Origin of the sequence: Leucobacter sp. UT-8R-CII-1-4 (assembly GCF_030010235.1) — a bacterium.
In the GTDB taxonomy this organism is placed as follows: Bacteria; Actinomycetota; Actinomycetes; order Actinomycetales; family Microbacteriaceae; genus Leucobacter.
Genome location: NZ_JASCRS010000004.1, coordinates 1 through 112,203, shown reverse-complemented (window position 1 = coordinate 112,203; position 112,203 = coordinate 1). Strand labels below are relative to the sequence as shown.

General features: G+C 58.5%; 113 protein-coding genes, 2 tRNA genes, 1 rRNA gene and 1 pseudogene (1 of these 117 only partly in view). 42 read left to right on the top strand and 75 right to left on the bottom strand.

The annotated features are described in order from the left end of the window. The 4 genes from QBL02_RS10245 to phoU all read right to left on the bottom strand — a co-directional run. Positions 1–234, bottom strand: the 5' end (the start) of a protein-coding gene (locus tag QBL02_RS10245) for an ATP-binding cassette domain-containing protein (RefSeq protein ID WP_282726334.1). Its footprint begins 732 nt before the window's first position; only the first 234 of its 966 coding nucleotides appear in the window; the start codon lies at positions 232–234; its stop codon lies off the left edge, out of view. A gap of 141 nt (positions 235–375) precedes the next feature. Further along, positions 376–1,419 carry a 23S rRNA (guanosine(2251)-2'-O)-methyltransferase RlmB gene (rlmB, locus tag QBL02_RS10240; protein ID WP_282726333.1) on the bottom strand — a complete coding sequence of 348 codons (1,044 nt, stop codon included), beginning with the start codon at positions 1,417–1,419 and terminating at the stop codon, positions 376–378. Further along, the gene (gene cysS / locus QBL02_RS10235; RefSeq protein WP_282726332.1) at positions 1,416–2,909 is read right to left on the bottom strand and encodes a cysteine--tRNA ligase; all 1,494 of its coding nucleotides are present in this window, start codon (positions 2,907–2,909) and stop codon (positions 1,416–1,418) included. The genes rlmB and cysS overlap by 4 nt, the downstream gene beginning before the upstream one ends. Before the next feature lie 258 nt (positions 2,910–3,167). Further along, the gene (phoU, locus tag QBL02_RS10230; RefSeq protein ID WP_282726330.1) at positions 3,168–3,812 is read right to left on the bottom strand and encodes a phosphate signaling complex protein PhoU; all 645 of its coding nucleotides are present in this window, start codon (positions 3,810–3,812) and stop codon (positions 3,168–3,170) included. Positions 3,813–4,021: 209 nt separating this feature from the next. Between phoU and QBL02_RS10225 the strand changes: the two genes are divergently transcribed. Together QBL02_RS10225 and QBL02_RS10220 are read left to right on the top strand one after the other, a co-directional pair. Next, the gene (locus tag QBL02_RS10225; RefSeq protein WP_282726329.1) at positions 4,022–5,224 is read left to right on the top strand and encodes an ATP-binding protein; all 1,203 of its coding nucleotides are present in this window, start codon (positions 4,022–4,024) and stop codon (positions 5,222–5,224) included. Then, entirely contained in the window at positions 5,221–5,916 is a 696-nt protein-coding gene (locus QBL02_RS10220; RefSeq protein WP_282726328.1) for a response regulator transcription factor, read from the top strand. Before QBL02_RS10225 ends, QBL02_RS10220 begins: the two co-directional genes overlap by 4 nt. A gap of 106 nt (positions 5,917–6,022) precedes the next feature. Here the strand turns inward: QBL02_RS10220 and QBL02_RS10215 are convergent, their stop codons facing one another. Further along, positions 6,023–6,628 carry a DNA modification methylase gene (locus QBL02_RS10215; RefSeq protein WP_282726327.1) on the bottom strand — a complete coding sequence of 202 codons (606 nt, stop codon included), beginning with the start codon at positions 6,626–6,628 and terminating at the stop codon, positions 6,023–6,025. A gap of 164 nt (positions 6,629–6,792) precedes the next feature. Between QBL02_RS10215 and QBL02_RS10210 the strand changes: the two genes are divergently transcribed. From QBL02_RS10210 to QBL02_RS10200, 3 genes are all read left to right on the top strand, one after another. Continuing rightward, positions 6,793–7,278 (top strand): CarD family transcriptional regulator, encoded by a 486-nt coding sequence (locus QBL02_RS10210; RefSeq protein WP_282726326.1) that lies wholly within the window; start codon positions 6,793–6,795, stop codon positions 7,276–7,278. 39 nt (positions 7,279–7,317) lie between these two features. Next, complete coding sequence (locus QBL02_RS10205) at positions 7,318–8,061, top strand: phosphoglyceromutase (RefSeq protein ID WP_282726325.1); 744 nt, start codon at positions 7,318–7,320, stop codon at positions 8,059–8,061. 267 nt (positions 8,062–8,328) lie between these two features. Then, positions 8,329–8,922 (top strand): alternate-type signal peptide domain-containing protein, encoded by a 594-nt coding sequence (locus QBL02_RS10200; RefSeq protein ID WP_282726324.1) that lies wholly within the window; start codon positions 8,329–8,331, stop codon positions 8,920–8,922. A 172-nt stretch (positions 8,923–9,094) separates the two neighbouring features. Here QBL02_RS10200 and QBL02_RS10195 read toward each other — a convergent pair whose 3' ends face one another. Together QBL02_RS10195 and QBL02_RS10190 are read right to left on the bottom strand one after the other, a co-directional pair. Continuing rightward, a complete protein-coding gene (locus tag QBL02_RS10195) occupies positions 9,095–10,204 on the bottom strand; it encodes a folate-binding protein (RefSeq protein WP_282726322.1) in 1,110 nt (369 codons plus the stop codon). 166 nt (positions 10,205–10,370) lie between these two features. Continuing rightward, positions 10,371–10,655 carry a hypothetical protein gene (locus QBL02_RS10190; RefSeq protein WP_282726321.1) on the bottom strand — a complete coding sequence of 95 codons (285 nt, stop codon included), beginning with the start codon at positions 10,653–10,655 and terminating at the stop codon, positions 10,371–10,373. 48 nt (positions 10,656–10,703) lie between these two features. Between QBL02_RS10190 and QBL02_RS10185 the strand changes: the two genes are divergently transcribed. The 4 genes from QBL02_RS10185 to QBL02_RS10170 all read left to right on the top strand — a co-directional run bounded on the left by QBL02_RS10185 (position 10,704) and on the right by QBL02_RS10170 (position 15,569). Next, complete coding sequence (locus QBL02_RS10185) at positions 10,704–11,423, top strand: response regulator transcription factor (RefSeq protein WP_349238642.1); 720 nt, start codon at positions 10,704–10,706, stop codon at positions 11,421–11,423. Further along, a complete protein-coding gene (gene mshD, locus QBL02_RS10180; protein ID WP_282726320.1) occupies positions 11,416–12,309 on the top strand; it encodes a mycothiol synthase in 894 nt (297 codons plus the stop codon). Before QBL02_RS10185 ends, mshD begins: the two co-directional genes overlap by 8 nt. A 117-nt stretch (positions 12,310–12,426) precedes the next feature. Beyond that, positions 12,427–14,622, top strand: coding sequence for an RNA degradosome polyphosphate kinase (locus tag QBL02_RS10175; protein ID WP_282726319.1), 2,196 nt, complete (start codon positions 12,427–12,429; stop codon positions 14,620–14,622). Further along, positions 14,619–15,569 carry an NUDIX domain-containing protein gene (locus tag QBL02_RS10170; protein WP_282726318.1) on the top strand — a complete coding sequence of 317 codons (951 nt, stop codon included), beginning with the start codon at positions 14,619–14,621 and terminating at the stop codon, positions 15,567–15,569. Before QBL02_RS10175 ends, QBL02_RS10170 begins: the two co-directional genes overlap by 4 nt. Positions 15,570–15,755: 186 nt before the next feature. Here the strand turns inward: QBL02_RS10170 and pstB are convergent, their stop codons facing one another. The 4 genes from pstB to pstS all read right to left on the bottom strand — a co-directional run bounded on the left by pstB (position 15,756) and on the right by pstS (position 19,813). Then, positions 15,756–16,535: a phosphate ABC transporter ATP-binding protein PstB gene (pstB, locus tag QBL02_RS10165; protein ID WP_282726316.1), complete on the bottom strand. Its 780-nt coding sequence runs from the start codon at positions 16,533–16,535 to the stop codon at positions 15,756–15,758. Positions 16,536–16,608: 73 nt separating this feature from the next. After that, positions 16,609–17,688 carry a phosphate ABC transporter permease PstA gene (gene pstA / locus QBL02_RS10160; protein ID WP_282726315.1) on the bottom strand — a complete coding sequence of 360 codons (1,080 nt, stop codon included), beginning with the start codon at positions 17,686–17,688 and terminating at the stop codon, positions 16,609–16,611. Positions 17,689–17,691: 3 nt separating this feature from the next. Further along, complete coding sequence (gene pstC, locus QBL02_RS10155; protein ID WP_282726314.1) at positions 17,692–18,630, bottom strand: phosphate ABC transporter permease subunit PstC; 939 nt, start codon at positions 18,628–18,630, stop codon at positions 17,692–17,694. Between the two features lie 91 nt (positions 18,631–18,721). Beyond that, positions 18,722–19,813 carry a phosphate ABC transporter substrate-binding protein PstS gene (gene pstS, locus QBL02_RS10150; RefSeq protein ID WP_282726313.1) on the bottom strand — a complete coding sequence of 364 codons (1,092 nt, stop codon included), beginning with the start codon at positions 19,811–19,813 and terminating at the stop codon, positions 18,722–18,724. A 246-nt stretch (positions 19,814–20,059) separates the two neighbouring features. Here pstS and QBL02_RS10145 point away from each other — a divergent pair, with 246 nt between their 5' ends. The 3 genes from QBL02_RS10145 to QBL02_RS10135 are packed head-to-tail and all read left to right on the top strand — an operon-like array spanning position 20,060 to position 22,316. Beyond that, the gene (locus QBL02_RS10145) at positions 20,060–20,824 is read left to right on the top strand and encodes a hypothetical protein (protein ID WP_282726312.1); all 765 of its coding nucleotides are present in this window, start codon (positions 20,060–20,062) and stop codon (positions 20,822–20,824) included. A gap of 2 nt (positions 20,825–20,826) precedes the next feature. Then, positions 20,827–21,507 carry a GntR family transcriptional regulator gene (locus tag QBL02_RS10140; protein ID WP_282726311.1) on the top strand — a complete coding sequence of 227 codons (681 nt, stop codon included), beginning with the start codon at positions 20,827–20,829 and terminating at the stop codon, positions 21,505–21,507. Then, entirely contained in the window at positions 21,504–22,316 is an 813-nt protein-coding gene (locus QBL02_RS10135) for a nitrilase-related carbon-nitrogen hydrolase (protein WP_282726310.1), read from the top strand. The genes QBL02_RS10140 and QBL02_RS10135 overlap by 4 nt, the downstream gene beginning before the upstream one ends. 1,115 nt (positions 22,317–23,431) lie before the next feature. Here the strand turns inward: QBL02_RS10135 and QBL02_RS10130 are convergent. Then, positions 23,432–24,271 (bottom strand): restriction endonuclease, encoded by an 840-nt coding sequence (locus tag QBL02_RS10130; RefSeq protein ID WP_282726309.1) that lies wholly within the window; start codon positions 24,269–24,271, stop codon positions 23,432–23,434. 686 nt (positions 24,272–24,957) lie between these two features. Here QBL02_RS10130 and QBL02_RS10125 point away from each other — a divergent pair. Beyond that, a pseudogene (locus tag QBL02_RS10125) lies at positions 24,958–25,251 on the top strand (IS5/IS1182 family transposase); the annotation flags it as partial. 772 nt (positions 25,252–26,023) lie between these two features. Then, positions 26,024–27,232 carry a hypothetical protein gene (locus QBL02_RS10120; RefSeq protein WP_282726308.1) on the top strand — a complete coding sequence of 403 codons (1,209 nt, stop codon included), beginning with the start codon at positions 26,024–26,026 and terminating at the stop codon, positions 27,230–27,232. Positions 27,233–27,453: 221 nt separating this feature from the next. Here the strand turns inward: QBL02_RS10120 and QBL02_RS10115 are convergent, their stop codons facing one another. The 4 genes from QBL02_RS10115 to QBL02_RS10100 form a co-directional block, all read right to left on the bottom strand. Next, a complete protein-coding gene (locus QBL02_RS10115) occupies positions 27,454–28,698 on the bottom strand; it encodes an Nramp family divalent metal transporter (protein WP_282726307.1) in 1,245 nt (414 codons plus the stop codon). Positions 28,699–28,801: 103 nt separating this feature from the next. Continuing rightward, positions 28,802–29,668: a hypothetical protein gene (locus QBL02_RS10110; RefSeq protein ID WP_282726306.1), complete on the bottom strand. Its 867-nt coding sequence runs from the start codon at positions 29,666–29,668 to the stop codon at positions 28,802–28,804. Then, positions 29,665–30,318 carry a response regulator transcription factor gene (locus QBL02_RS10105; protein ID WP_282726305.1) on the bottom strand — a complete coding sequence of 218 codons (654 nt, stop codon included), beginning with the start codon at positions 30,316–30,318 and terminating at the stop codon, positions 29,665–29,667. Before QBL02_RS10105 ends, QBL02_RS10110 begins: the two co-directional genes overlap by 4 nt. Continuing rightward, positions 30,306–31,838 carry a histidine kinase gene (locus tag QBL02_RS10100; RefSeq protein ID WP_282726304.1) on the bottom strand — a complete coding sequence of 511 codons (1,533 nt, stop codon included), beginning with the start codon at positions 31,836–31,838 and terminating at the stop codon, positions 30,306–30,308. Before QBL02_RS10100 ends, QBL02_RS10105 begins: the two co-directional genes overlap by 13 nt. A 198-nt stretch (positions 31,839–32,036) precedes the next feature. Between QBL02_RS10100 and QBL02_RS10095 the strand changes: the two genes are divergently transcribed. Next, positions 32,037–32,588, top strand: coding sequence for a hypothetical protein (locus QBL02_RS10095; protein ID WP_282726303.1), 552 nt, complete (start codon positions 32,037–32,039; stop codon positions 32,586–32,588). Positions 32,589–32,705: 117 nt separating this feature from the next. Beyond that, positions 32,706–32,779: transfer RNA gene (locus QBL02_RS10090), tRNA-Pro, on the top strand. Positions 32,780–32,847: 68 nt separating this feature from the next. Here the strand turns inward: QBL02_RS10090 and QBL02_RS10085 are convergent. The 5 genes from QBL02_RS10085 to QBL02_RS10065 all read right to left on the bottom strand — a co-directional run bounded on the left by QBL02_RS10085 (position 32,848) and on the right by QBL02_RS10065 (position 35,571). Continuing rightward, positions 32,848–33,129, bottom strand: coding sequence for a DUF4190 domain-containing protein (locus QBL02_RS10085; protein WP_282726302.1), 282 nt, complete (start codon positions 33,127–33,129; stop codon positions 32,848–32,850). 70 nt (positions 33,130–33,199) lie between these two features. Next, positions 33,200–33,694, bottom strand: coding sequence for a hypothetical protein (locus tag QBL02_RS10080; RefSeq protein ID WP_282726301.1), 495 nt, complete (start codon positions 33,692–33,694; stop codon positions 33,200–33,202). Positions 33,695–33,712: 18 nt separating this feature from the next. Continuing rightward, positions 33,713–33,982: a hypothetical protein gene (locus QBL02_RS10075; protein ID WP_282726300.1), complete on the bottom strand. Its 270-nt coding sequence runs from the start codon at positions 33,980–33,982 to the stop codon at positions 33,713–33,715. Between the two features lie 9 nt (positions 33,983–33,991). Further along, complete coding sequence (locus QBL02_RS10070; RefSeq protein ID WP_282726299.1) at positions 33,992–35,224, bottom strand: DUF6596 domain-containing protein; 1,233 nt, start codon at positions 35,222–35,224, stop codon at positions 33,992–33,994. After that, a complete protein-coding gene (locus QBL02_RS10065) occupies positions 35,221–35,571 on the bottom strand; it encodes a YciI family protein (RefSeq protein ID WP_282726298.1) in 351 nt (116 codons plus the stop codon). The genes QBL02_RS10070 and QBL02_RS10065 overlap by 4 nt, the downstream gene beginning before the upstream one ends. Before the next feature lie 338 nt (positions 35,572–35,909). Between QBL02_RS10065 and QBL02_RS10060 the strand changes: the two genes are divergently transcribed. Then, positions 35,910–36,188 carry a hypothetical protein gene (locus tag QBL02_RS10060; RefSeq protein WP_282726297.1) on the top strand — a complete coding sequence of 93 codons (279 nt, stop codon included), beginning with the start codon at positions 35,910–35,912 and terminating at the stop codon, positions 36,186–36,188. A 33-nt stretch (positions 36,189–36,221) separates the two neighbouring features. Here the strand turns inward: QBL02_RS10060 and QBL02_RS10055 are convergent, their stop codons facing one another. The 3 genes from QBL02_RS10055 to QBL02_RS10045 form a co-directional block, all read right to left on the bottom strand. Then, the gene (locus QBL02_RS10055; protein WP_282726296.1) at positions 36,222–36,389 is read right to left on the bottom strand and encodes a hypothetical protein; all 168 of its coding nucleotides are present in this window, start codon (positions 36,387–36,389) and stop codon (positions 36,222–36,224) included. Between the two features lie 97 nt (positions 36,390–36,486). Beyond that, a complete protein-coding gene (locus QBL02_RS10050; protein WP_282726295.1) occupies positions 36,487–37,575 on the bottom strand; it encodes a hypothetical protein in 1,089 nt (362 codons plus the stop codon). 62 nt (positions 37,576–37,637) lie between these two features. Next, positions 37,638–38,153, bottom strand: coding sequence for a hypothetical protein (locus tag QBL02_RS10045; protein ID WP_282726294.1), 516 nt, complete (start codon positions 38,151–38,153; stop codon positions 37,638–37,640). A gap of 327 nt (positions 38,154–38,480) precedes the next feature. Between QBL02_RS10045 and QBL02_RS10040 the strand changes: the two genes are divergently transcribed. Beyond that, positions 38,481–39,725 carry a peptidoglycan DD-metalloendopeptidase family protein gene (locus QBL02_RS10040; RefSeq protein ID WP_282726293.1) on the top strand — a complete coding sequence of 415 codons (1,245 nt, stop codon included), beginning with the start codon at positions 38,481–38,483 and terminating at the stop codon, positions 39,723–39,725. 84 nt (positions 39,726–39,809) lie between these two features. Here QBL02_RS10040 and QBL02_RS10035 read toward each other — a convergent pair whose 3' ends face one another. Beyond that, positions 39,810–41,243, bottom strand: coding sequence for an amidase family protein (locus QBL02_RS10035; protein ID WP_282726292.1), 1,434 nt, complete (start codon positions 41,241–41,243; stop codon positions 39,810–39,812). A gap of 138 nt (positions 41,244–41,381) precedes the next feature. Between QBL02_RS10035 and QBL02_RS10030 the strand changes: the two genes are divergently transcribed. Continuing rightward, entirely contained in the window at positions 41,382–42,152 is a 771-nt protein-coding gene (locus QBL02_RS10030; RefSeq protein WP_282726291.1) for a LuxR C-terminal-related transcriptional regulator, read from the top strand. Here the strand turns inward: QBL02_RS10030 and QBL02_RS10025 are convergent. Then, positions 42,149–43,849 (bottom strand): DUF885 domain-containing protein, encoded by a 1,701-nt coding sequence (locus QBL02_RS10025; protein WP_282726290.1) that lies wholly within the window; start codon positions 43,847–43,849, stop codon positions 42,149–42,151. The two genes, QBL02_RS10030 and QBL02_RS10025, sit on opposite strands and share 4 nt — an antisense overlap. 49 nt (positions 43,850–43,898) lie before the next feature. Between QBL02_RS10025 and QBL02_RS10020 the strand changes: the two genes are divergently transcribed. Continuing rightward, a complete protein-coding gene (locus tag QBL02_RS10020) occupies positions 43,899–44,648 on the top strand; it encodes an HAD-IIB family hydrolase (protein ID WP_282726289.1) in 750 nt (249 codons plus the stop codon). 70 nt (positions 44,649–44,718) lie between these two features. Here the strand turns inward: QBL02_RS10020 and QBL02_RS10015 are convergent, their stop codons facing one another. From QBL02_RS10015 to radA, 7 genes are all read right to left on the bottom strand, one after another. Beyond that, a complete protein-coding gene (locus QBL02_RS10015) occupies positions 44,719–45,642 on the bottom strand; it encodes an ABC transporter permease (RefSeq protein WP_282726288.1) in 924 nt (307 codons plus the stop codon). Next, the gene (locus tag QBL02_RS10010) at positions 45,635–46,774 is read right to left on the bottom strand and encodes an ABC transporter permease (protein ID WP_282726287.1); all 1,140 of its coding nucleotides are present in this window, start codon (positions 46,772–46,774) and stop codon (positions 45,635–45,637) included. The genes QBL02_RS10015 and QBL02_RS10010 overlap by 8 nt, the downstream gene beginning before the upstream one ends. Next, the gene (locus tag QBL02_RS10005) at positions 46,771–48,324 is read right to left on the bottom strand and encodes an ATP-binding cassette domain-containing protein (RefSeq protein WP_282726286.1); all 1,554 of its coding nucleotides are present in this window, start codon (positions 48,322–48,324) and stop codon (positions 46,771–46,773) included. Before QBL02_RS10005 ends, QBL02_RS10010 begins: the two co-directional genes overlap by 4 nt. A gap of 40 nt (positions 48,325–48,364) precedes the next feature. Next, the gene (locus tag QBL02_RS10000) at positions 48,365–49,468 is read right to left on the bottom strand and encodes a BMP family ABC transporter substrate-binding protein (RefSeq protein WP_282726285.1); all 1,104 of its coding nucleotides are present in this window, start codon (positions 49,466–49,468) and stop codon (positions 48,365–48,367) included. A 137-nt stretch (positions 49,469–49,605) separates the two neighbouring features. Beyond that, the gene (locus QBL02_RS09995; RefSeq protein ID WP_282726284.1) at positions 49,606–49,914 is read right to left on the bottom strand and encodes a hypothetical protein; all 309 of its coding nucleotides are present in this window, start codon (positions 49,912–49,914) and stop codon (positions 49,606–49,608) included. Between the two features lie 142 nt (positions 49,915–50,056). Next, on the bottom strand, positions 50,057–51,610 hold the full coding sequence (locus QBL02_RS09990; protein WP_282726283.1) for a malate:quinone oxidoreductase: 1,554 nt from the start codon (positions 51,608–51,610) through the stop codon (positions 50,057–50,059). 92 nt (positions 51,611–51,702) lie between these two features. After that, positions 51,703–53,055 carry a DNA repair protein RadA gene (gene radA / locus QBL02_RS09985; protein WP_282726282.1) on the bottom strand — a complete coding sequence of 451 codons (1,353 nt, stop codon included), beginning with the start codon at positions 53,053–53,055 and terminating at the stop codon, positions 51,703–51,705. A gap of 126 nt (positions 53,056–53,181) precedes the next feature. On the opposite strand from radA, the gene QBL02_RS09980 reads away from it, so the two are divergent. From QBL02_RS09980 to QBL02_RS09960, 5 genes are all read left to right on the top strand, one after another. Continuing rightward, positions 53,182–54,117 (top strand): DUF808 domain-containing protein, encoded by a 936-nt coding sequence (locus QBL02_RS09980; RefSeq protein WP_282726281.1) that lies wholly within the window; start codon positions 53,182–53,184, stop codon positions 54,115–54,117. 111 nt (positions 54,118–54,228) lie between these two features. Then, positions 54,229–54,837 (top strand): CueP family metal-binding protein, encoded by a 609-nt coding sequence (locus QBL02_RS09975; RefSeq protein WP_282726280.1) that lies wholly within the window; start codon positions 54,229–54,231, stop codon positions 54,835–54,837. A gap of 66 nt (positions 54,838–54,903) precedes the next feature. Next, positions 54,904–56,655 carry a bifunctional 3'-5' exonuclease/DNA polymerase gene (locus QBL02_RS09970; protein WP_282726279.1) on the top strand — a complete coding sequence of 584 codons (1,752 nt, stop codon included), beginning with the start codon at positions 54,904–54,906 and terminating at the stop codon, positions 56,653–56,655. 62 nt (positions 56,656–56,717) lie between these two features. After that, entirely contained in the window at positions 56,718–57,212 is a 495-nt protein-coding gene (locus tag QBL02_RS09965) for a hypothetical protein (RefSeq protein WP_282726278.1), read from the top strand. 63 nt (positions 57,213–57,275) lie between these two features. Further along, a complete protein-coding gene (locus QBL02_RS09960) occupies positions 57,276–57,983 on the top strand; it encodes a M23 family metallopeptidase (RefSeq protein ID WP_282726277.1) in 708 nt (235 codons plus the stop codon). On the opposite strand, the gene QBL02_RS09955 is transcribed toward QBL02_RS09960, so the two are convergent. Together QBL02_RS09955 and QBL02_RS09950 are read right to left on the bottom strand one after the other, a co-directional pair. Next, positions 57,980–59,491, bottom strand: a complete 1,512-nt coding sequence (locus tag QBL02_RS09955) for a glycosyltransferase (RefSeq protein WP_282726276.1) — start codon at positions 59,489–59,491, stop codon at positions 57,980–57,982. The genes QBL02_RS09960 and QBL02_RS09955 overlap by 4 nt on opposite strands. Positions 59,492–59,544: 53 nt before the next feature. Continuing rightward, positions 59,545–59,997 carry a MarR family transcriptional regulator gene (locus QBL02_RS09950; protein WP_282726275.1) on the bottom strand — a complete coding sequence of 151 codons (453 nt, stop codon included), beginning with the start codon at positions 59,995–59,997 and terminating at the stop codon, positions 59,545–59,547. A 52-nt stretch (positions 59,998–60,049) separates the two neighbouring features. Here QBL02_RS09950 and QBL02_RS09945 point away from each other — a divergent pair, with 52 nt between their 5' ends. Beyond that, complete coding sequence (locus tag QBL02_RS09945) at positions 60,050–60,367, top strand: hypothetical protein (protein ID WP_282726274.1); 318 nt, start codon at positions 60,050–60,052, stop codon at positions 60,365–60,367. Between the two features lie 81 nt (positions 60,368–60,448). On the opposite strand, the gene QBL02_RS09940 is transcribed toward QBL02_RS09945, so the two are convergent. The 7 genes from QBL02_RS09940 to QBL02_RS09910 all read right to left on the bottom strand — a co-directional run bounded on the left by QBL02_RS09940 (position 60,449) and on the right by QBL02_RS09910 (position 67,538). After that, positions 60,449–61,324, bottom strand: coding sequence for a DUF1684 domain-containing protein (locus QBL02_RS09940; protein WP_282726273.1), 876 nt, complete (start codon positions 61,322–61,324; stop codon positions 60,449–60,451). A gap of 69 nt (positions 61,325–61,393) precedes the next feature. Beyond that, entirely contained in the window at positions 61,394–62,734 is a 1,341-nt protein-coding gene (locus tag QBL02_RS09935; RefSeq protein ID WP_282726272.1) for an acyl-CoA thioester hydrolase/BAAT C-terminal domain-containing protein, read from the bottom strand. Between the two features lie 9 nt (positions 62,735–62,743). Beyond that, positions 62,744–63,808 carry an Ldh family oxidoreductase gene (locus QBL02_RS09930; RefSeq protein ID WP_282726271.1) on the bottom strand — a complete coding sequence of 355 codons (1,065 nt, stop codon included), beginning with the start codon at positions 63,806–63,808 and terminating at the stop codon, positions 62,744–62,746. Further along, entirely contained in the window at positions 63,808–64,650 is an 843-nt protein-coding gene (locus tag QBL02_RS09925) for an ABC transporter permease (RefSeq protein WP_282726270.1), read from the bottom strand. The genes QBL02_RS09930 and QBL02_RS09925 overlap by 1 nt, the downstream gene beginning before the upstream one ends. After that, positions 64,650–65,414, bottom strand: coding sequence for an ABC transporter ATP-binding protein (locus tag QBL02_RS09920; protein ID WP_282726269.1), 765 nt, complete (start codon positions 65,412–65,414; stop codon positions 64,650–64,652). Before QBL02_RS09920 ends, QBL02_RS09925 begins: the two co-directional genes overlap by 1 nt. A 2-nt stretch (positions 65,415–65,416) precedes the next feature. Beyond that, on the bottom strand, positions 65,417–66,451 hold the full coding sequence (locus QBL02_RS09915) for an ABC transporter substrate-binding protein (protein WP_282726268.1): 1,035 nt from the start codon (positions 66,449–66,451) through the stop codon (positions 65,417–65,419). 148 nt (positions 66,452–66,599) lie between these two features. Then, positions 66,600–67,538: a LysR family transcriptional regulator gene (locus QBL02_RS09910; RefSeq protein ID WP_282726267.1), complete on the bottom strand. Its 939-nt coding sequence runs from the start codon at positions 67,536–67,538 to the stop codon at positions 66,600–66,602. Positions 67,539–67,660: 122 nt separating this feature from the next. On the opposite strand from QBL02_RS09910, the gene QBL02_RS09905 reads away from it, so the two are divergent. Continuing rightward, positions 67,661–68,812, top strand: coding sequence for an aminotransferase class I/II-fold pyridoxal phosphate-dependent enzyme (locus QBL02_RS09905; protein ID WP_282726266.1), 1,152 nt, complete (start codon positions 67,661–67,663; stop codon positions 68,810–68,812). Between the two features lie 85 nt (positions 68,813–68,897). Next, complete coding sequence (locus tag QBL02_RS09900; RefSeq protein ID WP_282726265.1) at positions 68,898–70,112, top strand: exonuclease domain-containing protein; 1,215 nt, start codon at positions 68,898–68,900, stop codon at positions 70,110–70,112. Between the two features lie 119 nt (positions 70,113–70,231). Here the strand turns inward: QBL02_RS09900 and QBL02_RS09895 are convergent. The 5 genes from QBL02_RS09895 to QBL02_RS09875 form a co-directional block, all read right to left on the bottom strand. Further along, positions 70,232–70,320, bottom strand: a tRNA-Ser gene (locus tag QBL02_RS09895). Positions 70,321–70,406: 86 nt separating this feature from the next. Continuing rightward, complete coding sequence (locus QBL02_RS09890) at positions 70,407–71,333, bottom strand: arginase family protein (protein ID WP_282726264.1); 927 nt, start codon at positions 71,331–71,333, stop codon at positions 70,407–70,409. Positions 71,334–71,448: 115 nt separating this feature from the next. After that, complete coding sequence (locus QBL02_RS09885; RefSeq protein ID WP_282726263.1) at positions 71,449–72,219, bottom strand: amino acid ABC transporter ATP-binding protein; 771 nt, start codon at positions 72,217–72,219, stop codon at positions 71,449–71,451. Next, on the bottom strand, positions 72,216–73,130 hold the full coding sequence (locus QBL02_RS09880; RefSeq protein WP_282726262.1) for an amino acid ABC transporter permease: 915 nt from the start codon (positions 73,128–73,130) through the stop codon (positions 72,216–72,218). The genes QBL02_RS09885 and QBL02_RS09880 overlap by 4 nt, the downstream gene beginning before the upstream one ends. After that, a complete protein-coding gene (locus QBL02_RS09875; RefSeq protein ID WP_282726261.1) occupies positions 73,127–74,005 on the bottom strand; it encodes an ABC transporter substrate-binding protein in 879 nt (292 codons plus the stop codon). The genes QBL02_RS09880 and QBL02_RS09875 overlap by 4 nt, the downstream gene beginning before the upstream one ends. A 157-nt stretch (positions 74,006–74,162) precedes the next feature. On the opposite strand from QBL02_RS09875, the gene QBL02_RS09870 reads away from it, so the two are divergent. Next, a complete protein-coding gene (locus QBL02_RS09870) occupies positions 74,163–74,666 on the top strand; it encodes an Lrp/AsnC family transcriptional regulator (RefSeq protein WP_282726260.1) in 504 nt (167 codons plus the stop codon). 32 nt (positions 74,667–74,698) lie between these two features. Here QBL02_RS09870 and QBL02_RS09865 read toward each other — a convergent pair whose 3' ends face one another. Further along, positions 74,699–75,331: an SIMPL domain-containing protein gene (locus QBL02_RS09865; RefSeq protein ID WP_282726259.1), complete on the bottom strand. Its 633-nt coding sequence runs from the start codon at positions 75,329–75,331 to the stop codon at positions 74,699–74,701. A 3-nt stretch (positions 75,332–75,334) separates the two neighbouring features. Continuing rightward, on the bottom strand, positions 75,335–75,904 hold the full coding sequence (locus QBL02_RS09860; RefSeq protein ID WP_282726258.1) for a purine-nucleoside phosphorylase: 570 nt from the start codon (positions 75,902–75,904) through the stop codon (positions 75,335–75,337). Between the two features lie 376 nt (positions 75,905–76,280). Here QBL02_RS09860 and QBL02_RS09855 point away from each other — a divergent pair, with 376 nt between their 5' ends. Both QBL02_RS09855 and QBL02_RS09850 read left to right on the top strand, forming a co-directional pair. Next, on the top strand, positions 76,281–76,538 hold the full coding sequence (locus QBL02_RS09855; protein ID WP_282726257.1) for a hypothetical protein: 258 nt from the start codon (positions 76,281–76,283) through the stop codon (positions 76,536–76,538). A gap of 108 nt (positions 76,539–76,646) precedes the next feature. After that, positions 76,647–77,138 carry an S-ribosylhomocysteine lyase gene (locus QBL02_RS09850; protein WP_282726256.1) on the top strand — a complete coding sequence of 164 codons (492 nt, stop codon included), beginning with the start codon at positions 76,647–76,649 and terminating at the stop codon, positions 77,136–77,138. An 80-nt stretch (positions 77,139–77,218) separates the two neighbouring features. Here the strand turns inward: QBL02_RS09850 and QBL02_RS09845 are convergent, their stop codons facing one another. The 6 genes from QBL02_RS09845 to QBL02_RS09820 all read right to left on the bottom strand — a co-directional run bounded on the left by QBL02_RS09845 (position 77,219) and on the right by QBL02_RS09820 (position 83,546). Beyond that, positions 77,219–78,187: a CPBP family intramembrane glutamic endopeptidase gene (locus QBL02_RS09845; protein ID WP_282726255.1), complete on the bottom strand. Its 969-nt coding sequence runs from the start codon at positions 78,185–78,187 to the stop codon at positions 77,219–77,221. Beyond that, the gene (locus QBL02_RS09840) at positions 78,184–79,239 is read right to left on the bottom strand and encodes a DUF1648 domain-containing protein (protein WP_282726254.1); all 1,056 of its coding nucleotides are present in this window, start codon (positions 79,237–79,239) and stop codon (positions 78,184–78,186) included. Before QBL02_RS09840 ends, QBL02_RS09845 begins: the two co-directional genes overlap by 4 nt. Positions 79,240–79,331: 92 nt before the next feature. Continuing rightward, the gene (locus tag QBL02_RS09835; protein ID WP_282726253.1) at positions 79,332–79,502 is read right to left on the bottom strand and encodes a hypothetical protein; all 171 of its coding nucleotides are present in this window, start codon (positions 79,500–79,502) and stop codon (positions 79,332–79,334) included. 107 nt (positions 79,503–79,609) lie between these two features. Continuing rightward, complete coding sequence (locus QBL02_RS09830; RefSeq protein WP_282726252.1) at positions 79,610–80,236, bottom strand: hypothetical protein; 627 nt, start codon at positions 80,234–80,236, stop codon at positions 79,610–79,612. 57 nt (positions 80,237–80,293) lie between these two features. Further along, positions 80,294–80,818, bottom strand: coding sequence for an amino-acid N-acetyltransferase (locus QBL02_RS09825; protein WP_282726251.1), 525 nt, complete (start codon positions 80,816–80,818; stop codon positions 80,294–80,296). Positions 80,819–81,020: 202 nt separating this feature from the next. Further along, the gene (locus QBL02_RS09820; protein ID WP_282726250.1) at positions 81,021–83,546 is read right to left on the bottom strand and encodes an ATP-dependent Clp protease ATP-binding subunit; all 2,526 of its coding nucleotides are present in this window, start codon (positions 83,544–83,546) and stop codon (positions 81,021–81,023) included. A gap of 379 nt (positions 83,547–83,925) precedes the next feature. Here QBL02_RS09820 and QBL02_RS09815 point away from each other — a divergent pair, with 379 nt between their 5' ends. The 4 genes from QBL02_RS09815 to QBL02_RS09800 all read left to right on the top strand — a co-directional run bounded on the left by QBL02_RS09815 (position 83,926) and on the right by QBL02_RS09800 (position 86,108). Beyond that, positions 83,926–84,582, top strand: coding sequence for a hypothetical protein (locus tag QBL02_RS09815; RefSeq protein ID WP_282726249.1), 657 nt, complete (start codon positions 83,926–83,928; stop codon positions 84,580–84,582). Further along, entirely contained in the window at positions 84,582–85,232 is a 651-nt protein-coding gene (locus QBL02_RS09810; RefSeq protein WP_282726248.1) for a hypothetical protein, read from the top strand. The genes QBL02_RS09815 and QBL02_RS09810 overlap by 1 nt, the downstream gene beginning before the upstream one ends. Beyond that, complete coding sequence (locus QBL02_RS09805; protein ID WP_282726247.1) at positions 85,229–85,468, top strand: helix-turn-helix transcriptional regulator; 240 nt, start codon at positions 85,229–85,231, stop codon at positions 85,466–85,468. Before QBL02_RS09810 ends, QBL02_RS09805 begins: the two co-directional genes overlap by 4 nt. A 61-nt stretch (positions 85,469–85,529) precedes the next feature. Beyond that, positions 85,530–86,108: a histidine phosphatase family protein gene (locus tag QBL02_RS09800; RefSeq protein WP_282726246.1), complete on the top strand. Its 579-nt coding sequence runs from the start codon at positions 85,530–85,532 to the stop codon at positions 86,106–86,108. Between the two features lie 20 nt (positions 86,109–86,128). Here the strand turns inward: QBL02_RS09800 and cls are convergent, their stop codons facing one another. The 5 genes from cls to QBL02_RS09775 form a co-directional block, all read right to left on the bottom strand. Next, complete coding sequence (gene cls, locus QBL02_RS09795; RefSeq protein WP_282726245.1) at positions 86,129–87,646, bottom strand: cardiolipin synthase; 1,518 nt, start codon at positions 87,644–87,646, stop codon at positions 86,129–86,131. Between the two features lie 94 nt (positions 87,647–87,740). Further along, on the bottom strand, positions 87,741–87,920 hold the full coding sequence (locus QBL02_RS09790) for a hypothetical protein (RefSeq protein WP_282726244.1): 180 nt from the start codon (positions 87,918–87,920) through the stop codon (positions 87,741–87,743). A gap of 173 nt (positions 87,921–88,093) precedes the next feature. Then, entirely contained in the window at positions 88,094–89,095 is a 1,002-nt protein-coding gene (locus tag QBL02_RS09785; RefSeq protein WP_282726243.1) for a hypothetical protein, read from the bottom strand. Between the two features lie 28 nt (positions 89,096–89,123). Then, positions 89,124–89,714: a GNAT family protein gene (locus QBL02_RS09780; RefSeq protein ID WP_282726568.1), complete on the bottom strand. Its 591-nt coding sequence runs from the start codon at positions 89,712–89,714 to the stop codon at positions 89,124–89,126. Between the two features lie 33 nt (positions 89,715–89,747). Then, a complete protein-coding gene (locus QBL02_RS09775; RefSeq protein ID WP_282726242.1) occupies positions 89,748–90,647 on the bottom strand; it encodes a UTP--glucose-1-phosphate uridylyltransferase in 900 nt (299 codons plus the stop codon). A gap of 71 nt (positions 90,648–90,718) precedes the next feature. On the opposite strand from QBL02_RS09775, the gene QBL02_RS09770 reads away from it, so the two are divergent. After that, on the top strand, positions 90,719–91,294 hold the full coding sequence (locus QBL02_RS09770; protein ID WP_282726241.1) for a 5-formyltetrahydrofolate cyclo-ligase: 576 nt from the start codon (positions 90,719–90,721) through the stop codon (positions 91,292–91,294). Between the two features lie 98 nt (positions 91,295–91,392). Beyond that, positions 91,393–91,596 carry an FmdB family zinc ribbon protein gene (locus tag QBL02_RS09765; protein ID WP_282726240.1) on the top strand — a complete coding sequence of 68 codons (204 nt, stop codon included), beginning with the start codon at positions 91,393–91,395 and terminating at the stop codon, positions 91,594–91,596. Positions 91,597–91,599: 3 nt separating this feature from the next. Here the strand turns inward: QBL02_RS09765 and QBL02_RS09760 are convergent, their stop codons facing one another. Genes QBL02_RS09760 through QBL02_RS09750 form a run of 3 tightly spaced genes read right to left on the bottom strand, consistent with a single transcriptional unit; the run spans position 91,600 to position 95,914 of the window. Next, positions 91,600–93,048, bottom strand: coding sequence for an MFS transporter (locus QBL02_RS09760; RefSeq protein WP_282726239.1), 1,449 nt, complete (start codon positions 93,046–93,048; stop codon positions 91,600–91,602). 56 nt (positions 93,049–93,104) lie between these two features. Further along, positions 93,105–94,604, bottom strand: coding sequence for an amidase (locus tag QBL02_RS09755; RefSeq protein WP_282726567.1), 1,500 nt, complete (start codon positions 94,602–94,604; stop codon positions 93,105–93,107). Positions 94,605–94,615: 11 nt separating this feature from the next. Further along, positions 94,616–95,914: an amidohydrolase family protein gene (locus QBL02_RS09750; protein WP_282726238.1), complete on the bottom strand. Its 1,299-nt coding sequence runs from the start codon at positions 95,912–95,914 to the stop codon at positions 94,616–94,618. A 107-nt stretch (positions 95,915–96,021) separates the two neighbouring features. Between QBL02_RS09750 and QBL02_RS09745 the strand changes: the two genes are divergently transcribed. After that, positions 96,022–97,077, top strand: coding sequence for an Lrp/AsnC family transcriptional regulator (locus QBL02_RS09745; protein WP_282726237.1), 1,056 nt, complete (start codon positions 96,022–96,024; stop codon positions 97,075–97,077). Positions 97,078–97,131: 54 nt separating this feature from the next. Here the strand turns inward: QBL02_RS09745 and QBL02_RS09740 are convergent, their stop codons facing one another. The 4 genes from QBL02_RS09740 to QBL02_RS09725 all read right to left on the bottom strand — a co-directional run bounded on the left by QBL02_RS09740 (position 97,132) and on the right by QBL02_RS09725 (position 104,444). Then, entirely contained in the window at positions 97,132–97,338 is a 207-nt protein-coding gene (locus tag QBL02_RS09740; RefSeq protein ID WP_282726236.1) for a hypothetical protein, read from the bottom strand. Then, a complete protein-coding gene (locus QBL02_RS09735) occupies positions 97,338–101,111 on the bottom strand; it encodes an AAA family ATPase (RefSeq protein ID WP_282726235.1) in 3,774 nt (1,257 codons plus the stop codon). Before QBL02_RS09735 ends, QBL02_RS09740 begins: the two co-directional genes overlap by 1 nt. Positions 101,112–101,281: 170 nt before the next feature. Beyond that, positions 101,282–102,664: a solute carrier family 23 protein gene (locus QBL02_RS09730; RefSeq protein ID WP_282726234.1), complete on the bottom strand. Its 1,383-nt coding sequence runs from the start codon at positions 102,662–102,664 to the stop codon at positions 101,282–101,284. 49 nt (positions 102,665–102,713) lie between these two features. Next, entirely contained in the window at positions 102,714–104,444 is a 1,731-nt protein-coding gene (locus QBL02_RS09725) for a glycerol-3-phosphate dehydrogenase/oxidase (protein ID WP_282726233.1), read from the bottom strand. A gap of 65 nt (positions 104,445–104,509) precedes the next feature. Here QBL02_RS09725 and QBL02_RS09720 point away from each other — a divergent pair, with 65 nt between their 5' ends. Next, positions 104,510–105,487 (top strand): sugar-binding domain-containing protein, encoded by a 978-nt coding sequence (locus tag QBL02_RS09720; protein ID WP_282726232.1) that lies wholly within the window; start codon positions 104,510–104,512, stop codon positions 105,485–105,487. An 18-nt stretch (positions 105,488–105,505) separates the two neighbouring features. Here the strand turns inward: QBL02_RS09720 and QBL02_RS09715 are convergent, their stop codons facing one another. The 4 genes from QBL02_RS09715 to QBL02_RS09700 all read right to left on the bottom strand — a co-directional run bounded on the left by QBL02_RS09715 (position 105,506) and on the right by QBL02_RS09700 (position 108,219). Further along, positions 105,506–105,862 carry a cupin domain-containing protein gene (locus QBL02_RS09715; protein WP_282726231.1) on the bottom strand — a complete coding sequence of 119 codons (357 nt, stop codon included), beginning with the start codon at positions 105,860–105,862 and terminating at the stop codon, positions 105,506–105,508. A gap of 25 nt (positions 105,863–105,887) precedes the next feature. Next, positions 105,888–107,309, bottom strand: coding sequence for an FAD-binding oxidoreductase (locus tag QBL02_RS09710; RefSeq protein ID WP_282726230.1), 1,422 nt, complete (start codon positions 107,307–107,309; stop codon positions 105,888–105,890). 71 nt (positions 107,310–107,380) lie between these two features. Continuing rightward, on the bottom strand, positions 107,381–107,596 hold the full coding sequence (locus QBL02_RS09705) for an HPP family protein (protein WP_282726229.1): 216 nt from the start codon (positions 107,594–107,596) through the stop codon (positions 107,381–107,383). After that, positions 107,596–108,219 carry a CYTH domain-containing protein gene (locus QBL02_RS09700; protein ID WP_282726228.1) on the bottom strand — a complete coding sequence of 208 codons (624 nt, stop codon included), beginning with the start codon at positions 108,217–108,219 and terminating at the stop codon, positions 107,596–107,598. Before QBL02_RS09700 ends, QBL02_RS09705 begins: the two co-directional genes overlap by 1 nt. A 64-nt stretch (positions 108,220–108,283) precedes the next feature. On the opposite strand from QBL02_RS09700, the gene QBL02_RS09695 reads away from it, so the two are divergent. After that, complete coding sequence (locus tag QBL02_RS09695; RefSeq protein ID WP_282726227.1) at positions 108,284–108,826, top strand: hypothetical protein; 543 nt, start codon at positions 108,284–108,286, stop codon at positions 108,824–108,826. Between the two features lie 49 nt (positions 108,827–108,875). On the opposite strand, the gene QBL02_RS09690 is transcribed toward QBL02_RS09695, so the two are convergent. Genes QBL02_RS09690 through QBL02_RS09680 form a run of 3 tightly spaced genes read right to left on the bottom strand, consistent with a single transcriptional unit; the run spans position 108,876 to position 110,901 of the window. Then, entirely contained in the window at positions 108,876–110,303 is a 1,428-nt protein-coding gene (locus tag QBL02_RS09690; RefSeq protein WP_282726226.1) for an MBL fold metallo-hydrolase, read from the bottom strand. 23 nt (positions 110,304–110,326) lie between these two features. Next, positions 110,327–110,701 (bottom strand): thioredoxin family protein, encoded by a 375-nt coding sequence (locus QBL02_RS09685; RefSeq protein ID WP_282726225.1) that lies wholly within the window; start codon positions 110,699–110,701, stop codon positions 110,327–110,329. Between the two features lie 14 nt (positions 110,702–110,715). Beyond that, positions 110,716–110,901 (bottom strand): hypothetical protein, encoded by a 186-nt coding sequence (locus QBL02_RS09680; RefSeq protein WP_282726224.1) that lies wholly within the window; start codon positions 110,899–110,901, stop codon positions 110,716–110,718. Positions 110,902–111,011: 110 nt separating this feature from the next. Here QBL02_RS09680 and QBL02_RS09675 point away from each other — a divergent pair, with 110 nt between their 5' ends. Further along, positions 111,012–111,293, top strand: coding sequence for a metal-sensitive transcriptional regulator (locus tag QBL02_RS09675; protein ID WP_282726223.1), 282 nt, complete (start codon positions 111,012–111,014; stop codon positions 111,291–111,293). A gap of 39 nt (positions 111,294–111,332) precedes the next feature. Continuing rightward, the gene (locus tag QBL02_RS09670) at positions 111,333–111,956 is read left to right on the top strand and encodes an HAD-IB family phosphatase (RefSeq protein ID WP_282726222.1); all 624 of its coding nucleotides are present in this window, start codon (positions 111,333–111,335) and stop codon (positions 111,954–111,956) included. Between the two features lie 120 nt (positions 111,957–112,076). Here QBL02_RS09670 and rrf read toward each other — a convergent pair. Beyond that, a 5S ribosomal RNA gene (rrf, locus tag QBL02_RS09665) occupies positions 112,077–112,193 on the bottom strand. Between the last annotated feature and the right edge of the window lie 10 nt (positions 112,194–112,203).

Genomic DNA, 112,203 nt, shown 5'->3' with positions numbered 1-112,203 from the left:
ACGGAGTTCTCCCTCGGCGAGGTCTGTGATGACTTTATCGCCGACGATGATTTTGCCGCTGCTTGGCTGTTCGAGCAGGGTGAGGCAGCGCACGAGAGTTGATTTTCCGGCACCACTCTGGCCAACGACTGCAAGGATCTCGCCGCGATCAACCCTGAGATTTACATCGTCAAGGGCGCGCACTTCGTTCGGCCCTGTGCCGAAGACTTTCGCGAGATTCTCTACTTGGATCACTCACTCATCATGCCATTGTGCGGCAGGTGAGTGTGAAATATCTGTCACACTCTGAAATGTTGTGTGGCTGGTGCGCTACAAAACAGCGAGCGAATAGAAGAGCGTTCGCTGCAACAGACGCAGCGAACGCACTCCAGGAAGTTACTCCGTGACGGCAGCAGCGGCTTCAGCGGCGGCAGCAATCGCGGCAGCCTCAGCGGTCGCCTCGGCACGCAGCTTCGAGACCTCATAGAGCGAAACGCTCGCCGCGATACCCGCGTTCAGCGACTCGGTAGCCGCAGAAATCGGAATCGAAACCACGGCGTCGCAGTTCTCGGTGACCAAACGTGAAAGGCCCTTGCCTTCACTACCAACGACCACAAGCAGTGGGCGGTTTGCGAGGTCGAGACCCGGCAGCGACACATCGCCGTCTCCGTCGAGGCCGATCACGAAGAGACCGCGCTCTTTCAGACCCTTAATGGTCTGGTTAAGGTTTGGCGCCATAGCGACGGGCACCCGAGCAGCCGCACCGGCAGAGGTCTTCCAGGCTGCCGAGTTCACACCAACCGAGCGGCGCTGCGGCACGATAACGCCCTGGCCACCAAACGCTGCAACCGAGCGAATGATTGCACCGAGGTTGCGTGGGTCGGTGATGCCATCGAGGGCCACCAGCAGTGGCAGATCACCGCGACGCTCAATCTCGTCAAGCATCTCGAGAGGGTGTGCGTACTCGTAGGCAGGCACCTTGAGCGCAACGCCCTGGTGCACTGTGTCGCGCGTGGTCATACGATCAAGCTCTGGCCGCATGATTTCGAGCACGGGAATATTCCGACCAACGGCGAGTCCAAGAATCTCGCGCATGCGATCATCCATCTCAACCTTGGCCGCAACATACAGTGTGGTCGCCGGAATCTTCGTGCGCAGTGCCTCAAGCACGGCGTTACGACCCGTCACCAACTCAGTGTCGTCAGTCTTTTTACGTGGCGTGCGCTTCTGTTCGTCGCGGCCGCCGCCGTGGCGCTTACGAGCTGCTTCGAGGCGCTCGCGTGCTGCCTTTGCCTTACCTGCCGGATGGTAGGTACGGTCTTCTGCTTTAGGGGTGGGGCCGCGGCCTTCGAGCGCCTGGCGCCCCTGTCCACCCGAACCTACGGCTTTGCCGCGGCTCTTCTTTCGTACGGCTCCGCCGCGCGTGCTCTTGCTGTTCATGTCAGGCTCCAGCGAGTCTCTTGTTGTCCGTCTTCTAGTGCAATGCCGGCCGCAGTGAGGCGGTCTCGAATCGCATCGCTCGTGGCAAAGTCCCGCGCGTCTCGTGCAGCGCGGCGCTCGGCAAGCATACCTGTAATTAGAGTATCGAGTGCTTGCTGCTCCCGAGCTGAGTCACCGTTAGCGCTTTGATCGGCCCACTGTTCGGACCGAGGATCAAGCCCGAGCACATCAAGCATGGCCACCACTTCGGCAGCGCGAGCGATCAGGGCTTCGCTGTTGTTTTCGTCGATGGCGACGTTTCCGGCACGTACTGCACCGTGTAGTGCAGCGAGCGCCTGGGGAATCCCAAAGTCATCAAGCATGGCCTCAGAAAACGCTGCTGGGAGCATCTCTGCGCTAGCTTTGCCCTCAAGCGGGCTAAGGTAGAGCGCAGCGAATGCCTCACCAGCAGTGGCATCTTCCTTGCTTGCGGCCAGGTGGTCCCACGCGCGCTCAAGAAAACCCTCAATACGCGAGAATGCTGCGGCGGCTTCATCAAGTGATGACTCCGAGAATTCAAGCACCGAGCGATAGTGTGCTGAGCCCAAGAAGTAGCGCAGCACGAGTGGCCTGGTTGCGGTCAAAAGATCAGCGGCAAAGAGCGAGTTGCCGAGCGACTTCGACATTTTCTGCCCACCAGTGTTTACCAGACCGTTGTGGATCCAGTGCTTCGCGAAGCTCTGGCCAGCTGCGGTTGACTGCGCCAGTTCGTTTTCGTGGTGCGGGAATCGCAGGTCAAGCCCACCGCCGTGAATGTCAAAAGCATCACCGAGGTAGTGCGCTGCCATTGCCGAGCATTCGATGTGCCAGCCTGGGCGTCCGCGACCCCACGGCGAGGGCCACGATGCGCTCTCGGGCTCATGCTCGCGGTAGGCCTTCCAGAGCGCAAAGTCGCGTGGGTCGCGTTTGCCTACTGGTTCGCTATCTGCGGCGTCTTCCATCTGTTCACGGCGTTGCCTCGTGAGGGCACCATATTCTGGCCAGCTCGCAGTGTCGAAGTAGACACTCGCGGTGCCGTCTTCGGCTTGGTAGGCGTGGCCGCGTTCGATCAGCTGTTCGATCAGCTCAACCATTTCGGCGATGTTTGCGGTTGCGCGCGGTTCGTACACTGGCGCAAGCACGCCGAGTGCGTCGTAGGCTGCGGTAAATTCACGCTCGACTCGGTAGGCGAGCGCCCACCAGGGTTCGCTTCCGCCGGATTCCTGGGCGATCCGCGCATTGTCGAGAATTTTGTCGTCGATGTCGGTCACATTGCGAATGAGGGTGACCTGGTGACCGGTCGCTGAAAACCAGCGACGAATCTGGTCGTAGACGAGCGCGCTGCGCAGGTGCCCAATATGTGGCGCCGACTGAACGGTCGGTCCGCAGACGTACATGCCCACTTCGCCGGCCTTGATCGGATCGAAGTCGACGACGCTCTGCATACGCGAGTCGTAAATACGTTGTTTCACACCATTAAGCCTAGTCGCGCTGGATCGCTCGCAGTGTTTCATTACAGCCACCGACGGCAAGGAAGAGAGCGAGGCGCTGCCTTCTGTTTTGTGTCTGCGCACAGCGGAGGCGGGGTTCCGTCTTTCATCGCTTTCACTCTGGCCGTTTGGCTCAGTGGGATGCTCGGAACCCACCTAGCCAAACTGTAACGTCATGATGGAAATGAAAGACGGAACCCCGCCTCCGATCACGCTCAACCCATTGCGGTCAAGAACTAGCTACTGCAGTTCTCCGCTGAGGAAGAAGTTCATCTGCTTGGTGATATCAACTGCGTGATCGCCGAAGCGCTCGTGGTAACGGCTGGCGAGGGTGGCGTCGACCACACCGGTCGGGCCGTCAACCTGGATCTTCTCGCTCAGCACCTTTTCAAAGACTTTTGCGTGCAGTTCATCAAGATCGTCGTCGAGGTCACGAATCTTGTCGATGACCTTTGCGTTCTGATCGCGCAGCAGCTCGACAAGCAGGCCCGCCATCTTCACGTCAACGGCGCCCATCTTCGAGAAGGTCTTGCGAAGCCCTTCTGGGATCGCGCTCTCTGGGTAGCGGTAACGAGCGAGCTGAGCAATGTGCTGAGCCAGGTCGGCCATGCGTTCAAGCGATGAACTCATGCGCAGTGCGCCTACGATCAGCCGTAGGTCGCTAGCTACTGGCTGTTGGCGCGCGAGGATGTCGATGGTGAGTTCGTCGAGTTCGCTGGTGAACTGATCGACTTGGTCGCTGCCATCAAGCACCAGCTCGGCGAGCGCTACATCGCTCGAACCGAAAGCGGTTGTTGCCTGCTGAATCGCGGTTTCAACGAGCTCTGCGATTTGCACGAGACGGCTCTGCACCTCGCGCAGCTCCTGCTGAAAGACTTCACGCATTCCTAAAGTTTCCTGTTCTGGGCGTTTTCAAACGAACGTATCTTAAGTTCATGATGGTTCATGATGCACCTAATCGGGGCGTCAAGACAGCAAAGCCGACGCACGCCCTCGCTTAATTGTGTCCCCAGCTCGTGAACACTGCATCTACTGAAGGTGAACAGGAGCTTAACTCACCTGAACGTAAAGCCCTCGCAACATACGATGGAGACATGACCCCGACGCTACTCGTCCTGGCCTCAGTTGGACTCGGACTCGCAGCTGGTGCCCTCGGCACCGCCGTAGTGTTTGGCACCCGTTCACTTGGCCGCAAACGTGCGGCCTCAATGCGCCCAGAACTTCCACCCGCCGCAATCGAATTGCTGCACGCGCTTGATCGTTTCGCGGTGATCCTCGACGCCTCGCTTTCACCGGTCTACGCGAACCCGGCAGCACGCGATGACTCACGTATTACCGGCGAACAACTCAACGATGCCGAGTTTTTGAAGCGTGCCCGACAGGTGATGTCAACTGGTGCGACCGACGTCATCGATCCAGCAGAGGGCGACACCATTCGCTTGCAGATCGTGCGCTTGCAGCGGCGATTTCTGGTGGTCTTCGCAGATGATCTCGGCGAAGAACAGCGTGTGAATGCAATGCGTCGAGACTTTATTGCGAATGTCAGCCACGAGCTCAAGACGCCGATTGCCGCAATCAGCTTGCTCTCCGAAGCTGTGCTTGAAGCGGCAGACGAGCCGGAAATTGTGCGCAGCTTTGCGAAGAAACTACACAAAGAGTCTCGTCGCCTCGGCGACCTTTCCCGCGACATTATTCAACTTTCTGAAGCACAGACCTCGTTGCAACCCGAAGATCGCGAATCCGTTGCGTTGCGCGCGGTCGTTCGTACCGAGGTAGAGGCGCATCAAGAATTCGCCGCGCAACAGGGCATCACGATTGTGCTCGACGAGGATCCAACGCTGCCAGAAAACCTGACCACCCTCGGCCGCCCCTCTTCTCTCGGCACGGTGATCGCGAATCTGCTCACAAATGCGATCAGGCACTCACCAGAGGGCGCTTCGGTCGGCATTGGGATCGACGTCGAAGATAATAATTGCCGCATCACTGTGAAAGACCAGGGCGAGGGTATCGCTGCCGAACACTTGCCCCGCATCTTTGAGCGCTTCTATCGCGTTGATAACGCACGCAGTCGTGATGGCGGCGGCACCGGCCTTGGCCTCTCGATCGCCCGGCACACGATGCGCGCCCACGGCGGAGATATTACCGTCTGGTCGCAGCAGGGTGTCGGCTCAAGTTTCACCCTCACATTTCCCCTGATTGAAGACGAACTTTCAGAAAAAGAACGTCGCCGCAAAAAGCGCTCTGCTCGTAAGAAGCGCGGCGAAGATCCTAGAACGAAGAAAGAAGTGACATCGTGAATTCCCGTATTCTGCTCGTTGAAGACGAGAGCTCCATTTCTGAACCACTTGCCTTCTTGCTTGAGCGCGAGGGTTACCGGGTGCAAATTGTGGCCGACGGCTCTGAGGCTGCACGCGTTTTTCCCGATTCGCAGGCCGATCTGGTGCTGCTCGATCTGATGCTTCCGGGCCTGCCCGGCACCGAGGTGTGCCGCAGCATTCGCGCCAAGTCACAGGTGCCCATCATCATGCTCACCGCAAAAGACAGCGAAATTGATATCGTTGTTGGTCTTGAGCTTGGTGCCGATGATTACATCACCAAACCGTACTCGACTCGCGAGTTGCTCGCCCGCGTTCGCGCCGCGCTGCGCCGCTCTGAAGCAGCCACTGTGGTCGATGATCTTCCAGAAGACGATGGTGTGCTCGACGAGCTCGGCATTCGCCTCGATATTGAGCGGCACACGGTTGAGGTGCAGGGCGAAGAGGTTGCGATGCCGCTTCGCGAGTTCGAATTGCTTGAACTGCTGATGCGTCACTCGGGTCGCGTGCTCACTCGCGGGCAGCTGATCGATCGGGTTTGGGGCAGCGATTACTACGGCGATACCAAAACCCTCGATGTGCATGTGAAGCGCATCCGCTCACGTATTGAGCAGGATCCCAAAGAACCGAAGATTGTGACTACGGTGCGTGGCGTCGGCTACCGCTTCGGGTAACGGCCTCTGCAGGTAGCGCTGGATCACCCAGCCTCAGCACAATGACAAATGCCCCGAGCCATACGGCCCGGGGCATTTGTCATGACCGCAATACGGTCAGAAAGCACTACTCAGCTGCGGGAGCTTCGTTTGCCTCTGGAGTCTTCGCGTCAGCGGCGTCCTTCGAAGTAGCAGTGTCGTCTGCCTTCTTCTCGTCTTCCTTCGCGTCGCTCTCCATCTTGCGCAGATCTGAAAGCGAGAGTACGTAATCCTGGTACTCGCTGAGCGTACCGTCAAGCACTGGTACCTCGAACTTCGCTTCGCCGCCACCGGCTACCTCGAAGTAGACCTCTACGGTTGCGCCGGCCTTAAGACCTGGCAGGCTCACGAGCGTCGGTGCAACCTCGCCCTTTGGATCACCGAACGAGGTGAGGCCTGGAGCCAGCAGGAAGTCTGCGGATGCCTGAGTTGATTCGTGCGAGAACGTCATACTCAGGATCTGGTTCTCAGTGCTGTTGTTCACGCCAGCGAATACAACGTTGAAGTTGTCTCCGCTTTCGTCAGCTACAAGCAGCAGGTTGCGCAGGGCGACCTGCTCAATGGTTACATCGATTCCGTCGCTCGGTGCATATGGGTGAGTCGTTCCCTGTGGAGCGATCATGCTGCAACCGGTTGCGCCAAGGGCGAGAGCCGCCGCAAGAGCGATTGACGAAGCGATCCGACGAGTCTTCAAGGTGTGTCCTTTGGATTCAATGGGCGGCAAAAATCGGCCTGCAGTACATCAGACAGTTGAGATCATACTATCGCGTCTTTGGCCCCTCGCTCACCATAGGGAAACCTAAGTCGCGCCAAGGCGTGTGGTATTATAGAGGCTTAGCTTATGCAAGGAGCCACTCAATGCAGTTTGAGGTCGGAGAGACCGTCGTTTATCCCCATCACGGCGCGGCGAAGATCATTGAAGTTAAGAAGCGCAAGCTCGGTGGCGAAGAGAAACTTTTTCTCAAGCTCCAGGTCAATCAGGGTGACCTGACCATCGAGGTTCCTGCTGAGAACTGCGATCTCGTTGGCGTTCGTGACGTCATTGACCAAGAGGGACTCGAGCAGGTCTTCGAGGTGCTTCGTGCACCATTCACTGAAGAGCCAACCAACTGGTCACGCCGTTACAAGGCAAACCTTGAGAAGCTCGCCTCTGGCGATGTGATCAAGGTGAGCGAGGTTGTTCGCGACCTGTGGCGCCGCGACCAAGAGGTCAAGTCGCTTTCGGCTGGCGAGAAGCGCATGCTCGCAAAGGCACGCCAGATTCTCGTTTCCGAGCTCGCGCTCGCAGAGAAGACCGACGAAGACAAGGCATCGGAGATGCTTGACGGAGTCCTCGCTTCCTAATCGCTCATCCGTGGCGCACCGCAGGGTAGGCTGGACGTTATGACGAACACGCTGATCCTGCTGCGCCACGGGCAAAGCGAATGGAACGAAAAGAACCTATTCACCGGCTGGGTCGATGTTCGACTCACCGAACAGGGTCGCCGCGAAGCCGCTAACGCTGGCAAGCTGCTCGCCGAGGCGGGTCTGTTGCCAGACGTGCTGCACACCAGCATGCTGAGCCGCGCGATCCAAACTTCGAACCTGGCGCTTGATTCGGCTGATCGTCTCTGGATCCCGGTAAAGCGTTCCTGGCGTCTCAACGAGCGTCACTACGGCGCTCTGCAGGGCCTCGACAAGAACGAGACCCTCGCGAAGTACGGCGAAGAGCAGTTCATGGAGTGGCGTCGTTCGTTTGATACCCCTCCACCAGCACTCGATGATTCGAGTGAGTGGTCGCAGGCGAATGATCCTCGCTACGCTGACATCGATGGCGAACGCCCTCGCACCGAGTGCTTGAAAGACGTTATCGTTCGATTGCTGCCGTACTGGAACGATTCGATCCTGCCAGATCTGAACTCGGGCAAGACCGTGCTTGTCACGGCTCACGGCAACTCGCTGCGCGCCCTCGTGAAGCACCTCGACGGAATCAGCGACGCTGACATTGCCGGTCTGAACATTCCAACCGGCATGCCTCTCGTGTACGACATTGACGAGAACGGCAAGCCCACTGGCCCTGGTCGTTACCTTGACCCAGAAGCAGCAGCAGCGGGTGCCGCAGCGGTTGCTGCGCAGGGCAAACACTAAGCCCCTCGTTTCATACCCCTCACCTCAAGCTACGGCTTGGCGTGAGGGGTTTTTGCGTTCCCGGGCCGCTCCGTACCGCCAGCCGTGCCGAGGCGGTCTAGAGTTCGAGTTGATGCCTGCGTAGACGGCGTCAGACCCCCGGACGTCTCTTGAGTAGTCGACCTGAAACTTGAGTAGCCATCAGCCTCATTTGGTGGTTGTTTCACGTACTAAAGCGACGGATGCTGTAACTGACTTTTTTCTATCTTTAACAATTCTGGGGAACTGATGACTAAGACAAAACGCGGTCACGCTGCAGCTCGAGGCGCTCTAGCCGCTGCCATAGCCACCGCGCTTCTGCTCGGTGGCTACGGTGGCTTCTCGCTCTGGCAAGACTCCGTAACCGGCGGTATCAACGACAACATCCGCACCGGCAAACTTCGCATTCTCGAGGTCGAAGACGGGGTATGGTCGTTCGCATTCAACGACACCGACATGACCGGCGATGGAATCCCAGACGAAGAACAACCGATCGTTCTAGCCGACTGGAAGGCTTCCCCCGGCGACGAACTTGTGTACCGCACCTACGCTACGGTACTCGTCTGCGGTGATGACATGCTCGGTGAATTCAGCATCGATCAAAGCTCATACACAGTGAACGATCCGGCTCTTCAGGGCCTGGTCACCGTGGCCGTCGATGACGCAAACCTCACCGTCTACCCAGACCCAGAACCGCAGCGCGTGCCAATCAAGGTAACAGTGAAGTTCAGCGAGCTGATAGCCGGTCTCGACGGACAAGACCTCGCCGATGTCATCGACCTCAGCCAGCTCAAGTTCCAACTAGATCAGGTGCAAGCACCGACAAGCCCGTCGGGGCCATAATTAGGCGCCACATTTAGGAAGGATCCCTGATGCCAGTTCCCCGCTCCGCATCAGGGATCCTTTCTTTTGGGTACTCCAATCGCGAAACGATCCAAGCCAAGACGAGCGTCGCTTCAGGCCAGGACTAGCAAAACTTGCTGCAGAGCGAGCTGAGTTTCCACGCGAGTCGAAACTACAGGCGCTTTAGACGAGGAATCTCGCGAGCGTGCCCGGCGTCGGCCGGCACAATAACCTCCTGCGCAGCGGCCATTCGCTCACCGGTCTCAGCATCGACCACCACTTCAAGCGCAGCATCCTCAGGCACAGAGCGCTTCAGCAGGGCCAAGGCAATGCCGCCCCACTCGTAGTGCAGCGCCGAACGTGTCATACGCCCGATCGGCCGAGCATCAGCGTCAGCTCCGGCAACAAACACCAAAGCCCCAGGCTCCGGCAGCTGCCCAGCTGAGCCATCGAGGTGCAGCAGCGCAAGCCTGCGCGGCGGGTGCCCAAGATTGTGCACCTTTGCGATGGTCTCCTGTCCACGGAAGCATCCCTTATTCAGGTGCACTGCGGTGCGCAGCCAATCGAACTCGTGTGGAATCGAGCGATCATCAACATCGCTGTGCTGGCTAGGGCGCCAAGCACGAACCTCAAGCGCATCAAGAGCCATAGTTCCGGCAACGGAACACTGCCCAGACTCGATGAGCGAGACGACAGCCGAGAGTTCTTCACGCGGAAAAACAAAATGCACGGCGTTCCATTCGGCACCAGCGTGCTCGCCACGAGAATATTGCACACCGCCTGGCAACACTCTCGCCCACGGATCAACCCACTCAACGACGGCGGTGCCGATCCCACGCAAAGCAGCAGTTGCAGACCCGCCCTCAAACGCGAGCACAGTCGCAAAACGATCACTCACATTCTCGACCTCAACACGAAGCGCAAAACGCATACGCATCAAGTATTCGGTCAGCGCGTCAGCATGGCCTTCGTCAACAAGCAGCCAAGCACGCTCACCATCGTCAACAAGGCGAATCACATGCTCAATACGACCCTGCATATCGAGCAGCATCGTTTCAACCGATTCACCGCTCGGCAAGGCGGTGAGCCCCTGACTCGTCATCGAGTGCAGCCAGCTCAAACGGTCAACACCAGCAACGGTGATCACACCGTGATGCGCAAGACTCACCACGGCATTGCCCTCAGCGAGAGCGCGCTGTTCTACCAGCGGCGCACCGTAATGCGAGGCTGCGAAGTCAGCTACGACCGCACCGGGCAGCGCGAGAAACGGATTGTCACTCACGCGATTGCTCCCTTAGCGCTGGCCTTTGAAAAGTTTGTAGAGCACCGTGCCCGAAACCCAAGCGATGGCAACTCCGGCGAGGCCAAGGAGTCCGAGAAAAAAGAGTTCAAGTGCGAGAAGCATGCTTCAAGTCTATCGCGTTGCCGAGCTTCGTGCAGTCGCGGTACTAGATCAGAAATTCGCCGACGATATCGATCGCCGCGATAATAACAACGCTACCGGCCACGCTGAAGGCGGTGCGGGTGATGAAACCCTCGCGCTGCGCGGTGCTCAGTTGCAGCGCAAAGGTCACCAGCGCGCTCAACCCAACAGTGAGCACAAGCCACTGAAAACGCGCCTCGCCGCTCACAAAAATCGTGACCAACAAACCGAACACAGCGGCAACCGCCCACGCGGTAAACATGCGCCCAAAATGCCATGGGTGCTTCTGCGACATCGAAACTTGGCTCACGTTCACATCATTGCATACTGCAAGGCACTCTAGGATGGAAATGAGTCAGTGCTTGAGTCACGACAGAGGGGAGTGCACGTCATGCAACTACTCTGCCTCACAGACATTGACCCAGCCGATGCGCTTCCGGGCCTTGATTTACTGCCCCACGAGGTGAATCGCTCGCCACTGAAAGTGCGCCTAAACGCGAGCACAGCAGCTCGCTTTGACGCTCTAATCATTGACGGAACCCTTGACATTCGCGGTGCGCGTACAGCTTGCCTCGAGTTACTCGGCGAATCCGAAGTGCCACGTTTACTGCTCTGCGCCGAAAGCATGCTCAGTATCGTCACACCCGAGTGGGGTGTGCACGACGTGATGCTACCGACTGCAAGCCCCAACGAGATCGACCTACGATTGCGGCTCGCAGTTGCTGGTTCACCCGGCCCTGCGAGCGAAGCAGGCGACAGTCCCGCCGCGGTGAGCGCCGCCGGCGTCGTGATCGATGAGGGCAACTTCACCGCGAAAGTGCACGACCGCTTGCTCGACCTGACTTACAAAGAGTTTGAGCTTCTGCACTTTTTGATCGGTCACTCTGGGCGAGTCTTTACTCGTGACCAGCTTTTGGCAGAGGTCTGGGGCACCGACTATTACGGTGGCACCAGAACTGTCGACGTGCATATTCGACGCCTGCGCGCAAAGCTTGGCGACCAGGAGAGCCTGATTAGCACGGTGCGAGGCGTTGGTTATGGCTTTGCCCGAGCACACGAAGAGGGAAACGATGACTGATCTAGATAGTGCCGCTTCACATACAGTTGGGCCACTCTCCGAGCATGCTCGCCTCATTCTTGCTGAAGCGACCGAAGCAGACGGCACTCCCCCGATGTCCGATCAGGCAGTGCTCGCGGTAGCCCAGGGCCGACGCTCCCTGATTGAGACCGATGATGCACTCGGCGTAATTGGTGAGGGCGAACTTGACCTGGCTGTGCGTCCAACGGCGCGCGGGCGCGGGCTTGGCCGAGCGATGCTCGTGCAACTGCTTGATGCTGATACCTCCTCGGGCGAATTGCGCGCGTGGGCGCATGGCGAAAACCCCGCCGCGAACAAGCTACTCAGCGAAGCCAAGTTTGAGCCGGTGCGCGAACTACTTCGGCTCACTCTCGATCCTGAGGCGTTGCCAAACGCAATTTCTTCAGCAAGGGCGATGCCACCGGGCTTCGAGGTGCGAGGCTACGACCCAAATGATCCGCAGCAAGCTGTCGATTGGGTGCGCGTCAACGCCGCCGCATTTGCATCGCACCCTGAGCAGGGTTCGGTGACAGTGGCAGATTTTCTGACGCTTACGCAAGAGCCGTGGTTTAGCGACGAGGATCTTCGACTCGCATACACAAATGACCCCGGGCAAGATTCGCAGCTTGCGGGTTTCACCTGGGTAAAAACAGTGCGCGGATCGCAAGAAGTCGAAACCGAGCTCTACGTTTTGGGCGTCGACCCAGCGTTTGCGGGTATTGGGCTCGGAGCTGCGTTGCTCGGCGAGACGCTTCGCCAGATGGCGAGTCACTCCCCCAACCGCATCACGCTGTACGTGGACGGTGACAACACAAATGCGGTTGAGCTCTATTTGCGTGCCGGCTTTGCCGTCGAGCAGCGCAGCGTTCAGTACCTTCGCGGGTGATTCAGCGCCGTTCTCTCTCCTCGCCCACAGGCCTGGCGATCCAACGTTTATTAACGGCTTATGAACGAGCATGAAATCTGCCGACTATTTGTCACTGGCTGCTGACACAATAGAGAAATGAGCGAAAGCAACCTGAACACTGATTCCCCAGCTGACGTGTTCGATACCTCTGTGATTCCTACCGAATTCACCGCAGAGGTGACGCGCCTGCCAGCACACGACGACGATCTGCCCGCCGATCGTTACATCGACCGCGAGCTGAGTTGGCTCGCGTTCAACCAGCGTGTGCTTGAGCTTGCCGAAGACCCAGCCGTGCCGTTGCTTGAGCGAGCCAACTTCCTGGCAATTTTCGCTTCGAACCTCGACGAGTTCTTTATGGTGCGAGTCGCCGGACTGAAACGCCGCATCGTCACCGGCCTCGCCGTACCAACCAACATTGGCCGCGCACCAACCGATGTGCTTGCCGACATCAACCGCACCGCATACGAGCTGCAGCTGCGTCACGCGCGCTGCTGGAGCGACCATGTGCGCCCGGAGCTTGCCGAGGCCGGTGTGCGTTTTGTTGCGTGGGACAGTCTCGATAGCGCTGACCGCCAGGTGCTCACCGAATACTACGAGCAGCACATCTACCCAGTGCTTATGCCGCTCGCGGTCGATCCAGCGCACCCCTTCCCCTATATCTCAGGTCGCGCGCTAAACATTTCGATTCGTGTGCGAAACCCGCGCAGCGACAAAGTCGAGTTTGCGCGCCTCAAAGTGCCGCAAATGATTCCGCGTTACGTACGGGTAGATCAGCGCGAATCAGACGACAATGTGCGATTTATTGCGCTCGAAGAACTCATCGCGAACCAGCTCGACGGCCTGTTCCCCGGAATGGAGGTCGTTGACCACCACGTGTTCCGGGTCACTCGAAATGAAGACGTTGAGATTGAAGAAGACGAGACAGAGAACCTGATTCAAGCGCTCGAGAAAGAGCTGCTGCGTCGCCGCTTCGGCCCACCCATTCGTCTCGAAATCTCCAACGACATGGATCAAGCGACCCTTGATCTGCTCGTCAGCGAGTTCGATATCGATCCGCAACAGGTGTACACCCTGCCCGCGCCACTCGACCTCGGTGGTCTCTTCGCGCTCGGTCGACTTGAGCGGCCAGAACTGAAGTTCACGCCGCACATTCCGGTGACACACCCCGATTTCAGGCCAACCTCACCGAGCGACCGACCCGACGTGTTTCGCGCCATTGGTCGCCGCGAGGTGCTGGTGCACCACCCTTACGAGTCGTTCGCGACAAGTGTGCAAGCGTTTGTTGAGCAGGCGGCGCTCGACCCTGACGTGCTCGCAATCAAGCAGACGCTCTACCGCACCTCAGGCGATAGCCCAATTGTCGCTGCGCTGATCAAAGCCGCTGAAGCTGGCAAGCAGGTGCTTGCGCTGGTTGAGATCAAGGCCCGATTCGACGAAGAGGCAAACATCACCTGGGCACGCAAGCTCGAACAGGCCGGTGTGCACGTGGTCTACGGTCTCGTCGGTCTGAAAACACACTGCAAGCTCGTACACGTGATTCGTGAAGAACAGGGCAAGCTCACACACTACTGCCACATCGGCACGGGCAACTACAACCCGAAGACCAGCCGCATCTACGAAGACTTTGGCTTGTTCACCTCCTCGCCAGAGGTTGGCCGTGACGTCACGAAACTCTTTAACGTGCTCTCGGGTTACGCCATTGAGACGAACTACGATCGCCTGCTGGTGGCGCCAGAAGGCCTGCGCAAAGGTTTGCTCTCGCGCATTGAGCGCGAGGCCGAAAACGCTCTGGCCGGAAAACCGAGCGGCATCAAGCTCAAGGCCAACAGCATGGTCGATGAGGAGATCATCGACGCGCTCTACCGCGCAAGCCGTGCCGGTGTTCCGATCGAAGTCTGGATTCGAGGAATCTGCTCGATCAAGGCGCAGGTACCCGGCCTATCCGAGAATATCCAGGTGCGCTCAGTGCTTGGCCGCTACCTCGAACACTCGCGAATCTACGCCTTTGCAAACGCAGGCGAGCGCGAGGTCTACATTGGCAGCGCCGATCTCATGCACCGCAATCTTGATCGCCGAATCGAAGTTCTCGCGCGAATCATTGATCGGGAACATCTCGCCCGCATTGATCGTTTCTTCGCATATGGTTTCAGCGACGACGTCAGTTCATGGCGTATGCTGCCTGACGGTAGCTGGCACCGACGCACAGTCACCGAAGAGGGCGAGCCATTGCGCGATCTGCAAGACCTAGTGATGGCCGACCGAACTGAGGCCCGATCACGTGGAGCACGATGAAGAAACCCGTACTTGCTGCAGGAACCGTATGCTTTCGTCGCGTAAGTGACGAGACCGGCGAGCGCATCATGGTGTTGCTTGTGCACCGCACAAAACAGCGTGATGTTTCTTTTCCAAAAGGAAAGCTCGACCCGGGCGAAAGCATGCCGCAGGCAGCCGTACGGGAGACCCTCGAAGAGACGGGCCTTGCGGTGACGCTCGGCACCAATCTGGGAATGATCACCTACACGCTCCCAGACGACCGCGAAAAAACCGTGCAGTACTGGGTGGCCGAAGTCTCCGAAGCCGCAGTACACTCATCTACTTTTCGGCCCAACGGCGAAATCTCGGCACTCGAGTGGGTGCCGCTTGAAGAGGTCAACGACCGGCTCAGCTATAAAGCAGACCGGAAGCTCTTTAAAGTGTTCACCCGGCTTGCTGAGCGCGATGCGATTGACACCTTCTCGATCATCTTGCTGCGGCACGCAAAGGCCGAACCACGCAGCGAAACCTGGCCAGTTGACCACTTGCGCCCGCTCGCAGAGGCTGGCGAGAATCAAGCCGAAACTCTTGTGCCGATACTCGAATCATTCGGGCCGAAACGAATCTACTCTTCAACGGCAGAGCGCTGCATGCGTACCGTCACACCGCTCAGTGAGCACACGGAGAAAAAGATCCGTGAGCGAGAGGGTCTCAGCCAAGACACGTGGGACGCCGGCGACACCGTTGAACTGCGTCGCATCGTCGGCAAGGTAGTTCGTCGCCGCAAAAACGCCGTACTGTGCACCCACCGCCCAGTACTGCCGGACGCTGCCCGCGAACTGGCACTTGCGACCGGCAGCCTGCCGGGCGACTACCTGCGCGAAGCGGCCGAACTGCCACCCGGCGGGTTTTCAGTGTTTCACTTCTCGAAGAAGCACCCCGGCGCAGGCATACTGAGCGTCGAAACCTACCCCATCAAGCACTGAGGGCACTCGTCGACACGATATCTTGCGTGCAGCGCTGCCCCTCGCGCACCCGTGAGACGTGCTGATCCAGCGCGAGGCCCAATATAAGCCGAGGCGCACCGGTCGTGCGAACACACACAAAAGCGGGAGCCTGCGTGATGCAGACTCCCGCTCAGTGCGGCGCGATGAAGCGCCAAACATCGCCACTTACCCGAAACGACCCGAAACGTAGTCTTCGGTTGCCTTCACCGAAGGCGTCGAGAAGATCGTCTTGGTGTCGTCGTACTCGATCAGCTTTCCTGGCTTCCCAGTGCCCGCAATGTTGAAGAACGCAGTGCGGTCAGAGACACGAGATGCCTGCTGCATGTTGTGAGTCACGATCACGATCGTGTACTCGCTCTTCAGCTCGTCAATCAGATCCTCAATCGCGAGGGTCGAAATTGGGTCAAGCGCAGAGCAGGGCTCATCCATCAGCAGGACGTCAGGTGAAACGGCAATCGCGCGCGCAATGCACAGACGCTGCTGCTGACCACCCGAAAGACCAGAGCCCGGCTTGTCGAGACGATCCTTGACCTCGTTCCAGAGGTTCGCACCCTGCAACGACTTCTCAACAAGATCGTCAGCATCGGTCTTAGAGATCTTGCGATTGTTCAGCTTCACGCCAGCCAAAACGTTCTCGCGGATCGACATAGTTGGGAACGGGTTCGGTCGCTGGAACACCATGCCGACCTGTCGGCGCACAAGCACCGGGTCAACACCTGGACCGTAAAGGTCCTCGCCGTCAAGCAGTACTTCGCCCTCAACGCGTGCGCCAGGAATCACCTCGTGCATGCGGTTCAGCGTGCGCAGGAACGTCGACTTGCCACAACCCGATGGGCCGATGAAGGCCGTGACGCTGCGTGGCTCAATGTTGATATCAACACCTTCCACGGCGAGGAAGTTGCCGTAGTAGACGTTCAGGTCGTTCACTTCGATGCGCTTCGACAATGTTGTGCTTTCGTTCGTAAGTCTGTTGGGTCTGTAGTCGTTGAGTCCGACGAGGGTCGCGCTGGGCGCCTCGCTATCGGCCCGTCTTAGGTGAGAACTTCACGGCGACAAAGCGCGCGATCAAGTTCATCGCCATCACGATGAGGATCAGCACAAGCGCTGCGGCCCATGCTCGATCGAGGAAGGCGAATGCCGGATTGCCCTGGTTCGCGAACTGCGTGAACACGTAGACGGGCAGCGACTGCATTCGGTCGTTGAACAGGTTGTAGTTCATCGATGCGGTGAAGCCTGCAGTGATAAGCAGGGGCGCGGTTTCGCCGATCACACGAGAAATCGAGAGCATAATGCCCGTGGTGATACCCGCAATCGAAGTGGGCAGCACGACCTTCATGATCGTGAGCCACTTGGCGACACCGAGCGCGTAAGAAGCTTCGCGCAACTCGTTCGGCACCAGACGCAGCATTTCTTCGCTGGATCGCACCACCACTGGAATCATGAGCACTGAAAGGGCCACGGCACCGATGATGCCCATTCGCACACCCGGACCAAGAATCAGCGCGAAGGCGGCGTAGGCGAAGAGGCCGGCCACAATCGAGGGGATACCGGTCATCACATCGACCAAGAAGGTAATGATCTTGGCCAGGCGACCGCGGCCGTATTCGACGAGGTAGATCGAAGTGAGCAGCCCAAGCGGCACCGAGATGATGGTGGCAGCCAGAGTAATCAGCAGAGTGCCGATCATGGCGTGCAGCGCGCCGCCGCCCTCACCCGTGACGTTACGCATTGATGAGTTGAAGAACTCCGGATCAATACGCGCCATACCGTTGGTGACCACGGTGATTGCCACCGAAACCAGCGGCACCATCGCGAGCAAGAACGCGCCGGTGACCAAGTTCGTAACGAAGCGATCCACCGCCCGACGTCGACCCTCGATTGACGCCGAGAGCACCGTCGTTACCACTAGGTGCAGCAGCAGACCAACAACGAGAGCACCAGCGAGGCTGAAGTCACTCGAGTTTGCAGCTGAGAGCAGGGCGAAGAGCGCGACCGATACCGCGACGCTTGCGGCGAGGATCAGCCACGGGGCGAAGCGGGGCAAGCGGTTTCCAGCAAGCGAAGAACCAGCCGCAACGGGGCGAAGTGTGATTGCCATGGGTTAGTTCGCTCCTGAGAATTCAGCGCGACGGCTCACGATCCAGCGAGCGAGCGCGTTGACGAGGAAGGTGACGATGAAGAGAATCAGACCGGTCGCGATCAGCACGTTCACGTTTGTGCCGTAAGCCTCAGGGAAAGAGAGCGCAATATTCGCGGCGATCGTTGAAGGGTTCTCACTCGTGAAGAGTTTGAAGGTGACTAGGCCGGTCGCGGAGAGCACCATAGCGACGGCCATGGTCTCACCGAGCGCGCGGCCGAGGCCGAGCATGGCGGCCGAGACGATACCCGGGCGACCGAAAGGAAGCACTGCCATTCGGATCATCTCCCAGCGAGTAGCGCCGAGAGCGAGGGCAGCTTCTTCGTGAAGCACGGGGGCCTGAAGGAAGATTTCGCGGCAGATCGCGGTCATAATCGGCAACACCATAACGCCGAGCACAAGCGCCGCGGTGAAGATGGTGCGGCCGGTGCCCGAAGCGACTCCGCCAAAGAGTGGGAACCAGCCGAGGTTGTCGGTGAACCAGACATAGACCGGCTGTACCGCGGGAGCCAGCACACCGATTCCCCAAAGACCAAAGACGACGCTTGGTACAGCCGCGAGCAGATCGACGATGTAGCCAAGTACCGCTGAGACCTTGCGCGGTGCATAGTGCGAGATGAACAGCGCAATACCGATTGCCAGTGGCAGGGAAATCACCAGTGCCAGGATCGCAGCCCAGACGGTACCAAAAATGAGGGGCCAAACATATGACCAAAAGTTATCCGGGAGCAGCGACGCGGTCTCGTTAGTTGCCACGAATGCGGGCATGCTCTGCACGATTAGGAAGATTGCAACCGCCGCCAGAGTGACGAGGATCATGCTTCCGGCGAAGACGGCTGACCGTGAGAAGATGCGGTCGCCGAGGCTGAGCACAGGCCTTGCGGGAGACGCGGAGGAGGTCACAGGGTGCTTCCTTCAGAAAATGAGAGGGGTTACAACAGGAAGGAGAAGGCTTCGGGCCCGCCACCTTGGCGGCGAACCCGAAGCCCGGAAATTACTTGATCGAAGCGATTGCTGGTTCGATCTTGCTGCGCAGGTCAGCCGAGATTGGCGCGCTGCCCGCTGCCTCAGCGGCAACCTTCTGGCCCTCTTCGCTCACGATGTAGCTGAAGTATGACTTTACGAGCTCAGCGTTCGCTGCGTCGGTGTACTGCTCGCAACCGATTAGGTAGCTGACCAGAACGATTGGGTAAACGCCGGCTTCGGTGCTGGTGCGGTCGAGCTTGATCGCGATGTCGTGCTCGGTGCGGTCGCTCTCGAGCTCCGATGCGTCAACGATTGCAGCTGCAGCCTCTGGCGAGTAAGGGACGAACTTGTCGCCAACCTTGATCGCAACAGTGCCGAGGTCACCAGCGCGTGATGCGTCAGCGTAACCGATCATGCCAACACCGTTGGTTACGGCCTCAACCACGCCCGAGGTGCCCTGTGCGGCTTCGCCACCGAGCTCGGTTGGCCACTCTTCAACCGAACCAGCGGTCCAGCTCGATGGCGCTGCAGCGCCGAGGTAGTCGGTGAAGTTGCCGGTGGTGCCCGACTTGTCCGAACGGTGCACTGGCGAGATGGCCTGGTCTGGCAGGGTCGCGTTAGGGTTCAGCGCGGTGATCGCTGGATCGTTCCACTTGGTGATCTGGCCTGTGAAGATCTTTGCAACGGTGTCAGCGTCGAGGTCGAGCGAGTCAACACCGTCGAGGTTGAAGATGATCGCAATCGGCGAGATGTAGGCCGGGATCTCAACAACGTCAGGGGTCGCGCAGCCGGTGAATGGGCCAGCAGCGATTTCGTCAACCTTGAACGCTCGGTCGCTGCCTGCAAATGCGCTTGCACCCTGCTGGAAGGTGTCGCGGCCAGCGCCTGAGCCAGCTGGATCGTAGTTCACGGTGACGTCTGGGTTTGCAGTCTGGAAGCCTGCGATCCATGCCTCCTGTGCCGAACCCTGCGACGATGCGCCGCCACCAACGAGCGTGCCGGTGAGTGACGAGGTGCTGGTGTTCTCGGTCGGTGCGCCTTCGTTGGCAGCGCACGAGGTAAGCGCGAGAATTGCGATGCCACCGATTGCGGCGGCCTTGATCGTGGCTGAAGTTTTCACGTTAGATCGTGTCCGTTTCGTAGGAGATTCTTTGTGGGAGATTGCCCACATAGCCGAAGGTACGTTCATCACGTAAAGAGACTTCTGCCTGCGGGTGAACGGGAGGTGAACGAGTGTGAACACTAGTGTTCGCAAAAGTGAGGCACTTTGGCATAAAACCGCCAAGTTTCGCAAAACCCCTTGCCGTTTACCTCTGCGAAGCTTTGGAGCGGAGCAGCTTTCACACCCTGGCACTAGGCTTGAAGCATGAGTGAAGTCAGTATTGACGATGGGGTCGTACTTTGGTCGGTTGATGGCCGCGGAGTAGGCGAGGCAGACGCGCTCACCGCGTTGCAGACCCGCCCACTATTGGTGTTGATGCACGGTTTCGGATCGTTTGAGGGTGACCTCATTGAACTCGCCGGGCACCTGCCTAAGGGATTTGTCTGTGCTTCGCCGCGCGCACCGCTCGTAGCTCCCGCACCGATTGTGAACGGCTTTGCCTGGTGGCAGCTGCCGCTAAGCGCGCAGGGCCTGCCTCTTCCCCAGGCTGATCCGGAATCATTTGAGGGCAGCGGACCGCACACCGCAGCCCTAGCAACTCTTGCCTGGCTCGACACCCTTGATGCGCGTGTTCGCGCGCACAGCGTGGGGAGCCCAGCCGGCGAGGTTGGCCTTGGCACCATCGCGCTCATGGGCTTTTCGCAGGGCGGCTGCATGGTCACTTCGCTGCTGCGGATTCGGCCCGACCGTTTCGTATGCGGCGTGAATTGCTCAGGGTTTGTCGGCGCTGGCGCTTTCGACGGCGACGAGAAGCTGCGTGAGATTCGCCCACCAATGTTTTGGGGTCGTGACGTGCTCGACCCTATCATCGACGATCACCGAATTGCGCTCACCACTGAGTGGGCGCCGACGCACACCGAGCTTGAAGCGCGCCTCTACGACGGAATTCTGCACGGCATCGGTGCAGCCGAGCTCGCCGACATCACCGCTTTTCTCGAGCGGCATGTGCCAGAAGTGCGGAGCGCGTGACGATGACCGATCCTCGCCCCCAGCCCAAAAACAAAACCCAATTTGTCTATGACTATGTAATGAGTGCGATTGTTGACGGCACATTTGCTGGCGGCTCTTCGCTGAGCATCGCGGCAATTGCTGAAGAGACCGGGGTCAGCCTGATTCCGACCAGGGAGGCGCTTCGCCGTCTTGAAAGCGAAGGCTTGGTCGAGTTTCTCTATCACCGCGGTGTGCGGGTGGCGGAACTCACCACCGCAAAGTACCGCGAGATCATGCAGACTGAAGCGGTGCTTGAGGGGCTCGCGGTGGCACTTGCCGCTCCCCTGTTGAGCGAGGAAGAACTGCAGGCTGCGCACGAGGCGAATGTGCGAATGAATGATGCCCTTGCAGCGGGCGACTTTCAGGCCTACAACAAGAACAGTCTTGAGTTTCATGGGATTCTGCGGGCACCATGCCCAAATACTCATCTGCGTGAAATGCTCGATCGCGGACAACAGCGAGTTGCCGCCGTACGCGCATCCGTTGTGGGATACCGCGGCAGTATCGCTGAACGGCTCAGCGGAGAGCATGAACATTTGCTGCAGCGGATCGCGGCGAAAGCTCCCGCGAGCGAAATTGAGCAGTTGATTCGCGCACACCGCGAGGGCACGATTGCCGCAGATAGTGAAAGCTACAAACGAACAACGGAGGTCTCGTCGTGACACGCGTCGCCCTGGTACAGCTGGCCAGCCCCTACGAGGAGTCGCAGCTTGAGCGGATAGAGCGTGTTGAGCAGATGCTGCTCGCGCGCGCTGACGAGGGTATTGAGCTTTTTGTTCTTCCAGAGCTGTGGAGCGCGGGCTACCTAGCGTTTAAACACTACGAAGAGCTTTCGGAACCGATCGATGGCCCAACAGTGAGCATGTGCCGCAGACTTGCGATCGCGCTGGGCGCTTGGATTCATGTCGGCAGCTTCATTGAGCGAGACGCCGAAGGTAAGCTGCACAACACCACAGTGCTGCTGAGCCCGAACGGCGAGATTGCCCAGGTCTATCGCAAGATTCACGTGTTCGGATACGAATCGCTTGAGTCACAATTGCTGACACCGGGCACAACCCTGAGCGTGGTTGAAACTCCGCTTGGCGCAACCGCTTCGACCACCTGTTACGACCTGCGTTTTCCGAGGCTATGGCTTGAGGTCAGCGAGCGTGGGGCACAAGCAGCCATCGTGCCTGCAGCGTGGCCCGCGGCGCGGCGCGGTCACTTCCGCTTGTTTACCGAGGCACGCGCGGTAGAGCACCAGTTGTGGGTGCTCGCGGTCAATGCTTGCGGCACACAGGGGCGGGTTGAGCTCGGCGGTTCGAGCCGCATCGTGGATCCTTGGGGTCGCGTTGTGCACGAGTGCTCTGAAACCGAGGAAGAGATCGCGGTGGTCGATATCGATCCGGCTCTTGTGGCAGAGGTCAGAGCTGAGTTTCCGGTCATCGAGGATCGCCTTGCTGCCGAAGACTACCCGACGCTCGGCGCGTAGTCGCGTAGTTCGTTGCTGGTTGATGATTGACCTGAACATTGTGAGGAATCCGCGCGGGTCCGAGATGTAATCCTTTCCTCGACCTCTACCGAGATTGAAATGTAAACCCAGCTTGAAGCCAGACAAATTCTTGCCATGCATCGTGGCTGTGCGGTGGCGGAGAAATACTTCAACAATGCTGTACCCACGTTCAGATGTCCACAGCTTTGCTCCCGTGCGAAAGTTGAACAATAGGCGTGAAAGTTCTAGTGACGGCGTGATTGCATGCCGCTTCGATCATCTGATGAGGCGACCACTAGAGATTGAGCCGGTTACAACTTAGAGAAAAGCACGAGGGTGACACAGTTCTGGACCATGTCTGGTTGTACTCGGAGCAGGGAACGTGGTAGCAACAACAGAATACGGATCCTAGGAAGGTACCCGTCAGAAGCAACTGCCTGAAGCGCCTGGCGACATCTAGCAAAAGATCGGGTCCCCATGGAGCCACCAGCGCACTCTCTACCGACGATATTCCAGGCCTGAGTATTGACAAGCCAGCTTGGTGCCCAGCGTGCGTGGCAACAGAACACCTGGATTTCGTAATCAAAGCATGCGCACAACAGGGACCATGCACCCAACGTCCTACATGACAGTCATACGCACTGCATTCGTGACTACAGTGAATGTAGTCTGGCTCCTGGAACCTATTTCGAAACAAGTTCAACGGGACCGGACTCTTCGACTACGAACTGATGAACTGTGAATTCAGGTAGCTTCATTCGCTCCGCCAGGCAAGCCTGCCCAGACTCGCATAAACATGATCGACCAGTTTCGCAAAAAACAGCGCTCGCCTCGGGAAGTAGCTACAACCATAGGCGTAGAAGAAAAAGTTGCGTCCATAAAGTCCAGCCAAACCCAGGCAGTCGACTGAGTGTCGACTCACGTGCACTGTGAAGGAAATGAGCTTCTATTTGGAGCGAATCAAGCATCTGACGTTCGGGTAGTGCTGCAGCTCAGGTTCAGGTTCAGGTTCAATTCGGACTAACAGGGCACGTCAATAGACATTTGACTCACCAATCTTGGCGTTATCCGCGCTCACCGAGTTGCGTGGCCGTGCACATGTTTGGGAGTAAGCGTCAGATGAAAAGGAACTCCTCTTCAAGTTCTTGTGGAGAGTAAGGCTCGACTTCAAACTGCGGCTGCTCGGCAGGCCCCAGGCTCTTGAAAACCGCAAAGGTAAGATCACTCGCTTTCGCGACTCCAATAAAGACTCGCAACGAAGGCTGTTCCAGCCCTCGGATGCACCAGGAGTCTGCGCCGGCATAAACAGATGCCCAAAACTCTTTAGCATCTCGTCGCGACATAAATAAGGGAATCGTTTGCCTCTTGGTTTTCGCTTCCCAGCCAGCGAGGGCAGGAGGAATGCTTGCCCAGGATCCAGTCAAGCGATCATTTCTCTTTTCCATGATGACCCAGAAAGGCTGAGCGATTGCAGACTCTTCGGGAAGCAAAGGCGCGAGAAACCGATCAGCCACAATCCGGCCAAAGTTGAAGAATTCATCGGGCCCGATGTGTTTGACACCATGGTCGTCCAGGTACTTTTGGGCACCAGATTGAAAACCACTGGCCGAAACGAAGACACCGATAGTGCTCGGCATGTCTTTGATCTTTCCGCAGAAGGCGAGCACGTCATCACGGTTGACCGGCCTTTTGTGATCCTTGCATTCAATGGCAACCCTGTGCTTAATTCCGGCAACTTCATACTCGAAGAAGACATCAATGTCATAGATATTGCCGAAAATGTCAGGAATTTTGGCCTGTTTAGTGACAACGATGTTCCTTGCATGTCTAGCCAGGAGCGAGTCGTACTTGTAGGCCACGTAGGATTCGAGAAAATCACCTGGTGCTGCGGGCTTGCCTTTTTCCCGCTTGTGCCACTCGTTGAAGCTCTGTCTCAGGCTCTCCATGCTCCACATGCATCAAGCATACGAAGAGAATCACGCAAGCAAGAGAGCGAGCCAACAAGTCCTCCCGGAGCAGCTCTCGGGAAACACTGCACAGTGCTTGATTCTCTACTCGACGCTGCTCACTCGGCTGTCCGAAGCATCCGAGTGCAGCCGGGCCATCATCTCCGCGTCGGAGTGGAAGATCTGCCCCGTTTCCGCAGTGGCTTCCTCAATCTCGGTCAGGATCTGGTCATTGACCCAGGAGTCTTCCCTACGCAAGATCAAACACCATTCTCCGGCGCGCCGTTCCAGCGGAGCCGGGCCCGCTCAGCGTTGATGCTACTCTCCCGGATGATGACGGAGATACGATAGTGCAGCGTGGGATAGAGCAGAAGAAAGATGGAAATGACCTGGCGTTAACCCATTCCCGGTGCCGCTGGGCCAGGTCTTCTGCCAGGCACTTACCCTCGCCCGCCTGGGCATGGGTCTTGCCGCACCACACCACTCTACGATGGGCTGGAATGTTTCTTTGTCGCTCAGTGCCAGATAGCTGCGATCCTCGGCGGAGGCCTGCTCCAGCAGGAGACGGAACTCCGCCCATATGAAGCTCAGGTAGAGCTGGGCATCCTGCCGACCGATGAGTTCCTGACCTGCTCCCCCGGCGACCACGCCGATGAAGTCACGAGTCGGCTAAGCACGGGCCGACCGCCCGTGAGCTGAGAAGGACGCTAGAGCGCCTGGATCGTTTCGGTTTTAACCTTCCGGAACTGATCACCGTACACCTGAACGCGGGCTACGACTCCCAGGGCACTCGCGATCTGCTGGGCGAACTCGGCTGTGACTACATCATCAATAAGAAGAGGGAGTCTCTGCAGTCCGGTCACCGCTGGACGGTTGAGCGCGCCCACGTCTGGAATAACAACTTCGGGAAGCTGCGCCGCAAGATCGACCCGGCTGTTTGGCTGACTCACCGCTGGGAAGTGTGCCCTAGCACCGTCCATAAATCCTAGCTAGATAAAAGTCCCGACTTCCAGGGCCAGAATTTCAGTGCGTGGAAGTGGGGTGTTTTTTCTTGCAGCCAAGTTGGGTACGAAGGAACTATTTGCGCGACCTCAAATGCGAATGCATCAGAACGAAGTGATTGTGGATGAGTCGGGCAGCCGAACCATACACCTGAGAGGAAACCTCAGCAAAGATATAGGACCATCAACGGCTGGCGCGTTTCTGGCGCTCAAAGAGCACTGTCAGACTCTGCGACCAAGGTGAGTGCGACATGCATAGATTTCAAGCCAGCTTCGCCAACCAATCACAAGATTAGTTCTGTCAAGAGAACCGCCAAAATATCGTCATCAGTATCTTGGCCGCAAGATCCGCGGCCCGCCATGAACGGAATACGTACCCATTCGGATTTTGCATTACCAAGCAGCCTGCGCTCGAGGCAATAAATGGAATAGCACTCGGCCCCTAAACCAGATTCCTCTTCTGGTACCTGTGCAGAGCTCGTGAGCACAGTGGCATGGCCGAACTCGTTCAAATACGAAGAAGCTAGTCCGCATACTTCTACAGCTTTGCGGGCTTCCACGGCGTTGCCGAATGAGCCACGCGCGAGTCAACCAAACCACCTAGCAGTAATTTACACATCAGCTTGGCAGCAGTGTTTTGGCGCCGAAACGCATGTATGACCTTTTCCACAGTTCAGGTAACGAAAATAAGTAGTAGTCATTTCCGCCAGCCCAGGGTACATTAAACGCCATTGTATTAAATATTGATAACGCTGAGGATATGTCTACCATGGTGATGAAATTGACCGCACTCGTCGGCAAATCAAGGAGTCCTGGACACGGCGAGTGCTTCATCTGGTCCCGATCCGGAAGCGACTGCGTCATCGCTATCGATGCTGGTGGAACTAAAAGCGTCGGCAAGCAAGCGGCAAAACACTCGCCTCAGATTCTAATTCTCAGCCATGATGACACCGATCACATCGGCGGTGCCGTTTCCTTGATAAATGCAGCCAAAAAATCGCTCACCGAACTCTGGGTTCCGACCGAGTGGGCGATACTTATGAGGCAATTATCCGAGTCAGACCCCGAAGATCCTCTCCCTACAAAGGACATCACAATTGATATGGAGAGTTTGCTCGACGAGATCACTGAGAAGCTCCTTGCTTCCGATCAGGGAGAAGGCCTCACACTGAGTATCTTGAAGCGGGCTGAAGCAACTCTCGCTGGCTGGACAAGTTCGGCTGGTTCACATGAGGATAGCTCTATTCGGTTTTCCTTCGCCAACGACCATGAAGACCGCAACGGACCATATGGCGCTGTAAACATTGATGAGATTCTTCAACGGGTAAAGAAGCGCGCAGATGCCTTAATCGCAATTCTCAAGTCTGCATTGAGAAGAAAGATAATTATTCGTTTCTTTTCAATTGACCTCGCGCTATACCAGAACCAGAAAGATTGGGAACGCGAAGGAAGACCGGGCGTTGCGACCCTTGCGAACGCGTCAGAAGCGCCAGCTGCGGCAAATGTATACCTTCCACCTGGACTTCCCCAGGCATTTGCGATCACACGACTTAGCGTTCAAAACCGCCGTGCACTTTGCACGTTGCTTTGGGACGAAAAAGCGAGCTTGGAACAGCCAGTGATTATCTGGAGCGACTCAGACGGGCAATGGCTCGATGTTCAGAGCCCAAAAGGCCTCGCGAAAGTAGTAGAAAGTCTTGTGGCCAGCTCGGCGCCACATCATGCTTCTCAAAACCCCGCACACGACAGAATTTGGGATGAACTCACTCTTGCGCCCAGTTCACTCCTCCTTGTGTCCGCTGGAGGACAACATAATCAGAAAAATCGCAAAGAGTATCTCAACGCCGGCCTTCATCGAGGCTGCACGAAGTGTCGCACCGCGAATCCTCGAGCAGTCCAACAAGTTATGGTGGAAGTCCCTTCACATGGTCCAGCCCGGCTATCGCATACATGCCATACCTCACACTAGGAGGCGCAGGTCGGACCAAAGTCGAGTACTTCTGCGCCGTTTAACGAGCAATCGTTCTTGTGTATTCCGAAGCCTTCAATATTGATCTGTCGGCTGGAACTCCTTTTGTAATTTGCAGTTGCCGCAACCACAAACTTATTTGAGAAGTTTAAACACGAGACTGATTTTGAAGACCTGACGCTACAATCGCCTTGAGCGACACCGGGTAACATGCGCCGGGACTAGTCCTGTCCTGTGACGGTCAGGTAAATCAGCAAAGCGTTCAGCAGCACGATTGCCGCGACGGTCACCCACGCTGCGATACGCATGGCGATGCCGTTTGCGTACTGGCCCATCACCGTGCGTTTTCCAGTCAGCCAGACCAGCGGAATAAGCGCAAACGGAATTCCGAACGAGAGCACGACTTGGCTCAAGACCAGTGCCCACGTTGGATCGATTCCGACGCCGAGCACGATGAGCGCCGGGATCAAGGTGACCGCTCGGCGCACGATGAGTGGAAATTTCTTTTTAAGCAGGCCGCCCATAATGTCGGCTCCGGCGTAGGCGCCGACCGAGGTAGAAGCAAGGCCCGAGGCCAGCAAGCCGATACCGAAGATCACACCGATGGCGGGGCCGAGGTGGCTGCTGATCACAGCCGCGGCGCCCTCGATTGTGTCGGTGCCATCCACCCCTCGAAGCGCTGAGGCCGCAAGCAGCAGCATCGCGATGTTTACACCACCGGCGACAACGAGCGAAAGCAGTACGTCCCAACGAGTGGCTTTCAGCAATCGACGCAGGCGGTCAGGAGTGTGCTGAGCACCGTGCCGATCGCGCACTAGAGAAGAGTGCAGGTAGATCGCGTGCGGCATAACGGTCGCGCCGAGCATGCCCGCAGCGAGCAGTACCGTTTCAGCGCCGTCAAACTTCGGCGCGAGCCCGCCCGCGACTCCGCCCCAATCGACCGGCGTCACGAATAGGCCTGCAACAAAACCGACTGTGATTACGGCGAGTAGCCCGATAATGACGCGCTCGAAAAGCAGCTGGCCGCGGCGCTGCATGGCGAGCAGCAGCATCGAGACTACGCCAACGATGGTGCCGCCAAGCACAAGGGGCAGGTCGAAGAGGATCGCAAGCGCTATTGCCCCGCCGATGACCTCGGCGATATCGGTCGCAACCGCTACGAGCTCGGCCTGCAACCAATACAGCAGTCGAGAAGTTCTTGGCATTCTGTCGCCAAGCATTTCGGCGAGACTTTTACCCGTAACGAGGCCAAGTTTGGCAGAAAGATACTGCACAATAACCGCCATAGCGTTTGCGAGCACAAGTACCCACACCAGCAGATAGCCATACTTTGCGCCCGCAGAGAGATTGGCGGCGACGTTGCCGGGATCAACGTATGCGATTGCCGCGACAAAGGCTGGCCCGAGCAGTCGAAAGAGCCCGCGCTCTGGCATCGCACGTGGGGTGCGCTCTTTGCTAAGGGGCATCACAACTTTCTGGCCGTGGCACCTAACGGTGACACGGCCAGAATAGCAGTATTACGTCTTCCCGATAAACCCAACTACGTTTAGACGTAATCTTGCTTCAGGGTTACAGAGCAGTCCTCGGTTTCAACCCAAGATGACCCGCCGAAACATCAACCTTCACCTCATGGCCCGTCACACCCTGCTCAGTTCGCAATGCATTATCAAAGCTGCCAGCAGAAACATCAGAACGGATCGAGTACAACTCGTCTGGCAACGTCAACACTGCCCGACCAGCATTCACTTCAGCCTCAAGCAAGGCTGGTGCTGATCCAGCGAATTCGCCCTTCACCTTGCCAGCAGAAACCGTAACCTGAGCCTCACGCACATTGTTTGCCACAAAATCCGCGCTGCCCGCAGCGAGCTCAAGGTCAAACGCGTCAGCATCACCCGTGAATTCGAAGTCACCAGCCTCAACAAGCGCCTCGAACTCACCGTAACTGCCATCAATCAACAGCTTCCCTGCCCCCAACTCAACGTCAGCGTTAAGCACAGAACTACCATCGCAAGCCTCAGCCGGCAGACCAAGGGTGATGTCTTGAACACGCTGGCTTCCGCCAAACGAAGCACCAATCCAGGGCTCATTAGGCTCAACCCTGAGGTGGCCACCCCGCTCAAACATGCGCCACTGGCGGTCGCCCGAATCGGTCGTCAAGTCGAAAGTGCCTGGGCGATCCACCGCACCCTCACAGGTGATCACAAACCTCGCAGCAACCGCCTCAACGCTCAAGCTAGTGACCCCCTCAGCCGAACTGGTGAGATGCTGGGCCTCGCCGCCACCACTTCTTGTCGACGCATAGATACCGGCAACTGCGGCCGTTCCCATCGCACCGAGCAAAAGCGCCCCACCGATCACAGCAACGGTGATCGCAACCCAGTTCGATCGTGGCGCAGCGCTCGTATCGCTCATAACTTCGTTTGTGTTGTTGTTCATGATCCCGTGATTTCAATGTGTGCGAGCGCGGCCAGCACTCGTCGGTTGCCATGCTCGTCGGCCTCAAGCCCGAGCTTCTGAAAAATTGCGGTGATGTGCTTTTCGATACTTGCCTCGGAAAGAAACAGCACCGCAGCAATCGCCTGATTGGACTTGCCCTCAGCGAGAAGCGAAAGCACCTGACGCTCACGATCGGTAAGCTGCGCCATGCGAGAGTTTTTCGTTTGACGACTCAGCAACTGCGCGACAACTTCGGGGTCGAGCACCGTCGCTCCCTGCGCAATTCGGTCAACCGACTCAAGAAAATCGGTGATGTCAGCAACACGATCCTTCAACAGGTAACCGAGCGCCCCACCCTGCGCAGCAATCAACTCACTCGCGTAACGCTCCTCGACATACTGCGAGAGCACCAAGATCGGCAGATCCGGCGTCGTCGCCCGAATTCGAAGCGCTGCCCGAATTCCCTCATCGGTGAACGTCGGAGGCAGGCGCACATCAAGAATGCACAAATCAGGATTCGTTTCGATCACAGACTCATCGAGCCGGTCAGTGTCGGCGAGCGCCGCGACCACCTCGTGACCAGCGTCGGCAAGCAGTCGCACGATTCCCTCGCGCAACAGCACCGAGTCTTCGCAGATTAAGACGCGCATGGAACACTCACCTCCAAAGTTGTTGGCCCACCATTCGGGCTCACAATGCTGAAATTACCGCCAGCCGCGAGCACCCGATTCGAGATACCGTCAAGGCCACCACCGGGTTGCAAGGTTGCGCCCCCGATGCCGTTGTCCTCGACACGAGCCCAGATCAACGCACCCGGCGTGCCCGCATCTCGCAGCCGCACCACAACCCTGCACTCGGCAGCACGAGAATGTTTTGCCGCATTCGTGAGCGCCTCAGCGATAGAGAAATACACGGCAGCCTCAGCGTCGCGAAAGACGCTGCTCTGCTGACGCAAATCGGCCGAACCATCCATTCGAACATCAAGCAGAACCGGCACATGGCTGCGACCCGCAAGCGCCGAAAGCGCTGCATCGAGACCACGATCATCAAGCACCGAAGCGTGAATACCGCGAGCCAGCTGCCGCAACTCAGTGATTGCTGCCTTGGTGGAGGTGTGCGCCTCGCTGACCAGCGCCTTCGCGGCCGCCGGATCCTCGTCAATTTTCTGCTGAGCAAGACCAAGCGTCATACCGATAGAAACCAAACGCGGCTGAACCCCATCATGAAGATCACGCTCGATACGAGTACGCTCAAGATCTGCCGCACGCACCGCACCCTCACGCTGAGCACTGGTGACGCGCACAGTTGCCGCGAGCTCACTACGCGAAGGCGAACCAAGTAGCCCTCGAACAATCAGCGCGTGCAGTGCGCCGAGGCCGATCATGGCAGCAAGCGACAACACCACCACGCTAAGCGACCACAACGGTGACGAGAAACTGTCGGCCACTTCGTTCGTCTGGAAACCACTAATTTCGGGACCAAAGAGACGCCACACGCCCAGCTGATTGCCCAGTGCACTGCCGCCAAACATAATCACAAAGCTCCACACCGCTGATGCTGCGAGGCGAATCACCAACAGACCAAACACAGTGCCAATCGCAAGACTCAACAGGCTGGCCCACATACGACCGTCAACGCTTTGCTTCAGCATGGCCTGAAGCCAACCCCCGAAACCAGGGTGCTCACGGGGGCGCAGGCGCAGCGCGCCAGTATCGAGACTATAGAGGCCCCTGACACGCTCAACCTCAAGCCAAGCAACCCCGAACAGCGTATAGACCAGGCCGACCAACAAAATGAGGCCGATACCGAAAGCGAAGCTGAGGCCGATGCCAAGCGAAAACACAGTCGCGGCAACAACAAAGACAACCGTGCCAAGCATGCCGAGCGCTGCGAGGTGCAACACAGTGAGCATCACCCTGCCAAAGCCGATCTTAGAACGCTGTCTACCAGAGCTCTGCTGGGGAGCGACGCTCGGAGCAGTCGGGGTGCTTGGCGCGCCAAATGCGCCCGAAGCAGCTACCGGAATTTGCGCGTCTGCTGGTGCGAGCGGTGCCGCCGGCGCAGCCTGGATCAACGGCGCACCCTGCGTGGTCGGGGCTGCCGTCGCTGCCGGAGCTGCTGTCGGTGCTGCTTGAGGCTCGGCCCCCTGGGAAGCAGTTGTATCTGTCATAGTTCCACCGTAGGGTGCGTGCGAATCGATACCTACCGAGACAACCAGAAAAGAGAATTCGGGTTTTCCAGAATGCTTGCTGCGCGCTCGCGCATCTGCCGCGCGCCTTGCCTCTCCCCCGACCGCTTCGCGGCTCGCGTCCAAACGTTCGCGCATTCCCTGGGCGTTCTCGGGAAGCCCGGTTAGACTCGCATCACTGTGACCGTCTCATCACCAGCGAACGCCCCCAAAACTTCCGGAACCACCGGGAGCGGAACGGTGCGCCGTGTTGGCGCCGCAATTGCCGCTGTTGGATTTTTTGGCGCGATTGCCGCAGCACCACTCTCGGCCTCAGAAGCCCTCGCAATTACTCCCGCTGGATCAACCCAGCCCGCGGCAAACCAACTGTTTCAGTCAAAAGCCGGTGCCGATCCAGCGATTGATTTAAGCGTGGCATCGCTCGAAGAAGCAAAAGTAGCGGGCGCCCCCGTAAACGCCCTCTTCTCGCTAGAAGAATTCATGTTCAAAGGCGCCATTAATTGGGGCGGCTACAAGTTCACGTACTACAGCCAGCAAGTACTACCTGGCGAAGGACTCGAAGTGCCAGGACGTCACGTCAACCCAGCCGGCTACGTTTCAGACGCCGACGGCTTTATTGTGATGGCCGGTTCTGCGCCGAAAGGAACCGTGTACGACACCCCCTTCGGCTACCAAGGAAAAATCTACGATCGCGGCACCGTCGGCAACCATCTCGACGTCTACATTCGTTAGCGACCCAGCAACGTTTTCGCGCCCACAACAAGCAAACTTTTTCTGCCAGCGAAAAACTCGACACTCTCGAAATCATCGGAGTAGAGTGGGCGATGCGTTCGGCCAGACCAAACGCATCGGGATGTGGCGCAGCTTGGTAGCGCACGTCGTTCGGGACGACGGGGTCGCAGGTTCGAATCCTGTCATCCCGACAAGAAACCCCTGAAGGTCCGCGAAATCATGCGGATCTTCAGGGGTTTGTCGTGTGCCTAGTTGGCGGTTACATGGCGTTCATTGCGCCGAAGACTGCGCCGATTCCTGCGCTGAGGATTCCAAGCCCAAGGCCAACGCCGGCGAGGGCGCGGCCGCGTTTTTTGCCGCCTGCGGTGGCTGATAGTGCGACTGCTGAAAGCACGATTGCCGTCAGTGATGCGAAGGGCACAATGAACCCCGCAATGCTGAGCACGAACCCAGCGATTGCCAGGCCACTCCACGGCGCTTCTGGGTTGTCTTTGGGTGCCCAAATTGGTGGCGGGTACTCCTCGTGGGGCTTCTCACTCATGCCCCAACGATATCCAACAAACAAGAACACCTGGCGGAAACATAGCGAAGGATCTACCCGCCTGCCAACACTACATATTCTGTTTCGACCGACTCCGGTTGAGCGCCGCATAGCCAAGTAGGATCGCCGTGCCTGCAGCAAAGGTGGTCACGATCAACGTATTCGTGTGTGTGCTGCGAGCCTGTTCGCAAGCAAAACCTTTTCGCAGCGACTCTAGATCATTTTTCATAACGCTCAGACTGAACGAGACCATCTTGGGATCCGATGAGATTTCTTGGCCCGGTTGGCTGATAGGTGCATTCCAACGAGACGGGCCAGCATTTGCACATTGCATCGTCACGAGCTTGTCCGAGTCATCGAAAGATGGCACTTGAATAACGGGGGTGCGGAACCACGCAAGCATGACCACAACGAGAGCCACCACAGTTAGCAGAACAAAAGCCCAGAAGCCTTTCCTACCCGACGCAGGCTGACCCGGCTGACCCGGCTGACCCGGCTGACCCGGCTGACCCGGCTGACCCGGCTGACCCGGCTGACCCGGCTGACCCGGCTGCTGATTATCCATGGTTCCAGTCTTCCGTTTTCACTTCACCACGTAAAGCAGCTGCCATCCGTCTGGCACCAGGGTGCGAAGCCCATCCATGGTCTCAGCTTCGATCATGCGGGTCTGGTCGCGACGCGCAAATGTGCCGGTCGCAGTGAGTTCGGTACTGCCGCTCTTCATCGCGACTGGCGCCACGGCCAGGTCGAATCCTTCCGGCCGTTCTGCTTCGAGAAGTTCTTGAATCTCAGGCAGTCCGCCACCCTTCACGGTAGCTTCTTGGGTTTCGACGAGTCGGATCATGCCATGCATGTCACCAGGCTATCGACATTGTGGCGTCGCGCGATCCAGCGCTACTTCAGTAGCGTCACTGCTGAGCAGGTGGCGCAGAGCTTCTCGCTCGTGCTGGTACTCGCAGAGTTCGATGGCCTGTCGAAGAAGCTCGTCTGCTCCCAGATTGTCGCCCTCTTGCCGCAGCAGATGGGCCCCGACCACCAATACTCTGTGGTGTCCTGGCAACTCGTGACGCAGTCTGTCGACGTCTGCTCGGGCTATCGGGCGCCCCGAAATTGCACGCCCGGCGGCACGTTCCAGGCGGTCCAGCGGTGAGTCGCCGAGCTGGGCCAAACGATCGTGTGCCGCATCAATAAGCGCCCAGTTGGTGCGTTCTATGTCTGGGGCTACCGCGTGCGCCGCCTCGATCGTTGCGTATGCCCGAAGCTCTTCTGCGTAGCCTTCGCCCGGAACAAGCAAGGTGTATCGCCGCAATGCAGCCGTCAATTCACTCGCATTCCATTGGGATCGGTCCTGCTCTGCCAGGGTCAGCAGACGTCCATCTGCATCAACGCGCGCGTGTCTACGAGCGTGACCGAGTGAAATGAGCACATCGAGAGCGTCGAGGGCCGGGTGCGGGCGGTTCAAGGCTGCCTGTTGCACCAGAGCGACAAGGTCGTCGGTCGATGTGTCGTCAGCAAAGTAGGCGGCAGCGTAAGCCACCGAAAGCGCGCGAGCGACATCATCTGACCGTTCTGGAGAATCCCGCGAAGATGTTGATGCGAAGCCAGCCGCAGCAGCGCGTTTTTTCGCGCGCGTGATGCGCGCTGCCATCGTTGCAGTGCTTACCAAAAACATGCGCGCTATTCGCTCGGTTGGCACGCCCAAGACGAAGCGCAGCGCCAGCAGCGGTCGTGATTCGCTGCTGAGTGCAGGGTGACAGGCCAGCCAGAGCATTTCAATTCGATCATCGATAGCGCCGGGCGCAGCTTCAACCGGCTCAGCTGAGTCTTCTCGCGCAACTAGATGTCGCCGACGTGCGAGCGCCTGTTCGTGCCGCAATTCGTCTATCAGCAAGCGCTGAGCAACACGACGGATCCAGGCGACCGGGTGCGCCGGCAGCTCCGTGCCCCACGCTTCCAAAGCGCGTTCGCAGGCGGTGGCGAGTGCGTCTTCTGCAAGGTCCACTCGACCTGAATACGCGATGAGAGAGCGCAGCAGCGACGCCCAGTGCTCACGCACCAGGGCCGCTACCGCACGCTCTGCATCTTCCACGCTCACACCATTTGGTCTACGGGCCGCAGCTCCATGTCATACGGTGGCAAAAAGTCAGACAGTTCCAGCAGCAGGTCGAGACTCGGTGTTTCCAAAAGGTAGAAACCGCCTAGTCCCTCATAAGCGGCAGCGTATGGCCCTTCGGAAACCACTCGCTGTCCGCCTGATCTGCGAATAGTAGTCGCTGTCTCACCGGGTGTGAGAGCCTCCCCCGCCAGAATCTCTACGCCACGCGAAGCGCACTCGGTCTGAAACTGCTCGAACCGCTCCATAAGTGCGGCCTGCTCCGCTTCGCTCAGACCGTCAAAAGCGGGAACGTCGCCATCGCCCGTTAGCAGCAGCATGTACTTCATTTTGTTCTCCTCACCGGCAGCACAGGCGCGCCACCACTCTGTTGACGAGTGGGCATCGAAGAAATCGACATCAACCTCGAAGAAAAACTAGTTCGCTCTTCTCCCGACACTATAACTTCCGAGCAAGCGTCAGAATAGTGGCCTGATTTTGCCAAGCTAGGTCAAGTTTCACGTCAGAAGATCCCCCGCCTAAGCGAGGCCGCAACTATGCCACGTCGCGCCTGGAGGGGTGGACATTCCGGACAAGCCGTGAAACGTTGGAGGAGACACTAACCGCTCGACAGCAGTGAAGCGGAAACGAGTACTGGTTCCGCTGCGCGATCGCCTAGGAGGAAACAGTGACCGAGCCAACCAGGCACAAAGAAACGCAGAACTACGGGCAACTCGCCAGAAAAATGCGAGTCTGGGCAGTCATTATTCTCGCACTTGCTGTGGCCAGCTCTTTGTTTCTGCCGAACACTACACTCCTATTTGGCGCCCAGGCACAGGAGTCCTGGCAGTTCCTACGCGTCATCGGGTGGGTGACCACCCAGTTCGGGCTGCCGCTTTCGGCCGGCCTTTTCGTGGGCTCAATTATTGTGGCGCGGCTTCCGGCGCCAACGTGTACGAGTCAGTAAACCAGTCGAAACAACGCGGAGGCTTCGCCTAGATCACCGTGTTTTACGCGGAAACAGCAGCAACCCTGCCACGCCTGCTGTTCCAGCCATGATGATTGCAGAGGTCAGATTGTCGAATGATAGCCAAGCAATCGGGAACAGCATCATGAATGCGATGAGCGCAGCCCACCAGTTCAACCGACGCCCCTGTGCCTCACTCATACTGATAACGGTAGCAGCGGTGCTTCAATCGAAGCGGATCAGCCCCATTCTTTACTGAATATTCACATCTACTGGGCAAAAGCTACGGGGCAGATAACTACTGTGCAGCTGGCGGTGAATACGGAGCGAACGCTTCTGGCGGCGACAGGAACGGATCGTAGAGCGAGGTGACTGGCACACCAGCTGCACGCGCATTTGTGTATCCGTTCAGTGAGGCCGCGAGCCAGTCATCACGCATTCGAGCATCCATCGCGAGCAGCCCGACCGCGTTGCTCTGCACGATCGCCGCGAACGAAGAGACGAGCAGCACCGGCACGCTCAGCAATGAAACGAGCGCAATTGGCATTTCCGAGTTGGCTGCTGCAATACTTCCCGGAGCGACGCTCAGCATTACCGGCACGGCAACCACAAGGGTAATGATGAGCATTGCGGCGAGCGCGAGCAGACCGATCACTGCCATAGTGCCGAAGACTTTCCAGAATCGCCCTCGGGTGAGCTGCCAGGAGCCTCGAAAGGCCTGCCCGATTGAGACTCGGTCAAGCACCAATAGCGCCGGCGCGAGGCTGATCTTTGTTGTCGCCCAAATCACTGGCACAAGCAGTGCAAACAGTACAGCAAAGATCACCGCCATCATCACGATGGCCCCGCTGCTCGATCCGGCGGATACAGCGAACACACTGCCCAAAGCGATGACCATGGCAGCAAACCCGCCAACGACCATCCCTACGCCCATTGAAATCCCGAGCAGAATAAATGCATAACCGATGAGGCGCCCGCGCACCTGCTGAAGAGATTGCAGCAGGGTTCCTGCAAGAGCTCGATTTCCGAGCACACTCTCGCGCAGGTTCGAGAGCACATATCCCTGGGTCAATGCGACGACGATGAGCGAGCCGGCGCTCTGCACGAGTGAGGTGAAAAACCCGAGTACCGCGTAGGGAAGCGCCGACGAAAGATCACCGGCTTGGCTGGCTGCTTCCATCTTCATTTGAGGGTAGGTTGCGATGATCAGCAACAGCAGATTGATTCCGAACGGGATCAGCGCAGCACCAATGAGCAGTGGCTTCGGATTCTGTCGAATGAGCGTGAACGATCGTGAAAAGATTTCGCCAAATTCCATCGGCCTAAAGTGGCTCGTCGTGCCGAGAGATGGCTGCGGTATGTCTTGGGGGTTTTCTGGATTAGTCACGGTTCCTCCTCAGTTCTGAGTCATTCTTGTTTGACGTGCAGCGTTCGACTGTTAACTGCTGGTCACTGGGGCATTGCTTCTTCAGCAGCTTCTGGGTAGCGCCCTTTTGGCAGTAACAAAAAAGTGACTACCACAAGTACCAAGAAACCGCAGGCAGCCCCGAGCAACCCGGCTGATGCGCCGAGCTCTGCTGCAGCAAGAGTGGATAGGCCCCGCGAACGCAGCATATGCAGGTAGAGTCCGATCGAGATTGCTGCGGTGATCCCGCCGCCTATCGAGACGAGGCCACGCGCGAGCGACGTCCAGACGCCGGTGTTCAGGTTGAAGATTCCGACTACTGCCGTGATCCCGGCTGCTACGGCAGCGGCGAGGCTTTGCCCGTTGATGAATGAAATTGCTGTACCGAATGCGTCTGCCCCTTCCGGGCCCCAATGGGTCGGGAACTCTTCTGGAAGGTCCGTCCAGGAAGTGAGCACAACCCAGACCCAGAGCACGAGGGCGCTGGGTATCACGAAACAAGCAAGCAGCACCCGCAGCTTTTCGGGAACGTTCAACGTTGAAGCACTCTGTTTCGCCATCGTTCCGTACTTACTCTCCGCCGCACCTAGTTACCCTTCGAGACTATCGAGCGAGTGCGTGATGGCAAGTTACTCCTTCGAATCGCGGCCAGTCGCGATTGCGCCAGTTCGCCACTGGGGCGCTGATTCTTAGCTGCAACATTTGCGAGAACTCGGCTAAGTAACACCACATGAGGATTGGCGACGCGGAAACCTGTGCCGCCAATCTCAGAAAAACCTCCGAATCTTTTCGCTCTGAGAGAGCACGGGTTTAGGGTTGTTATGTAGAGTGCCCGTTTTTCTGGCACGATTCGGCGAAAGTCGCCAGCTGCAAAGGAAAGGGAACTCGTGACAACTCGATCCTCGTCGCCCGCGAAACGCGCCAAAAACTGGAGCACTGTTCTCGCAGCAACAGCCCTCGTCGCCCTGGTCAGCATGCCGCTCACCACTGCGACCGAGGCCGCGGCTGTTGACGCGAGCCTGCCAACTTGGCAAGACGTGCAGAACGCCAAAGACAACCAGGCGGCAACCGCTGGCAAGATCAAAGAGATCGAAGCCCTGCTGGTTCAGGTGAACCAAGAAGTAGAAAACACCAAAAAAGAGCTTGAGGCAGCTATCTCGGCTTCGGCCATTGCTGAGGAAGAACTCCTCAAGGCAAACACCCGCCTCGATGAGCTCAATGTAAAACTTGCTGAGAGCACCGAAGAGGCGGACTCGGCAAGCCAAGAAGCCGCTGCTCTTGTCGGCCTCATGTACCGCTCGGGCGGTATCGACCGTAGCACTGAGATGTTCCTTGAGAGCGATGCCGAGACCTCAGACGAGCTTCTTGAGCGACTGGCCTCAATGTCGAAGGCAACCGAGCGCAACTCGAAGATCGCCGAAGATGCCACGCGCGCCAAGAACGACGCACAGTCGCTTGGCGATCAGGCAGACGTAGTCTCGCAAGAGCGTGAGCGCCTTCGAGAAGATGCCGAAGCTCGCAAGAACACCGCATCGACGCTTGCCGCCGCGGCGATGGAGAAGCAGCAGACGCAAGAGGCTCAGCGCGACACTCTAGATGCTCAGCTTGCTGCGCTCAAAGACACCACCGCTACGACGGTGGCTGGCTACGAAGAGCGTCTCGCACAAGAAGCAGAAGATCGCCGCAAAGAACAAGAGAACAACAATAACAACGGTGGTGGCCAGGGCCCAGGACCAGGTGGTCAGGGTTGGGGTCTGCCCATCTACTCATATTGGGTCTCAGAAGAATTCGGTGGCGGTCGTGGCCACGGCGGTATCGATCTGGCTGCGCCAATGTGGACCCCGATCTACGCTGCTGCAGCTGGCACGGTGACCGCATGCTACGAGTTCAGCAACTACGGCAATACCGTGGACATCACTCACCCAGACGGTTCGATGACCCGCTACGCTCACCAGCCTTACGGTGGCATCACCGTAAACTGCGGCCAGTGGGTCAACCAGGGCCAGCGCATCGGCAACGTCGGTAGCACCGGCTGGTCGAGCGGCCCGCACCTGCACTTTGAGACCTGGCCAACCTCGGGTTACCGAGTGAACCCACGCGGTTTCATGGCAGACCGTGGAGTCTGGTTCTAATTAAGAACATCAAAACGGGGGCGGTGCTGCGGCGCGGCCCCCGTTTTTATGTTCCTAGAAGGTTATGAACGTTGGATCAGCGGATCAGTGTCCCGCATACACTCCTGGCCTACGACCAGCCCACGGTTCAGCTCGCTCAAGATCTGCGGCGAGCGCGATCAGTGTCGTCTCGTCTCCGTAGGCGGTGCCGAGCTGAATACCAATCGGCCAACCTTCTACCGATTGCGCGATCGGTACTGAGATTGCTGGCGTTCCGGTTGCGTTGAAGAGTGCGGTGCCAACGCCTGAGAACAGCTTTTCGAACCAGCCGGCCGCGTCAATGTTGGGATCGTTCTGGTTGAAGTGTCCGAGCGGAAAGGTTGGCTGCATCATTGTGGCAGAGAGGGTTACATCGTATTTGGTGTGGAACTCTCCGAGTGCTCGGGCTGCCCGGTTCACGGCGGCCTCGGTACGCATCATGTCGACGGCGCTGAGGCTCAATCCGTACTCCACGCAGGTGAGGGTCACATGCTCAAGCACGTCGCTCGTTGCTTCGATGCCGAGCATTGAGCTCACAGCGGTCACCCCGTCGGCTAGGAAGGCAGCCCACAGTTTGTAAGTGGCGTCGAGCCAGTCTTCGTGGTCAAGCTCCGGTGCGGCGATTTCGACGCTGTGCCCCATCGATTCGAGAAGTTCTGCGGTGCGCTCTACGGCTGCACGCACTTGCGGGTCGACCTTCTGACCGGGGCTCAGCATGTCCCAAGCGAGCGCGATCTTTTTGGGTGAGGCTCCCTGGGCTGCGGCATCACTGCAACTCTGTGCTGGTGCGGGCATCAGGTAGCGCTCCCCCGGTTCGCTGCCGTGCACTGCGTCAAGCAGGGCAGCGGTGTCGCGCACGGTTCGTGACACCGCAAATTCAACGCCGAGACCCATGAGCGGGTCGCCGTACCCTGGCCCAGTGGTGATTCGACCGCGACTTGGCTTCAGGCCCACGAGCCCGCAGGCGGCTGCCGGTACTCGGATCGAGCCACCACCGTCGTTCGCGTGTGCGATTGGCAAGGCGCCCGACGCGACGAGTGCGGCAGATCCACCGCTTGAACCACCGGCGCTTCGGGTGGTATCCCAGGGGTTCTTGGTGGGCGCGCCATAGGCGACTGCTTCGCTGGTTGCGTTAAAACCAAACTCGGGCGTTCTGGTAGTTGCCATCGTTGCCAACCCGGCTTTGCGGAAACGGGTCATGAGTGAGCTTTCACCAAGCACAACACCTTCGCCGAGCATGCGGGTGCCGTTTGTGGTTGGCACGTTGTCGGCGTGCAGCACAAGGTCTTTGATCGCAAAAGGCACGCCTGCGAATACTCCGTTTTCGTCGTGTTCGAGTGGTGCTTGATAGCGCTCTCCCACGATTGCCGATACTTGGGGTTCTACCTCATCGAGTGCTTTTGCAGCGGTCGCTTGTACTTCCTTTGCGCTGACCTGTCCAGAGCGAATGAGTTCAGCGAGGCCGAGCGCGTCGTAGCTTGAGTATTCCTTGACTTCCATTTGGGACTCCTTTGTCGATGGTTCAGAGTCGAGGCTACGAGCGTGTTCAGCATCAAAGATCCACAGATCTATGGATCTTTTGGCTTGATACGATGACTAGCATTTCCGTGTTCAACGTCGAAGCGGTGAGGTAGCCACATGTTCACAACTTTTGAGAATGGTCTCGCCCAATCGGTCAGGGTGTTTCGCGCCTTTGAGGTGGCTGGTCAGGCTTCGCACCCTGCTGCGCTGCGCGCTTCCTCTGCCGAGGCTCTGCATTTGTTGCAGCCTCTCGCCGCATTTGAGATGGCTTCGCTTTCGTACTGGGATCCGCATCTTGCCACGCATCGTTCGGTCGTGAATGTTGGCTACCCACGTCACGTGGTTGAGCTCAGCGACGCGCTCATGCATTCCGATGCGATTTTCCAGTCAATCCAACACGACCGTGTCCCGTTGCGTCTGCGCGGAATTAACCCGGCAGCCCTTTCGGGTGTGGTGGGCACGAGAATAATCTTACGAAATAGTTTTCGCGATGGGTTAACCCACTGCTTTTTTGGCGAGTCTGGCAGATATTTGGGGTACGTAAATCTCAGTTCGAGGATCGGCGATCTCGCTGAGGCTACTCCCCACATTGTGCAGCTTCTTGAGGCGGCGATTGTGCCGGTGCTGCACGCTGCCGCACAGAACTCTAGCGCTGCTCGCCCCGCGGTCAGCTCTCTCACTGCGCGTGAGCGTGAGGTGCTCTCACTGTTGCCTAGCGGTGCCACCAACACAGAAATTGCGGCACTGCTTTCAGTTTCACCCGCGACGGTGGCTCGCCATATTGAACACGTCATTGCAAAGCTGGGTGCGCAGAATCGCACCAGGGCAGCGTGTATTGCGGTTGAGCTGGGCGTCACAAATGCGGTACCCAGCTCAACCGGGTGTTAGTCGCGCAGTTCGCCGCGAAGCGCCTGCTGCAGTGTGTCGAGACGCATTCCGCCGAGCGATAGTGCCTGTCGGTGGAAATCTCGAATATCGAACGAGGATCCCCCGCTCGCTGCGCGTGCTGCGACTTCGTCGCGTAGCTGTTCCCAGATGCGCTGGCCGATCTTGTACGAGGGTGCTTGGCCACCCCAGCCGAGGTAACGGTTTACCTCGAAGCGCACAAAACCCTCATTCATGTTCACGTTTTGGCGCATGAAGTCGAGCGCGTATTCGCCGTCCCAGATCGCTGCTCCGTCTGGGCGCACCTTGCCGAGGTGCACACCGATGTCGAGCACCACTCGGGCCGCACGCATGCGCTGCCCGTCGAGCATGCCGAGTTTGTCGGCGGGGTCATCGAGGTATCCAAGCTGCTCCATGAGGCGTTCGGCGTAGAGCGCCCAGCCCTCGGCGTGGCCCGAAGTGCCCGCCAACTGCCTGCGCCACTCGTTCAGCGAGTCGCGGTTGACCACGGCTGAACCGATCTGCAGGTGATGTCCCGGAACACCTTCGTGGTAGACGGTGGTGAGTTCACGCCAGGTGTCGAACTCGGTCACGCCCTCTGGCACCGACCACCACATGCGGCCTGGGCGCGAAAAGTCATCGCTCGGTCCGGTGTAGTAGATGCCACCTTCTTGGGTTGGCGCGATCATGCACTCGAGTGCGCGAATCTCGTCTGGAATATCGAATTGTGTGCCCGCGAGTTCGGCAACTGCACGGTCGCTTGTCTCTTGCATCCACTGTTTGAGCGCGTCGGTGCCGTAAAGTTTGCGCGCTGGATCGGCTTCAAGCTGCGCGATTGCTTCAGCAACAATGCCCGGGTGCCGAGTTGAACCGGTGATTTCTGCGGCGATTCGTTCTTGCTCGTCGACCATTCGCGCGAGCTCTTCGAGACCCCACTCATAGGTTTCATCGAGGTCTACCCGCATGCCAAGAAATGCTTCTGAGGCGAGCTCGTAACGCTCACGCCCGAAGGCATCGGTTTCGCTCGCTTTCGGGGCCAGGTCGTTTTCAAGAAACTCCGCAAATTCGAGGTACGCGGCTGAAGCGGCACTTGCGGCCGCATCGAGCTGTGCTGCTTGTGCTTCGGCAGAAGCGCCGGCGGAAGTGGCAAGTCCGGTAAAGAATCCGTCGTTCGAGCCGGCTGTTCCGGCGACGCGGCGTGATTGTGCAGCGACCTCACGCACCTGACGAATAGCGGGCACGAGCCCCTTGCCCATTCCTGCGACCAGCGACTCACGGTAGCCGGCGAGGGCAGCCGGCACGGCGCGCATGCGCTGTTCAATGGTCTGCCACTGCTCAGCGTTGTCGTGCGGCATCAGATCGAAGATGTCGCGCATACCCTGCGCTGGCGATTCAATCACGTTGAGGTTGCGTAGTGATTCGCCGGCCTCGTGGCGAGCGAGCGAAAGTCGTAGTTCTGCTGCAAGATCTGCGCGGGTGACCCGGTCAACATCGTCTGCCGGGGTAGCGTTTTCGAGCGCTTGTAGGGTGGCCCGCTGAGCGTCGGCGAAGGCTTCGGCACCTTCTGGTGAGTAGTCGGGCAGTTTGGCGTCAACTTCGCTGCGACCAATGTAGGTACCCGTTGTCGGGTCGTGTTGCACGAGTGTGTCGACCCAAGATTCGGCGATTTGATCAATGTCTGTTTGCTGGCGGGAAGTCATGCTCTTAGCCTAGAGCCCCTGTTCAACGTGAAACAGTACGATTGACAGCATGCCGATTCCTGCGTTGGTCGCGTTTGACCTCGACGACACTCTCGCCCCTTCAAAGTCTCCGGTTGATCCGCGCATGCTTGCTGTGTTCGCTCGCCTGCTTGAGCGCACGACAGTAGCGGTGATTTCTGGCGGAAATTTTGAACAGTTTGAGGCGCAGTTGGTTTCGCGTCTTGAAACCATTGAAGAGTCAGCACTTGAGCGTTTGCACCTGCTGCCCACCTGCGGCACCCGGTATGAGCGACGTGGCGATGGCGTTTGGCAGACTGTGTACCGCGAGAATCTTGACCCGGCTGAGCGCGACGCCGCCTTTGCTGTGCTGCGTGAAGAGGCCGAGCGGCTGAATTTGTGGGAGAGCGACACCTGGGGTGAGATTCTCGAGGACCGTGGTTCGCAGGTTACGTTCTCGGCGCTTGGCCAGTCGGCTCCTGTCGCTGCGAAGCAGGCGTGGGATCCAGACGGCAGCAAAAAGAACAGACTTCGAGCAGCGGTGGCCGCGCGACTGCCCGAGCTTGAGGTTCGTAGCGGTGGATCAACCTCTGTTGATATCACGCGACGCGGTATCGATAAGGCGTACGGTATGCGGAAGCTCTCTGAGCAGACCGGCATTTCGCTCGAGGACATGCTTTTCATCGGCGATCGCCTTGACCCTGACGGGAATGATTACCCGGTGAAGGCAATGGGCGTTGCTTGTATCGCGGTGACCGGTTGGGAGCACACGGTGGAAGTGCTCGAAGAGCTGCTTGGCTAGCTGCCGTCGTCGCAGCTTGCGACCCTAGAGCTACCTGTGACGCCCGTGTTTCCAGCCGAGAAAAATGGGGCTAGCGCTGGCCCCGCAAATATGGAGTGGCCAGCGCAGGCGGCAGGGCTGATCCCCCGCGCGAAAATGCCAACACCAGCATGACCGCAACAAATGGTGCCATCGTTATGACGTCTGCCGAAATACTCACTGTCGCAAGCTGTAGTGCGGTCCCGGTTGCGACGAACAGGCCGTAGATCAACGAAATGACAACAAGCCAAATCGCACGTCCGCGCGAAAGCATGGCCGTGACAATCGCCAAGAAACCAAGGCCGTGGGTCATGCCAGGGGTAAAGGTGCCTGCAGAGACCAGCACCAGATAGGCGCCGCCGAGTCCCGCCATCACACCACCAAACAGCACGGCTAGCGAACGCACCAGGCGCACATTTACGCCTGCCGCATCAAGCGCTGCTGGGTTCTGCCCAGCAGCTCGCAATCTCAAGCCTGGGCTCGTTCGGCCCAGCCAGATCGCGGTCGCGAGTACAAACGCGAAGGTCAGCGCGAACATGCCGGGCCGCGCAAAAAGCACCGGCCCGAGCACCGGAATGTCTGCGAGTGGGCCCAAAGCCCACACCTCTGGCAAGCCGAGCCGTGGTCTTGATCCGGCGAAGGCCCAGTCGTAGAGCATGCTGCTTAGCCCGGTGCCGGCCAACGTCATGCCGATGCCCACCACTATCTGGTTCGCGTGCAGCCACACCGAAAGCACAATCAACACCGATTGCAGCGCGGCTCCGGCGAGCGCACCCGCCAGAAAGCCAAGCCAGAAGCTACTGCTCGCGTGCGTCACCGCGAAGGCCGAGAAGCCGCCGATCAGCAGCACTCCTTCGAGCCCAACATTCAGCACGCCCGACTGCTCTGCGACGCTCTCGCCAAGGGCAGCAAGGAGTAGTGGGATCATACTTGCGAAGGTCGCGAGCAGGAATGCGGTCAGTAATGCCTCACTCATGTTGGGCCCCCTTCGCATCAGCCCGCCTCACATCAGCACGATCCGCTTGAGTGCGCCCGAAAAGCCCGCGGCGTAGATAACTTCGACCCATGAGCTGCTTCGTCTTCGGTGTCGCTCTCGAAGCCAAAAACTCGATTGCCACCATGAAAAAGAGCACCAGCGCGACCAGCACGCTCAACACATCAACTGAAATACCGGCGCGCTGCGCAGCAATTACGCCACCCGTGGCAAGCACCGAATACAGGCCAACCAGCGGAATCGCAGCGAGTGGGCTCAGCCTGGCAAGAAACACAAAGGGCAAGATCTTGTCGCCATACCCGGGATTCCATTCGGCACGCGAGTACCCCCAGAGCCCCAGCATGTCAACGAGCGCGGCAAGCGCAATCATGGCGCTTGAACAGACAAACACAAGCACAATCAGACGCCGCACATTGACCCCCGCATGGGCTGCCGCCCGCGGGCTCGCGCCCAGCATATCGATCTTGAGTCCGAGCGAAGTCTTCGTGAGCACATAGTGGCTGATGCACATGATGACGAGCGAAACCAGCACACCAATGTGTATCTGGGTGCCTGAAATGAACGGCAACATATTGCCAAGATCAAGCACCTTCGTTTGTGGCACCGATACGCTCGGGTCTTTGAAGACGCCCCTGATCAAAAGATTTGCGACGCTAATCGCGATAAACGACATCATCAGGCTCGTGATGACTTCGTTTGTGCCCTTGTACGCTTTCAATAGTGCTGGCACTATACCGAGCAACGCACCGGTCAAGATTGCCAAAAGCACAAGCGCAAGCAGCGCGATTACGTATGGCAAGCGGGCGAACAGATCTGGCGCTAAGCCCGCGACAACGGCGGCCGAAAGCAAATAGCTACCGCCGTAGCCAAGGTTCCAGAGTTGCGCGCGAAAGGCAATGATGAGTCCGAGCGCGACAAGCAGCAGCGGAGCCATTGCGGTAAGCGACTGCTGCAGGCCTGCGCCCTGAGTGCCAAGTTGCCAGACATTTGCGTAGAACATGAATGGGTCGGCACCAAGCAACGCAATTAATAGCCCGCCAGCCACAAGGGCAAGCACAATCGGCGCGACGGTGCGAACCAGCACGTCTGAGACTCTGCCAACTGACTTCCTCACTGTGGTTCGCCTCCCGCGATGAGGTGGCCAATACGCGTGCGCAGTTCCTCTTGAGAGATTTCACTACACGCAGGATCAGCGGGCCCCCGCCCTGCAACAGCCAACTCGCCGACAATGCGCCCGTCTGAGAGCACTGCGATTCGGTCTGAGAGCTCAAGCAGCTCATCGAGGTCGGTTGAAATCAGTACCACCGCGACTCCAGAGTTTGCGAGTGCTGCAATTTCGTCACGCACCACCCGAACCGTATGCAGATCCAGGCCATAACTGGGCTTGTTGAACACAACGAGTTTTGCTTCGCCGTCGAGGGCGCGGGCCAAGAGAATCTTTTGAATGTTGCCGCCGGAGAGAGCGCCAGCGCGCAAGCCGGCATCGCTTGGCGAAATAGCAAACCGGTCGATCAGCGCATTGGCGTGCGCCCCCGCTGCAGCTCGTTGCAAACGGCCACGTCGCCAAAAAGGGTGCTCACCAACCCGGTTCAACAGCAAATTCAGCATCACGCTAAACGAAGCAACAATTCCCTCGTGCAGCCGATCATCCGTAACGTACCGAATGCCAAGAGATTGCCTCTGATGCACCGTTCGTGAACCAATGTCTGCCCCGGCAAAAACCACCCGACCGCTGCTTGCACGCACCTGCCCGGCGATCACTTCGGCAAGCGCACGCTGCCCCTGGCCGTCAACACCCGCCACACCAAGCACTTCACCCGCACGCACCTGAAGGTCGAGCTCATGAAGACCGACCGGCTGACCTGGCACACTCAGTTGCTCAAGGCGAAGCATCTCTGGGCCAAGCTTTCTCGCGCCAGCTTTACGAGGTGGTGCGGCCTTCACAGATTCGCCGCCGAACATTGCCTTGAGAATGCTCTCGCTGCTGTCTGCCTGTTGCCGCAGCTCTGCCGTCTCAAATCGCGCGGCCACACGACCACCCCGAAGCACAGTGATGCGGTCGCTCATCTGCAAAGCTTCATCTAGCTTGTGAGTGACCAGAATCACCGCCACACCGCGAGCCGTCAACCGTCGAATACTTGTGCCCAGCTTCTCAATCGCGCTTGCGCTGAGCATAGAAGTGGGCTCATCGAGCACGAGCACGCTCGGATCCCCAAGCAGCACTTTTGCAATTTCGAGTTGCTGCCGTTCGCCAAGACTCAAATCACCGACCCGTGCGCGCGGATCAATTTTTACGTCAAAAAGCTCACCTACCGAGGCCAGGTGATCCAGCGCTGCTTCCCGATTCAGCCAAAACGATCCGTCGCCACTGAGCATCAGATTCTCGGCGACCGTCATCGTGGCGATCAACGCTGAGTGCTGAAACACCACACCGATTCCGTGCGCGATCGAATCGGCTGGCGAAGCGCATACGGTTTGCCTGCCTGCCAGCTCAATCTGCCCCTGATCGGGCTGCTGCAAACCAGCAAGCATTGCGATCAAAGTTGATTTGCCAGCCCCGTTTTCACCCAGCAGACAGTGCACTTCGCCGGGCCACACCTCGAGCGACACCTGCTCATTTGCTGCGACCTCGCCAAATCGTTTGCTGAGGTCCGTGACCCGCAAGGCGGGCGCTGACCCCTCAGCGAATGTTGCGGCCAGTTCGTTACCCCTTGTGCGCGTCGATCAGCTGCTGCACGGCGGCCTTGTCGGCAGTGTAAGCGACCTCAATTTTGCCGTCGGCAATGGCCGCAGTGGCGTCGGCGACAGCGGTCTGAATCTCGTCACTCAAATTCGCGGTCTGCTGCAGTGTGAGACCGCCGTTTGCCACTGTGAGTTCGTAGCTTTTTGTGCCGAAGCTGCCATTCTCGATGTCTTTGATGGCCTGAACGTAGGTGTCTTTGTAGTTCCAGAGCACCGAGGTGAGTACAGTTTCTGGGTTCGAAACGATAGCGCTCACGTCACCGATCGTAGCTATGTAAGAGATTGGGTAATCGGTTTGTGCGGTTTCGATGGCCTGTAGGTAGCCGATGGTCGCACCATCACCCATCCCCATGATCACGTCTGCACCGGCGGCGATCACCTGATTTGTGACGCTGGTGCCGCCTGCCGAATCACCGTAGTTTGCCGGCCCAACATAGGCCAACACAATTTCAATCGCGGGATCAACGCTGTAGACGCCCTGTGCAAAACCGCCGGCCATCAAGAACCAGTTCAGGTTCTCGGCAGACGCGACAATGCCTACTTTCTTGGTCTGGCTCTTCATTGCTGCTGCTACACCAGCGAGGTAGGCTCCCTGCTGTGGCTGTGGGATGGCAGTTGCCACTTTGCCGGGCACGTTGTTTTCAAAATCAACTACGAGAGTTGGCACACCGGTCTGCGCGCCTACGCGAGCACCGGCGGCGTTGAAGCCACTCGCGTGTGCAATCACAAGGCCAACACCGCTCTGAGCAACCTGCGTCAGAATGGTCTCGGTGTTGTCATAGCCAACGTTCGAGTGATCTTCAAACTCAATGCCCAGTTCTTTTGCTGCGGCTTGGGCACCAACAAGTCCCTGCTGGTTCCAGCCGTGGTCTGACTCCTTCTCGGGAGTCACAATCGCAAAACTGGTGACCGGTTTTCCGGTAGTAGCGTCGCTGTTTGGTGCACTGTCGCGCCCCGCACAACCGCTTGCAGCGAGAGCTAGTCCAGCGGTCACCAGCACAGCTGCGATCCGTCGGCCAAAACGTAGAGTGCGGCCGTCGCGCGTCATTGCTGCCGGGTTCTGCATGAATTCTGCTCCATCGTTCGATTGGCACCGCGAAGCGCGGTCCATGAATCGATTCTGGATCAGGCTGTTGCAATGGACCACGCGCAGGAGTTCGAGCATCTCAAGTGGTCCATCAGCCCGAGCACTGTTGCCTGTACTTAGGCGCGGTAAGCCTGATGATCCTCGAAGCTCGGCATATCGCTGTAGTAAGCCCACTGATAGCAGTAGTCGCTCACCGGGTCGCGCGCGAGATCGCCGATACAGATCATGTCTTTAAAGCGCTCTTGTTCGCCCTGCACAAAATGCACGCGGCAAATCACCCGAAACTCGTCGGCGTTGATTTCGTGTTCGCTCGGCGCCCAACAGTCGACAGCGCTCGCACCGCTCGGCAGCTCAGCATCGCGCGCCGCAATACTCGAGAGTTGCTCGATTGCTTGCGCGTCGATTTCGTTGGGTGCTGCGTGCAACAGTCGCTCTGACTGTTCAGTTTCAGAGGGCGCCGTTTCAGAAGGCGCAGGATCTGCCGGCGCATCAGGCGCACAAGCGCTGAGCCCCAGGAGCAACACAAAAGCGGCGACCCCGAGGGGCCGCCGCTTTCGAAGAAACAATTTATTCAGCGATCGCTACCGAATCAGCCGACTCGGTGAGACCGAGCACTGCGCCCGTTGTGGCAAGTGTTTCAGCAGTTGCCGCGGCGTCGTGGTTGACCCCGGTGCCGTATGCAGGGATATGCTTAAGCACCTCCGCCTTCCACTCGTTCTCGAACTTCTCTGGGAAGCACTGCTTCATCACATCGAGCATTGCGTGAACTGCAGTCGAGGCGCCTGGTGAAGCACCGAGTAGGCCAGCAATAGTGCCCTCGCCACCGGTGATTACCTCGGTACCGAACTGCAGTACGCCGCCCTTCTTTGGGTCCTTCTTCATGACCTGCACACGCTGACCAGCGGTGATCATGCGCCAGTCTTCGGCACGAGCCGAAGGCATGTACTGGCGAAGAGCCTCAAGCTGCTTCTCGCGGCTCGCAAATACCTCGCCCAGCAGGTACTTCTCAAGTGAAAATTCGGTCAGGCCAACCTTCAGCATTGGGCCAAGGTTGTGCAGGCGCACCGAACCTGGCAGGTCCCACCACGAACCCTTCTTCAGGAAGTTCGGGCTAAAGCCAGCGTATGGGCCGAAGAGCAGGCTTGCCTTGCCGTCGACGATACGAGTATCGAGGTGCGGAACCGACATTGGGGGCGCGCCCACAGCTGCCTTGCCGTACACCTTTGCGCGGTGCTCGCGAACAACCTCCGGGTTATCGCAGCGCAGGAACTTGCCGCTGATTGGGAAGCCGCCGTAACCCTTGATCTCCGGGATACCCGAAGACTGCAGCAGGGAAAGCGCGCCGCCGCCAGCGCCAACAAACACAAAACGAGCGTTAAGAACGCTGGTTGCGTAGCCTGCACGGTTGCGAATACCGATGTTCCAGGTGCCGTCTTTCTTGACACGGCGCAGGCTAGTGGCCTCCTGGCCGAGCGCAAGAGTGGCTCCACCTTCTACGAGCTGATCGATCAGCTGGCGGGTGACCTCGCCGAAGTCGACGTCGGTGCCGCTAGTTGATCGGGTCGCTGCAAAAACTTCGTCCTTTGAGCGGCGCTCGATGAGCATTGGAGCCCATTCTGCGATCTTCTCAGGGTCTTCGCTGAACTCCATGTCGCTGAACAGCGGCTCGTTCTTCAGCACCTCGAAACGGCGACGCAGGTAGTCAACGTTGTTCTCGCCCTGTACGAAGGTCATGTGCGGGGTCGCATTGATGAAGCTCTGCGGATTGCCGAGCACACCCTGCTTTACGAGTGATGACCACCATTGGCGAGAGAGCTGAAACTGCTCATTAATCTCGATCGCCTTTTTGGGGCTGAGGCTGCCGTCGGCAGCTTCTGGCATGTAGTTCAGTTCGCAGAGGGCAGCGTGGCCAGTGCCAGCGTTGTTCCATGCGTTGCTTGATTCTGTCGCAACCTCTTCGCGGGATTCGATAATCTGAATCGTCCAATCCGGCTGCACCTGCTTAATCAGGGTGCCGAGAGTGGCGCTCATAATTCCGCCGCCGATGAGTGCTACGTCAACCGTGTTCTTGCTCACGAACGTAAAGTCTAGCTCGCCTTCGGCTTCTCGGTGCCATTGCATAGGGTTTATAGGGGTCTCACAGCCCACACACACCTCGTATACCTCGCACAAACAAATGCGACATAAGGCAATACTGCGTTGTGACCCTCACCCTATGAATTCGCGTTGGCTCGTGTGTTTACGCCCTCCCAGGCAAGCGCGCGGGCGTTGCCAAGGGTTGCTGCCGTCTCGTCGATCAGCCGTCGATAGCCGAGGCGGTTTGCTTCACTCGCCCGTTGCGCGCCGCCAACCACCGGACGAATCTCTCCGGCAAGGCTGAGCTCACCGATGGCGGCGAGGTCGTGCGGCAGCGCTCGATCAGCAACAGCAGAGATCACTGCGAGCGCAATGGCTAGGTCGGCTGCTGGCTCTACGAGGCGCACTCCGCCGACGGTGGAAACATACACGTCTTTGTCATGCAGTCGCACCCCAACCCGACGCTCAAGCACCGCAAGAATCATTGCCACCCTGGCGGAATCGACACCGCTAGTCACCCGGCGTGGATTCGGCGTGGCGCTGCCGGCTACCAACGCTTGCACCTCGACCGGCAGTGCGCGCCTGCCCTCCATAGCCACCGTGGCGCAGGTGCCGCTCACCGCTTCGCTGCTTCGGCTCAGGAACAAACCGGAGGGGTCAGGCACCTCTGCAATACCTGAGCTAGTCATTTCGAAACAGCCGATTTCGTCGGTCGGGCCGAATCGGTTCTTCAAGCTCCGCAGGAAACGCAGCGAACTTTGCCGGTCGCCCTCAAAATGGCACACCACATCTACGAGGTGCTCAAGTAGCCGAGGCCCCGCCACACTGCCGTCTTTCGTGACATGGCCCACCAGAATCACCGGCAGCGAGCGCGCTTTCGCCTCTCGAATAAGTGCGCTCGCGACTTCGCGCACCTGAGCGGGGCCACCCGCGCTGCCCTCAACCTGATCGCTCGCGAGGGTCTGCACCGAGTCGACAATGACGAGCTGCGGCTGCACAGCCTCGATATGGCCGAGCACTGTCGCAAGATCATTCTCGCTGGCCAGGAACAGGGTGTCGTGGAGTGCCCCGGTGCGTTCTGCCCGCATTCGCACCTGACCAGTCGACTCTTCGCCGCTCGCGTACAGCACCCGAGCACCCGTGCTTGCGATTCGAGCAGCAACATCGAGCAAGAGAGTTGATTTGCCCACCCCTGGCTCACCAGAAAACAGCACGGCAGCGCCGGGCACGATACCGCCACCGAGCACACGATCGAGTTCGCCGATGCCACTTGGTCTGTGCACCGCGGAGTCTGCTGCAAGTTCGGTGATTGGTCGGGCTTCACGCCCCTGCACAGGCGCGGCCGCGCGCACGGTTTTGCCGAGAGTCGCCCGTGGCGCTCCCGCTTCAACTACCGTGCCCCACTGTTGGCACTCACCACAGCGGCCAACCCACTTTGGGGCCTGCCAACCGCATTCTGAGCACACATATGGGCTGCTGTTTTTTGCCATGCTGTGACACTACCGCGCACCACCGACATCTCTTTGAGTTTCAACAGCCCCCACAAAGATTTCGCCAACTAAAGTAAAAGCACACCTGGCTTTGCGATCCCCCGTCGCATCTAATCGGAGGCACCCATGAGCTCAAGCTTCTTTGCCCTGCTCGACGACATTGCGGTTCTTGCAAAAGCAGCGGCAGCATCGATCGACGATGTAGTAGCGGGCGCGGCACGAGCTTCAGTGAAGTCTGCCGGCGTGGTGATTGATGACGCCGCGGTGACACCGCAGTATGTACAGGGAATCAGCCCAAAGCGTGAGTTGCCGATCATCTGGAAGATTACGCGCGGCTCTCTGCTGAACAAGGCAATAATTATTGTCGCGATTCTGCTGCTGAGCGTGTGGGCGCCGTGGATCTTCCCGTGGTTGCTGTTGTTGGGCGGCACCTATCTCGCGTTTGAAGGCGCCGAAAAGCTGTGGCACTGGATCGCCTCTCGGCACGGCGAAGAACACAGCGTTGAAGAGGTTGTCGAACGCAGCGAAACCTCGGAGAAGCAGATTGTCGCGAGTGCGGTACGTACCGACCTGGTGCTCTCTACCGAGATCATGCTGATTTCGCTCGCAAATATTGACAGTGATTCCTGGGGCATGCGGCTGGCAACACTGATTGTCGTCGCTTTGCTGATGACCGTTGCAGTGTACGGCTCGGTAGCCCTTCTTGTGAAGATGGATGATGCTGGTTTCTGGCTGCGCCGTCGCCGCCCTCGTGCGCTCAAGGTTTTCGGCACTTGGCTAGTTAAGGCGATGCCCTGGGTTTTTCGCACGTTGAGTGTGGTCGGTGTGGTTGCGATGCTCTGGGTCGGCGGTCACATTCTGGTCGTGAACCTTGCCGAGGTTGGCGTGCCGTGGCTGCTCGATTTGCTGCACACGATCACCGAGTCAATTCATGGTGCTCCGGGTGCCGTGATTTGGGTGGTTGATAGCGCTGTCTCTGCTGTTGTTGGCCTCGCGTGGGGCTTGGTGGTTGTCGCGCTGGTGCAGCTTTTCGGGCGTATTCGCGCTCGAGTTTCGCGTTAACAGCGTTTCTGATCTGCTTTTCGTTGCTCGATATATGGGGCCGAGGATCGCCCTTCGTTTCAACGGTCCTTTCTCAGGATTGGCGCACCGAAAGTGGTTACGATACCCCTTATGGGTATCAAAAAAGTCGCCGTCGCACTATCCCTGCTCGCCGCACTCGGCCTCGCAGGCTGCTCCAGCACGGACGCGACAACAGACCAAGGCAGCACCTCCACAGAAGCCTCATCGCAGCGATCCATCGATGAAATTCTCGGCAGCCTCAACGTCGATACCGCTGATTCTAAAAAGCTGATCGAAGCGCTTGATACACTGCCCCTGGCAGACCGTCCAGAAGACCTCATTGCCTCGGTGCTGCCCAACGGCGTGCAGCTGCAGCCAGGCCAAGCCGATGAGACCTTCCTGCCGGTAGAGAGCGATGATTTTTACCTCTCGATTGCACCCTACGTTTCACAAACGCACCCCTGCAGCTTCCACAGCCTCACCACCTGCGTTGGTGAAATGCAAAACGTTCCAGTTGAGCTGAACATCACAGATGCAAAAACGGGCGAAGTTGTGCTCGCAGAACAGCGCACAACCGCCGACAACGGATTTGTGGGCGTATGGCTGCCGCGCAACGGCGAATTCAAGGTGAGCGTTAAGAGCGAACAAGGCGTCGCTGAGCAGATAGTCACTACTGGTCAGAATGACCCGACCTGCCTCACCACCATGCAACTCGCTTAACACGCAGGATCGGGCGCCAACCCCGTCAAAACCAGAAGTGTCGGCGGCACCGACTATCTTGTGACTATGAGCGATGCCCCCATTCCCACTTGGTGCATCGTTGGCTCAAAAAACGAAAACGAAAATCGTGGGGCAATCCAGCTGATCGAAATATCGGCTGCTGGCGAGCGCTCCGAACCGAAGAGCCTTAGCTGGGCCGAATTTACCTCCTATGTTGCCGAGTGTGAACGAGAAGGGCCAAGGCGCTGGGTTTGGCACGACACCGCAGCGCGCTATTCGGCGCTGCTCGACGCAGGAGTGCGCGTAGAGCGCTGCTATGACCTACGACTGTGCCATCAGATTCTTGCAGCGTCTGACTCGGTTTCAGCAAAAACCGAATTACTCGCCGCAAGCGAGTGGCTAGTCGCAGCCGACAGCGCAGACAGCACCCACAGCAACAACGAGCCGACTCTCTTCGACATTGAGGCGCGACCGCGGCACCGCACAGCACCGGCCACGCTAGATGCCGCCATGCTTGAGTTCGAGCGGCAACGTGCCGCGCTTGCCACAGCAAAAAACGCGGCCAGACTCTCACTACTTCTCTCAGCAGAGTCGGCCGGCGCGCTCATCGCCGCTGAGCTCACACACGCAGGAGTCCCCTGGGACGAAACAGAACACAATCGAATCTTGACCGATTCACTCGGCGAGAAACCGCCGCTTGGCAGCAAGCCCGAGCGAATGCAGGCCCTTGCCCTTGCCATTCGAGAGGCGCTTGGCGATCCGCTAGCAAGCGTAGATTCACCGCCAAAGCTACTCAGGTCGCTGCGAGCGGCAGGCATTGAAGTCTCTTCAACATCTAAATGGGAGCTCGCCGAACACGAACACCCGGTAGTTCCGCTGCTGCTTGAATACAAAAGAATGGCTCGACTATTCACCGCGAACGGTTGGGCCTGGCTTGACGAGTGGGTGCACGACGGCAGATACCGTCCGGTATACGTTCCCGGCGGCGTCGTCACCGGTCGTTGGGCTTCGAGTGGCGGCGGCGCACTACAGATTCCTCGACAGCTCAGACCGGCGCTCTGCGCAGACCCAGGTTGGCTTCTTGTCTCTGCCGATGTTTCTCAGCTTGAGCCCCGTGTACTGGCAGCAATGTCGGGTGACCGCGCCATGGCGGCGGCAGGCGCAGGCAAAGACCTCTACGCAGGCATCGTTGAGAGCGGGGCCGTATCTTCACGGCAAGACGCCAAAATTGCCGTGCTCGGAGCGATGTACGGTTCGACAACAGGAGACGCGGGTCGACTGGTCCCACGCTTGCGGCTGGCCTTCCCGCAGGCAATGCGCCTCGTCGATCAGGCCGCAGCCGTCGGTGAGCAAGGTGGGCTCGTCTCTACTTGGCTGGGTCGTACCTCGCCGCCGCCTGCCGACGAATGGCTGGAACTGCAATCTGCGGCAAGTATGCCCGAGGCTTCGCGACGCGACGAAGAGATCGCCCGGCGAACCGCACGCGAGTTTGGCAGGTTCACCAGAAACTTTGTTGTGCAGGGCACCGCAGCCGAGTGGGCGCTCGCTTGGATGGCAGAACTGCGCCTGCGCCTCACGCAATTCGAGCCGATCAGCGAGGGGCAGGCACTCGCCTCTGGGCCGGTCTTTTCTCGCCACCCTCACCTGGCCTTCTTTTTGCATGATGAGGTCATTGTGCACACGCCTGCCGAACACGCTGAAGCGGTAAGCACAGCCATTACTGAGTCTGCCGCCAAAGCAGGAAAACTGCTTTTCGGCGAGGCCCCCGTTGATTTTCGACTCGATTTGCGCGTCTCGGAACGCGCGCTCAAGGACTAGCCAGACTCCCCCGGAAGTATTCGGACTATCCCTTACCGCACCCTTCGTGGTATGGTAACGAAATGATAACGGAGGGCAAGCCGCGTACTTTTGAGTACCGCAACCTCCTGCGCCAATCCCCATTTGCCGCCATTTCACTGGCGCTCGGGGTCGTTCTAGCCCTCGTGTTTGGCTTCCTAGGAACCCATTCATTCGTCACTGGCGCAACTGGCAACAGCGCGCCAGCCGTTATCCCAGCAAGCGTAACCGCCCCACAGAACGGCGAACTCGTAGCTGGCTCAGCGCTCCATGCCGAGCTGCTCAGCGGGCCGCAAACAGCCTGCGCACAGCCATGCGTGATCCCGTCACCAGCCCCAGCGCAAGACGACGCAACTCTGCTCATGCTCTGCGCGCTAGCGATGCTGGTCACCCTCGCACTACTCGCACCGCCGCTTATGCAACGCCTACGCGATCGCTCAAATCGCAACGCACTGCGTTCAGCAGCAATTGCGCTCAACGACACAAATCGCACACCATCACCTCCTGGCATTCGCATACTTTCGGTCTGTCGGACCTGAGCACACCACTCGCAGCCCCGCTGCGCTGGAAACCGCTCATAATGTCTGATCCCGGAGAACTTAGTGAAACCCCCCACAACCTCAAATCTTGCAAGCCGCCTGAAAACTGCACGCAAGGCGATTATTGCCAGTAGCGCACTTTTCAGCGTTGGAGGGCTACTCGCCCTGGCCGCATTCCCCGCGAACCTCACCATGCGAAACGACGAAGCTGCTGCAGGCTCAATCCAGGCTCAAAACCTCGTCTCAGATGTCTCGGAACCAGGGCTCCGCACGCTCGAGGTCATTGGCGAGGTCGGCGTAGAGGCGCTCCCGGCACTGACAATCGGGGCAAACGGACGCTTCGATTCGCGGCTGCTCACCAACACCAAACTTCGTTACCCATTCGAACAAGAAGTGCGCCTCACCGACGGCTTCGGCTACCGCAGCGCTCCGGTAGCGGGCTTCCACAACGCGCAAGACCTCGACCCCGGCGAGGGCACACCAATCAATATCGTTGGCGATGGCATAGTTCTGAAAGCGCAGTTCAACGACTGGTGCGGTTTCGGCCTTGAAGTACAGCACAAGGTTGACGGCCAAGACGTCACCACCCTGTACTGCCACATGCAAACCGGCTCGCACTCTTACGAGGTTGGCGATCAGGTGAAGGCCGGCGATATCGCCGGTCGCGTTGGCAACACGGGACAGTCCTTCGGCGCACACCTGCACCTCGTACTGCGCCTCAATGGTGAACCGGTGGATCCGCTGCCCTTCATCGCGAAGAACTCAATCTAAGAGTTGAGCGCGCGAAGCGCGCGCCGCTTCAGCACACCGGCCCGGCGACGCAGTCGAAGCATCAGCGGGCCATCGGCGACGGCACGCATCATCTTTGCGTCAAATGCGTCGTGCATTTCATTCGCCCAGAGACGCACAATGGCTTCGTCTGAGAACGCTTGGGCGCGCGCTATCGCTCGGCGACGCATGGCGGACAGCTGATCCAGCGGCATCTGCTGCACTTCGAGAATTCGCTCAGCCATCGCTTTCACGTCCCCATCGGGAACCAAGAATCCGTCGACGCCGCTTCGAATAATGTCGCCAGGGCCGTAGCGCACATCGTAGGCGATCGGGATGCACCCGACCGCCATGCTCTCTACCAGCACCAGACCCATGCCTTCTGACTCTGAGGCGAGCAGGCTGAAGTCGGCATCAGTGAATCTTTGCCTCGCAGTTGGCTGGAAGCCGTGCAAGGTGATGACGTCTTGCAATCGTTTTTTGTTTACCCGAGCTTGCAATGCACCTGCCTTTGCACCCTGTCCGTAGACGTGCAGTTCGAGGTCTGGAGCCGAACGCTTCGCAAGGCCCACAGCGTCGATGGCGTCTGCAACACGTTTGCGTGCGTCGAGCGTGGCCAGCATGATGCCTCGACCGCGCACATGTCCCGCATCTGTGGCGTCATCGGGTAGATGGATACTGTTCGGGATCACACGAATGCGCCCGTTCATCTCAACGTTCAGCTCCACCAAGTCGCTCAGAAGTTCAGCGCGCTGCCGCTCGGTCAAAACGATGACAGCGTCAAAATCGCCGCAGCGCTTCAGCACTTCGGCACGGGAGGCGCGTAGTGATGGCTTGCCGGATTCATCTCGATGCGAGGCGTGCACGAGGTGCATCGTGACAACATTCTCGCGCCGATACCCCGGAATAAAGCGGGCACTCGTTTTCGAGTCGACAATCAGGTAGCTGAGCTTCTTCGCAAAGACCCGGTCAAGCCACCAGCGGTAAAGTTTCCAGCGAGATGTCCATTGCTTTATCGCTTGGCCGCTTGGGCTGTAGAGCACCACTCGATACTTGTCGCCCTTGCCTCGCTCGGTTTCAAGCAGCGTGCCGTCATCACGGTAACGATCACTCGCTATGACCGCGCCTGCCTCGTCTAGTCGCTGTCGCAATATGACGACACCGTGCCGCTCCAGCACCCGATCGCTAGCTTCGGCACTGAGCCTGTCAGCACCCTCGATTGGTGCGGCTTCAGACTTGGGTGCGGCAATTTTTCTGGTGCGCAGGTCGTCCCAGAGGTTGCGAATGCTCAAACCGTCGATCAGCTCGCCGCGTTCGCGCAGGCGCTCACCAAGCGCCGCATAGTCGGCGCGGTCGTCGAGAGTCAGCACTTCAACGTTTACTCCCGCAAGATTGCGAAAGGCACGGGAACGATGCAGCAGGGCACCCGTCATTCCACCGTACGAGTCGGTGATACCCCAAGTAAGGGCGTAGTGCTTAGCTGATGGGAATTGCGCAGTTTTCTGTGCCATAGTGCGAGACTAACGTCACCGGCTATGAAGGCGCTTAACGCCACGTGTCTGATTCAGCTTGCGTTGGGGTCTTCCACTGCTGCGATCACTGCGCTCAGTTCATCGCGGAGGGCCATGAGCCGTTCGATGGGCATTCCTAGGCGAGCGATTACCGCTGGCGGCACCGCGAGTGCCTTTTCTCGTAGTGCCTGCCCTGCTTCGGTTGGTACGAGACAGAAGGTGCGGTCGTCGCCGTCGACGGGCTGCCGCTCGATCCATCCATTGTGTTCTAGTCGCTTAATCAGCGGAGAGAGTGTGGCGGGGTCGAGTCTGAGCATTTCGGCAATTTCGCGAAAGCGCAGTGGTGCTGCGCCCCAGAGCGCAAGCATGACCAGGTATTGCGGGTGGGTGAGGCCCAGAGGTTCAAGAATGGGGCGGTAGATCCCAATCACGCTTCGGCTGGCCACAGCGAGCGCAAAACACACTTGCTGATCAAGTTCCAGCAAATCATCGGGAAGCTTTTCCATAACGATCAGTCTATCTCGTTAGTGCACAAACAAACATGCTATTATTTCGTTTGTGCGCGAACGAAAAAGAAGACTCTGGCATGCAACCCCCTGGGACGGCGAACCTGGCATCTGGTCGGCCTGGCGCCGCCTGCTCTACCAGTTCGAAGGCCCTTCACAGTTGGGCGATCCAAACGAGCCCGCATACGTACCAGCACCAAACCCCAAGTGCCCGGTATGCAATGAGCCAATGAAGGACCACCGCGTCGACCGCGGCGGCCCAGGCAAACCAACCCACCTCAAATGCCCGGCACCAAAAACCGACGAGGCCTCAGCCGAGACCCCGGGCGCCGATAGCAACACTGTGGCCCCTGCCGAGACGCACGAATAAAAGTTTTAGCGCAAAAATAGTGCGCCGTGTACTCAACCTGAGCCACACGGTGCACTATTTTTTTAGCGCGGGATCGCCAACTTAAGCTGAAAACGTTAGCGTGCGCGCAATCTCCACAACCGGCTTCTTCTCACCAGCGGCGACCTCGAAATCGAGATTGTTTTGAGCCGGAGGGAACGGGCAGGTCACAAAATTCGTGAAGGCACACGGTAGCGCGGCCGCGTAGTTGAAATCGATAAAGTCAATGCGATCCTCGCCCTCGCCAACAAAATCAAGCTCGATCACGCGCCCTGCACCATAGGTAATTGGGCCACTCGTACGGTCACGCACATGCGCCACCGCCTGAGTTTTACCCGCGTCAGTGTCTTTCCCAAGCACAACCACGCTGTATGCCTTACCGTCGTACTCAAACTCAAGCGTGCCGATGTGCGGGGTTACCTCGCGCACACCGGTCTCGACCGTAACCGCCTCAACATCGATCCGCTCAGTCGGAACAAAACGTGCCGGAATACGCCAAGCCGGATCGTAAGGATATTCGGTGATGCCCGCCTCCACCAGGCTCGAAGCCTGCTTCGGATCGCGCACACGCAAACCATAAATTTCTTCGCCGTTGTCAGTTGAGCGAACGAGGGTCTCAACCTCGTTCTCGCCGAAATACACCGGCTGGCTCGCACCGTGACCATAGGTCATATTACGGCCCGGAATAATCTCGACAGGCGACTGCGGGTATTCGCCGTTGACCGAAAGGTTCGCGCCGTCGCTAGGTGGAGTGAACATGACCCGGCCGCCTTCGACACCCCAGGTGCCCGGCAGCATCTCGAAACTACGGCCACTGTCACCCTCGTGCAGCCAGTACTGAGCTACGAGAGCGGTCCAGCCGTATGGTCGAAACATTTCAGCGACGTGCGCGTAACGCCACTCGCGCCACTGCCCTTCGAGGTGCTCATTTGTTGTCATGGTGCTCCCTTTCGTGTGTGTACTGCAGGCAGAAGCTGACTGCCAGAATCTCTCATCTTTTGGCGCCGGCTACGAGCCGACGGCCGAACGTCGCACAAAGGCGACCACTTCTTCAAACGACTGTTCCGAAGCCCGCGCATTACCAAGCGGAGTGCCCCCGTTTGAATACGGCGCACCCGAAACTGGATGCTTTACTTCGATATTGGTCGACGGCAAAAACGGCACCGCGATACCGTGACCGGCTGCCTCATAGTCAAGGTGCAGGCGTTCCGCGGTATGCCCGGCCCGCTCAAGCGCCCCGAGCGCCATACGCGAGGCCATGCTTGAAGGCCACGCCCGATCATCAAGCCCCGAGACACAGGCCACGGGACCACTGAACCGCTCAATCGGAATCAAACTGGCTTTGGCCAGCTCGCGATCGTGCAGCCCGTCAATGTATATGTCTTGATCGGGATACGTTGGCATTTCACCGTCCCAAGGCTGCCAGTACACTCCGCTATTGTTGTGCCAAAGGTGCTCAAGCGGCTCGTCTTGCCAAGTCCAAGTCGGCCCGCTCCACCCCTCGGCAGGGTCTGCGGCACCCTGCGCGCCGAAGGTGAAAGCACCAGGCACAAAAGCCACAATGCCTGCGATCTTCTCTGGGAAACGCGATGCAAGTAGCAGGGTGAGCTCGCCGCCGCGCGATTGGCCGCTCACGAGCGGCTTGCCCCCGAGCGGGTTCAACTCTCGCGCGGCGTAGTCGATGGCGGTCTCGAAGTACTCAATAGGGGTGCGTGAGATGAAATCAGAGCGTCCCGGCACGCGGAAGTATCCGAGCGCAAAAGCTTGAATGCCGCGTGAGGCATACTGCGCCGCGCGCAGCTCGTTCACGCCACCGCCCGAGCCATTCATCACAATAATCGTCGGGAAGGGGCCCTCACCCTCAGGCACAAACACTGTGCCCACAAGACCATCTTCAGTGACCTCAACACGTTCCACACCGCCAGGGTGCAAACGTTGGATCAACTCGGCTTCGCCTCGCTCGGTCACTGCGCCGGGGCCCGGCTGCGCGTAGTCGCCGGTGCCCGGCTCGCTCCAGGCCTCAAGCTTCGTAACTAAAGGCTCAGCAACCGAAGACGGTTCCGGTCTGGCTCGGCCACCACCCTCGGCTCGCTGCGACCAAATCAGCCCCATTGCGTCAGCGTTGCGGTAACGGCCGGAGACAGGCGCCTCGGTATCGAGATTCACTGCGCCGTCGAGGCCAGACAGGAAACTCGCCTGGCTCGACCAGACGACACCGTCACGCAGAGTGCTCGATGTTACGGTGACCACCGCACCGGGCGTTGCCCCCGACACTTGAATCGAACGACGTTGCCACAGCTCCGCATCGCTCGGAGTCACCGTAATCTTGAGTGCTCGATCAGAAGTCAAGTCTTCGCCTCAATTCTCGTTAGATACCTGGTTACCAGTCACGAAGTCGTGTAGCGTCGCGAGGGTTGCAGAGCTTATTTCTAGCGGACCCCGCTGCTCGTGTTCAAACTTTTCGCGTGCGTCGAAACGTGCCGGCACATGCCCGCCCGCACCGGCCCACTGTGCTGCAAGTTCAGCAACATCTTCGGCGAAGAACTCGGTCCCAAAAAACTGTGGGTCCAAGGCCAGCAGTAGACCAGTTCGCACACCAGACGGCCCGTTCGTCGCACCCTTGGGTGCATCAGCGGCGGCAGCCGCGCCAGCTGCCGAAGTCTTTGCGCCAGCTGCGGCGCGGGCCAACAATTCGATAGACAACCCTGTGAGCGAAGAGATTCGGCTATCACTCGCAATGGTGCGCACCTGTGCCGCTACGGTGGTAGCCGCACCCTCAGCGGTGAAGCCACCAGGATCCGCAATCTCTGCCCCGGCAACCGCAGCCTTCTTGAGCGCCGCCATAGTGATTGGTGATGTTGCGTAGTCGATCACCAAGGGTGACCGATCGGCGCGTGGGGCAGCAATCGCAAGCGGATTCGTGCCGATGGCGGGCGCAGTGCCACCCCACGGCGCAACCATAGCTGGCGCGTTCGCACAGAACACCGCAAGGTAGCCCTGCTCCGCAAGCTCACTCGCAGCCAAGCCAAGCACGCCAAGCGCGCCAACATGCGCAAGACTCACTGCATAGATGCCGTTTGCGGCAACACCCTCACCCAACACACGCACACCAGCAGCAAGCGCGAGCTGGCCTGGCAGGTCAATCGCGTCAATCGCAGTGACCGCGCCGGCAGCACGATGCGGCTCCGGCCGGCTGAGGGGGTGGCCAGCAAGCCGAACTGTTTCACGCGCAAGCAAATCAGCACCGAATGCGCCAAGCCCGAGCCGCTCAGCGCTCACCAACCAGCGCACAGCCAGGGCAACATCGCTTTCGCACACCAACTCGCGGCCGGTGGCCTGATCACGAGGGGTGATCCACCGCGAAAACACCTCGCTCGCAAGCTGCCGAAGCGTAGCCTCTTCGATGCCAGGGTGAGTGGACATTAGTACTTCACCCAGGGCACAAGCCTGCGCTCGATCCAGCCCCAGAGCACGCTGAAGGCGTAGCCAAGCACCGAAATTGTGACGATACCGACATACATTTTCGCGACCGCAAAAGCTGACCAGGCGCTCCAAATAAGGTAACCAAGACCGCTTTGCGAACCAACGAACTCGGCCGCAGCAATAATCACAAACGCGCCGCCGGTAGCGAGCTTAATGCCGGTGAAAATTGAAGGAAGCGCGTACGGCAGCGACACCGTGAGACGGGTCTGCAACTTGGTTGCACCGTTCGCGCGCGCCACGTCAGTGAAAAGTGCGGGTGTCTGCATCACGCCAGTGAGGGTGTTGAAGAACAGGTAGAAGAAGACGCCGATCGCTACGATCAGGTACTTGCTCGTCTCGCCGAGACCGAAGATCAGCAGCAACAGCGGGAAGATCGCGATCTTTGGAATCGGCAGCAAGCAAGCGAAAATTGGTTCAAGTAGCTGGCGCAATGGGCGAACCGAGCCGAGCAGCAGGCCCAGCACGATGCCTGGAATCGCACCCATCAAGAACCCGATACCGATACGCGTCAACGTGATGCTGATATCGGCGAGCAGCTGACCGCTCGCGATCATCGTGCCAAAAGTGCCAAGAATCGTTGAAGGCGCGGGGAAAAAGCGCTGGTCAAGCAGACCAACCTGGCCACAGATCTCCCAGATCAGAATCAGCAGAACCGGGGTGAAAGGCCCGATGCGTCGAATGAACTTTGAGCCCTGCGCGGCATTCACCGCTGCAATCAGTCGCTTTTCGGTGTTCGCGTCGATGACTTCTGCAGTGGCAACTTGCGTGACTGTGTTTGACATTACGCCACCTCTTCTTCTGCAACGTCGCTGCCGAGCACTGCCCAAAGCTGCGCGGTGATTTCGGCGTATCTAGGGTCGCGGCGCAGACTCGCGAGGTCACGCGGACGCTCGAAGGGAATCTTCACCTCTTCGATGATCTTGCCCGGGCGGGTAGACATGACGAGTACCCGATCGGCAAGCAGCAGCGCCTCGTCGACGCTGTGGGTAATGAACATTACGGCTTTCGAGGTGCGGTCCCAAATGTCGAGCAGATCTTGCTGCAGAGTGACTCGGGTCTGCTCATCGAGTGCGCCAAATGGTTCGTCCATCAGCAGCACATCGCCGTCATCGGCAAGAGCTCGGGCGACCGACGCACGCTGGCGCATGCCGCCCGAGATCTGAGCCGGATAGTACTTCGAGAAATCGCTCAGGCCGACAAGCTCAAGCAGCTCATCAACCTTTGCGCGGCGCTCAGCCTTTGGCACTCCCCGCAGTTTCAGCGGGTAGGCAACGTTCTGAGCAACCGTGAGCCACGGAAAGATACCGTGCTCTTGGAAGACAACAGAGGGTCGGCTTTTGGTGGTTACCGTGCCGAGGCTCTGTTTTTCAAGACCAGCAACGATCCTCAGGATCGTGCTCTTTCCGCACCCGGACGGGCCGAGCACACAGACAAACTCACCCTCAGCGATTTCGAGTGAAACGTCTTCGAGCACTACTCGAATTCCGTTCTCGGACTCGGCATTTGGGTAGGCCATCCAGAGACCATCCAGAGAGACCGCGCTCATCGTTACTCTCCCTTGAGCTTTGCTACTGCCTGCTCGCGCAGGTCTGAGCGGTCAATTTCTTTGAGGTCGAGGTCGCCCTGGTATTCGAGCACGCCGAGACCGCGCAGGAACTTCTCCTGGGCTACAACGTTCTTCCAGTCGATCTCGCCAGCGGCATCTGCTTCTGAGAGGGCGATTGAGCCGAGAGTCTCGACCGGCAGATCGGTGTAATCTGCGACGATCTGCTGAATCTCTGGATCCTGCCAGCCGCCATCGTTCAGCTCTCCGACTGCACGGAAGTAAGCGGTGAGGAAGCCAACAATGGCTTCTTCGTTCTTGTTTGCGAACTCATTGTTGAAGATGATCATGCCGAGCTCGGTGCCAGCCTGGTAGCTGATGTCAGTGATCTCGTGCGCGATGCCTTCGTTCTTGAGCGCGGTTGAGATCGGCTCAATGGTCCAGCTGGCGTCGATCGAGCCGTTCGCCATTGCTGGGATGATTTCGGCAGGGCCCAGGTTTACCAGTTCGACGTCATCGAGTGTGAGACCGACCGAGTCGAGTGCGAGGTAGATCGAGTAGATACCAAACCCGGTCTGGCCAGGCGTACCGATTTTCTTGCCCTTGAGGTCTTTCAGTTCTTTGATGCCTGAAGCCTCAGATGCCATCAGCGGAGCAGGGTTTGGTCCGCTCTCGGGGATGCGCGAAACGCCTCCGACAACGGCAAGTGACGCACCTGCCGCGGTTGCGTTGAAGAGGCCAGCACCCCATGAAGCGCCACCACCGGTGACGTTGCCGGTGCTGACGTGCTGGAAGGTCTCACCTGAGCTGCCACCCTTGGCAATCAGTTCAACCTCGAGACCCTCTTCGGCGAAGTATCCCTTTTCCTGAGCTACGAAGAAGCCTGCGTAGTCGGCATATGGCGAATACATGAAGGAGATCTTGGTGGGCGCGTCGGGGTCTGAGCCTTCGGCTGGCCCTGCTGTTGGCGCGCAAGCCCCGAGAGTCAGGGCCGTTACGGCAGCGAGCGCTATCGCCACAATACTTCGTCGTACAGTCATCATTTTCTCCATCATTGATATAGAAAAGGCACTCAGGGCCAGAGTGTCAGTCGCGTTGCAATAAGAGCAATAGCAAACTTCTTAATACTCCCATAAGCGGCGCTTATTGCTTAAATCGGCCGGACATTGTCCGTAATGAAGAGAAAAATTACGCGTGTGTGGCGCTAATGCGCTGTTTTGCAGCAGCTTGCAACGCTTCGATAGTCGGCACAATGCCAGGCACACGCAGCATCGATTCGGTAGTCACCGCCCGGATCACTCGCGTTGAAACCGGATGCGTCGGCAGCAAAGCGATTGGGTATTGGTGTCGCGCTGCGGCAAGCACTACCTCGGGAATCAGCGCGATGCCGAGACCCGCACCAACCAGTCCCTGCATCGCAAGATAGTCGTCAGTTTCAAAGGTGATGTCCGGATGGTAACCGGCGATTTCGCAAGCCTCCACAAGGTGGGTGCGGCAGTCAGGGCAACCAGCAATCCACTGCTCACCTTCAAGCACCTCGATGTCGATCCAGCGATCTTTTGCGCGCGCATGAGTCGGTGGCAATGCCACCATAATCTCCTCTTCGAGCAGCGTCACCGCTGTCTCGTTCGGCAGCAGTTCTAGGCGGCTTGAGGGCTGCGCGAGCCCAGGCGTGACGTAGTCAAAAATGATTGCAATGTCGCACTGCCCACGCCTGAGCATCTCGAGACCGCCAACTGGATCACGCTCAGCGAGCGCGAACGATAGGCCCGGGTGACGCTCACGTACGTGCGCAAACGCACCGGGCAACAACACAGATGCGGCGCTTGGAAAACATGACACCCGCACCTTGCCAGCGCGAAGCCCGGCAATCGCAGAAACCTCAGACATGACCTGGCCAACCTGAGCAAGAATCGGGCCGGCAGCGTCAACTAGCAGCTTGCCCGCCTCCGTGAGATGCACACCGGAGCGGCTACGAACGAGCACCGGTGTTTCAAGCATGCGCTCGATCGTCGCCATGTGCTGCGAAATTGCGGGTTGAGAGTAACCGAGGGCTTTCGCGGCACCGGAGATCGTGCCGTGCTGGCTGATTGCCTCCAGCATCTGCAATTGCTTCAGTTCGATCATGGCACGAAGTTAACATAAGAAAACCTAATAACCTAGCAAGTTTTTTGCCTATTGAACTTATGCAAACGCTGATGCATGCTCAAGCTAGACCGTATTCCGTCGTAATTCACAGCAGAGGGCAAATGTCGAACCGTACCGATGAGTTTTTCTCGCGATTGCGAGCAGACCAGGCGCTCCCCCACGGCCGCAAATGGGCCGAGCAGCAGGGCGCAATCGGGGCCGGCATCGCCGAAAGCGACTTCGGCACAGCAACATTCATCAAAGAGCGCCTTGCCCGCGCCGTGCAAGAAGACCTCCTCAGCTACCTACCCGACAACCTCGCCGAACTCGCCAGCGAGGCCTGCAGCGAGTTGTACCGCACACGATTCGGCTGGACGTTTCCAACCAGCTGGGTGCGGGCAACACCCGACGTGCTCTCAGCCCTGCACATCGCACTTGAGATTTTCCCCCAGCACACACCCGTCATCATTCCGAGCCCCTGGTACTCGCCCTTCCCGGGTGTCTGCGAAAGTATGAACCGCGAAGTCGTCTCGGTACCAATGCCAAATGGCTTCGACCTTGAACTTCTGGCAGATTCATTGCGCGTCCCCGGCTCCATCGTGTTGCTATGCAACCCACACAACCCAACCGGCGAAGTACTCGATCGCGAAACACTCACGCAGCTCGCGGAGCTCGCCGAACGTCATGACGCGTACCTATTTGTCGACGAGATTCACGCCCCGCTTGTCTACGCTGGATCAACGCACATACCTTTTGCCTCCATTTCGCCAGAGGCGGCACAGCGCTCGATCACGGCAATCTCACCCTCAAAGGGCTGGAACCTTCCGGGGTTGAAGGCAGCACACGCAATCATTCCAAATGATCAGTTGCGCGGGCATTGGGATCGCCTGGATCGGCACCCGGTGCGCAGCGGCAGCCCACTCGGCGCGATTGGGATCGCATCGGCGTACAGCGATGAGGGACTGGCCTGGCTTGATGAGCTGATTCTGCGCTTCGACTCGAATCGCAAGCTACTCACGGCGCAACTCAACGAATCACTTCCGCTGGCGCAGTACCGTGAGCCGCAGGCCACATATCTCGCATGGATCAACTTCGCCGACTACGAACTCGACGTGTCACCCGCAGAGTTCCTGCTGCAGCGTGCCGGTGTCGCCACAGTGCCCGGCGGCGCCTGCGGCACCCAATTTGCGCACCACATTCGTTTCAACTTCGCGACTTCGCCCGAGAACATCGAGCGCGCCATCGCAGGTGCCGCCGCAGCGCTCACCCGCTAACTCCCGGCCCGCGCCACGCTCGCGCCACCCCCTGCGGATTGAGACTAGAGTCTTGAATGTCTGTCGCTGCAAAGGAGAGCCAGGTATGTCGTTCGCCGTTCTTGATTTCGAGACCACCGGTATTTTGCCGTCACACAATCACCGAGTCATAGAAATCGGAGTCACTCACGTAGAAGATGACGGGTCAATTTCAGGGCATTGGGAAACACTCGTTAATCCCCAGCGCGACTTAGGGCCACAGCACATTCATGGCATTCGGGGCGCAGACTTGATCGATGCACCTCTTTTCGAAGATATCGCTCCGGATTTACTGGCGCTCCTCCGCGACCGCACATTTGTCGCGCACAACGCCTCGTTCGATCTTCGATTCCTAATCGCTGAGTTCTCCCGCTCAGGGCTCTATTTTGGCGACAGCCTTCCGCATATCTGCACCATGAAACTCTCTCAGAGTTTTGGAGTACCCGGGCGCGGGGCGCTCGATTCATGCTGTGCACACTTCGGAGTCGACCTCGTCAATGCACACACAGCCGGAGCAGATTCACTCGCAACCGGCCAACTGCTCAGCGCCTATATGGACGCAACGCGAACGATGAGTGAGTGGGCCGCGTATTGGGCCGAGGTGGGTCAGATGGGTCGCGGGTTCCCACTGCCCTCGCCCACAACACGTGGTGTTGCCTGGAAAGCTCGAGGCGAATCATTCAGCGAGCCGCAACACTTCCTCGAAAGAATTTCGGATCCACCGCTTGAGGTGAAAGTAGAAGGCGCCGAAGTTGCTTATTTAGATGCGCTGGATCGCGTGCTCATCGACAGGTCAATCTCTGCGAGCGAGCAGGCCGAACTCATTGCTGTTGCAGGTGAACTCGGTATTTCACGCACCGAAGCCGACTTGCTTAACCGCAAGTACTTTGATGCGCTACAGCAGCGGGCCTGGGCCGACGGGGTGCTCACGCAAGAGGAACTCGGCGAGCTAATCGCCGTCTCAGAGTCGCTCGCGATCCCGGCTGATGATTGGAACAGCGAGCGATTCAGCTCTGATTCGCAACCCACACAATGGGCACCCACAGAGTTCAAGCTCGATCCGGGAGACCACATAGTTCTTACCGGCGACATGCAGATTGAACGCACTGAATGGGAGTTGTTGCTCATCGCTGCTGGTTTTGTGCCGCACCCTCGAATCACGAAAAAGACCAAAGTTCTGGTGTCAGCAGACCCAGATTCTGGCTCGGGAAAGGCACAGCAAGCCAGGAAGTATGGGATCCCCGTCGTCGGCGAAGGCTGGCTGCGAGAAAACCTCGTCTAAGCGGTGAGTTTCCGAAAAATGTGGGCAAGACATGAGCGCAATGCTGATCCACCTTTACTCACACACAAAAAGAACCCCCGGACTCCATTGATTTCTCAAGGATTCTCGGGGGTTCTTACTGGCGGTGACGGTGGGATTTGAACCCACGGTAGGGGTTACCTACACAACATTTCGAGTGTTGCACCTTCGGCCGCTCGGACACGTCACCGCCCAAAAGCTTACGGGATTTGGCTTTGAATTACTAATCAAGCCCGCAAAACCGGCCGCTTCCGCGTGTCGCGATCTGTTTGCGTGCTAGTTGTCCTGAATTCCGATGACATTCATCATCAAGCGCGCAATAGTTTTCGCAGTAATCCCGCGTTCGTCAAGTGCAGGCTGAAACTCCGTGAAGATCATCCCTGCCACAGAGTTGCGCTTTGCGAGGCCTCGCACGATTGTGCCGATTTCCATGAAAGTAATCCCGCCTGGCTCTGGCCAGCCCACTCCAGGAGCAATCGCGGGATCGAGTCCGTCACAATCGATCGTAATGATCCACGGGAGATCACTTGAAAGTGTGTCGAGGAAGGCTGTGGCGCCTTGTTCGTGCAGTTCCCATGCCGTCACCAATCGGTTGCCCGCTGCGCGGGCTTCCTCGACGTCACTGACCCTTGCGCTTCCCATCGAACGCAGACCGATCTGCACGACTTCGTTCACGCAGCTAAACTCACGTATCCGCCTGATTGGACTCGAGAATCCGCGTGGCACCCCGTAGCGTTCCTCACGAAAGTCCAGATGCGCATCAATGTGCAGAATGTTGTAGGTTTTACCTTCGCCTTCGAAGGCACCAACCACAATCGGCGGAATAGAGTCAAGGCCGCCAACAACAAGAGGCACCACTCCAGCACGCACCAGAGGGCGAATCTTGTCCATCCCGTCATCCCAGATTTGCTCGGAGTTTCGGAAATCGGTCTGCACGTCGCCGCAATCGGTGACAGTCGGCACACCGTCTGCAAATATTGCTTTGCCGGTGTCGAAGTTCATGTGGTCCCAGTTGAATGCGATGCCCATGTCGTAGGTGACCTGGCGCACCGCGTCGGCCGCACCAGCACAGGCAACAAGATCGACGGCGTGGTAGGGCACCCCATAGGGAATGCCAACAAAAGCAAAGGGAGTGTCGACTTTGCTCGTGTCTTCTTGCTTTGGACTTCCCATAAATCGGAGGTCTTTTTCTTCGAACTTCATGTCTTACTTCCGTTCTTTTCGTGTCGAGGTGCGCATTTTGGGTACACCAAATAGCGCCCTTATTGATTGGGCTTATAGCTGGATCAGAAAATGTGTGGCTGTTTGTTAGACAAACTCACAAGATGCGTGACAAAAACGCCTTCGTTCTTTCGTGCTGTGGGTTGCTTAGCACCTGTGCACTTGTGCCCTCTTCCACGATGCAGCCGTCATCCATGAAGACCACGCGGCTACCTACCTCGCGTGCAAAACCAATTTCGTGAGTCACCACGACCATTGACATGCCGCTGTGCTCGGCCAGGTCTTGCATCACCGCAAGCACTTCGCCGACCAGTTCGGGGTCGAGTGCCGAGGTGGGCTCGTCAAAAAGCATCACGTCGGGCCGCATTGCGAGTGCTCGCGCGATCGCGACTCGTTGTTGCTGTCCTCCCGAGAGCTGTGCGGGGTATGCATCTTTTCTGTCATGCAGCCCTACTCGCTCAAGCAACTCGTTGCTTCGGGTGATCGCTTCGGCCTTTGATACTCCCTCAACGCGAACCGGCGCTTCGATAATGTTTTCTTCGACCGTCATGTGACCGAAGAGGTGAAACTTCTGAAACACCATGCCGACTTTGGTGCGCTGACCGGCGATCTTGCGCTCCGGGATCGCGTGCAACTCGGAACCACGCAGTGCGTATCCCATTACTTCATCGCCCACTCGGACAAGACCGCTCGTTGGCTGCTCTAAGTGGTTTAGGCAGCGCAAGAAGGTGCTCTTCCCCGAACCTGACGGCCCGATAATGCACACCACTTCGCCTGCTTTGAGCTCAAAGTTGATGCCCTTCAGCACCTCGTTGTGCCCAAAAGTTTTGCGAATTTCGTGTGCCTCAATAATTGGAGTACCACTCATGTGCGCTTTCCTTTCGCCTTCGACTGCACCGCGGTTCGCGCGACACCTCGCGAGAGACGCACCTCAATACGCCGCTGGATCACGCTCAGCACGCTCGTGGTAGCCAGATACCAAATGGTTGCAACCAGAAGCATCGGAATAATTTGAAAGTTCTTTGAGGCAATGAGCTGAGCCGAGTAGAGCAGTTCTGGCAGTGCAATGACAGAAACGAGAGACGTGTACTTCAGCATCGAGATTGCTTCGTTTCCGGCAGGCGGCACGATCACGCGCATTGCTTGCGGCAATACGACCCGTCGAAATGACAGCGTGCTCTTCATACCAAGCGCTTGGGCAGCCTCGCGTTGCCCGGCATCGACCGAGTTCAACCCCGATCGAATGATTTCTGCCATGTAGGCAGCTTCGTTGAGGGCGAGACCCAAGATAGCTGCGCTAAGCGGCGAAATCAGGTCGTTCGCGGACCACGCAAAAACGGTGCCCGGAACACCGATCACAGGAAAGAGCGCGCCAAGGTTAAACCACAATAGGAGTTGCACGAGCACTGGAGTGCCACGAAACACCCACAGATATGTCTGCGCGATGCCGCGCACGAAGGGGTTGTGTGAGGAGTCCATCACAGCCAGCAATGTGCCTAGCAAGAATGCAATGATCATGCACACAAAGGTGAGCATGAGCGTGAGTCCAAGACCGGCGAGAATTCGCGGATCGAACAGGAATGAAAACACCACATTCCAGCGGAATCGGTCATTCGTAATAAGTGTGTAACCGATGAGCAGAACCAGCGCTAGGCAGAGACTGCCAGCAATCCAAAATCCTGGTCGGCGAGAGGCGTGAATCGTCAGACTCGCAAGGGCGGGAGTCCCGCCCGGCGAATCTTCCTTGATCACGCCGGACGGAAGTTTTGTGTGGCTCACGATTGACCCATGTTCACTGCCGCTTCAGCCATGAAGCTCGACTCACCCATACCGTAGCTAGTCAGAATTTCTTGGTATTTACCGCTCTCAATCAGCCCGTTCAACGCTTCACTAATTACCGCTGACATTGGCGAGTCCTTGGCTACGCCGATGCCGAGGGGTCCTGAGTTGAATACTTGACCTACAGCGCGGTATTTCTCAGGCTCTTGGAGGGCCATATAACCCCAAGTCGATGGATCGCCCGAAGCGACTTCGATTCGAGCACTATCGAGGGCCGTAACCAGAGCGTTCACGTCAGGAAAAACTTGCAGATCGATCGGCTCTGAACTGTCACATTTCACTTCCTCGATCGTGATGTGCGCGGCAGCGCCTCGCAGCACACCGACAGTTGTTCCGCAGAGCTCATCGGTCGATGCAGGGTTCAGCTTGGAGCTGGCAGAGACCATCAGACCGTCTCCACCTATTACGTAATCAACGAAGTCGATTGCGCCTTGCCGTTCTTCGGTATCGAGCATGTCCGACATGATGATGTCGATTCGCCCGGCTTCGAGGCTGGGGATCAGGCTGTCGAAGCTCAGGTTCACGAACTCCACTTCGAGTCCGAGTTCTTCGCCCAGAGCCCGCGCAATATCGGGGTCGATACCGATATTCGCGTTTGTGTTGTCTTCAAGCGCAGTCCATGGCATGCCGACAAGTGGCTCTGTACCGACCTTCAATACGCCTGATTCAGCAATGGAGCTTGGCAGTGTTGCATCGCCGTCATCACCCGGCGTCGCTGCTGGATTTGCTGCGCATGCGCTGAGCGTCAATGCTGCAGCGGCAATTAGCGAGATTGTGAGGGGCGTGCGGTAGCGCTTTCGGTGTGTACCGTGCATCGGGGTTCTACCTTCCGTTCAATATCCTGGGAGATTTGCAGGATCTGCATAATTCTTCCCCAAAACTCGCACGAGACTCCACTACAACAATCTGACGTTGCTGATTATTCATAAAATGATCTAGATTTTGGATAATACTGGTGAAATCATTAGCTTCGTGAACAATCTGCGAAACTATCTTCTCGATTCAAAGGCGCTGACTGAGGCGGAGTATGAACTTCTTATACTTCTTGCGGACTCAGCCAGGATCAACAATGCGCAATTGGCATCCGCGACTCATACGGCCCCATCGACCACGCTGAATCGAGTGAATTCGATGCTGAAATCGAATGTGATTGAGGGGTTTCACACCCGAATCAATCGAAAGGCACTCGGCCTAAATCTTCAGGCAACAGTCTCCATCAGGCTGAGCGTGCAAAGCCCCGAGGCGATTCAAAACACCTTGCTCGACATGATGAAGATTCCCTACATAACGTCAGTTATGAAAACAACTGGCTCATTCCACCTCATCGTGCACGCATACGCACAGGACTCAGATAGTTTGCAAGAGAACGTGATTGATCCGATTAGCTCGATCCCCCTTGTCGACTTAACCGAGACAAGTCTGTTGCTTTCGCATCATCGCCGGTCGAGCCTATTTGGGGACTTCTACGCCGAATAGGTACAGGCCACTCGAGCCAAGCAACCTAGAGACTAAGCGCTCTCGAACACACCCTGCACGGTCGCACTCACGGTAATTTCGGCGACGCTCACTTCGGCAGATTCTCCGCCGTAGCTTGCCGCCATCGCAAAGCGAGGCTGTGGGCCACCGAAACCAGCCGCGAGCACATCTGAGATGCTCACCACTCGAACAATCTGTTCGCCTAGCGCCTCGGCGTAGTCTTCGGCGATCTCGCGTGCGGTACCAACGGCGGCACGTCTGGCTTGCCGCTCGCAGAGTCTTCGCGAGGCCTCGGTCAGAGACCAGTGCACGCTGGTCTCTGCGCCAGCTACTGAGAGTTCTTCAACCAGCGGCCCTACCTGGTCGAGGTTTGAGAGCTTTATTCTGACCCGGCTTGAAGTGACGTGTTCAATCACAACCTGCTGTCCGGCACCTTCTGCGTAACTCTTACGAGCCCATGTGCTTGGCGCATCGGCAGCATGCCAGGTTGCGTCGCCCGCGTCTCGCAACTGCTGGGCGCGCTGCGCGATCGAGTTGTGCAGCGTTGTGGCGTCTGTGATGCTGCGGCCGCGATCTTTCGAGGCCACCGAAACTGAGGCGGTGATGGTCGCGCGCTCAGCGCGATAGTGGGCGTCGTGTGTGCCGGTCGCGTGAATCTGTGACATGCCTCACGGTAACAGTTCAGGCATAAATTCCGCCACAAATTCATACAGCTGACGGCTCTTTGAAAGCACGACGCCATCCCACTCATCTTGAGTAGTTGAGCTGTCGGCAAAGTCAGAAGGCACCTTGAACAGTTGCAACGGCACCCGCAGCTTTTCACAAACTACGGCATAGGCGTAGCTCTCCATGTCAACGATGCTTGCGCCGAGCGCCGCAATGTTTTCGCGTTGCGAATCGTTCTGCACAAAAACGTCGCCGGTAGCGATAGCGGCAGTATTCGGCGCAATAATCGCCCCGGCAGGCATCACCTTCGGCGAAGGCAGCGAGTAGTCGTGCTGCACTACCGCGTCAACCTGGTAGACCGTATCGAGGCGCGCCTCATCGCTGATTGCGCCTGCGGTGCCGAGCACTACTACGCGTTCAAGGTTTTCGGGTCCTGCTTCAAGAATTGCCTGAGTCAGGTTCAGAGTGGCGTTGATTTTGCCCACGCCGGTAATGAGATGCGGCACCCCTGCTTCAATGAAGCATTCCGCTTCATCAGCGTGAGCAAATACGAGCAGCGTTGATCCGGTCACCCGGCACCTCCTGAGACACGAGCATTGACAGTTGGCATCAGAACGTGCCCTCTGAAATCTAGAAATTTCCAGCCGAAGAGGGTGGCCAGAACAATTCATCCTAGCAATTTCGAAAACATTCCTGTACGATGAACGGTTGAGCGTGCGATTTTGGCGCGTCGTCCATCGAGGGACGCATACCAGCTACTCCAATCAGCACCTGCTCACTGACAACACAGTCAGCCGTGACATTCGTCACAATGGCTCTCCCGAAGTTTCACTGGGACGAGTCGGATCGTAACCCGGCATTCACTCGCCCGATGCATTGACGATCCAGAATCGACCTCAATACACAGGTCGTGACATTCGGCGCACACTGCGCCTCGAAAGGACCATCATGACAAACAACATCACTACACTTCGCACCCCGTACCACGAGCTCGGCGACGGATCGCCACGCATTCCAGGCTGGGCACAGCACCGCAGCGTCTACCGCTCGGCAGGCCGCACCCTCTACCTGGTCGAGACTGACTCGCTCGCTGGCGCAAGCCAAGATCTCGACACCCTGTCGAATCGCGGCTGGGACGTGCGCATCGAGCGCGGTGGCAGCAGCAGCGCAACCGCAAATATTTCGCTGACTCGCACCGCTGCGTAACTTTCCTTCGATTCGCGCGTTGGATCGCGTAGCGTTGGGGCAACACTGACCAACAAGGGCATCGGCTTCGTGTGCACGACCGCGCCCGGCGAGACGAAGGATTCAGCAATGGGCGACGTTGAACTTGCTGAGGTTGAGAGTTTTCAACTCGACCACACAAAGGTGCGGGCACCGTACGTGCGCAAAATCGCGGTGGAGCACGGCCCGAAGGGCGATGCCATCACGAATTACGACATTCGTTTGGTGCAACCGAACAAGGGAGAAATCCCTACCGCAGGCCTGCACACTATTGAGCACACGATTGCCGGGCTTTTGCGCACCAGACTCGACGGCGTAATTGATATCTCTCCGTTTGGTTGCCGCACCGGATTTCACTTGATTCTTTGGGGCGAGGCCACTCCCCTCGAGGTCGCAACTGCGATCAAGGAATCGCTTGCAGACATCGCGGAGCGAATCACCTGGGCAGATGTCCCGGGAACCGATGCGGTGAGCTGCGGCAATTACCGTGATCATTCGCTGCACTCGGCGCGCGAGTGGTGCAAGCTTGTGCTGGCTCAGGGCATCAGCATTGATGCATTTGATCGCGCGGTCGTCGTCTAGCCCGGCCACAACTACTCAGCCGACTGCATTCACCCGGCCCCGCCTGCTTGGCTTGTCTCAGCAGGCGGGGTTTACTGCGTCTACTGGGTTTGGATCGTAGGCACGATCTTCCGCGCCAGCTCGGGTTCTTTCTTGAACTGACCGAGCAGCGCGAGCACCAACACTAAGAGGCCCAGGGCAATCCAGCCCGAGGGTCCGAGTGGGTTGGTCAGTATCGGGTCAATATCTGCGCCGGCCGCCACCAATACTGTGACGATGCCGGCCGAAGCATTGAGAGATCCGTGTGCAATGACCGCAGGCCAGACCGATCCGCTGCGCAATCGCAACCAGCCAAAGAACATTCCCCAGGCGACGCAGCCGCCGACCATAAGCGCTACACCTGTCCAGTCATAGCGTTGAAAGTTGTGCCCAAGCAGGATGAGTGGGGTGTGCCACAACCCCCAGATCACGCCGGTAGCAATTAGCGAGGGCCACACCCCGAGAGGGCGGAGCGCTGGCTGTAGCCAGCCGCGCCAACCGATTTCTTCACCAAACGCCAAGATCGAGTTGAAGAGCGCACCGAACGGGATCATCAGAAATTGCATCGCCACAAGCAGTCCGACCGGCGGCATTGAGGAGCGTGCCAGTTCGGCAGTGCTTTCGTCGAGTGCAGCAAGCTGCGTGTTCAAAAGCTCTTGGAATCCAGAGAAGTGCACCGGGTCAAGTTTCACCCAGCCGAACATCGCCGCGATCATCAGGCTGAATAGGGCGAGCAGGGTTGGTGCGAAGATCGCAGCCACCATAAACCACACCACACGTTTTGCTGGCCGCAGCGGCCAAAGCCCCAAGAAACGAGCGCGTTCCGTGCGCGGCGTTTTCATCACAAACACCGCGACCAGCATCGCGATGGCAGGGGTCATCATCATGGCGCTCGCCGTGATGACGTACAGGATGGAATAACTTGGCAGGCTCCGGTCCATCAGCCAGAGCGGCAATGCGACCAGCCAGGCGAGCCCGAACGCAACGGCGATGAACACGATCACTGCCGCGAGTGGAGTTTTCTTACTCATCGTGTTGCCTCCTGCATTGCCGACGCGAGCGTTGCTGCTGCGCGCTCTGAATCGTCAAGTGTGATCGCAAACACGCGCCCACTCTTGCGTGTGATGATCAGGCCCTCACCGGTGCGCAAGGCCAGTGCGGTCTGACCCGGCATCCATCGAATGCCCCAACCGCCAAACTCAGCGAATGGGTTGATCTGCCGAGACTCAACCCGAGCAATGTCCGAGGCAGGAACCCGAAACACGGGCCAGCCCAGAATCGAGCGCGCTTCCAAACCGTTCGCGTCAATGCGAACGTGAAACGCAGCACACATTGTGCAGAACACCAGCATCAGGATGGTGATGGCGATAGTCAACACGCGTGGCGCCACTCCCGTTGGCCAAATAAACATCAGTACAGCACTGAATGCAACAACCACCAGTGCTGCGCCGGTCACCCAGAAATATGTCCGCCCAGGACGTGTTACACCGGTCCAGCGCACTCTTTCATTTTTCGCAAGCGGTTCAGCTTCTATTCCGCTGCCGTCGGCGGTTGCAGAAATCTTCACATTCGGCTGCACAAACCAAGCAATCAGCCCAACGACAATCCAGGTCGCGAAGCTCAGCAACATCAATCCGCCAATGGCCGGCGCTTCGGTCGCGCTTGACAGGTCGAGCTGCATCGCGACAGAGGCCACATTGTTCACGCTAAAGAACACCGCGAACCCGGCAGTAAACGCCGCCATGAAACGATGCAGTGGTGACCAGATCGGCGCGTTCGGTTTGAGTCCCGTGAACCAGACCATTAGCCACATCAGCAGGGTCATACCGTAGCCAATGCCAACGCTCAGCCAGACATAAGTAATCGGCGGTCCGAACCCATCGGGCTTACCCATGCCGCTCCAGTGGGTAGCGGCCGGATCTGGCAGGCGCGGCAACCAAATGATCACCAGCACGGTCGTGATCGTCACCGCGAGAAGCGGCAGAATCAGGCCAATCCAAAGCGCAGCATTTTTTGCGCGCGCGAGCTGATCACCCTCTTCACGCGTGAGCTTTCGAGGGTTGGGGCCCGAGACGGCATTCATTGCAGCACTCCTATGCGCGCGTAGACACGTCGCCGAAAAGTGCCAGGAGGCACCTCGGCAGGTACCTCCATGCTATCTGGAGCTAGAGCAAACTACTTTGCGCTTGTTTCGTCCTCGCCAGCTGGTTCGTGCAGATCTTTCAGCACTTTCTTCATATCACCATGAAGAAAGTCGTCTACGAGCGCATCAACCGCGACTGCCTCGTTTTCGCCCTCGTTGATTTCGACACGAATACCGGTCTCTGATGCTCGTTTTTTCTCCATACTTCAGAAGATACTCGGCAGATCCCGACACCGGAATAGTTTGGTCAAAGAAAAGGGACAAACTACCAGCTCGCACGTCGAAATGAGGAGTGCTCGGCGCGGCTTCGTTAATACAGCAAGAATGACGAGGTGCCAGAACTCTGTACACCTGCGGCGCTCACCTTGAGGTGGTACGTCGCACCGTCAGCATCGACCTGATCTCGAGTGATCTCGCAGCTTTCGGGGCTGCTTCTCGTGCGGTCCCAGGTGATGGCTTCGGTTTCCAGCGGCTTTTTGGGCTCGAGAATCACTGTGCGAGAGTCTGGGTTTACCTGGCAATCGGTGGATCGCCACACTTCGTCCGATCCGCTCGTGATGGTAAACGTCATACCCGAAGTGCCAAGCTGCGCTTCGCACTTCTCGTCACCGATGTTTTCTACGCGAAGACTCAGGAGCGGCAGCTCGCCTGCGGCATAACTGTCTCGGTCGAGTAGGGGCGTCACGTTGAGCGCTCCAGCAGCGCAGGCTGGAAGCTCGCCAGCCTTGATCTGAGGGTTTTGTGTTTTGTCTGCGGCGACAATTTCTTTCGGTAGCTCGACCTCTGGAGCAGAGGCTGCGCCACCCGAGGAGCCGGGTTTCCAGATCACGAGCACCACAAAAACGATTACGGCCAGCAGGGTGCCGAGCACGATGAGACGGCGACGAACGTAGACGGCCTTCTTTTCAGGACCAACCGGCTCTTTCCATCCAGACACGTGACCGCCTTTCGTGGCGCGTTGAGGTCGCGCTAGGGCCAGGCTACCGCCTAGGAATCACGAGAGTCGCTTCACCATGCGCGTGTTCCCGAGCGTATTTGGCTTTACCCTGGCAAGGTCCAGGAACTCGGCAACACCTTCGTCTGTCGAGCGTAAGAGCTCGGCATACACTTCGGCGGCAACCAGCTGAGTGTCTTCAGACACAGCGCTAAAACCATGTCGTTCAAAAAAGTCGACCTCAAATGTCAGGCAGAACAGCTGAGTCAAGCCGAGTTCGCGTGCTTGCTGCTCAATCGAGTCGAGCAGCAGGTGACCGACACCGCGACCCAGCCACTCTTCTGAAACGCCAAGAGTGCGTACTTCTCCTAGGTTCTCCCACATCACGTGCACTGCACCGTAGCCGATGACACGATCGTTCGAGTCGACCGCGACCATGAACTCGGGCACTGCACCATAGAGTTCAACGAGGTCTTTACCGAGCAAGATTCGTCGCTCAACCAGGGGCGCCATGAGCTCGACCATTGCCGAGACGTCACTGGTGCGCGCGCGGCGCACCCGAACCTGGGAAGCTGCGGATGTCATGCGCCAAGCCTACAACTTTGAGACAGGTGCTTCGCGCGGCGCACGCTCTGAGCTGAACTGAACTGCACTGCACTGCACTGCACTGCACTGCACTGCACTGCACTGCACTGCACTGCACCCTAGCTAAACCGTGTGCGATTCGAGCGCACAAACACAAAGGGCGGGCACCGATCCGGTACCCGCCCCCTGTATGACCGTCGAATTACTCGACAGTGCCGTTGGTTGGCGCGCTCGAAGCAACTGCTGCCGCTGCCGAAGCTGCTGACGCTCCGGCATCCTTGCGATCCTCGCCAGAAGTTTCAAATGTGAATGCACCATCCACAAAATCAACCTTGACCAGATCGCCTGCGAGCAGTTCAGCGCCGAGAATACGCTCAGAGAGACGATCCTCAATCTCACTCTGGATCGCGCGGCGCAGCGGACGCGCACCGAGCGTTGGATCGTAACCAATCTCTGACAGGCGTTCGCGTGCCGGTTGTGAAACCTCGATACGAATATCGCGATCGAGCAGACGATCTGCGAGACGTTTGACGAAAAGATCGACAATCTGCAGCAGCTCTGGCTTGGAGAGCTGCGGGAACACGATCGTGTCGTCGACGCGGTTCAGGAACTCCGGCTTGAAGTGCTTCTTCAGCTCTTCGTTGACCTTGCCCTTCATCATCTCGTAGCCAACCGCCTCGTTGCCCTCGACCTGGAAGCCCACAGGGCCACCCGCGATCGCTGACGAACCGAGGTTCGTGGTCATGATGATGACGGTGTTCTTGAAGTCAACAACGCGGCCCTGACCGTCGGTCAGTCGACCTTCTTCAAGGATCTGCAGCAGCGAGTTGAAGATATCTGGGTGAGCCTTCTCGATCTCGTCGAAGAGCACAACCGAGAATGGCTTGCGGCGCACCTTCTCGGTGAGCTGGCCGCCCTCTTCGAAGCCGACAAACCCTGGAGGGGCACCGAAGAGTCGAGACACAGTGTGCTTCTCGCCGTACTCACTCATATCGAGCGAGATCAGTGCGTCTTCGTCGTCGAACAGGAACTCTGCGAGTGCCTTCGCCAGCTCGGTCTTGCCGACGCCGGTTGGGCCGGCGAAGATGAACGAGCCCGATGGTCGCTTTGGATCCTTGAGGCCAGCACGCTGACGGCGAATGGTTTTCGCGAGGGCAGCAATTGCCTCGTTCTGACCGATCACACGCTGGTGCAGTGCCTGCTCCATGAAGCGCAGTCGCGCGGTCTCTTCTTCGGTGAGCTTGAATACTGGGATACCGGTTGCCTGCGCGAGCACCTCGGCGATCAGACCTTCGTCGACCTCAGCGGTGGTTGCCACATCGCCAGCACGCCACTGCTTTTCGAGGCGCAGACGCTCACCGATCAGCTTCTTCTCTTCGTCGCGCTTTGCAGCAGCCTTTTCGAAGTCTTGATTCTCGATGGCCTGCTCTTTGTCAGCACGAACCACGGCGATCTTCTCGTCGAACTCGCGCAGCTCAGGTGGGCTCGAGAGGATCGACAGACGCAGGCGCGCGCCTGCCTCATCAATCAGGTCGATAGCTTTGTCTGGCAGGAAGCGATCCTGAATGTATCGGTCGGCCAGGTTCACTGCTGCAACGATGGCACCGTCGGTGATCGACACCTTGTGGTGCGCCTCGTAGCGGTCGCGCAGGCCCTTCAGAATATTGATCGAGTGCGGCAGCGAAGGCTCGCCAACCATAATCGACTGGAAGCGGCGCTCAAGCGCTGCATCCTTCTCAAAGTGCTTGCGGAACTCATCGAGTGTCGTCGCACCGATGGTCTGCAGTTCGCCGCGAGCGAGCATTGGCTTCAGAATGTTTGCGGCATCGATTGCGCCTTCAGCAGCGCCAGCGCCCACAAGCGTGTGAATCTCATCGATGAAGATGATGATGTCGCCGCGGTTGCGGATCTCTTTGGTGACCTTCTTCAGGCGCTCTTCGAAGTCACCGCGGTAGCGGCTACCCGCGATCAGCGACGAAAGATCAAGCACGTAGACCTGCTTGTCTTTCAGCGTCTCTGGCACCTCGCCCGAGACGATTGCTTGCGCAAGCCCCTCAACGACGGCGGTCTTACCAACACCTGGCTCACCGATCAGCACGGGGTTGTTCTTGGTGCGACGCGAGAGGATCTGCATCACACGCTCGACCTCTTTTTCGCGACCGATCACCGGGTCAAGCTTGCCCTCGCGAGCTGCCTGGGTCAGGTTGCGACCGAACTGGTCGAGCACCTGCGAGCCCTTAACTTCTGGGGCGGACTCTGGAGCACCGACGCTTGCGGTCTCCTTGCCTGCCTGGTAGCCGCTCAGCAGCTGAATGACGGTCTGGCGCACACGGTTCAGGTCAGCACCAAGCTTGACCAGCACCTGTGCGGCGACGCCCTCACCCTCGCGGATAAGACCGAGCAGAATGTGCTCGGTGCCAATGTAGTTGTGGCCGAGCTGCAGCGCCTCGCGCAGAGACAGCTCAAGCACCTTCTTTGCTCGTGGCGTGAAAGGAATGTGGCCTGCTGGGGGCTGCTGGCCGGTACCGATAATGTCGGTCACCTGCTCACGAACAGCGTCGAGTGAAATATCGAGCTGCTCGAGTGCCTTTGCGGCTACACCCTCGCCCTCGTGAATGAGGCCGAGCAGAATGTGCTCGGTGCCGATGTAATTGTGGTTGAGCATCTTCGCCTCTTCTTGGGCGAGAACTACCACTCGACGAGCGCGGTCCGTGAATCTCTCGAACATCTTTCCTCCATGCGGTCACGAATGCGGTTCGCGTGACCGATAGCAACAGACTACGCACCGCAGCTGCCCTATGGGTGGTTGTTCGCCGCAGGCGTGACAGCACACGCGGCACTGCGCGCTGACGCGACACCGGCACAACACTGGTTCGGCACTGCTTCGGCACCGGCACAACACTGGTTCGGCACTGGCTCGGCACTGCTTCGGCACTGCGGCCAGCCCAGGTTCTCCCTTCGGAGTGGCCCTGCCGGGCAAATTCTCTCACCGAAGGCAGATCCCTCGCCGAACGCAAACATTTCACAAACCTGACTTGACAGCCAAAACTTACGACCCGCATACTTATCGATAAGCGATAATATCGAATATCGATAAGGAACTGATTATGAGCGCCCCAAACACTGCGGCCAGCACCCCCACCAGCACCGCCATAGACACCTCTGCCTACACGCCGGACAAAGGCGATCGCGGTGCGTTTTGGTTCTCGATCATCGTGGGTGGCGCCCTGACCATAGTCTCGGCAGTTCTCTCAGTAGTTCGTATTGTCGAGATTCTGCGCCCGGGCCCCACGCCCGTCATGGTCAAAATGGTCGATATCACCGCAGCGATCCCACTGAGCAATGGGGAGGTACTGCCCGCAGCCATTAGCACCGCAGAAATTCAGGCAACCGAATTGCCACTCACCTCCGTGGTCGCAGGCGTCACAGGCCCGATCCTGACCACGCTCACGCTCGCCGCGATCACTATCTGCCTCACGCTGCTCGCTCTGTCGATCATGCGCGGCCGCATCTTCAGCAAGCGCAACACGAAACTTGTGGTCGCCGCTTCACTCACCGGGCTCCTCGGCTTTTCATTCGCAAATCTCTGCAACACCATGCTCGCAAACGGAGCGCTTGCCTGGGCAACTGGCAACGAAATCGACAACACTGTTGTCTCAATTGAACCGGCCATCTACCTCATCGGCGCCTTTGCCGCCGGGGTGGTAATCACAGTATTTACCGCGGGCGAACGAATGCAGCGCGATACCGAAGGGCTGATCTAATGTCTACACCACTGCCAAAAGAACCAAGCCCACGCAAAGTGCGAGCCGACGCCATCGCCATCCTCGCGATGGGCGCGGTCGCATCGGTTTCGGTGATCTACCTCACCGTGCGGCAATACTTGAGCACCTTTGTCCCTGACGGCGTCATCTGGAACCTACCGGTCGAGCTGCAAGAGACAAGCGCGACGGGGCTCATGAGCTTCAGCACAGACAGCACCCAACCCACTCCCACTGTGCAGGGCACGCTCAGCCATCTTCAGGTGCTCGTGCCAGACCTCAATACTGTCTCGATGATTTGCCTTGTGATCGCTATCGGAGCGGCCGGACTAACCGCGCTCGCCGGTATTGCCTGCGTCGTGCGTTTTGCGTGGCTTTTTCAACAGGGCCGATTTTTCACAATGTCAACCAGCCGCACTATGCGAGCATTTACCTGGTCACTTCTGGGCGGCGGCCTTCTCGCGTTCGCATGTTGGAACCTGGCAGCGAACGGCGTTGAAGCGGCTCTGGATGTACGCGCCAGCACAAGCGGTGGCACCGAATGGTGGGCGTGGTACTGGATTCTTCTTTTTGCGGTCACTGCGTCAGGATTGATTGATGTTGCCCTGCGCCGGGCGATCCGCTTGCAGCACGAAACTGAGGGCCTGGTATGACCCCCGCAGAACCCATTGAGACACACGCTATTCACTGTCGCCTCGATGAACTACTTGCCGAACGTAATATGACCCTCACCGAACTCAGCGAGCGAGTCGGGGTGAGCATTGTGAATCTTTCGGTGCTCAAGAATGATCGCGCGAAAGCAATAAGGTTCTCAACGCTCACCGCGATCTGCACTGTGCTCAATTGCGAGGTTGGCGAGTTGCTTGAGGTGGATCGCCGAGCCAAGTAGCCAGCGCATTCGAGCGGGGCGAGAATCTCAGCAAACCACCGCTAGCCGATAGCGTGGAGCCATGACCGCAGCTACGCCCCGCTCGATTGCGCTTGTGCGCCACGGCGAAACCGATTGGAACATTAACCGCAGGCTGCAGGGGCGCACAGACATTCCGCTCAACGAGACCGGGCAGGCACAGGCTCGCGCCGCGGCTGAGCTGCTTCGTGAATACCGACCAGACTGGGCAACAGTGGTCAGCTCTCCGCTCGGCCGAGCAGTAGAAACTTCACAGATTATTGGCAGTGCTCTTGGCTTGGCCGAGCCAAGCATCGACGAGGCGCTCATCGAGCGTCATTTCGGTGAGGCCGAAGGCTTGCTCGTTGCCGACGCTCAAACCCGCTGGCCTGAGCTCAATGTGCCGGGCGCGGAGTCAACCGCAGAGGTAGCCATTCGATCGGCCAAGGCGTTTGCTCGCCTGCTTGCAACAGCACCGGACGCGGTCGTGGTTGCGCACGGAGCAATGCTCCGTCTCGGCCTTACCGAGCTCTGCCAGACTGAAATTCCCCGGGTATTGAACGCAGAGGTGTGGTTGCTCACAGAGTCGACCGACGGCCCGCCCATTGCGCGCAGCCTTGGACTTGCCCACCCCGCGGTCTAGTGTCGGCGAGCCTACGGGCTTTATTGCAGCGCCGAAGTGAGTCTCGCGAGCCCATCAAGCAGTTGTGAGCGCAGCGGCTGCTTAGACCATTCTTCAGCCGTGAGCTCGCGTGAGTTCGCGTGGTAATGGGCGTTAACTTGATCAAGTTCACGCACGAAGCTTTCGCCGTACACAACCATCGACACCTCCATATTGAGGTTGAATGAGCGCTGGTCCATGTTCGATGAGCCGACCACTGCGATCTTGTCGTCGATGGTGAAGTGCTTAGAGTGCAAGATGTACGGCGGTCGATACATGAAGATACGCACGCCCGCGTCGAACAGTTCTTCGTAGTACGAGCGCTGCGCGTGGTACACAACAGCCTGGTCGCCAATCTCTGAGACAAAGAGTTCGACCTGCACACCGCGTGCGGTAGCCGCTCGAAGCGCGTGCATGATCGCGCTCTCTGGAATGAAGTATGGGCTGGTGATGCTGATTCGTTCTTGCGCGGTGTAGAGCAGTGAGACAAACACTTGCAAGTTGTTCTCTCGACCGAAGCCTGGACCACTCGGCAAGATCTGGCAGTCAACGTTTCCCGGCAGATGTACTTGCAGATCATTATCGAAGGTCTGCGGCATAACCTCACCGGTTTCAACAAACCAGTCGCTTAAGAAGACTGCTTCGAGTCCGAGTGCAGCTGGGCCGTCAACACGCACCATGAGGTCGCGCCAGTGCAGACCCCGGCGAATGTTTGCCTTTTTGTTGTAACTCGAATCGACGAGGTTCTGTGAGCCCATAAAGCCGACGGTGCCGTCAATGACAACCAGCTTGCGGTGGTTGCGCAGGTCAGGGCGCTGCCACTCGCCTCGCCAAGGCCTGATTGGCAGTAGGTACGCCCAACGTGCACCGATCTCGTCTAGCGTCTGGGCGGTGCGCTTCGCTCCTGGGTTGCGCACCGCTGAGATATGGTCAAGGAGCACTCGCACTTCGACACCGCGGGCGATGGCTTCCCGCATAGCCTCGAATACGTCATGCGTTGTGTCGTCGTGCACGAGAATGTAGAACTCAACGTAGACGTAGTTTTTTGCCTCTCGAATTGCGCTGGCAATTCTGGCGAACGACTCTTCGTAGTCGATGCAGATGCTTGTCGCGTTGCCGCGCACCATGGGCTGCGCGCCGAGCGAGCGACCAAGTTGCACGGCATTTGAGATTCCGTCTGGGAGTAGCGAAATCTCGGTGCCGAGTTTTGCTTGTTCTCGGTCTGCAATGTCGCTGACGACCTCGGTTGCGAGTTCTTGCATCTCGCGTCGTTTTTTCGGCAGGCTAATGCCGCCAATAAGTAAGAACAGAATCAGGCCTGGAACCGGCAACCAGAAAATGGTGATCAGCCAGGCCATGCCCGAGGTTGGGCGGCGGTTTCTCGGCACTACGAAAAGCGCAACGATTCTGATGATGTTGTCGACCACCAGCACGAGACCAGCCCACAGGAAAGGCCAATTCACTGAGCTCCAAAAAGAACCCGTCTCGGCCAGCCCAAGCATGGCAAGGAAGTCGTGCATGCCAGCAAGTCTAGAGGTGCGGCGAAGTTTACGACATTCGACTTAAGAATGAGTTTCGCCCGCGGCTTCTGCTCATTCGATATTTAACGCAGGATCACTGATCCGATTTTGGCGGCAGCCCCAGGCGTGCGCGCTCCTTAGCTTCCATCTCCTTGTAGATGCGACGCTCGGTGCGATCGGCCCGAAGAATGAACCGCAACACCAAGAAGAAGAAGATCCCGATCAACAGGGTCGGGGTCACCGACCAGATCGCATTGACCCACCAGTTATCCATCGCTCACCCTACGAATCTCGACGACGCCTTACCTTTGCTAGAGCAAGACTCACCAATACTAACGGAGGGTGCTGTGCCATTCCCGAGAGAGACTCAGCTTGGGCGATACGCAGGTCAAGTCAACGCGAAAGATCATCACTTCGAGCGGATCGAACGGGCCGATTGCGGCGAAACTAGCCGGCGCGGCGGTTCTTCAGCACGGCGTCGAGGTCAAGAGCACCATCACTGGTGTCACCGATTACACCCATCTGACGCAGACGCTCGCTCGCAGCAACCTCTGCTGCAGCAGCGCGCGCCTGCGCTTTCACGTGCTCCATCTGCTCGGCACTCGGCGCTGCGGGAGCAGCAGGAGCAGCGGTCGCAACAGTTGCTGCAGCAGAAGAGACAGCCGCTGCAGTTTCGCTGCGCTCCAAGAGAATCGATTCTGGCTGGTTCTGCATAGCGGCAGCGCCACCCTCGGCGCGTGCGCGGGTCATAGCCTTTGCGCGCGCGATCCGTGCGGCGGCTGCGGCCTGGGCGGCGGCGTGAGCTTCGACGCTGCGATCCACCGTTTCTGCAACCGGAGCAGCAACCACTGGCGCGCGACGGGCCTTCGGCGCAACTCGCTCAGCTTCAATTTCGACGTGCTTGACGCGGCCAGGGGCGAGCAATACCAGCACACCTAGCGCGCCCACTGCTGCGGCAAACGCCGAAACCAGCACGGCAGGGCCGAGGCCAGCGATCAGCGTGCCAGCGCCAATCAGCACCGCCATAAGTGAGAGCATCAGCACGAGGGCTGCCAGCGAACGAACGCGGCGCACCACTGGCCGTCGCAGTTTCGCCGAACGAACCACGGCAGACTGCTTGCGCTTCATCTGTTGTGCGCGCATTTCAGCTTGGATCTGTTCGGTGCGTGCCTCAGTCAAAGCGGCCTTACGTTCGGCTTCCTGTCGTTTTTGTGCGGTGCGCAGCAAGCGCTCCTGCGCCAGTGCTTCGCGGGCCGTTGCCTCAACTCGCACTTCAGTTGGCACCTCAGCTGTCTCTGCGAGCACGCGAAGAGTGCGCTGCAAACGAAGAGCATTCTGCTCAGCTGCGCGAAATTCGCGACGTCGCACCCAGCTTGGCACCAGCACGGCGGCCCAAAGCAGCGCGGCGACCACGAAGATCAACCCACCACCAAAAACACCGCTTGCCATGTGGTCACCCTACGTTCTGGAATCGCACTCAGGTGTTCGGCGCGCCGAAACGCGCGAGCATTCCTTCAGGTACTTCTTCTGCGGTGACCGCAAAAGTGTCGTGGTCACACCACTTGCCGTCGATATGTATGTACTTCTCACGGCGCCCCTCAAACCTCAAACCAAGCTTCTCGACGACCCTGAGCGAGGCGATATTTTCGGGCCGAATACAGATCTCGATTCGATGCAAACGCAGCTCGGTGAAGGCATAGTCAATCGCAAGGGCAACAGAGGTCGGCGTGACACCGCGACCCGCTACGTGCTGCGACACCCAGTACCCGATCGACGCCGAACGAAGCGCTCCGCCGCTGATATCACTCAAACTGAGCTGACCAACGACTTCGTCGTCGTAGAGCATCACAAACGCGACTCCGGCGCCCTGCCTTCGTTGCCGGTTCAACGCTCGCACCATGGGCCCGAGTGGCTGCGACCCGGGGACGGCGCCGCCACCACTCGGGTAGGTGGCTTCCCACGGCTGCAACCAGCTGCGGTTCTCGGTGAGTAGCGCACGCAATGGCGCTGCATCTTTTGCGCGCAGCCCTCTAATACCGATCCGCTTAAAGTATCGAGCGGGCGGCATCTCAATCGCGTAGGGCAGCGGGCTCACGTCGAACTAGGCCAGACTCTTCACGAAACCGACCAGCCACTCACGCAGCTCCGGACCAAGCTCTTCATGCTCAACTCCGAGCAATAGGTTCGCTTTGATCCACTCAGCCCGGTCGCCGGTGTCGTAGCGGCGACCGTCAAAAATCACACCAAGCACAGGACGCTCCCCCTCGCCGAGTGCAAGATGGTTGAGCGCGTCGGTCAGCTGGTATTCTCCTCCGCGGCCCGGTTCTAGCCCCTCGATGATGTCGAAGATTTCGGGGCGCAGCACGTAGCGGCCAATCACCGCGAGGTTTGAGGGAGCGTCTTCTGGATTCGGCTTTTCCACCAGGCCCGTGATCCGCACCACATCAGCTTCGTCGGTGGGTTCAACCGCCGCGCAGCCGTAAAGGTTCACCTGCTCAGGCGGAACCTCCATCAGGGCCACCACAGTAACCTGCTGCGCATCATGCACCTCGATCATGCGTCGCAGAAGCGGATCGCGCCCGTCGATCAGGTCGTCACCGAGCAGCACCGCAAACGATTCATTGCCCACATGGTTTCGAGCGCGTCCGACTGCGTGGCCGAGTCCGAGCGGTTGGCCCTGCCGCAAGAAATGCACGTCAGCGAGTTCACTCGCTTCCATGACCTGGCGAAGCCTGAAGTTGTCCCCCTTGTTCTGCAGGGTTTGTTCAAGCTCAGGAACGCTATCAAAGTGACTGATCAGATTCTCTTTGTTGCGCCCAGTAATGATCAGCACGTCTGGCAAACCAGCAGCTACTGCTTCTTCAACGACATACTGAATAGCTGGCTTGTCGACGATGGGCAACATCTCTTTCGGCATTGCCTTCGTGGCAGGAAGAAAACGTGTGCCTAGGCCTGCCGCAGGGATAACGGCTTTTGTTACCGCGCACGTCTGATTCGTCATAGCCGGTAGCTTATCCTCCCCGGGGTGTAGAACTCCCGAGCCGTGCGCTGCACGCGACATACAATGTCCGTGTGACCGAGACGGCTGAGCGCAAGCGCGAATTACGTGCAGTAATTCGCGCCTCAAGAAATGCGCGCGCGCAGGATCGCCGATCCAGCGCGGCAGCCGAACTTTGCGCGCAGCTCAAAGCGCTTGTGCTCGCGCTAGACGCGCGCACTATCTCGTGTTTCTTGGCGACCGCAACCGAGCCAGACACTCGGCCCTTTTTACGCTGGGCTCGCGCGCAGGGCATCGAGGTGCTGCTGCCTGTTTCCCGGCAAGATGGCGAGCTTGACTGGATCCGATCGCTTGATGAGATGACAGTGCTTGGCGCTTTCGACATTGAGGAACCGGTGGGTGAAGTGCTACCAGCACGCTCGATTGAGCAGGTCGACCTGATGCTGATTCCAGCGGCTGCGGTTGATCAGCACGGAAATCGGCTCGGCTGGGGCCGCGGCTATTTCGACCGCTGCTTCTCGGCGATGACCACTGTGCCTCCGGTCTGGGCCGTGGTGTTTGACGACGAGGTGCTCCCGAGCGTACCGGTAGAGCCGCACGACTCTCCGGTGCACGGCGCGGTGACGCCGAGTCGCACGCTGAGCTTCTGAGCCCCAGTTTTCAGCAATGCAGAGGGGCACACACCCTTTGCTGTGGTGTGTGCCCCTCTGAGAATACTTAGTACAGAACCGGGGTATGGTTGAGTACTGTGCCTACCTACGCTTATCGCTGCGCCGACTGTGACCACGCATTCGACATCTACCAGCAGTTCAGCGACGCCGCGCTCACTGAATGCCCCGAGTGCGGCGGCAATCTGCGCAAGGTGTTTGGCTCACTCGGCGTAACGTTCAACGGTTCGGGCTTCTACCGCACCGATTCACGCTCGGACAGCAAGCCAAGCTCCTCAAACTAAGCGCTAGGGCAACTCGACAAACGTCGTCACTGGGCGTGCCTTACGAATCGTAAGCAAGCTCAAGAGTGCAAGCACTGCTGAGACTCCGCCGATAGCCCAGACCACTACATAGCCGGTCTGCGTTGAAGCGCCAGATCCCTCGATGGTGAAGATCGCAAGCACCATTCCGAACACGGCGCTCGAGATTGCCCCGCCAAGGGTCTTCAGCGAGTTGTAAATGCCGGTAGCGATACCGGTCGAATCTGCCGGCGATTCTTCTGCGATCAGCGCGGGCAGGCCAGCGAGCAGCAGACCGCTGCCGAAACCGTTCAGAATGATCGCAACGTAAATCATCGGCAACGACCCGTTCAGCGTTGCCAGCATTACAGCTCCGGCAATGCAGAGCACGAGGCCGGTCGCCAGCACACCGAGCAGCCCGATCTTTTTCGCGAGGTTTGCGATAAAGAACGAAATGATTGTGGCGGGCAGCACACCGAGAATGGTGACAAGCGCGAGCTTTGACGGCGGGAAGCCAAAACCGTACCCAACCTTGTCAGGGTCGGCTCCCACAAAAGTCATCAGAATCGTCTGACCGCCAAGCAGCAGCATTCCGAGCACGAATGAGATCAGATAGGCGGGCCACAGCTGTGGTTTGGTGACAATCGAAATATCAATTGCCGGGGCCTTCGCACGCTTCTCCCACCACACCCAAGCGATGAAGACGAGCACAGCGCCACCGATCAGGAGCGTGGTTGCAAGGGCGAGACCACCACGGCTCGCGGTCTGTAGGCCGCCCATGATGAGCAGCATGACGAGGCCGAGACCAACAAAACCGATGGTGTCGATCTTGGGATTCGCACGCTCAGTAGATTCTGGGACGGCTACAAACACCGCAATGGTGCAGAGCACCAGCAGCCCAACGGGAACCAAGAGCACGAGCGACATATTTGGCAGCTTGCTGCCAACCAAACCGGCAGCGATCGAGCCGAGCACAGCGCCAAGTGTGATACTCGCGACGAGCATGCCGATGGCACGGCGAGCAGTGGTCTGCGAGAGTCGGCTATGCACAATAGCGATTTCGAGCGGCAACCATACTGCGAGTGGGCCAACCAGCACTCGGCCGAGCAGGGCCAGCTCGTATGAGGGCGAAACCGCGACAATAAGCGAACCGATCGCTACCGCAAGCACTGAGATTCTCAGAATACGACGGTGTCCAAAGATGTCGCCGAGCTTCGCCAGAATCGGCACACAAACACCGGCAGCGAGGGTCTGCACAGTCACAAACCAGGTGATCGAAGCGTCGCTTACGCCCCAGTGAGTGGTGAGCTCAGAAAACAGTGGCGTGTAATAACCCTGCAAAAAGCCGCTGCTGATCTCGACGAAAAAGAGAAAGCCGACAATGGTTGCGACTCCCGCTGTTTTGTTTGAGGTTTTGGCGCCGGTGCTTGCGCCTGTGACCTGTTGTTCTGACATGTGTGCTCTTCCTTGAGGCTTGGGGCGTAGGGCCCGAGGTGGGTAAAAGTTTCGAGTTAGGCGCCGAGCGCCTTGAGCATTCCGTGAATAGCCGCGAAGTCGTGCGGTTCGGGTGAGATTCCAAGTGGGGCAAGCATCGCGGCGAGCGCTGCGCTCTCTTCTTGGGTCAGTAGTGTTTTTCCCTGGTCGGGGTCTGGCACTGCTTCAATCTCTGCTGTCCATTCCGGTGGTTCCGGCAATGGGTTGGCGCTGGATCGCTCAAAACAATCCGTGATTTCGAGTACTCGCAGGTCGTCGCCCGGCTTGCCGGCGAGTTGCAGCGACATTGGCAGTCCCCGCGAGTCGAGACCCATCGGTGTAGCGATACATGGCAAGCCTGCGGCCGCCCAGGCTGCAGTGAGGTTCAGCTCACCGCCACCCATTTCGAGACTCTCGTCGTACGCAGCCGGTGGTTGCGCCCAAGTCGGAATCGCGATCGCGTCGAGATCGTTCAACCTTGTGAGCAGCGCGCCACATGCTCCGGTGAGGGCGGTGCGAACGGCGCTAATCTTTTCTCCCGGCACGAAGCCGCCAATTGCGGCAATTCGACGGAAGGATCGGCCGTAGTCGATCCAGCGCGCACGAAGTGTCTCGGCGTGACCCGCAAAGAGTTCTTGGGCGGTGATAAGCATGGTTGCGCTAGTGAGCAGATCCCATTCGGGCAGCTCGATATCGACGATGGTCGCACCAAGATTCTGCAGTTCTGTGAGTGAGCGTTCGAACGCCTCACGAATTTCACTGTCGAGTTTGTCGCCCCAACTGTCGATAAGTGCTTTGGGCACGCCGATCCGCACGTTTGCGAGGCTGTCGCGCCACTCGGGCTCCGCGATGGGGGCGATTACTGAGAGCACCCGCGCACAATCGCGTGCAGACTTTGCCATTGGCCCCATCGTGTCAAGCGTTGGGCTGGCGGCCATGCACCCGGTGCCATTGACCAGCCCGGTGCTTGGCCGAAACCCGGTGATGCCGCAGAAGGCCGCCGGAATTCGTAGCGAACCCGTGGTGTCGCTGCCGAGCGCAGCGTCGGCAAGACCGAGCGATACAGCGATTGCCGAGCCTGAGCTCGACCCGCCTGGCCACCGGCTGGGGTCCCACGGGTTTCGTGGCACAGGGAAAGGTTTCGCTGGATCGATCCGGCCCGCGGCGTGCTCTGCCATTGAGGTTTTGCCGGTAATAATCGCACCGGCTGTTCGAAGCTGAGCAACGATTGGGGCGTCTTGCCCGTCGAACCATGGGTCTTCGTGCACCAGGCTCTGTGCGGTCGTGGCGGCACCGCGCACGGCAATCAGGTCTTTCACCGCGATCGTCATCCCGGCAAGGGCGGGGAGCTGCTCGCCACGCTCGGCTGCCGCATCGAGGGTGCGGGCAGCCTGCAACGCTTCATTGTCTAGTCGGGCAATGTAAACCCCAAAAGCGCTATCGAGCAGATCGGTTTTGGCCAGCTGCGATTCGAGGTGCGCGGTAACGCGGCCCTCGCCGGCTGAGGCTTCTGCGCCTACTGATCCAACGTCTTGCATTGTCACGTTCGTCACCCAGCGAGACCGGGCAGTACCACCGGTACTGGCAGCCAAGCATCGTTGTCTTTGACGACGCGACCGCCCTGCACGACCACTCGAATCTCGGTGGGGTCAGCGAGCCGCTCAATCTCGGTGAGTGGATCGACGTCGGTGATCACCAGGTCGGCGAGTTTGCCCTCTTCGACCGAACCGAGCGCATCTTCTACGCGCAACAGGGTCGCGGCGTTCATGGTGCCCGCGGTGATTGCGTCCATTGGGCTCATACCGAGCGAGACCATGTGGCCGAGCTCAGTGAGGTTGGTTCCGTGTGGGCAGACTCCGGCGTCGGTGCCGAGAGCGACCTTGACTCCGGCCTTGATGGCGCGCGACACATGTTCGCGGGCGATATTCGACCAGACCACCTTCTTTTGGTAGAGGAATGGTGGCACCTTCGCGGGATCTGGCACCCGCAGTGCCGAGCTCAGGGTTGGTACTAGGTAAGTGCCTTTTTCGAGCATGAGCTCAATGCCCTCGTCATCGATTTCGTAGCCGTGCTCAACGCTTGCAACGCCGCCCTTGATCGCCTCAAGGATGCCTGCTGAGCCCTGTGCGTGCGCAGTAACAGGCTGGCCTTGGCGGCGCTGGCCCTCTTCGACAGCGATACGCACGTGATGCTCTGGCACCCCCAAATCTGATGGGGTATCGCTTGGGCTTGAGACACCGCCTGTGGTGCACACCTTGATCACGTCAGCGCCGGTACGAATCAGCTCGCGTACGGTGACCCGAACTTCGTCGTCGGTGTCGACCAGGCGCATTTCTGCCATTTCTTGCGGAATCAGCGAGAGTCCGTTTGGCATGTGCATGTCAGCGTGGCCGCCGGTTGGCGAGAGCACACTGATTGCCATGTGAGCCCGCGGGCCGACAAGTGCGCCACGCGCGATCAGATTGCGAAAGCCTGGGGTGAGCCCGCCGAGGTCGCGAATCGTGGTGACTCCGGCCATGAGGGTGTCTCTCAGGGTGGCAGCGGTGCCAATATTGCGCTCTTCTGGAAACTGTGCGGCCATAGCCTGGAAACCGGTCTCAAGCCCCATGCTCACGTGCACATGCACGTCGAAGAAGCCGGGCATGATCGTCTTGCCGGTGAGGTCTACGGTTGTGGCTCCGGCGATTTCTTCGTCGCGCTGCGGGCCGACGTAGCTGAAGACACCCTTTTCGATCAGCACTTCACCGCGCTCGATGGGTTCACGACCGGTACCGTCAATGATGCGTGCGCCGAGCAAACGCAGGGGGGTTTCTGAGGCTGGCACCTGGGGAACACGCGCAATAGTCATCATTGAACCTTTCTGATCGCTTATCCCGAGAGTAGGTAGCGGCAGGCGAATGCGACCAATATTTTTAGATATTTGCAAGAAATTGAATAATCGGCGAGCATGAATGCATGAAACACGAGATTTCTGAGTTGGATCGCAGTCTCGTAACCGCGCTGCAAATTTATCCGCGAGCTGGCTGGGCGCAGCTCTCCCCGATTCTGCATACCTCCGCGAGCACGCTTTCAAGGCGGTGGGATGCGCTCACCGAAGCAGGTCTTGTCTGGTCGAGCGCGCTTACCGCTGTGCTCAATCGGCCACTCAGCGTGCAGGCTGGCATGGTTGAGATTCGATGCACTACTGGCATGCGCGAACAGGTGATCGCGGAACTCGTGAGCATGCCCGACGTGTACAGCGTCGTCTCCTGTGCCGGCGCTCAAGACCTCGTTTGTATGGTGTTTGCTGACAGCCTCTACGCGGTCGATCGTTTTGTGAACGAACACATCATCGTGGTTGATGGCGTGGCGGGCGCACTCGTCAACTTTGTCAGCGGCATTTCGGTTGAGGGCTCCGAGTTTCGACTCGGTAGCTTGAGCGATCAACAAATACGTGCGGTGACGGCCCTGCGACCGGCAAGATCGTCGGCTGCTGCCGCACCGAACCCCGCCCAGATTGAGATTGCCAGGCATCTCGCCCGTGACGCCCGTCGATCTGCCGCTGACATCGCCAGGATCACCGGACACTCACACGCACACGTGCAACGCCAGATTGCCCTGATGCAATCGGCAACCTGGTTCATGCCGCGCATTGATTTTTCGGTCACTGATTTTGGGTTGACCGCCGTCTACTTCTGGCTCGACTGTCCCGCCGACGAAAGCACCAAACTCGCAAGTTTTGTACGTCGGTCTCCCGGCATTCGCCTCGCCCTACCGATTGTGGCGAGGTCGAACCTTTTACTCTCGGTCTGGCTACCGGGGCTCGATCAAATCTCAGAGTTCGAACGCGAACTGGTCAAGCACATTCCGCGAATCACCGTAGTCGATCGGTGGCCACAGATTTCTGCCCGCAAACGCCTTGGCGTTCCGCTTGATTCGCGCGGCCGTTACTCCGCTGAAGCCAAGAAGCTGCTCGACCACAAAACCTTTGAACATCCCCCAGCGTTGCTTGAGCACCTGCAGAAAATGTAGACCAGGCCCGTCACCCCACCCGGCCGCACGATCTAGCGGCTCCTCGAAGGCAAGCTACCCCCAGTGTGGCGGGCGGTCTGCCAGCAGGCGTGCATCGTTCTCGTTATTCGCACGAGTTTGAATACGCTTCTTAGCGACCCGAGGCTGCTTAGTATCGGCTGGTTCAACTTGCTTGGCATCGACAGGCGCAACCGGCGCAACCCGCTCAAGCGGCGGATCCACCTGCGTCACCCGGCGGTTCTTCCGAGAAGACACAGCCATTAGAACAGTTGTGCAGCTGCGGCTTCACCCTCAGCGGCAGGCTGATCCCCCGCCTGAGCAGCTTCTGGATCGTAACCAACAATGCTCGCTACCCGCAACGCAACCCGTTCCGGGTCGGCGAAGAGGTCAAAGCTGTGCACCCGATGGTAGTGCCAACCGAGGCGTCGAAGCACCGCGGGGCGCAGACGCAGCGAGCTACGAAGCCCCTGCTCCACTGCCCCAGCAAAGTCGAGGTCAATCGCAATCGCGCGATCACCAAGCGATGCAGCCAGCGGAATAGCGCCACGATAATCAAGCGCAACCTTCAGGCCGAGCCGTTCAAGCTGATCAGCGAGTTCACCGAGCAGCGGATCACGCTCAGAAGGTAGCGAAACCTGCTCTGGCTCTGGGTGTTCAAGCGCCAAGAGCTCTGAAAGCTCGATCACACCGTGCTTGATCCTCGCAGTATCGAGGTGCTCTGGCCTGAAGCAGCTAACAATCGTCATGCCGCGGCGAGCACGAGTCATGCCGACCGCAATCAGTCGTTCGCCACCGGGCTTGCCAAGCGAACCAAAGTTTGAAAGCACGCGACCGTGCGGGGTACGACCGTAACCGATCGAGAAGATCACTCGATCGCGGCTCTGCGCCATAGCCTGCTCAAGCGTCAGCACGGCAAACGGTTCAGCCCGCTCACCAAGCAAGAACTCTCGGTACTGCGGCAGCTTCGAGAAGGCCTGCAACACAGCCTGCTGCACGCGAACAGAGTGACGTGTGCTCGCGGTGAGCACCATCAACGACTCACGAGGGCGCTCGGCCGCGTGCTGGAGCACCAATTGGACCACACGGTTCACCTCGGCGTCGGTGCTCTCGACCGCGCCGGTGTGCGGATCTGGTAGGCCCTGACCGTCAGTCACAAACTCAACCGTGAGGCTCGAGTGTCCAAGGAAGGTACCAGCCCACGGCAACGACTCAATATCGCCGCCATAGAAGCGTGAGTTGACCAGATTGGTCAGATCCTCGCCGCCTGCGCGGTAGCTTCGCGTCAGTGAAAGCTCGGGCAGCACTGAACGCAACTGCGCGTAGGCGCTGCGGTCGTGCAGATCTGCGGCTGGCTCGTTGGCAGACTGCGACTCTTCGTGCAGACTGCGCACCGCAATCTCAAAACGTGACGGTGTCTGCGTGACCGTGTCGCCGAATGCGACGACCTGCTGCGCGCGACGCACTGCGCTCACATTCTCGACAAGCGTTGTAGCGCCGGCGTCAACGAGTACGACGGTATCAAAACGCAATTCTGAAGGCAGGCTCGCAACTTCGTAAGGCGAAAGCACCCAAACAGGAGCGAGCGCACCGAGCAGCGTTGGTGCCTGCTGGGCCAGCTGCAGCAACGAAGAATCGCCGCTGCGCAGCAATTCGCGAAGGGCGAGCGCTTCACCGCGGTTATCGGCGACGGCGATGCGCCAAGCATCAGCAAGCCGACCGCCAAGCACAGCACCACTGGCCCCGGCGTGCGCGTCGTCAACCAAGCGGAAGTCTGCCTCAAGGCGCTCAATCACCGAGGTGTTTGCACTGAGCAGAGCCTCGTTCGTCTGCAGCATGCGCTCAAGAGCCGACTGCCACCAGGCTTGTTCAAGTTCGGCGGCAACCTGGCTGACCGGAACATGTCGCGCCGACAGGTCGTCAATCAGCGTCTCAAGGTGGGCTGCACGCAAACGCTCCACAATTGCGGTGCGCTCCTGAATGTTCTGAAGCACCTCGCTTTCGCGAGCAAGATCGGTGGTGCGACGAGCAAGCGTTGGCAATGGCATGGTGCGCAGACGCTCACTGTCGTGAGTGACGCCAAGCACACGATCAAGTTCATCCAGATCTTGGTAAGCCGTTTGGAACGCCGCTGCCACATCAGCAATGCCCAGTGGCACCTCCGGTGGCGCGCCAACTACCGTGCTGTAGCGCTGCCAGAGCACACGCTGCTGCTGAATCTGCATCAGACGCGTGTACATGTCGTTTACGTGCACTCCCGGGCGCACGTACTCGCGAGCGAGACGGCGCATCCGTCGGCGGTTGCTATTTGACATGTCCTCGCCACCTCGCGGCGCGTGCGCAGCGATCACTTCGTCGAGTGGGCGGTCAAAGACCTCCGGTGAGAAGCGGTCGAGGGTGTCGCGCACGCCCATCAGTAGGCGCAGGTAAACGCCGAGTTCAGAGATGGTCTCGTACGGGCGCAGCGCGGTCTGCTCAATGAGCTGATTCGCCTGCGAAATAAGTCGGGGCAGTTGCGATTCGGCGAGGTCAACCGCGAGCGCGTAGGCGCTTCTCGCAGCTTCTGTCGTCGCAAAGTCGACCCCGTACCACGGCGAATCACTCGGACCGTACTGAAACTGGCCGAGGCGTGCTGCCTCAGTGATGTCTTCGGCTATCGAAGATCGATCGAGAGTGAGTTGGCCGAGTGCCTTATCGTCAAGGCGCACCGTCGTAGTGGGCGCCTCTGGCAGCAAAGCCAGTCGGCTCAGCTCGCGAAGTGCTTCAAGCGGTGATACGGCGAATCGCTGATCCTTGGTGACCAGCGCTTCTTCGTAGCTCAGTAGTACGCTGCGCAGACGAACCAGTGCGTCGTCGATTTCGCGCTGCGAGCCGGGAGCTGCGGCTTCGTTCCGGCTGATCGCTTCAACCAAGTTTCGGCGCAAGAGTCGCGGGGTCACGGCAAGGCCGCTCAGTCCAACGCGGCTGAGGCGGTGTGAAATTCCGTCGAGAGTTGAGCGTCGAGGCGACACGACGAGGACACGCTTGCCGGCACGAACGAGTTCACCAACCGCGCTCACAACGGTCTGGGTACCACCGGTTCCGGGAAGCGTGCGCACCACTACCGAGTGACCGGCGCCAATCTGCGCCAGCACATCGTCTTGCTCAGGGTCTGAGTCGTAGAGGTGTCGATCTGCTTCGGGTGAGCGATGGTTGGGGTGGGTAGCGGTGACCGGACGATACGACGCCTCAATCTGCTGCTTCGCTACTTCGCTGCCGCAGACCGCCTGCAATACCGGAGTATCGAGCTGTCTTGCATCGGCAACCATCTGCTGCGAGACATTCAAGAATGACGAAGCAACGAGTCTTGGCTGCACCACAAACCCTGGCACGCCGGTAACCATCTGGCGAAGTCGATCAATCACCGGTTGCGGCTTAAACACGCCCTCGCTTTGCGAAAGCTCAAGCAGCGTGCGCGCGTCAATGACCAAACCGAATTGTTCGCGCAGCGTAGCCAATAGTTCGCGGTTGACGATCGGATTCTTTTTGAGCTTCAGCTCAAAGTCGCGACCGTAGCGGCGAATTGCGAGCGGGCGAAGCAGCACAGGTGCGCAAAAATCTTCACCCTCAAAGTGCCACTTTGCAATGCCAACGCCAAGGTGCACTGTTTCAAGGCCGCGCACGGCCCGCATTTCGGTTGCCTTATCGGTAACTCTCCCCGCTGCGATTCGTGCCTGACGAAGTGCCACGTCATCACGAATCAGGGCGGAGAGCAAAATCTTTTGGCCGGTAATGAACTGCGGCATTCCGCCCGGGTGGGTGGTCGACAGTTCGATCCGATTCATTGGCTCATCATCAAAATGAGTCAGCGAACTCGGTCCACCGATTTCCGCGAGTTCTTCTCGCCATTGTTGATGTTCCGCCGCGAACGCATCGACGGCGGTAACTGGAGCCTGCGGCGGTGCCGTCAGGTCTGTGGTTTCTTGTGTGGTCACTGGATCTTCGAGCTTCGGAGCAAGGGCACCCTCTGCCGTGGGTGCACCGCTAGATTGAGGCACGTCGGCCCCTTGGGTACTCGCGCCTTGTTTACGACGCCGGTCTACACTCCACACACCGTCACCCTACGACGCGAAACTCCGAAACCGCGGAAATTGTTCGGCGCGCCGGAGTATAGCGAAAAAGGTAGTGCCCGGTCGCAATGCGAACCGGGCACTACCAGATCTGGCGTTTACGCCTCTTCTTGCACCTTCACCGAGCCGGTCCCAGGCTCGATCGGACTGACAGCGTCGCCGAGACCACGAACTCGCGCGGCCCAAGCCATCAGGTGGTACACCAGGATCGCCGCTAGCGTGCCAAGCGCAATACCGTTGAAGACAATTGGGCTCGACTCCGAGCCAAGCACGAGACCGAAGTCTGCGATACCAACAATCAGCGCAACCGCAGCGGTGAACTGGTTGATTGGCTTTGAGAAGTCAACTTTGTTGTCGATCCAGATCTTTACACCGATCAGACCGATCAGGCCGTAGAGCGCGACGGTGACACCGGCGAGCACTCCGGCCGGTACCGAGAAGATAATCGCGCCAACCTTTGGCGAGAAGCCAAGCAGCATCGCGATAATGCCGGCAGCCCAGTAGGCGGCAGTCGAGTAGACGCGGGTCGCAGCCATCACGCCGATGTTCTCGCCATAGGTGGTCGTGCCTGAGCCGCCGCCGAAACCAGCGAGCATGGTTGAAATACCGTCAGCAAGTAGTGCCCGGCCGGTGACTGGGTCAAGATCGCGGTTGATCATGAGGCCAACGCTCTTCACGTGACCAACGTTTTCAGCAATCAGCACAAGCACTACTGGCAAGAACATTGGCAGCAGGCCCCAGAGTGATGGATCAGAGAATGGGTTGCCAGGCAGGTGGAAGTCTGGCAGGCCAATCCAGGCTGCGTCGCGCACACCATCAAAGTTCACTTCTCCCATCAGTACGGCGGCAAGGTAGCCAACGCCCATGCCGAGCACGATTGAGAGGCGGCCAAGAATTCCGCGGAAGATCACGGTGATCAGCAGCACAGACACGATGGTGATCAGCGCCACCCACCCCGAATTTGCGGTGGCGTTCCAGTTGTTCTTTACTGCTGGCGCCAGGTTGAATCCGATCAGGGCGACAATTGCACCCATGACGACCGGTGGCATCAGTGCGTTGATCCAGCGTGTACCGAAGCGCTGCACAATAATGCCGACAATCGTCATCAGTACGCCGATGGCGAGAATGCCGAACGAAGCTCGGGCGAAGCCTTCGGCGCTTGGCATGTCGCCGCTGCCGAGGCCGACCCCTGTTGCCACACCGATGGGCGCAAGGAACGCAAACGATGAACCGAGGTAGCTTGGCAGGCGGTTGCCGGTAAGCACCAAGAAGAGCAGGGTGCCAAGGCCGGAGAAGAACAGGGTGGCGGTCGGCGGGAAGCCGGTCAGCAGTGGCACCAAGAACGTGGCACCGAACATCGCGACTACGTGCTGCGCACCAAACCCGATGGTCTTCGGCCAGCTCAGCCGCTCTTCTGGAAGGACGATTGCATCAGGCGCGACCGTTTTGCCGTCGCCGTGCTGCTTCCAAGACATGCCCATTTGCTCTCCTCTGAGCTCTCTCAAACAAGTTTCCTCAGAGAACTCTATGTCACTGCGGGGCTGCGGCGAGCGCCAGACGTGTTCTTGGTAGTAGTTCCTGTTCTGCTGCGGCAATTTCTGCTGCGATTTGCGCTTCGTTCCAGGCGAGGATCGGAGCCATAATGTTCGCGATTTCTGCGATACCGCTCGCTGAAGTTCCGACGAATGCGAGGTTTGTGCGGCGTCGTAGCAGGTCAGTGAGGTGCACAACAGACTCGTTTTTGGTCAAGTACTCAATTTCAGCGTGTGAGTAGTCTGATACAAATTCGAGCGGCGAGTCTGGGCCTTGCTCAATCTCATCTGCGACTTCGAGTGCGAGTGTGCCGTATCGTTCAAGCAGAATTGCAAGGCGCTCCCGCGGAATCGAGGAGGCTGCTGCTGCGATCCAACGTTCTTTCGCCCGGTCACTCGCTGGGAAATCTCTACCGCCACCAATTGCTAGCTCAGCGGTGGAAACGTTGCGGCTCGCGCCAAGTTCGCTCAGCACCAGATCAGTAATAGTTTCGGCTGATGCTCGAAAGGTAGTGAGCTTTCCTCCGATAAGGGTCAGCATCGATTTGCTGGCGCCGGCGAAGTCGCTGCGTTCGACCCGGTAGTCGCGTGACACAAACCCTGGGGCTTGATCGACGTGACGTGGCAGGGGTCGCACGCCACTCATCAAGTGCACAATGTCTTGGCGTCCGACCTTAATACCGGGGAACACGTGTGCGATCAGTTCGAAGAAGTAGTCAATCTCGGCTTCGGTGCACTCGGCGGGCTCACGCATGTCGTGCTCCAGGTCGGTTGTGCCGACCAGCACGCGACCGTTCAGGGGGTGGATCAGCACGATCCTGCCGTCATTGTGTTCGAAGAAGATTTCGTGGCCCTTGGTTGCAGCGAGCAATTCTGGGTGGTCCAGCACGATGTGTGAGCCCTTTGTGCCGCCCATGAACGCGGTGGGTTCGCCGAATCCTTCGTTCGTAAGCTCAACCCAGGGCCCTGTCGCGTTCACGACTACGTCTGCATTGAATAGAATTTCGGTCTGCTGCACGTTGTCACATAGTAGCACTCCGCCATCGCGCGTTCCGATTGCCGCGGTATAGCTGGCAACCCTCGCGCGACCGTTCCCGGCGGTGATCGCATCGCGGAGCATGTCTATACCAAGACGTTCTGGGCTGTGCGCCGAGGCGTCCCAGTAGCTCGCCGTGTACTTGACGTTCGGGTCAAGTTGCGGGAATTCGTGCAGTGACTTCTTGCGTCCATGAAAGCGATGTCGGGGCACACGGCCTCCGTCGCGAGAGAAGGAGTCGTAGAGAGTGAGCCCAAATTTGATGAGCGCGGCACCGCGTTCTTTGCTCTTTTTTGAACCGTGCATGAGAAACCGCATGGGGGCTGACAATACCCCGGAGAATGTCGAATAGATCGGAATAGTTGTCTCTAGTGGCTTCACTAGGTGCGGCGCGATGCGCAAGAGCCGATTTCGCTCTTGTACGGCCTCGCGCACAAGTCGAAATTCACCGTTTTCGAGGTAGCGAACGCCGCCGTGGATCATGTGGCTTGATGCGGCAGATGCGCCGCTCATCACATCGGCTGCATCAACCAGCACTACGTCGATCCCCTGCAGCGCGAGGTCACGGAACGTTGCGATTCCGTTGATGCCAGCACCAAGAATCAATACTTGGGCGTTCGGTCGCTGCATAAGGTCTGCGACCGCTGCGGCCTGACTGGGCAGCGAGCTTTGGGCAGAAGATGCATTAGTCATAGTTCCATTGTGAAAACTCGCGAGAAGAGTTGCAAGGCTCGTGCACATATGTGCACACTTAAGTTATGAATGAGCCAGATCGCAATGAGGCAATGTGGGCTGCCGCCAATGCTTACTACCTTCGCGGTGAAAAGATGGAGGCGATCGCCGACAGCATGCGTGTCTCCCGCTCAACAGTGTCACGACTTCTCCAAGATGCGCGTGACACCGGCATCGTCGACATACGTGTTCGTTCCCCTTTTAATGAGGTCGCCAGACTCGAAGAGGCCCTGCGGGAACGTTTTGGGGTGCACTCCCACGTAGCCGGTGTTCGAGCAGACGCAAGCGAAGGCGAACGCCTTGACCAGGTGGCCCAGCTTGCCGCAGAGATTCTCGCTGGCCTGGTGAGTTCACATATGACTGTCGGTATCGCCTGGGGGTCAACGCTCGCTGCAATCAGCCGCAAGCTCAGCGCGACCCACACCGCAGACACCGTGTTTGTGCAGCTCAACGGTTCGGGCAACATGTGGACCACAGGCATTGCCTACGCCAGCGACATTCTGCGCCGATTTGGTCGGGCATTTACAGCCCAGGTGCAGCACTTTCCGGTGCCAGCTTTCTTCGACAACCCAGCCACAAAAACAGCACTCTGGCAGGAGCGAAGCACCCGGCGCATCCTTGATCTGCAAGCAAAACTCGACATGATCATTTTTAGCGTTGGTGCTGCACAATCACCCGTGCCAAGTCACGTTTACGCTGAGGGCTATTTAGAGAACGAGGACCTCCAGTCCCTCGAGAGCGAACGCGTGGTCGGCGATGTCGCCACCGTGTTCTTCCGCGAAGATGGCACAAGCGCAGACATCAAACTCAATGCGCGCGCAAGTGGTCCCAGCCTTCACCAACTCGCGCATGTCAAACGTCGAGTCTGCGTGGCTGCCGGCGAGGGCAAGGCCAAAGCATTGGCTGGGGCACTCGCGGCAGGCCTGGTTACCGATCTGGTTCTCGATGAGGCCATCGCTCGAGCACTGCTTGAACGCTCCGACCCACTTCGACAGGCTAGATAGCCAAAAGTCGCGGCAACGTTACGCCGAGAGATACACCTTGCGAATGTGATCTTTCACAATCCAGCGTGTCCGAGTCCCAGCGTTCAAGCGCATCACATCGCCGGTCTTCACGTCGACGCTTCGCCCCTCATCAAGCAGCTTGATTGTCGCACCACCTGAAATTACAACGAAGAGCTCGTCGACCTCAGTGTCGAGCACCGCCCCGTCACGTAGCTCCCAGATGCCTGCCTCGCACTCACCGATAGTGCCAAGGGCCAGCGTTCCCTGGCGCGGGTTTCCGTAGTCGACCTCTTCAGCAGGCACTGCTTCAAGCGGAACGATCGCCCCGCGCCCGTGCACCACACCGTTCAAGCCGTCTGGCAGCAAGTAGTTCATCGCGTTCTCCTGTGTTGTGGTGTGTTTATGAGTCAAAACCGAGGCCGAGCGCATCGAGTGTTTTCAGCAGAATGTTCCGTTTGCCGCCTTGGTGGTCGGCACGGTCGAGTGACCAGCGAGTGAGATTGATGCCGATGCTAGCGAGTGGCTCTGGCGGGAACGGCAGCGGAACTTCGCGCACCATTTCAAGCTGGGTTCGCTCGGTGGTTCGCCCCTCGAGCCTGTCCACCATCACGTCTGCCGCAAAATGGGTGGCGCCAACGCCGAGCCCGGTGAAGCCCGCAACATATTGCACTCGACCGTCAAACGCCTGCCCGTAGAACGCGCAGAAGCGAGTTGATGTGTCAATCACGCCGGCCCAACGGTGCGTGAACTTCACGCCTTCGAGCTGCGGGAAGGTCGTGAAGAAGTGCTTCGCCAGTCGACGGTGAGTTTCCATGCGATTTTCGTACTCAGCGCGGATACGGCCACCTGTGAAGTACACGGCGTCGTACCCACCCCAGAGAATCCGGTTGTCTTTCGTGAGCCGCGAGTAGTGAAATTGGTTCGCCATATCGGCGAGTCCTTCTCGCCCACTCCAACCGATCGCAGCCAATTGTTCGTCAGTTAGCGGCTCGGTCATCAGCACATAGTCATACACCGGAACCGTGTGGAAGGTGTAACGCTTCAGCAGAGAGGGGAAAACGTTCGTGCAAAGCGCGGCACGCTCAGCGTTCACAGTGCCGCGATTCGTCTCGAATTGCAACGGTTCGTCGCTCTGGCCACTGAGACGCAGCACTCGGGTATTTTCATAGATTTCGACACCGAGCTCGTGCGCATGACGGGCCAGCTCTGCGGCAAGCTTTGCTGGGTGCACGTTCGCGTTTTCACGTGGCGAGAATTCACCCGCGAGAAATGTTGGTGAGGCAATACGTTGCTGCACCTGCTCTGCGTTAAGTGCTTCAACATGCGGGTCGGGATTCTCCCCCACCCATTCCACTTGATAGGGCTCGTTTGCCACGGAGAGCTGACCGGTGCGCTCAAAATCAACGTCAAGCTTGTGTTCGTTGATAAAGCGCTCAATCGCATCCAGGTTTTCGTAGCCTAGGCGTCGCAGGGTTTCCACTTCGTTTGGCCACCGCGACTCGGCATTTGACTCACCGTGGGTGATACTGGCTTCGCAAAATCCGCCGTTTCGTCCTGAGGCAGCCCAGCCAACCTGCTTGGCTTCAAGCAACACCACCCGGCGATCCGGGTGTTCTGTTTTCAGCTTGATTGCTGTCCATAGGCCTGCGTAGCCGCCACCCACAACAACGTCATCTGCGATACGCGATCCTGGCAGCACCGGGTACCGCGCCGCCGTATCGGCAATGCTCTCGATCCAGTAGCAACCGAGTCTTGTGTCAGCGAGTGAGCTGTCGATAACCGATTCAGCCGGTGGATACTTCTCGAAAACGGTGGGTTCCATGATGCGCCTTTGCTTCCTTACGTGGTGGTCCGCCCCTCATCGCTGAAGATAGCGGCGTTTTTCTGCCTCGTCTACTCGGTAGGCGGTTTCATAATTGCGCCGACGGCGAGCCCGAATGCGATGCCTGCTGGCAGCCAGTACCAAAACGTGGTGATTGCGCTGATGACCACACCGACAATGATGCCCATTACGATGCCGACAATGATCTGCTTACGGCGAGCCTCGCGCGAAACCTCTTCGCCCTTGCCCCGTTTGTTCTTTTTTGCTCCGCGCTTGTCTGCGTTCATTATGCGTCACCCTCTGCGCTCATCGTGCGTTGAATTTTTGAAGTTCCGCGAACCCTGCGAGCGCCTACGGCAACGAGCAACGGTTCAATCTGGTCGAGTAGCGTCGGATCAGCGTCAGGCATGAGTTCAGCCTCCCACTCACGCCAAGCCTGCTGTCTGCCGGTAAGTTCGTTTACCGCTTCGACGCGGTCATCGGCAAGTTCAACAACAGCGTTGCCCGCCTGGTCGAAAAGCATCGTGGTCACTCGAATGGTGCGCAGCGTTGCGATTGTTTGCAAACGCTGGATCGCGGCTTCGCCGATACGCTCAGCCACTTCAGCGCGCAGGCCGGTCGGCATCTCCACCGAGCTTGGCCAGAGCAGTTCGCGGGCGCCGTCTTCGCCCTTTGCTTTGAGATGCCAGCCTTCGTCTTTGCCACCGAGTCGATGTCGTAGGGCCAGCCGTTGCGCTGCGAGTTCGACCGCGGGAGTGTCGAAATAGCTGGCGTGAAGCTCGTGTTCCAGCGTCTCTGCCGGCTGCAGGTTCACGGTCGCAAACGCCGCCACGTCGGGCAACGAAGTGTCTTCAGACACTTCGTATTTTCGCTCGATTTCAAAGCTTTCGATCGCTCCGTTGTTCTCCACACGACCAGCTTAGAGGCGCAAGCTGATTGCTCCCAGAAACACCTGACCCCAATACACTTACTGCATGGGTGAATTCGATGGGCAGAACCAGGCGAATGCAAGTGCCCTTCATGTCGCGCAAGAGACTGCAATGCTTCTTCAGCAGGCTTCCATTCGGCCCGAAGCGCTCGCTGAGTACGTTCCCGCTGGCAAACGCCTGCTCGTGCTGCCAAGACCTGCGACGATGCGGCCGCTGGCCGAGGTTTGGCGGCTAGGATCGCTGCTTCTTGGCGTTGACCATTCCCTTTGGGCTGCAGGGCCTTCGACTCGCGCAGCTGAACGAGGTCGTCTGGGGTATCAATCACTCTCACGAGAGGAGCGTCGTGACATCGCTGCGGCGGCGCTGCGTGGAGGTTACGCGCTCGGGCAGTCAGTGAATTTCGACGCGGTGCCGATCCACCTTGATGAAGCTTCGTTGCATGAGCTCGACGAGGGGCTTCCCGTCGGTTTCTCAAACGGTGAACTGCGGGTGCGATGGCGCGCTGGCGCACCGCTCGAAGGCGCGCCGACGCTCGCGCGCTATTTCAAGGAACGCGCCGCTCTTCTGATCGAGCGAGAGGGCGCTTAGCGGCTGATTTCACTCAACCATCGCTGCGCGCGTTCGCGCCCTCTCATGCTCACCCTGCGGCGGTGTATCGAGCGGTTGCCAGCCCCGCATCGCGCCAAGCCTGATAGCTCCCCTCAAGCTCGACGATCTCGTAACCTTCGCGTCGGAGCGCGCTGGCGATGACACTATTGCGCACTCCGCTTTGGCAGTAGCTCACGATCGTGCCGGCCTCAGGTTCGGGCAGCTGGTCGAGATTCCATAGCGCTCGGCCTGCGGCCAGTTGCGCTGCCTTTGGAAGATGGCCCGCCGCGAACTCTGTCTTGTTTCGCACATCGAGCAGCATAACTCGGTCGAGGCTGTCGAGCTCGTGCGGTGAGACGAGCTGCGGTTGAGACAGTTGCAGTCCGTCGAGGGAGGTAATGAAGCCTCTCACTGTGTCAATGCCAACGCGAAGCAGGTGGTCTCGCATTTCCTCTGCGATTGCTCTGCTCGGCACAAATAGGACGAGCGGCAGTTGCTCTCGCTCGGGATCGTATACCCATGAGGCGTAGCTCGCCGATTTCGCTGGGCCAGGCACGTTCAGTGCACCCGGCACCGTGCCCGCATGTACTTCAGTGTTGTGCCTCGTGTCGACCAAGATCGCCTGCTCTTTGGCGAGTTCTACCCGCAGGCTTGGAGCATCGAATTCAATTAGCTCAGCCGGTGAAGCGATCAGCGCTGGGCCAGACTTATTCTGAGATTTCATTCGCGCAAAATAGCCGTGAGCGTCGGGTTGGCCGTTGAGAAGTTCTGCAACAAAACCAGCTTCGTCATTGTTCTGAAGATATTTTCCCCACCACGAGAAGTTCCGTTCATAGCCCACTGTTGTTGCCGCAATTGCGCCAAGCGCTTTGCCGCAGGCCGAACCGGAGCCGTGTGCCGGCAGCACCTGGACATAGTCGGGCAGTATCAAGAATTGATCGCGCAGGCTCTTAAAAAGATCCTTCGCACCTGTGAAGCGGGTGTCGACGTGCCCTGCAGCCTCGTCGAGAAGATCCGGTCGCCCAACATCGCCAACAAAGACAAAATCGCCGCTCAGCAGAAAGCCCGGCGTATCGCTTTGCGCGCCATCTGTCACCAGAAATGACATGTGTTCCGGAGTGTGCCCGGGTGTGTGCACTGCTTCGACCGTGATGTTGCCAAGCCGCAGACGATGCCCGTGCTTCATTCGGGTGGCTTGCGCGAAGCCTTCGCCATAGCTCCAGTCAATGCCGCCCTCGTCTGACACGTACATTGTCGCGCCCGTGTGCGCGGCGAGCTCTCGGGTGCCCGAGAGGTAATCAGCATGAATGTGGGTCTCGGCAACAGCAGCGATACGAATGTTGTGCTTCGCGGCAAGGTCAAGGTACACCTGAATATCGCGACGCGGATCCACCACAATGGCCTCGCCATTTGACTGGCAGGCAATCAGATAGCTCGCCTGGGCGAGGTCTTCGTCATAGATACGTTCAAGCAGCATGTAGTGGGCTCCGGTTCTAGCGTTTATTGTTTTTCGGGCTGTTCAGATTCGTCGATCTGCTTGCGAACTTCGTCCATATCGAGTTCTTTCGCGCCTTGAATGAGCTGTTCTAGCTGGCCTGCGGGGAGAGCTCCTGGCTGCGCGTAGAGCAGGATGCCATCGCGGAAGATCGCGAGAGTTGGAATTGAGGTGATTCGGAATCCGGCAGCGAGTTCTTGTTCGGCTTCTGTATCGACTTTGCCGAACACAATGTCGGGGTGCTGCTCTGAGGCGCGCTCATATGTTGGCGCGAAGGATCGGCACGGCCCGCACCAAGCTGCCCAGAAATCTACAATCGCGATCCCGTCGCGCTCGACGGTGTCATTGAATGTTGCGAGTGTGAGGTCGGTTGTTGCCATGATTCTTCCTTTGTTTATCGTCCGAAGAGACGTGCGAAAAAGCCGGGGCGCGATTCTGAAGCGGCCGCGATCTCGGCTTGGCTGTGCTTGCCATTGCACCACTGCGAGCTGGGAACGCTCGCTTTCACCATAGCGACGTGCTGACCGCAGCCCGCCCAGGTGGTTTTGCCACAGGTCTTGCAGTTCGTTGGTCTGCACATTGAGGTTCTCCTAAAGTCCAAGTTATACCCCAGGGGGTATCTATGAAACAGAATACCCTAGGGGGTATCATTGATGTCAAGTTAGATCGGCCAATACACAAGGAGCATTCATGCCCGATAAGGCGCCTAGCCCAAAAGATCTTGAAGCAAAGCGCAAGATCAGCAATCGTCTCCGTCGCGCGCAGGGGCAGCTTGCAGCCGTGATCGACGCAATTGACGACGATGCCCCCTGCCGAGATGTGGTGCACCAACTCTCTGCAGTGTCAAAGGCGATTGATCGCGCCGGCTTCCTGGTGATATCCACGGCGCTCAAAGAGTGCATAGAGAACCCAGACAACCCAGATAACGCCGATCAAGACGAACTCGAAAGGTTGTTTCTCTCACTCGCCTAAACCGCATTCGAAGCCAAGAAGCCGTAGAGTTGTCTGGCTATGCTTCACGTTTTTGATTTGGACGGCACGCTCATTCATGGCTCCACCGCGAGCCTCGAAATAGCAAAGGTCACCGGCACCACCGTTGAACTCGCCGAGCTCGAGAGAAGCTTCGGCGCAGGAAAGATTGGCACCAGGCAGTTCGCTCACGCCATCGGTCAATTGTGGCGCGGACTCTCGCACGAGACCGTCGAGCAAGCGATGCACGGCACACCTTTTCTCAGCGGCATTGCGGAGGTCATTCAAGACATCCGGGCACGCGGCGAACGCTCTGCCTTGATCACGATGACCCCGAATTTCTTCGCAGATCGAATGAGCGTGTTCGGCTTTGACCACATCGCGGGATCCGTGTTTCCGGCGCTTCCCTTGGCCAAAGATCCCAACCCAGAGCTGATCCTGGTGCCTGAATCGAAGGTGAGTATCACTGCCACTTGGCTGAAGCTCTACGGACTTTCGTGGAGCGAATGCGTCGCATACGGAGATTCGCTCTCAGACCTCCCGCTCTTTGCACAGCTAGAGAACACTATCGCGATCAACGCCAGCGAGAGCCTGCAAGCCCTCAGCAGGCACATCTACACCGGCGGGAGCATCTGGGAGGCATACACCCAAGCGCACACACGATAGGCGCGAGGAGCGCTTGGCGCGCTCGGCTCTGGCAAACTTGACGCGCTTGATGCGCCCAGTTTTTGGGCATAAAAAAAAGGGGGGCTGATCCAAGATCAGCCCCCCTTTCTATGAAAAGGAGTCCGGCGGTGTCCTACTCTCCCACACCCTCCCGAGTGCAGTACCATCGGCGCTGTCAGCCTTAGCTTCCGGGTTCGGAATGTAACCGGGCGTTTCCCTGACGCTATAACCACCGTAACACTATTAA

Bases quoted from the DNA above. Each gene is read 5' to 3' on its own strand.
- rlmB (WP_282726333.1), bottom strand. From the start codon at position 1,419: ATGAACAGCAAGAGCACGCGCGGCGGAGCCGTACGAAAGAAGAGCCGC.
- phoU (WP_282726330.1), bottom strand. From the start codon at position 3,812: ATGCGTGAAGTCTTTCAGCAGGAGCTGCGCGAGGTGCAGAGCCGTCTC.
- QBL02_RS10225 (WP_282726329.1), top strand. From the start codon at position 4,022: ATGACCCCGACGCTACTCGTCCTGGCCTCAGTTGGACTCGGACTCGCA.
- QBL02_RS10210 (WP_282726326.1), top strand. From the start codon at position 6,793: ATGCAGTTTGAGGTCGGAGAGACCGTCGTTTATCCCCATCACGGCGCG.
- QBL02_RS10205 (WP_282726325.1), top strand. From the start codon at position 7,318: ATGACGAACACGCTGATCCTGCTGCGCCACGGGCAAAGCGAATGGAAC.
- QBL02_RS10200 (WP_282726324.1), top strand. From the start codon at position 8,329: ATGACTAAGACAAAACGCGGTCACGCTGCAGCTCGAGGCGCTCTAGCC.
- mshD (WP_282726320.1), top strand. From the start codon at position 11,416: ATGACTGATCTAGATAGTGCCGCTTCACATACAGTTGGGCCACTCTCC.
- QBL02_RS10175 (WP_282726319.1), top strand. From the start codon at position 12,427: ATGAGCGAAAGCAACCTGAACACTGATTCCCCAGCTGACGTGTTCGAT.
- QBL02_RS10170 (WP_282726318.1), top strand. From the start codon at position 14,619: ATGAAGAAACCCGTACTTGCTGCAGGAACCGTATGCTTTCGTCGCGTA.
- pstA (WP_282726315.1), bottom strand. From the start codon at position 17,688: ATGGCAATCACACTTCGCCCCGTTGCGGCTGGTTCTTCGCTTGCTGGA.
- QBL02_RS10145 (WP_282726312.1), top strand. From the start codon at position 20,060: ATGAGTGAAGTCAGTATTGACGATGGGGTCGTACTTTGGTCGGTTGAT.
- QBL02_RS10140 (WP_282726311.1), top strand. From the start codon at position 20,827: ATGACCGATCCTCGCCCCCAGCCCAAAAACAAAACCCAATTTGTCTAT.
- QBL02_RS10130 (WP_282726309.1), bottom strand. From the start codon at position 24,271: ATGTGGAGCATGGAGAGCCTGAGACAGAGCTTCAACGAGTGGCACAAG.
- QBL02_RS10120 (WP_282726308.1), top strand. From the start codon at position 26,024: ATGTCTACCATGGTGATGAAATTGACCGCACTCGTCGGCAAATCAAGG.
- QBL02_RS10115 (WP_282726307.1), bottom strand. From the start codon at position 28,698: ATGCCCCTTAGCAAAGAGCGCACCCCACGTGCGATGCCAGAGCGCGGG.
- QBL02_RS10110 (WP_282726306.1), bottom strand. From the start codon at position 29,668: ATGAACAACAACACAAACGAAGTTATGAGCGATACGAGCGCTGCGCCA.
- QBL02_RS10105 (WP_282726305.1), bottom strand. From the start codon at position 30,318: ATGCGCGTCTTAATCTGCGAAGACTCGGTGCTGTTGCGCGAGGGAATC.
- QBL02_RS10100 (WP_282726304.1), bottom strand. From the start codon at position 31,838: ATGACAGATACAACTGCTTCCCAGGGGGCCGAGCCTCAAGCAGCACCG.
- QBL02_RS10085 (WP_282726302.1), bottom strand. From the start codon at position 33,129: ATGAGTGAGAAGCCCCACGAGGAGTACCCGCCACCAATTTGGGCACCC.
- QBL02_RS10080 (WP_282726301.1), bottom strand. From the start codon at position 33,694: ATGGATAATCAGCAGCCGGGTCAGCCGGGTCAGCCGGGTCAGCCGGGT.
- QBL02_RS10075 (WP_282726300.1), bottom strand. From the start codon at position 33,982: ATGCATGGCATGATCCGACTCGTCGAAACCCAAGAAGCTACCGTGAAG.
- QBL02_RS10065 (WP_282726298.1), bottom strand. From the start codon at position 35,571: ATGAAGTACATGCTGCTGCTAACGGGCGATGGCGACGTTCCCGCTTTT.
- QBL02_RS10055 (WP_282726296.1), bottom strand. From the start codon at position 36,389: ATGAGTGAGGCACAGGGGCGTCGGTTGAACTGGTGGGCTGCGCTCATC.
- QBL02_RS10045 (WP_282726294.1), bottom strand. From the start codon at position 38,153: ATGGCGAAACAGAGTGCTTCAACGTTGAACGTTCCCGAAAAGCTGCGG.
- QBL02_RS10035 (WP_282726292.1), bottom strand. From the start codon at position 41,243: ATGGAAGTCAAGGAATACTCAAGCTACGACGCGCTCGGCCTCGCTGAA.
- QBL02_RS10030 (WP_282726291.1), top strand. From the start codon at position 41,382: ATGTTCACAACTTTTGAGAATGGTCTCGCCCAATCGGTCAGGGTGTTT.
- QBL02_RS10025 (WP_282726290.1), bottom strand. From the start codon at position 43,849: ATGACTTCCCGCCAGCAAACAGACATTGATCAAATCGCCGAATCTTGG.
- QBL02_RS10020 (WP_282726289.1), top strand. From the start codon at position 43,899: ATGCCGATTCCTGCGTTGGTCGCGTTTGACCTCGACGACACTCTCGCC.
- QBL02_RS10015 (WP_282726288.1), bottom strand. From the start codon at position 45,642: ATGAGTGAGGCATTACTGACCGCATTCCTGCTCGCGACCTTCGCAAGT.
- QBL02_RS10000 (WP_282726285.1), bottom strand. From the start codon at position 49,468: ATGCAGAACCCGGCAGCAATGACGCGCGACGGCCGCACTCTACGTTTT.
- QBL02_RS09990 (WP_282726283.1), bottom strand. From the start codon at position 51,610: ATGCAATGGCACCGAGAAGCCGAAGGCGAGCTAGACTTTACGTTCGTG.
- radA (WP_282726282.1), bottom strand. From the start codon at position 53,055: ATGGCAAAAAACAGCAGCCCATATGTGTGCTCAGAATGCGGTTGGCAG.
- QBL02_RS09980 (WP_282726281.1), top strand. From the start codon at position 53,182: ATGAGCTCAAGCTTCTTTGCCCTGCTCGACGACATTGCGGTTCTTGCA.
- QBL02_RS09975 (WP_282726280.1), top strand. From the start codon at position 54,229: ATGGGTATCAAAAAAGTCGCCGTCGCACTATCCCTGCTCGCCGCACTC.
- QBL02_RS09970 (WP_282726279.1), top strand. From the start codon at position 54,904: ATGAGCGATGCCCCCATTCCCACTTGGTGCATCGTTGGCTCAAAAAAC.
- QBL02_RS09965 (WP_282726278.1), top strand. From the start codon at position 56,718: ATGATAACGGAGGGCAAGCCGCGTACTTTTGAGTACCGCAACCTCCTG.
- QBL02_RS09955 (WP_282726276.1), bottom strand. From the start codon at position 59,491: ATGGCACAGAAAACTGCGCAATTCCCATCAGCTAAGCACTACGCCCTT.
- QBL02_RS09950 (WP_282726275.1), bottom strand. From the start codon at position 59,997: ATGGAAAAGCTTCCCGATGATTTGCTGGAACTTGATCAGCAAGTGTGT.
- QBL02_RS09940 (WP_282726273.1), bottom strand. From the start codon at position 61,324: ATGACAACAAATGAGCACCTCGAAGGGCAGTGGCGCGAGTGGCGTTAC.
- QBL02_RS09930 (WP_282726271.1), bottom strand. From the start codon at position 63,808: ATGTCCACTCACCCTGGCATCGAAGAGGCTACGCTTCGGCAGCTTGCG.
- QBL02_RS09925 (WP_282726270.1), bottom strand. From the start codon at position 64,650: ATGTCAAACACAGTCACGCAAGTTGCCACTGCAGAAGTCATCGACGCG.
- QBL02_RS09920 (WP_282726269.1), bottom strand. From the start codon at position 65,414: ATGAGCGCGGTCTCTCTGGATGGTCTCTGGATGGCCTACCCAAATGCC.
- QBL02_RS09915 (WP_282726268.1), bottom strand. From the start codon at position 66,451: ATGACTGTACGACGAAGTATTGTGGCGATAGCGCTCGCTGCCGTAACG.
- QBL02_RS09910 (WP_282726267.1), bottom strand. From the start codon at position 67,538: ATGATCGAACTGAAGCAATTGCAGATGCTGGAGGCAATCAGCCAGCAC.
- QBL02_RS09905 (WP_282726266.1), top strand. From the start codon at position 67,661: ATGTCGAACCGTACCGATGAGTTTTTCTCGCGATTGCGAGCAGACCAG.
- QBL02_RS09900 (WP_282726265.1), top strand. From the start codon at position 68,898: ATGTCGTTCGCCGTTCTTGATTTCGAGACCACCGGTATTTTGCCGTCA.
- QBL02_RS09890 (WP_282726264.1), bottom strand. From the start codon at position 71,333: ATGAAGTTCGAAGAAAAAGACCTCCGATTTATGGGAAGTCCAAAGCAA.
- QBL02_RS09885 (WP_282726263.1), bottom strand. From the start codon at position 72,219: ATGAGTGGTACTCCAATTATTGAGGCACACGAAATTCGCAAAACTTTT.
- QBL02_RS09875 (WP_282726261.1), bottom strand. From the start codon at position 74,005: ATGCACGGTACACACCGAAAGCGCTACCGCACGCCCCTCACAATCTCG.
- QBL02_RS09865 (WP_282726259.1), bottom strand. From the start codon at position 75,331: ATGTCACAGATTCACGCGACCGGCACACACGACGCCCACTATCGCGCT.
- QBL02_RS09855 (WP_282726257.1), top strand. From the start codon at position 76,281: ATGACAAACAACATCACTACACTTCGCACCCCGTACCACGAGCTCGGC.
- QBL02_RS09850 (WP_282726256.1), top strand. From the start codon at position 76,647: ATGGGCGACGTTGAACTTGCTGAGGTTGAGAGTTTTCAACTCGACCAC.
- QBL02_RS09845 (WP_282726255.1), bottom strand. From the start codon at position 78,187: ATGAGTAAGAAAACTCCACTCGCGGCAGTGATCGTGTTCATCGCCGTT.
- QBL02_RS09840 (WP_282726254.1), bottom strand. From the start codon at position 79,239: ATGAATGCCGTCTCGGGCCCCAACCCTCGAAAGCTCACGCGTGAAGAG.
- QBL02_RS09835 (WP_282726253.1), bottom strand. From the start codon at position 79,502: ATGGAGAAAAAACGAGCATCAGAGACCGGTATTCGTGTCGAAATCAAC.
- QBL02_RS09825 (WP_282726251.1), bottom strand. From the start codon at position 80,818: ATGACATCCGCAGCTTCCCAGGTTCGGGTGCGCCGCGCGCGCACCAGT.
- QBL02_RS09820 (WP_282726250.1), bottom strand. From the start codon at position 83,546: ATGTTCGAGAGATTCACGGACCGCGCTCGTCGAGTGGTAGTTCTCGCC.
- QBL02_RS09815 (WP_282726249.1), top strand. From the start codon at position 83,926: ATGAGCGCCCCAAACACTGCGGCCAGCACCCCCACCAGCACCGCCATA.
- QBL02_RS09810 (WP_282726248.1), top strand. From the start codon at position 84,582: ATGTCTACACCACTGCCAAAAGAACCAAGCCCACGCAAAGTGCGAGCC.
- QBL02_RS09805 (WP_282726247.1), top strand. From the start codon at position 85,229: ATGACCCCCGCAGAACCCATTGAGACACACGCTATTCACTGTCGCCTC.
- QBL02_RS09800 (WP_282726246.1), top strand. From the start codon at position 85,530: ATGACCGCAGCTACGCCCCGCTCGATTGCGCTTGTGCGCCACGGCGAA.
- cls (WP_282726245.1), bottom strand. From the start codon at position 87,646: ATGCACGACTTCCTTGCCATGCTTGGGCTGGCCGAGACGGGTTCTTTT.
- QBL02_RS09790 (WP_282726244.1), bottom strand. From the start codon at position 87,920: ATGGATAACTGGTGGGTCAATGCGATCTGGTCGGTGACCCCGACCCTG.
- QBL02_RS09785 (WP_282726243.1), bottom strand. From the start codon at position 89,095: ATGGCAAGCGGTGTTTTTGGTGGTGGGTTGATCTTCGTGGTCGCCGCG.
- QBL02_RS09780 (WP_282726568.1), bottom strand. From the start codon at position 89,714: ATGCCGCCCGCTCGATACTTTAAGCGGATCGGTATTAGAGGGCTGCGC.
- QBL02_RS09775 (WP_282726242.1), bottom strand. From the start codon at position 90,647: ATGACGAATCAGACGTGCGCGGTAACAAAAGCCGTTATCCCTGCGGCA.
- QBL02_RS09760 (WP_282726239.1), bottom strand. From the start codon at position 93,048: ATGTCAGAACAACAGGTCACAGGCGCAAGCACCGGCGCCAAAACCTCA.
- QBL02_RS09755 (WP_282726567.1), bottom strand. From the start codon at position 94,604: ATGCAAGACGTTGGATCAGTAGGCGCAGAAGCCTCAGCCGGCGAGGGC.
- QBL02_RS09750 (WP_282726238.1), bottom strand. From the start codon at position 95,914: ATGACTATTGCGCGTGTTCCCCAGGTGCCAGCCTCAGAAACCCCCCTG.
- QBL02_RS09745 (WP_282726237.1), top strand. From the start codon at position 96,022: ATGAAACACGAGATTTCTGAGTTGGATCGCAGTCTCGTAACCGCGCTG.
- QBL02_RS09740 (WP_282726236.1), bottom strand. From the start codon at position 97,338: ATGGCTGTGTCTTCTCGGAAGAACCGCCGGGTGACGCAGGTGGATCCG.
- QBL02_RS09730 (WP_282726234.1), bottom strand. From the start codon at position 102,664: ATGGGCATGTCTTGGAAGCAGCACGGCGACGGCAAAACGGTCGCGCCT.
- QBL02_RS09725 (WP_282726233.1), bottom strand. From the start codon at position 104,444: ATGACTAATGCATCTTCTGCCCAAAGCTCGCTGCCCAGTCAGGCCGCA.
- QBL02_RS09720 (WP_282726232.1), top strand. From the start codon at position 104,510: ATGAATGAGCCAGATCGCAATGAGGCAATGTGGGCTGCCGCCAATGCT.
- QBL02_RS09715 (WP_282726231.1), bottom strand. From the start codon at position 105,862: ATGAACTACTTGCTGCCAGACGGCTTGAACGGTGTGGTGCACGGGCGC.
- QBL02_RS09710 (WP_282726230.1), bottom strand. From the start codon at position 107,309: ATGGAACCCACCGTTTTCGAGAAGTATCCACCGGCTGAATCGGTTATC.
- QBL02_RS09705 (WP_282726229.1), bottom strand. From the start codon at position 107,596: ATGAACGCAGACAAGCGCGGAGCAAAAAAGAACAAACGGGGCAAGGGC.
- QBL02_RS09695 (WP_282726227.1), top strand. From the start codon at position 108,284: ATGGGTGAATTCGATGGGCAGAACCAGGCGAATGCAAGTGCCCTTCAT.
- QBL02_RS09690 (WP_282726226.1), bottom strand. From the start codon at position 110,303: ATGCTGCTTGAACGTATCTATGACGAAGACCTCGCCCAGGCGAGCTAT.
- QBL02_RS09685 (WP_282726225.1), bottom strand. From the start codon at position 110,701: ATGGCAACAACCGACCTCACACTCGCAACATTCAATGACACCGTCGAG.
- QBL02_RS09680 (WP_282726224.1), bottom strand. From the start codon at position 110,901: ATGTGCAGACCAACGAACTGCAAGACCTGTGGCAAAACCACCTGGGCG.
- QBL02_RS09675 (WP_282726223.1), top strand. From the start codon at position 111,012: ATGCCCGATAAGGCGCCTAGCCCAAAAGATCTTGAAGCAAAGCGCAAG.
- QBL02_RS09670 (WP_282726222.1), top strand. From the start codon at position 111,333: ATGCTTCACGTTTTTGATTTGGACGGCACGCTCATTCATGGCTCCACC.